Annotated in this window: 97 protein-coding genes; 49 read left to right on the top strand and 48 right to left on the bottom strand. The window is 73.1% G+C overall.

What is annotated here, in order from left to right; all coding sequences use genetic code 11:
- Window positions 1–154: 154 nt before the first annotated feature.
- From ACGFZF_RS35655 to zapE, 4 genes are all read right to left on the bottom strand, one after another.
- Window positions 155–1,114 carry a PPK2 family polyphosphate kinase gene (locus ACGFZF_RS35655; protein WP_393561184.1) on the bottom strand — a complete coding sequence of 320 codons (960 nt, stop codon included), beginning with the start codon at window positions 1,112–1,114 and terminating at the stop codon, window positions 155–157.
- Between the two features lie 135 nt (window positions 1,115–1,249).
- Window positions 1,250–2,608, bottom strand: coding sequence for an alkaline phosphatase PhoX (locus tag ACGFZF_RS35650; RefSeq protein ID WP_393561182.1), 1,359 nt, complete (start codon window positions 2,606–2,608; stop codon window positions 1,250–1,252).
- Between the two features lie 124 nt (window positions 2,609–2,732).
- Complete coding sequence (locus ACGFZF_RS35645; RefSeq protein ID WP_147980592.1) at window positions 2,733–3,158, bottom strand: OsmC family protein; 426 nt, start codon at window positions 3,156–3,158, stop codon at window positions 2,733–2,735.
- Between the two features lie 34 nt (window positions 3,159–3,192).
- Window positions 3,193–4,308, bottom strand: coding sequence for a cell division protein ZapE (gene zapE / locus ACGFZF_RS35640; protein ID WP_393561179.1), 1,116 nt, complete (start codon window positions 4,306–4,308; stop codon window positions 3,193–3,195).
- Window positions 4,309–4,344: 36 nt separating this feature from the next.
- Between zapE and ACGFZF_RS35635 the strand changes: the two genes are divergently transcribed.
- The 4 genes from ACGFZF_RS35635 to msrB all read left to right on the top strand — a co-directional run bounded on the left by ACGFZF_RS35635 (window position 4,345) and on the right by msrB (window position 7,903).
- On the top strand, window positions 4,345–5,130 hold the full coding sequence (locus tag ACGFZF_RS35635) for a pyrimidine reductase family protein (protein ID WP_393561177.1): 786 nt from the start codon (window positions 4,345–4,347) through the stop codon (window positions 5,128–5,130).
- Between the two features lie 124 nt (window positions 5,131–5,254).
- Window positions 5,255–5,707 (top strand): indole-3-glycerol phosphate synthase, encoded by a 453-nt coding sequence (locus ACGFZF_RS35630; RefSeq protein ID WP_393561175.1) that lies wholly within the window; start codon window positions 5,255–5,257, stop codon window positions 5,705–5,707.
- Window positions 5,708–6,054: 347 nt separating this feature from the next.
- Window positions 6,055–7,461, top strand: a complete 1,407-nt coding sequence (gene murC / locus ACGFZF_RS35625; RefSeq protein ID WP_393561173.1) for a UDP-N-acetylmuramate--L-alanine ligase — start codon at window positions 6,055–6,057, stop codon at window positions 7,459–7,461.
- 16 nt (window positions 7,462–7,477) lie between these two features.
- Entirely contained in the window at window positions 7,478–7,903 is a 426-nt protein-coding gene (msrB, locus tag ACGFZF_RS35620; RefSeq protein ID WP_393561171.1) for a peptide-methionine (R)-S-oxide reductase MsrB, read from the top strand.
- Between the two features lie 209 nt (window positions 7,904–8,112).
- On the opposite strand, the gene ACGFZF_RS35615 is transcribed toward msrB, so the two are convergent.
- On the bottom strand, window positions 8,113–9,354 hold the full coding sequence (locus tag ACGFZF_RS35615; RefSeq protein ID WP_393561169.1) for a benzoate/H(+) symporter BenE family transporter: 1,242 nt from the start codon (window positions 9,352–9,354) through the stop codon (window positions 8,113–8,115).
- Between the two features lie 114 nt (window positions 9,355–9,468).
- Here ACGFZF_RS35615 and ACGFZF_RS35610 point away from each other — a divergent pair, with 114 nt between their 5' ends.
- On the top strand, window positions 9,469–10,866 hold the full coding sequence (locus tag ACGFZF_RS35610) for a TerD family protein (protein ID WP_393561167.1): 1,398 nt from the start codon (window positions 9,469–9,471) through the stop codon (window positions 10,864–10,866).
- A gap of 37 nt (window positions 10,867–10,903) precedes the next feature.
- On the opposite strand, the gene ACGFZF_RS35605 is transcribed toward ACGFZF_RS35610, so the two are convergent.
- Window positions 10,904–11,089, bottom strand: a complete 186-nt coding sequence (locus ACGFZF_RS35605; protein WP_393561165.1) for a DUF397 domain-containing protein — start codon at window positions 11,087–11,089, stop codon at window positions 10,904–10,906.
- The gene (locus tag ACGFZF_RS35600; RefSeq protein ID WP_393561163.1) at window positions 11,086–11,919 is read right to left on the bottom strand and encodes a Scr1 family TA system antitoxin-like transcriptional regulator; all 834 of its coding nucleotides are present in this window, start codon (window positions 11,917–11,919) and stop codon (window positions 11,086–11,088) included. The genes ACGFZF_RS35605 and ACGFZF_RS35600 overlap by 4 nt, the downstream gene beginning before the upstream one ends.
- A gap of 143 nt (window positions 11,920–12,062) precedes the next feature.
- Here ACGFZF_RS35600 and ACGFZF_RS35595 point away from each other — a divergent pair, with 143 nt between their 5' ends.
- Entirely contained in the window at window positions 12,063–12,554 is a 492-nt protein-coding gene (locus tag ACGFZF_RS35595; RefSeq protein ID WP_393561161.1) for an ATP-binding protein, read from the top strand.
- Here ACGFZF_RS35595 and fusA read toward each other — a convergent pair.
- Both fusA and ACGFZF_RS35585 read right to left on the bottom strand, forming a co-directional pair.
- A complete protein-coding gene (gene fusA, locus ACGFZF_RS35590) occupies window positions 12,502–14,559 on the bottom strand; it encodes an elongation factor G (protein WP_393561159.1) in 2,058 nt (685 codons plus the stop codon). The genes ACGFZF_RS35595 and fusA overlap by 53 nt on opposite strands.
- A 492-nt stretch (window positions 14,560–15,051) precedes the next feature.
- The gene (locus ACGFZF_RS35585; protein WP_356608317.1) at window positions 15,052–15,453 is read right to left on the bottom strand and encodes a VOC family protein; all 402 of its coding nucleotides are present in this window, start codon (window positions 15,451–15,453) and stop codon (window positions 15,052–15,054) included.
- 50 nt (window positions 15,454–15,503) lie between these two features.
- Here ACGFZF_RS35585 and ACGFZF_RS35580 point away from each other — a divergent pair, with 50 nt between their 5' ends.
- Complete coding sequence (locus tag ACGFZF_RS35580; protein ID WP_393561157.1) at window positions 15,504–16,139, top strand: nucleoside/nucleotide kinase family protein; 636 nt, start codon at window positions 15,504–15,506, stop codon at window positions 16,137–16,139.
- 61 nt (window positions 16,140–16,200) lie between these two features.
- On the opposite strand, the gene ACGFZF_RS35575 is transcribed toward ACGFZF_RS35580, so the two are convergent.
- Window positions 16,201–16,968 (bottom strand): hypothetical protein, encoded by a 768-nt coding sequence (locus ACGFZF_RS35575; RefSeq protein WP_393561155.1) that lies wholly within the window; start codon window positions 16,966–16,968, stop codon window positions 16,201–16,203.
- An 85-nt stretch (window positions 16,969–17,053) separates the two neighbouring features.
- Here ACGFZF_RS35575 and ACGFZF_RS35570 point away from each other — a divergent pair, with 85 nt between their 5' ends.
- The 3 genes from ACGFZF_RS35570 (at window position 17,054) to ACGFZF_RS35560 (ending at window position 20,178) form a co-directional block, all read left to right on the top strand.
- The gene (locus tag ACGFZF_RS35570) at window positions 17,054–17,926 is read left to right on the top strand and encodes a LysR family transcriptional regulator (protein ID WP_393561153.1); all 873 of its coding nucleotides are present in this window, start codon (window positions 17,054–17,056) and stop codon (window positions 17,924–17,926) included.
- 101 nt (window positions 17,927–18,027) lie between these two features.
- Window positions 18,028–18,987, top strand: coding sequence for a hypothetical protein (locus tag ACGFZF_RS35565; protein WP_393561151.1), 960 nt, complete (start codon window positions 18,028–18,030; stop codon window positions 18,985–18,987).
- A gap of 57 nt (window positions 18,988–19,044) precedes the next feature.
- Window positions 19,045–20,178, top strand: a complete 1,134-nt coding sequence (locus tag ACGFZF_RS35560) for an aminopeptidase P family protein (RefSeq protein ID WP_386543964.1) — start codon at window positions 19,045–19,047, stop codon at window positions 20,176–20,178.
- A gap of 84 nt (window positions 20,179–20,262) precedes the next feature.
- Here the strand turns inward: ACGFZF_RS35560 and treZ are convergent, their stop codons facing one another.
- Together treZ and ACGFZF_RS35550 are read right to left on the bottom strand one after the other, a co-directional pair.
- Window positions 20,263–22,014, bottom strand: coding sequence for a malto-oligosyltrehalose trehalohydrolase (gene treZ / locus ACGFZF_RS35555; RefSeq protein ID WP_393561148.1), 1,752 nt, complete (start codon window positions 22,012–22,014; stop codon window positions 20,263–20,265).
- Between the two features lie 51 nt (window positions 22,015–22,065).
- Complete coding sequence (locus ACGFZF_RS35550) at window positions 22,066–23,055, bottom strand: GNAT family N-acetyltransferase (protein ID WP_393561147.1); 990 nt, start codon at window positions 23,053–23,055, stop codon at window positions 22,066–22,068.
- Between the two features lie 123 nt (window positions 23,056–23,178).
- Between ACGFZF_RS35550 and ACGFZF_RS35545 the strand changes: the two genes are divergently transcribed.
- Entirely contained in the window at window positions 23,179–23,745 is a 567-nt protein-coding gene (locus ACGFZF_RS35545) for an FHA domain-containing protein (RefSeq protein ID WP_393561145.1), read from the top strand.
- A 226-nt stretch (window positions 23,746–23,971) separates the two neighbouring features.
- Entirely contained in the window at window positions 23,972–24,976 is a 1,005-nt protein-coding gene (locus tag ACGFZF_RS35540) for a cytochrome P450 (RefSeq protein ID WP_393561143.1), read from the top strand.
- Here ACGFZF_RS35540 and treY read toward each other — a convergent pair.
- Window positions 24,933–27,293 carry a malto-oligosyltrehalose synthase gene (gene treY / locus ACGFZF_RS35535; RefSeq protein ID WP_393561141.1) on the bottom strand — a complete coding sequence of 787 codons (2,361 nt, stop codon included), beginning with the start codon at window positions 27,291–27,293 and terminating at the stop codon, window positions 24,933–24,935. The two genes, ACGFZF_RS35540 and treY, sit on opposite strands and share 44 nt — an antisense overlap.
- Window positions 27,294–27,383: 90 nt before the next feature.
- On the opposite strand from treY, the gene ACGFZF_RS35530 reads away from it, so the two are divergent.
- Window positions 27,384–28,697, top strand: coding sequence for an MFS transporter (locus ACGFZF_RS35530; protein ID WP_393561191.1), 1,314 nt, complete (start codon window positions 27,384–27,386; stop codon window positions 28,695–28,697).
- Window positions 28,698–28,762: 65 nt separating this feature from the next.
- Here ACGFZF_RS35530 and glgX read toward each other — a convergent pair whose 3' ends face one another.
- Window positions 28,763–30,883: a glycogen debranching protein GlgX gene (glgX, locus tag ACGFZF_RS35525; RefSeq protein ID WP_393561139.1), complete on the bottom strand. Its 2,121-nt coding sequence runs from the start codon at window positions 30,881–30,883 to the stop codon at window positions 28,763–28,765.
- A gap of 147 nt (window positions 30,884–31,030) precedes the next feature.
- Here glgX and ACGFZF_RS35520 point away from each other — a divergent pair, with 147 nt between their 5' ends.
- The 4 genes from ACGFZF_RS35520 (at window position 31,031) to ACGFZF_RS35505 (ending at window position 35,376) form a co-directional block, all read left to right on the top strand.
- Window positions 31,031–31,870 carry a Tat pathway signal sequence domain protein gene (locus tag ACGFZF_RS35520; RefSeq protein ID WP_393561137.1) on the top strand — a complete coding sequence of 280 codons (840 nt, stop codon included), beginning with the start codon at window positions 31,031–31,033 and terminating at the stop codon, window positions 31,868–31,870.
- A gap of 55 nt (window positions 31,871–31,925) precedes the next feature.
- Window positions 31,926–33,224, top strand: coding sequence for a copper amine oxidase (locus ACGFZF_RS35515; RefSeq protein ID WP_393561135.1), 1,299 nt, complete (start codon window positions 31,926–31,928; stop codon window positions 33,222–33,224).
- A gap of 101 nt (window positions 33,225–33,325) precedes the next feature.
- Window positions 33,326–34,576, top strand: a complete 1,251-nt coding sequence (locus ACGFZF_RS35510) for an SAV2148 family HEPN domain-containing protein (protein WP_356608344.1) — start codon at window positions 33,326–33,328, stop codon at window positions 34,574–34,576.
- 77 nt (window positions 34,577–34,653) lie between these two features.
- A complete protein-coding gene (locus ACGFZF_RS35505) occupies window positions 34,654–35,376 on the top strand; it encodes a 3'-5' exonuclease (RefSeq protein ID WP_393561132.1) in 723 nt (240 codons plus the stop codon).
- Between the two features lie 48 nt (window positions 35,377–35,424).
- On the opposite strand, the gene ACGFZF_RS35500 is transcribed toward ACGFZF_RS35505, so the two are convergent.
- Both ACGFZF_RS35500 and ACGFZF_RS35495 read right to left on the bottom strand, forming a co-directional pair.
- Complete coding sequence (locus ACGFZF_RS35500; protein WP_393561130.1) at window positions 35,425–36,255, bottom strand: alpha/beta fold hydrolase; 831 nt, start codon at window positions 36,253–36,255, stop codon at window positions 35,425–35,427.
- A 46-nt stretch (window positions 36,256–36,301) separates the two neighbouring features.
- On the bottom strand, window positions 36,302–37,165 hold the full coding sequence (locus ACGFZF_RS35495; RefSeq protein ID WP_393561128.1) for a phosphotransferase enzyme family protein: 864 nt from the start codon (window positions 37,163–37,165) through the stop codon (window positions 36,302–36,304).
- A gap of 148 nt (window positions 37,166–37,313) precedes the next feature.
- Between ACGFZF_RS35495 and ACGFZF_RS35490 the strand changes: the two genes are divergently transcribed.
- From ACGFZF_RS35490 to ACGFZF_RS35460, 7 genes are all read left to right on the top strand, one after another.
- A complete protein-coding gene (locus tag ACGFZF_RS35490; RefSeq protein WP_393561189.1) occupies window positions 37,314–38,243 on the top strand; it encodes a carbohydrate ABC transporter permease in 930 nt (309 codons plus the stop codon).
- The gene (locus ACGFZF_RS35485) at window positions 38,240–39,082 is read left to right on the top strand and encodes a carbohydrate ABC transporter permease (RefSeq protein WP_393561126.1); all 843 of its coding nucleotides are present in this window, start codon (window positions 38,240–38,242) and stop codon (window positions 39,080–39,082) included. Before ACGFZF_RS35490 ends, ACGFZF_RS35485 begins: the two co-directional genes overlap by 4 nt.
- The gene (locus tag ACGFZF_RS35480; RefSeq protein WP_393561124.1) at window positions 39,082–40,380 is read left to right on the top strand and encodes an ABC transporter substrate-binding protein; all 1,299 of its coding nucleotides are present in this window, start codon (window positions 39,082–39,084) and stop codon (window positions 40,378–40,380) included. The genes ACGFZF_RS35485 and ACGFZF_RS35480 overlap by 1 nt, the downstream gene beginning before the upstream one ends.
- A gap of 52 nt (window positions 40,381–40,432) precedes the next feature.
- On the top strand, window positions 40,433–41,638 hold the full coding sequence (mgt, locus tag ACGFZF_RS35475; protein ID WP_393561122.1) for a macrolide-inactivating glycosyltransferase: 1,206 nt from the start codon (window positions 40,433–40,435) through the stop codon (window positions 41,636–41,638).
- Between the two features lie 268 nt (window positions 41,639–41,906).
- Complete coding sequence (locus ACGFZF_RS35470) at window positions 41,907–43,109, top strand: S8 family serine peptidase (RefSeq protein WP_393561120.1); 1,203 nt, start codon at window positions 41,907–41,909, stop codon at window positions 43,107–43,109.
- A 73-nt stretch (window positions 43,110–43,182) separates the two neighbouring features.
- Window positions 43,183–43,734 (top strand): DUF1697 domain-containing protein, encoded by a 552-nt coding sequence (locus tag ACGFZF_RS35465; RefSeq protein ID WP_393561118.1) that lies wholly within the window; start codon window positions 43,183–43,185, stop codon window positions 43,732–43,734.
- On the top strand, window positions 43,727–44,110 hold the full coding sequence (locus ACGFZF_RS35460; protein ID WP_393561116.1) for a DUF4440 domain-containing protein: 384 nt from the start codon (window positions 43,727–43,729) through the stop codon (window positions 44,108–44,110). The genes ACGFZF_RS35465 and ACGFZF_RS35460 overlap by 8 nt, the downstream gene beginning before the upstream one ends.
- Here ACGFZF_RS35460 and ACGFZF_RS35455 read toward each other — a convergent pair.
- A complete protein-coding gene (locus tag ACGFZF_RS35455) occupies window positions 44,082–44,930 on the bottom strand; it encodes an aldo/keto reductase (RefSeq protein ID WP_393561114.1) in 849 nt (282 codons plus the stop codon). The two genes, ACGFZF_RS35460 and ACGFZF_RS35455, sit on opposite strands and share 29 nt — an antisense overlap.
- A 104-nt stretch (window positions 44,931–45,034) precedes the next feature.
- On the opposite strand from ACGFZF_RS35455, the gene ACGFZF_RS35450 reads away from it, so the two are divergent.
- Together ACGFZF_RS35450 and ACGFZF_RS35445 are read left to right on the top strand one after the other, a co-directional pair.
- Window positions 45,035–45,676 carry a DsbA family protein gene (locus tag ACGFZF_RS35450; RefSeq protein WP_393561112.1) on the top strand — a complete coding sequence of 214 codons (642 nt, stop codon included), beginning with the start codon at window positions 45,035–45,037 and terminating at the stop codon, window positions 45,674–45,676.
- 81 nt (window positions 45,677–45,757) lie between these two features.
- A complete protein-coding gene (locus tag ACGFZF_RS35445; protein WP_393561110.1) occupies window positions 45,758–46,330 on the top strand; it encodes a TIGR03086 family metal-binding protein in 573 nt (190 codons plus the stop codon).
- Between the two features lie 64 nt (window positions 46,331–46,394).
- On the opposite strand, the gene ACGFZF_RS35440 is transcribed toward ACGFZF_RS35445, so the two are convergent.
- The 12 genes from ACGFZF_RS35440 to ACGFZF_RS35385 all read right to left on the bottom strand — a co-directional run bounded on the left by ACGFZF_RS35440 (window position 46,395) and on the right by ACGFZF_RS35385 (window position 56,692).
- Window positions 46,395–47,132 carry a sirohydrochlorin chelatase gene (locus ACGFZF_RS35440; RefSeq protein WP_393561108.1) on the bottom strand — a complete coding sequence of 246 codons (738 nt, stop codon included), beginning with the start codon at window positions 47,130–47,132 and terminating at the stop codon, window positions 46,395–46,397.
- A gap of 7 nt (window positions 47,133–47,139) precedes the next feature.
- On the bottom strand, window positions 47,140–48,024 hold the full coding sequence (locus tag ACGFZF_RS35435; protein WP_393561106.1) for an ABC transporter permease: 885 nt from the start codon (window positions 48,022–48,024) through the stop codon (window positions 47,140–47,142).
- Window positions 48,011–48,805 (bottom strand): ABC transporter ATP-binding protein, encoded by a 795-nt coding sequence (locus ACGFZF_RS35430; protein ID WP_393561105.1) that lies wholly within the window; start codon window positions 48,803–48,805, stop codon window positions 48,011–48,013. Before ACGFZF_RS35430 ends, ACGFZF_RS35435 begins: the two co-directional genes overlap by 14 nt.
- A gap of 43 nt (window positions 48,806–48,848) precedes the next feature.
- Entirely contained in the window at window positions 48,849–49,955 is a 1,107-nt protein-coding gene (locus ACGFZF_RS35425; RefSeq protein WP_393561103.1) for an aliphatic sulfonate ABC transporter substrate-binding protein, read from the bottom strand.
- A 189-nt stretch (window positions 49,956–50,144) separates the two neighbouring features.
- On the bottom strand, window positions 50,145–51,491 hold the full coding sequence (locus tag ACGFZF_RS35420; protein ID WP_147980525.1) for a sulfate adenylyltransferase subunit 1: 1,347 nt from the start codon (window positions 51,489–51,491) through the stop codon (window positions 50,145–50,147).
- A gap of 2 nt (window positions 51,492–51,493) precedes the next feature.
- Window positions 51,494–52,429 (bottom strand): sulfate adenylyltransferase subunit CysD, encoded by a 936-nt coding sequence (gene cysD, locus ACGFZF_RS35415; protein ID WP_393561101.1) that lies wholly within the window; start codon window positions 52,427–52,429, stop codon window positions 51,494–51,496.
- A complete protein-coding gene (gene cysC, locus ACGFZF_RS35410) occupies window positions 52,426–52,992 on the bottom strand; it encodes an adenylyl-sulfate kinase (RefSeq protein ID WP_393561099.1) in 567 nt (188 codons plus the stop codon). The genes cysD and cysC overlap by 4 nt, the downstream gene beginning before the upstream one ends.
- Window positions 52,989–53,696, bottom strand: coding sequence for a phosphoadenylyl-sulfate reductase (locus ACGFZF_RS35405; protein WP_393561097.1), 708 nt, complete (start codon window positions 53,694–53,696; stop codon window positions 52,989–52,991). Before ACGFZF_RS35405 ends, cysC begins: the two co-directional genes overlap by 4 nt.
- A complete protein-coding gene (locus ACGFZF_RS35400) occupies window positions 53,693–53,872 on the bottom strand; it encodes a hypothetical protein (RefSeq protein ID WP_147980521.1) in 180 nt (59 codons plus the stop codon). Before ACGFZF_RS35400 ends, ACGFZF_RS35405 begins: the two co-directional genes overlap by 4 nt.
- A complete protein-coding gene (locus ACGFZF_RS35395; protein WP_393561096.1) occupies window positions 53,869–55,566 on the bottom strand; it encodes a nitrite/sulfite reductase in 1,698 nt (565 codons plus the stop codon). Before ACGFZF_RS35395 ends, ACGFZF_RS35400 begins: the two co-directional genes overlap by 4 nt.
- Window positions 55,567–55,692: 126 nt before the next feature.
- Entirely contained in the window at window positions 55,693–55,776 is an 84-nt protein-coding gene (locus ACGFZF_RS35390; RefSeq protein WP_310591794.1) for a putative leader peptide, read from the bottom strand.
- A 346-nt stretch (window positions 55,777–56,122) separates the two neighbouring features.
- Complete coding sequence (locus ACGFZF_RS35385) at window positions 56,123–56,692, bottom strand: GNAT family N-acetyltransferase (RefSeq protein ID WP_393561094.1); 570 nt, start codon at window positions 56,690–56,692, stop codon at window positions 56,123–56,125.
- A gap of 258 nt (window positions 56,693–56,950) precedes the next feature.
- On the opposite strand from ACGFZF_RS35385, the gene ACGFZF_RS35380 reads away from it, so the two are divergent.
- Window positions 56,951–57,172: a CarD family transcriptional regulator gene (locus ACGFZF_RS35380; RefSeq protein WP_147980518.1), complete on the top strand. Its 222-nt coding sequence runs from the start codon at window positions 56,951–56,953 to the stop codon at window positions 57,170–57,172.
- An 87-nt stretch (window positions 57,173–57,259) separates the two neighbouring features.
- Here ACGFZF_RS35380 and ACGFZF_RS35375 read toward each other — a convergent pair whose 3' ends face one another.
- Together ACGFZF_RS35375 and ACGFZF_RS35370 are read right to left on the bottom strand one after the other, a co-directional pair.
- Window positions 57,260–58,573, bottom strand: a complete 1,314-nt coding sequence (locus ACGFZF_RS35375; protein ID WP_393561091.1) for a GAF domain-containing protein — start codon at window positions 58,571–58,573, stop codon at window positions 57,260–57,262.
- Window positions 58,574–58,907: 334 nt separating this feature from the next.
- Entirely contained in the window at window positions 58,908–60,545 is a 1,638-nt protein-coding gene (locus ACGFZF_RS35370; protein WP_393561089.1) for an acyl-CoA dehydrogenase family protein, read from the bottom strand.
- A 17-nt stretch (window positions 60,546–60,562) separates the two neighbouring features.
- On the opposite strand from ACGFZF_RS35370, the gene ACGFZF_RS35365 reads away from it, so the two are divergent.
- Window positions 60,563–61,678: a YihY/virulence factor BrkB family protein gene (locus ACGFZF_RS35365; RefSeq protein WP_393561087.1), complete on the top strand. Its 1,116-nt coding sequence runs from the start codon at window positions 60,563–60,565 to the stop codon at window positions 61,676–61,678.
- A gap of 10 nt (window positions 61,679–61,688) precedes the next feature.
- On the opposite strand, the gene ACGFZF_RS35360 is transcribed toward ACGFZF_RS35365, so the two are convergent.
- Genes ACGFZF_RS35360 through ACGFZF_RS35345 form a run of 4 tightly spaced genes read right to left on the bottom strand, consistent with a single transcriptional unit; the run spans window position 61,689 to window position 68,756 of the window.
- Window positions 61,689–65,513, bottom strand: coding sequence for an SAV_2336 N-terminal domain-related protein (locus ACGFZF_RS35360; protein ID WP_393561085.1), 3,825 nt, complete (start codon window positions 65,511–65,513; stop codon window positions 61,689–61,691).
- On the bottom strand, window positions 65,503–66,531 hold the full coding sequence (locus ACGFZF_RS35355) for an AAA family ATPase (protein ID WP_393561083.1): 1,029 nt from the start codon (window positions 66,529–66,531) through the stop codon (window positions 65,503–65,505). The genes ACGFZF_RS35360 and ACGFZF_RS35355 overlap by 11 nt, the downstream gene beginning before the upstream one ends.
- 45 nt (window positions 66,532–66,576) lie before the next feature.
- Window positions 66,577–68,334: a trypsin-like peptidase domain-containing protein gene (locus ACGFZF_RS35350; RefSeq protein ID WP_393561081.1), complete on the bottom strand. Its 1,758-nt coding sequence runs from the start codon at window positions 68,332–68,334 to the stop codon at window positions 66,577–66,579.
- Complete coding sequence (locus tag ACGFZF_RS35345; protein ID WP_393561079.1) at window positions 68,331–68,756, bottom strand: CU044_2847 family protein; 426 nt, start codon at window positions 68,754–68,756, stop codon at window positions 68,331–68,333. Before ACGFZF_RS35345 ends, ACGFZF_RS35350 begins: the two co-directional genes overlap by 4 nt.
- A gap of 101 nt (window positions 68,757–68,857) precedes the next feature.
- On the opposite strand from ACGFZF_RS35345, the gene ACGFZF_RS35340 reads away from it, so the two are divergent.
- Window positions 68,858–69,589, top strand: a complete 732-nt coding sequence (locus ACGFZF_RS35340) for a helix-turn-helix domain-containing protein (protein ID WP_393561077.1) — start codon at window positions 68,858–68,860, stop codon at window positions 69,587–69,589.
- Here ACGFZF_RS35340 and ACGFZF_RS35335 read toward each other — a convergent pair.
- Window positions 69,586–69,984: a VOC family protein gene (locus ACGFZF_RS35335; protein WP_393561075.1), complete on the bottom strand. Its 399-nt coding sequence runs from the start codon at window positions 69,982–69,984 to the stop codon at window positions 69,586–69,588. The genes ACGFZF_RS35340 and ACGFZF_RS35335 overlap by 4 nt on opposite strands.
- Window positions 69,985–70,154: 170 nt before the next feature.
- Window positions 70,155–71,351: a serine hydrolase domain-containing protein gene (locus ACGFZF_RS35330; RefSeq protein ID WP_393561073.1), complete on the bottom strand. Its 1,197-nt coding sequence runs from the start codon at window positions 71,349–71,351 to the stop codon at window positions 70,155–70,157.
- A gap of 429 nt (window positions 71,352–71,780) precedes the next feature.
- Here ACGFZF_RS35330 and rsgA point away from each other — a divergent pair, with 429 nt between their 5' ends.
- The 3 genes from rsgA (at window position 71,781) to ACGFZF_RS35315 (ending at window position 74,903) form a co-directional block, all read left to right on the top strand.
- Entirely contained in the window at window positions 71,781–72,905 is a 1,125-nt protein-coding gene (rsgA, locus tag ACGFZF_RS35325) for a ribosome small subunit-dependent GTPase A (RefSeq protein ID WP_393561071.1), read from the top strand.
- 196 nt (window positions 72,906–73,101) lie between these two features.
- A complete protein-coding gene (locus ACGFZF_RS35320; protein ID WP_393561069.1) occupies window positions 73,102–74,469 on the top strand; it encodes a bifunctional transcriptional activator/DNA repair enzyme AdaA in 1,368 nt (455 codons plus the stop codon).
- On the top strand, window positions 74,466–74,903 hold the full coding sequence (locus ACGFZF_RS35315) for a GNAT family N-acetyltransferase (protein ID WP_393561068.1): 438 nt from the start codon (window positions 74,466–74,468) through the stop codon (window positions 74,901–74,903). The genes ACGFZF_RS35320 and ACGFZF_RS35315 overlap by 4 nt, the downstream gene beginning before the upstream one ends.
- On the opposite strand, the gene ACGFZF_RS35310 is transcribed toward ACGFZF_RS35315, so the two are convergent.
- The 3 genes from ACGFZF_RS35310 to ACGFZF_RS35300 form a co-directional block, all read right to left on the bottom strand.
- Window positions 74,878–75,279: a PPOX class F420-dependent oxidoreductase gene (locus tag ACGFZF_RS35310; RefSeq protein ID WP_393561066.1), complete on the bottom strand. Its 402-nt coding sequence runs from the start codon at window positions 75,277–75,279 to the stop codon at window positions 74,878–74,880. The genes ACGFZF_RS35315 and ACGFZF_RS35310 overlap by 26 nt on opposite strands.
- Before the next feature lie 307 nt (window positions 75,280–75,586).
- Window positions 75,587–76,069, bottom strand: coding sequence for a DUF456 domain-containing protein (locus tag ACGFZF_RS35305; protein WP_147980485.1), 483 nt, complete (start codon window positions 76,067–76,069; stop codon window positions 75,587–75,589).
- A 204-nt stretch (window positions 76,070–76,273) separates the two neighbouring features.
- Window positions 76,274–77,257, bottom strand: coding sequence for a helix-turn-helix domain-containing protein (locus ACGFZF_RS35300; protein ID WP_393561063.1), 984 nt, complete (start codon window positions 77,255–77,257; stop codon window positions 76,274–76,276).
- Between the two features lie 231 nt (window positions 77,258–77,488).
- Here ACGFZF_RS35300 and ACGFZF_RS35295 point away from each other — a divergent pair, with 231 nt between their 5' ends.
- From ACGFZF_RS35295 to ACGFZF_RS35275, 5 genes are all read left to right on the top strand, one after another.
- On the top strand, window positions 77,489–81,253 hold the full coding sequence (locus ACGFZF_RS35295; protein WP_393561061.1) for a S8 family serine peptidase: 3,765 nt from the start codon (window positions 77,489–77,491) through the stop codon (window positions 81,251–81,253).
- Between the two features lie 131 nt (window positions 81,254–81,384).
- Complete coding sequence (locus ACGFZF_RS35290; protein WP_393561059.1) at window positions 81,385–82,920, top strand: protein phosphatase 2C domain-containing protein; 1,536 nt, start codon at window positions 81,385–81,387, stop codon at window positions 82,918–82,920.
- A 27-nt stretch (window positions 82,921–82,947) separates the two neighbouring features.
- The gene (locus tag ACGFZF_RS35285) at window positions 82,948–84,690 is read left to right on the top strand and encodes a pyruvate dehydrogenase (protein WP_393561057.1); all 1,743 of its coding nucleotides are present in this window, start codon (window positions 82,948–82,950) and stop codon (window positions 84,688–84,690) included.
- Between the two features lie 151 nt (window positions 84,691–84,841).
- Window positions 84,842–86,827 (top strand): calcium-binding protein, encoded by a 1,986-nt coding sequence (locus ACGFZF_RS35280; protein WP_393561055.1) that lies wholly within the window; start codon window positions 84,842–84,844, stop codon window positions 86,825–86,827.
- A 168-nt stretch (window positions 86,828–86,995) separates the two neighbouring features.
- Window positions 86,996–87,409: an ATP-binding protein gene (locus ACGFZF_RS35275; protein WP_393561053.1), complete on the top strand. Its 414-nt coding sequence runs from the start codon at window positions 86,996–86,998 to the stop codon at window positions 87,407–87,409.
- 44 nt (window positions 87,410–87,453) lie between these two features.
- Here ACGFZF_RS35275 and ACGFZF_RS35270 read toward each other — a convergent pair whose 3' ends face one another.
- Together ACGFZF_RS35270 and ACGFZF_RS35265 are read right to left on the bottom strand one after the other, a co-directional pair.
- Window positions 87,454–88,506, bottom strand: coding sequence for a DUF2637 domain-containing protein (locus ACGFZF_RS35270; RefSeq protein WP_393561051.1), 1,053 nt, complete (start codon window positions 88,504–88,506; stop codon window positions 87,454–87,456).
- Between the two features lie 196 nt (window positions 88,507–88,702).
- Window positions 88,703–89,560: a (2Fe-2S)-binding protein gene (locus ACGFZF_RS35265; RefSeq protein WP_393561049.1), complete on the bottom strand. Its 858-nt coding sequence runs from the start codon at window positions 89,558–89,560 to the stop codon at window positions 88,703–88,705.
- Between the two features lie 148 nt (window positions 89,561–89,708).
- On the opposite strand from ACGFZF_RS35265, the gene ACGFZF_RS35260 reads away from it, so the two are divergent.
- A complete protein-coding gene (locus ACGFZF_RS35260; protein ID WP_393561047.1) occupies window positions 89,709–90,509 on the top strand; it encodes a GntR family transcriptional regulator in 801 nt (266 codons plus the stop codon).
- A 148-nt stretch (window positions 90,510–90,657) separates the two neighbouring features.
- A complete protein-coding gene (locus ACGFZF_RS35255) occupies window positions 90,658–92,229 on the top strand; it encodes a WD40 repeat domain-containing protein (protein ID WP_393561045.1) in 1,572 nt (523 codons plus the stop codon).
- Between the two features lie 83 nt (window positions 92,230–92,312).
- Here ACGFZF_RS35255 and ACGFZF_RS35250 read toward each other — a convergent pair whose 3' ends face one another.
- Together ACGFZF_RS35250 and ACGFZF_RS35245 are read right to left on the bottom strand one after the other, a co-directional pair.
- A complete protein-coding gene (locus ACGFZF_RS35250) occupies window positions 92,313–93,104 on the bottom strand; it encodes a hypothetical protein (protein ID WP_393561043.1) in 792 nt (263 codons plus the stop codon).
- A 544-nt stretch (window positions 93,105–93,648) separates the two neighbouring features.
- Entirely contained in the window at window positions 93,649–95,346 is a 1,698-nt protein-coding gene (locus tag ACGFZF_RS35245) for a PucR family transcriptional regulator (RefSeq protein ID WP_393561041.1), read from the bottom strand.
- 358 nt (window positions 95,347–95,704) lie between these two features.
- On the opposite strand from ACGFZF_RS35245, the gene ACGFZF_RS35240 reads away from it, so the two are divergent.
- From ACGFZF_RS35240 to ACGFZF_RS35215, 6 genes are all read left to right on the top strand, one after another.
- Window positions 95,705–96,595, top strand: a complete 891-nt coding sequence (locus ACGFZF_RS35240) for an FAD binding domain-containing protein (protein ID WP_393561040.1) — start codon at window positions 95,705–95,707, stop codon at window positions 96,593–96,595.
- A 2-nt stretch (window positions 96,596–96,597) separates the two neighbouring features.
- Window positions 96,598–97,221 (top strand): (2Fe-2S)-binding protein, encoded by a 624-nt coding sequence (locus ACGFZF_RS35235; RefSeq protein WP_393561038.1) that lies wholly within the window; start codon window positions 96,598–96,600, stop codon window positions 97,219–97,221.
- Between the two features lie 2 nt (window positions 97,222–97,223).
- Window positions 97,224–99,626: a xanthine dehydrogenase subunit D gene (pucD, locus tag ACGFZF_RS35230; protein ID WP_393561036.1), complete on the top strand. Its 2,403-nt coding sequence runs from the start codon at window positions 97,224–97,226 to the stop codon at window positions 99,624–99,626.
- A gap of 241 nt (window positions 99,627–99,867) precedes the next feature.
- Window positions 99,868–101,343, top strand: a complete 1,476-nt coding sequence (locus ACGFZF_RS35225) for an NCS2 family permease (protein WP_393561033.1) — start codon at window positions 99,868–99,870, stop codon at window positions 101,341–101,343.
- 43 nt (window positions 101,344–101,386) lie between these two features.
- Window positions 101,387–102,523 carry an XdhC family protein gene (locus ACGFZF_RS35220; RefSeq protein WP_393561031.1) on the top strand — a complete coding sequence of 379 codons (1,137 nt, stop codon included), beginning with the start codon at window positions 101,387–101,389 and terminating at the stop codon, window positions 102,521–102,523.
- 155 nt (window positions 102,524–102,678) lie between these two features.
- Window positions 102,679–103,869 (top strand): glycoside hydrolase family 6 protein, encoded by a 1,191-nt coding sequence (locus ACGFZF_RS35215; RefSeq protein WP_393561029.1) that lies wholly within the window; start codon window positions 102,679–102,681, stop codon window positions 103,867–103,869.
- A gap of 110 nt (window positions 103,870–103,979) precedes the next feature.
- On the opposite strand, the gene ACGFZF_RS35210 is transcribed toward ACGFZF_RS35215, so the two are convergent.
- Window positions 103,980–104,585, bottom strand: a complete 606-nt coding sequence (locus ACGFZF_RS35210; protein ID WP_393561027.1) for a TetR/AcrR family transcriptional regulator — start codon at window positions 104,583–104,585, stop codon at window positions 103,980–103,982.
- Window positions 104,586–104,709: 124 nt separating this feature from the next.
- On the opposite strand from ACGFZF_RS35210, the gene ACGFZF_RS35205 reads away from it, so the two are divergent.
- The 4 genes from ACGFZF_RS35205 to ACGFZF_RS35190 all read left to right on the top strand — a co-directional run bounded on the left by ACGFZF_RS35205 (window position 104,710) and on the right by ACGFZF_RS35190 (window position 108,029).
- A complete protein-coding gene (locus ACGFZF_RS35205; protein ID WP_393561186.1) occupies window positions 104,710–105,855 on the top strand; it encodes an acyl-CoA dehydrogenase family protein in 1,146 nt (381 codons plus the stop codon).
- Between the two features lie 43 nt (window positions 105,856–105,898).
- Window positions 105,899–106,660 (top strand): SDR family NAD(P)-dependent oxidoreductase, encoded by a 762-nt coding sequence (locus ACGFZF_RS35200; protein WP_393561025.1) that lies wholly within the window; start codon window positions 105,899–105,901, stop codon window positions 106,658–106,660.
- A gap of 100 nt (window positions 106,661–106,760) precedes the next feature.
- Entirely contained in the window at window positions 106,761–107,480 is a 720-nt protein-coding gene (locus ACGFZF_RS35195; RefSeq protein WP_393561023.1) for a TetR/AcrR family transcriptional regulator, read from the top strand.
- Between the two features lie 174 nt (window positions 107,481–107,654).
- Complete coding sequence (locus tag ACGFZF_RS35190; protein WP_356609533.1) at window positions 107,655–108,029, top strand: hypothetical protein; 375 nt, start codon at window positions 107,655–107,657, stop codon at window positions 108,027–108,029.
- A 157-nt stretch (window positions 108,030–108,186) separates the two neighbouring features.
- Here ACGFZF_RS35190 and ACGFZF_RS35185 read toward each other — a convergent pair whose 3' ends face one another.
- The 3 genes from ACGFZF_RS35185 to ACGFZF_RS35175 all read right to left on the bottom strand — a co-directional run.
- Window positions 108,187–109,143, bottom strand: a complete 957-nt coding sequence (locus tag ACGFZF_RS35185; protein WP_393561021.1) for an electron transfer flavoprotein subunit alpha/FixB family protein — start codon at window positions 109,141–109,143, stop codon at window positions 108,187–108,189.
- A 34-nt stretch (window positions 109,144–109,177) separates the two neighbouring features.
- Window positions 109,178–109,963: an electron transfer flavoprotein subunit beta/FixA family protein gene (locus ACGFZF_RS35180; RefSeq protein WP_393561019.1), complete on the bottom strand. Its 786-nt coding sequence runs from the start codon at window positions 109,961–109,963 to the stop codon at window positions 109,178–109,180.
- A gap of 28 nt (window positions 109,964–109,991) precedes the next feature.
- The coding region (locus ACGFZF_RS35175; protein WP_393561017.1) for an acyl-CoA dehydrogenase family protein at window positions 109,992–110,471 on the bottom strand (480 nt) is incomplete at its 5' end.

Raw genomic sequence — 110,471 nt, 5'->3', positions numbered from 1 at the left:
CAGCGACGCGACGAGGAACGAGGAGCGCCCTTGAGGGCACGGACCCGGCTGCCACACTCGGAGAGAGGGCGGCCAACCACCAGAAGCCGACAAGACCGCCCGGCCCCAAGCGCCCCCACCCCCACCCCCACGTGGTGAACCCATGCGCCGCCCGTCAGCTCGCCAGTAGCGTCCGACGGCTCTCCGCCACGTCGAAGTCGGCCTTCGGATAGCGCGGGTCCAGTTCCTCCAGGTGCTCCCGCAGCAGGGTGCCGATCGCCCAGTTGCGGTACCACTTCCGGTCGGCCGGGACGATGTACCAGGGCGCCCCGTCCGTCGCGCAGCGTTCCATGGCGATCTCGTACGCCCGCTGGTACGCGGGCCACAGCGCCCGGTCCTCGATGTCGCCCGGGCTGAACTTCCAGTGCTTGTCGGGGTTGTCGAGGCGTTCGAGCAGCCGGGCCCGCTGTTCCTCGTACGACACGTGCAGGAAGACCTTGACGACCGTGACCCCGTCGTCGACGAGCGACGCCTCGAAGCGGTTGATCTCCTCGTAGCGCCGCTCGATCTCCTCGCGCGGGGCGAGGTCCCGGACGCGGGCGATCAGCACGTCCTCGTAGTGGGAGCGGTCGAAGATGCCGATCTCGCCCGCCGACGGCAGCGCCCGCCCGACCCGCCACAGGAAGGGATGGTTCCGCTCCTCCTCGGTCGGGGCCTTGAAGGCCCGGATCCGGCAGCCCGAGGGGTTCAGGAACCCGATCACGTGCTTGACCGTGCCGCCCTTGCCGCTGGTGTCCATGCCCTGAAGCACGAGCAGCAGCCGGCGGTGGTCGCCGGCAGTGCTCGCCGCGTACAGGCGCTCCTGGAGTCCGGCGAGGGCGGGTGCCGTGGCCGCGGTCGCCGCCACACCGGCCGACTTGTCGGCGGGAGCGCCGGGAAGGAGGGAGGAGGCGCCGTACGCGGAGAGGTCGACCGGCTCGCCGACGGGCAGGCGCAGCAGCTCGCGCAGCGGGGTGCGGGGCGCGGGAGCCGACGTCGCGACGCCCTTCCGCCGGTCCTTCTTCCCGGCTGCCTTCCCACCCGACTTCCCGGCTTTCCCTTTCCCGGTCTTCCCGGTCTTCCCGTCCTTCGCCACGCTGGGCCCTTTCCGTCCGTCACGCGCCTTCTCCCGATCCTCCGACGGAATCGACGGGCCCGCGAGCCCGCGGAACAGGGGAGCGGCGAGCCGGCGGCACAGACGCCGGCTCGCCGCCTCGCCCCGTCCGTCAGATCAGCACCACGGCCCGGTCACCGCGAACGTCGTGCCCGGTGTGTAGCAGTTGACGTACATCGTCTGCCGGTCGGGCGAGAACGTGACGCCCGCGAACTCGCCCCACTCCGGGTCCTCCGGGGTGCCGATGTTCTGGGCGCCGCGCGCCATGGCGTACACCTCGCCGCGCGGCGTCAGCCCGTAGACGTGCTGCTCGCCGCCGCCGTCCTCGCAGACCATGAGCCCGCCGTCGGCGGCCAGGCAGATGTTGTCCGGCGACTCGCCCGGCAGCCGGATGTCCGTGCTCGGGCCGAAGACGACGACGAGGGTGAGCCGGCGGCGGTGCGGCTCGTACTTCCACACCTGCCCGAAGTGGGTCCCCGCCGAGCCGTCCGTCGCGCGGGCGAAGCTGGAGACGAAGTACACCGCGCGGCCTCCCCAGTAACAGCCCTCCAGCTTCTGGGCGTGCGTGATGCCCCGCGGGCCGAAGTCCTGCAGCCGGATGGGCGTCTCGGCGGCCTGCGGGTCCGGTACGGGAACCCACTCCACGCCGCCGAAGCTCGCCCCGGTCTCCTGGATCGCCGAGAGGTCGGGCACGCCCGGCACCCGCATGGCCTCCAGGGCGCCCCCGGCGCGCAGCGAACCGGTGCCGCCCAGCGGCTTGCGGGGCAGGAAGCGGTAGAAGAGGCCGAAGGGCTGCTGGAAGGCGTCCTCCGTCTCGTAGACGATGCCGTTGCGCGGGTCGACGGCGATCGCCTCGTGCTGGAAGCGGCCCATCGCGGTGAGGGGAACGGCCCCGGTGCGGTGCGGATCGGCCCCGTCGACCTCGAAGATCCAGCCGTGGTCCTTGGTGTACCCGGCGGTGCCGGCCCGGTCCTCGGTCTCCTCGCAGGTGAGCCAGGTGCCCCACGGGGTGGGCCCGCCGGCGCAGTTGACCGCGGTGCCGGCGATGGCGACGCGTTCGCCGAGGACGTTGTTGCGGCCGTCGAGTTCGAGCGCGGTGCAGCCGCCCTTGGCGGCCGGGTCGTAGGTCAGGCCCTCGACGGTCGGGACGCCGATCTTGCCGGTGGCCCGGTTCTCGTGGTTGCGGACCAGGTGCACGCGACCGCGCCGGCCGGCGAAGGCGGCCATGCCGTCGTGATTGCTGGGGACGAGGCCCTCGCCGGAGCGGAGGGGGTCGCCCTGGCGCGACAGGACCTTGTAGCGGAAGCCCTCGGGGAGGTCGAGGAGCCCGGCGGGATCCGGGACGAGCGGACCGTAGCCGGCCCGGCTCGCGGCGGCGGCGCCGCCGGTGAAGAGCTCGGCGAAGGCGCCGGAGAAGGCGATGCCGGCGACCGACGCGCCGGTGCGGGAAAGGATCTGACGTCGTGTTGCGGACATGAGGCAACAGCCCACTTCCTGTTGGCGGACAGGTGGCGTGTGACGTGTGACCCGCATGTGTGTATCACGCACCGTGGTGACACGTGAACCATGCGGGCCACAACGGCCTCATGTGGCGCGGGTGTCAGGCGAGTTCGGCGGTCAGCGTGATCGTCGTGCCCGTGAGCGCCTGGCTGACCGGGCAGTTCTTCTTGGCGTCCTCGGCCAGCGCCTGGAACTCGTCCGCGTCCAGGCCGGGCACCTCGCCGCGCACGGTCAGGTGGATGCCCGTGATGCCCTCGCCCGGCTGGAAGGTGACGTCGGCCTTGGTCTCCAGACGGGTCGGCGGGTTGCCGGCCTTGGCCAGACCGTTGGAGAAGGCCATGGAGAAGCAGGAGGAGTGCGCGGCGGCGATGAGCTCCTCGGGGCTGGTCTTGCCGTTCGGCTCCTCGGCGCGGGCCGGCCAGGAGACCTCGTACGAGCCGAGGCCGGAGGAGTCGAGGGAGACGACGCCCTTGCCCTTGAGGAGGTCGCCCTCCCAGACGGTGTGGGCGTGACGGACGGTGGCCATGGTGAATCCCTTTCGATCGGGTATGGCCCCCAACCTACTGCTCCACCAGACCCTTTGCGTCGCGTGCCAGTGCGGTGAGCCGGGAGATCGCCCGGAAGTACTTCTTCCGATACCCGCCCTTCAGCATCTCTTCACTGAACAGCCGGTCGAAGGGGAGTCCGGAGGCCAGCACCGGCACCTCGCGGTCGTACAGGCGGTCGGCGAGGACGACGAGCCGCAGCGCGGTGGACTGGTCCGGCACCGGTTGCACGTCGGTGAGGCAGACCGCGCTCAGACCGTCGGTGAGCGCGCCGTACCGGCTGGGGTGGACCTTCGCCAGGTGGTCCAGCAGGTGCGGGAAGTCGTCGAGCGAGGCGCCCGGGGTGGCGTACGCCGCCTTCGTCACCTGATCGTCGGAGTACGGGGCGGGGGCTTCGGGAAGCCCGCGGTGACGGTAGTCCTCGCCGTCGATCCGCAGCGGCCGGAAGTGGGCGGACAGGCCCTGGATCTCGCGCAGGAAGTCGGCGGCGGCGAACCGGCCCTCGCCCAGCTTGCCCGGCAGCGTGTTGGAGGTGGCGGCCAGGGCCACGCCCGACTCGACGAGCCGGCTGAGCAGGGAGGAGACGAGCACGGTGTCGCCCGGGTCGTCCAGCTCGAATTCGTCGATGCAGAGCAGCCGGTGCTCGCCGAGGGTCTTCACGGTCTGCTGGAAGCCGAGCGCGCCGACCAGATTGGTCAGCTCCACGAAGGTGCCGAAGGCCTTGAGGGCGGGCTCGGCGGGGGTCGCGTGCCAGAGCGAGGCGAGCAGGTGGGTCTTGCCGACGCCGTAGCCGCCGTCCAGGTAGACGCCGCGCGGACCGGTGGGGGCGGCCGGCTTCCTGGCGAACCAGCGGCCGAGCGCCGGCCGCCGGCCCGAGCCGCTGGCGTGGGCGCCGCCCAGGCCCTCGGCGAAGGAGCTCAGGACCTTGACCGCGTCGGTCTGGCTGGGCTGGTTCGGGTCGGGGATGTACGTGTCGAAGCGGACCGAGTCGAACCGCGGCGGCGGGACCATCTCCGCGACGAGGCGGTCGGCGGGGACCTGCGGCTCCCGGGCACAGAGGGAGACCGGGGAGGCTTCGGCGGAAGCGGCCTCGGTTATGGCGGGGGCGGCATGCGGGGAACGGGTCGACACAGTTCACCACTCTAAGCGCCGTGGCAGACTGCCAGGATGCGACGCCTGTTCCCTGTGACGGACATGACAGCCACCGACGCCGCCGGGGACCGGGAGTGGTCCCTCGACGAGCTGGCCGACGCCTACGCGTACCCCGACGAGGCCGAGCGGGGCCCGGCGGGCGTGTGGCTGCGGGCCAACATGGTCTCGTCGCTCGACGGGGCCGGCCAGCACGAGGGACGTTCCCAGCCCCTCTCGTCGGAGTCCGACATGCGGATCTTCGGCACGCTCCGGGGGCTCGCCGACGTGGTCGTGGTGGGCGCCGAGACCGTCCGGATGGAGGGCTACCGTCCGGCCCGGGCGCGTGAGGTCTTCGCGGAACGCCGGGCCGCGGCCGGCCAGGGGCCCGCACCCGTGATCGCCGTGGTCAGCGCTTCCCTGAACCTGGACTTCTCGCTCCCTTTGTTCACCGAGCCGCTGGTGCCGACCCTCGTCCTGACGGGGGCCGCGGCACCCGCCGAGCAGGTGTACGAGGCCGAGAAGGCGGGGGCCGAGGTGGTGATCGCCGGCGACGGTGCGGGCGTGGAGCCGGCCCGCGCGGTGGCGGCGCTCGCCGAGCGGGGCCTGAAGCGGCAGCTGACCGAGGGCGGCCCGCGCCTGCTGGGTCAGTTCGTGGCCGCCGGGGTGCTCGACGAGCTGTGCCTGACGCTCTCGCCGACGATGACGGCGGGGGCCGCGCAGCGGATCGCCGGGGGGCCGTCGGTGGCCGTGCCGACACGGTTCGCCGTGGCGTCGCTGCTGGAAGAGGCCGGCTTCCTCTACACCCGCTACCGTCGGAGCTGACGCGCCGCGGAATTAGTCGTTCCGCTTTGCTTCCGCTGGGCACACTTACTCTCGCAGACCCCGTGCGGTCACGGGGAAGGATGGTTTCCGCAGAAGGGCTCCTGAGGTGTTCACAAGCGTTTTGATGATCGAGAAGCCCCTGACGTCGGTCGACGTGGAGTTCGTCACCACCCTGCACGGCGACGAGTCCGTGTCCTTCATCGTGCTGATGCAGCCGCGCGGTGACCAGGCCGACGTGCTGCTGCGCGCCATCGACGACGTCGCGATGGGCGAACTGAAGGAGGCGCGCCGGGAGGGCGAGGAACCGGAGGGCAAGGCCGCCCGGGGCCCGGCGGAGCAGGCACTGGAGGTCTCGCTCCAGGCCCTCCGCAACGCCGGCTGCCAGGCGGTCGGCCAGGTCGTGGAGGACCACCCCCTGAACAAGATGAAGGCCGTGGTGGACGAGTCGGAGGCGGACGAGGTGATCGTGCTGACGGCCCCGCACTACGTGGAGGAGTTCTTCCACCGGGACTGGGCGTCGCGGGCCCGGCACAAGGTCGGGGTGCCGGTGCTGAAGCTCTTCGCGCACAGCGACTGACCGGGATGGCCCTGGGCACACCCGGGAGGCCCTGGGTGCACCCGGGAGGCCCGGGGCTGCCGGGGGAACGAGCAGGCCGGGGGCGGTGCCGGGGCCACGGCGCCGCCCCCGGCCGCGTGCCCGCCGGGGTACGGCCGCGACGGGCGCCCGGGCCGTCCGCCGCAGGGCCCGGCGCCCCCGGACGCCGTCCCCGGACCCGGCCCCCCGTCCCCGTCCCGCGTCCCCGGCCCCCCCGACCCGCCCACCGGCGGCCTCCGGGCCCGCCGGGATCGCGCGACCGCGAGCCTCCGGGCGCGAGCTACTAGGCTGGGGGCGTCCAGTACGACGCACACCGGGGAGAACCACGCATGGCACCCGCCATCCCTGCCGCCGCCGTCCCTGCCACCATGGAACGGCCGCACTTCATCGGCATCGGCGGTGCCGGAATGTCGGGCATCGCGAAGATCCTCGCCCAGCGCGGGGCCAAGGTCGCCGGCAGCGACGCGAAGGATTCCGCGACGGCCGAGTCGCTGCGGGCGCTCGGCGCCACGGTCCACATCGGCCACGCCGCCGAGCACCTCGCCGACGACGCCTCCGCCGTCGTCGTCTCCAGCGCCATCCGGGCCGACAACCCCGAGCTGGCCCGCGCCGCCGAGCTGGGCATCCCGGTCGTCCACCGCTCCGACGCCCTCGCCTCCCTCATGGACGGCCTGCGGGCCGTCGCCGTCGCCGGGACCCACGGCAAGACGACGACCACCTCCATGCTGGCCGTCGCCCTCACCGAGCTGGGCCTGGACCCGTCGTACGCCATCGGGGGCGACCTCGCGGGCCCCGGCACCAACGCCCGTCACGGCGACGGTCAGGTCTTCGTCGCCGAGGCCGACGAGAGCGACCGGAGCTTCCAGAAGTACGACCCCGAGGTCGCGATCGTCCTCAACGTCGAGCTGGACCACCACGCGAACTACGCCTCCATGGACGAGATCTACGAGTCCTTCGAGGCGTTCACCGCGAAGATCCGCCCCGGCGGCACGCTCGTCGTCGGCGAGCACTCCGGCGCCCGCGAACTGGCCGCCCGGGTCGCCGACCGCGACGGCCTGAACGTGGTGACGGTCGGTGAGTCCGAGACCTCCGACGTCCGGATCCTCTCGATCACCCCCCACGGCATGACCAGCGAGGTCGTCGTCCTCCTCGACGGCGTCGAGCACGCCTTCACCGTCTCGGTCCCCGGCCGCCACTACGCGCACAACGCCGCCGCGGCCCTCGCCGCGGGCGCCCGCGTGGGCATCGACCCCGCGGAGCTGGCCCAGGCCCTCACCGCGTACACCGGCGTCGGCCGCCGCCTCCAGCTCAAGGGCGAGGCCGCGGGCGTCCAGGTCATCGACTCCTACGCCCACCACCCGACCGAGATGACCGCCGACCTGGAGGCCATGCGCGGCGCCGCCGGCGCCTCCCGCCTGCTGGTCGTCTTCCAGCCCCACCTCTTCTCCCGCACGCAGGAGCTCGGCAAGGAGATGGGCGACGCGCTGGCCCTCGCCGATGCCTCGGTCGTCCTGGACATCTACCCGGCCCGCGAGGACCCGATCCCGGGCATCACCAGCGAGCTGATCATCGAGGCCGGCCGGCGGGCCGGAGCCGACGTGACGCCCGTCCACGACAAGGCCGCCGTCCCGGAGGTCGTCGCGGGAATGGCGAAGCCCGGTGATCTCGTTCTGACCATGGGCGCGGGCGACGTCACGGACCTCGGCCCGCTGATCCTGGACCACCTGTCGAAGTAGCAGAGGGAGCGAGCTCATGTCCTACGACGTCGAGAAGCCGGACGAGCAGTGGCGCGCGGAGCTGACCCCGGCGGAGTACCAGGTGCTGCGCCAGGCCGGCACGGAGCCCGCCTTCCGCGGTGAGTACACCGACACCACGACCACGGGTGTGTACTCCTGCCGGGCGTGCGGCGCGGAGTTGTTCACCTCGACGGAGAAGTTCGCGTCGCACTGCGGCTGGCCGTCCTTCTACGACCCGAAGCACACCGACGCGGTCGAGCTGATCGAGGACCGCTCGCACGGCATGGTCCGCACCGAGGTCCGCTGTTCCCGGTGCGGCTCGCACCTGGGCCACGTCTTCGAGGGCGAGGGCTATCCGACCCCCACCGACCAGCGGTACTGCATCAACTCGATCTCGCTGCGGTTGACGCCGGAATCGGGATCGCCGGCCGGCGAGGGCTGAACGGGCCGCGCGCCGACCGGAGTCCACCGGCGCGGCGCGGGCCGGTGAGAGGCGGGGCGGCGGCGAGGTGCGCCCGGCTCCACCTGCGCCGCCCGTCACGCACCCACGGTCTCGGACCGTGGGTGTTCGTCCGTCCGGAGCGTTCGCCCGGCCCGCCCCCGAGGCCGGGCACCTCGCGCGCGCCGGAGCCGGCGCGCCCGGGCCGAGGCTCAACGGCTCTTCGCCTCCTCGGCTTCGGTGGTGGCACGGGGGGACCGCTCGGCGGAGTCCGTCCTGCGCCGGGCGAGGTCGCCCACGGCGAGCGTGAGCACACCCGCGAGAAGGCCCCAGAAGGTCGAGCCGATGCCGAAGAGCGTGAACCCGGACGCCGTCGCGAGGAGGGTGACCACCGCCGGCTCGCGGAGCCGGTCGTCCCGGAGGGCGGAGGTGAGGGAGCCGCCGATGGTTCCCAGCAGGCCGATGCCCGCGATGCCCAGGACCAGGGCCGGCGGCATCGCGGTCAGCAGCCAGCCGACCGTTCCTCCGAAGAGGCCGACGAGGAGATAGAACACGCCCGTCCAGACACCCGCCACGTACCGCTTCCGGGGATCCGGGTGAGCGGCCTCGCCGCTGCAGATCGCGGCGGTGATCGCGGCCAGGTTGAGGCCGAAGCAGCCGAACGGCGCGAGGACGGTGTTGACCGTTCCGGTCCAGGTCAGCAGGGGCGAGATGGGTGTCGTGTAACCGGCGTTGCGCAGCACGGCGACCCCGGGCAGGTTCTGCGAGGCCATCGTCACGGCGAAGAGCGGCAGGCCGACGCCGACGAGGACCTGCCAGTCGAACTCGGGGCGTACGAAGGACGGCTCGGCGAGCGTGAGCGCGAATCCGTCCAGCTTCCATGACCCCTGCCAGGCGGTGGCCGCGATCCCGACGGCGAGCGCGGCGACGACCGCGTACCGGGAGAACCAGCGTCGTCCGACGAGATAGGCCAGGAACATGGGAACGGCGATGACGCCGTTCCGCTCCATCTGCGTGAACAGCTCCGTGCCGAACTGCAGAAGGACCCCGGCGAGCAGGGCCGAGGCGAGCGGCACCGGGATCCGGTTCATGATCCGCTCGAACCAGCCGGTGACCCCGCTGATCACGATGAGCACGGCGGACAGCAGGAACGCGCCGACGGCCTGAGCCATCGTCACCCCCTGGAGGCCGGTGGCGAGCAGCGCGGCGCCGGGGGTCGACCAGGCGGTCACGATCGGGGCGCGATAGCGCAGCGAGAGCCCGATGCAGGTGACCCCCATGCCGATGCCGAGCGCGAAGACCCACGAGGTGAGTTCGGCGGACGTCGCCCCGGCGGCCTTGGCCGCCGTGAAGACGACGGCCACGGAGCTGGTGACGCCGATGAGGACGGCGAGGAATCCGGCGGAGACGGCGGTGGTCGGCGCGGCGGACTGTACGTGTCGTATGAAAGCCATGGCCCGGGCATCCTGGCACACCGTGTGCGCGGGGCCCGCCCGGTTTTCCACAGGCCTTGTCCCGGGGGGCGGATGGCCGCAGGATCAAGGAGTGATCCATTTCGGGGAGGGGAAATGATCAAGGGAGACAACGGCTTCCTTCCGACGGTGCCGCTGCGCCTCGCCGTGCGGAACGGAGTCGATGTGGCGGTGTTGCTTCTGACGGAGCAGGGCCGGGTCCGGGGGGACCATGACATCGTGTTCCACGGAGCGCCGGTCCATCCCTCGGGAGCCGCACGGCTGTTGGGGGAGGAGAGCGGCACGGTCTGGCTGGATGCCGGACTCACCGCGGTCGAGGGGGAGATCGTCCGCCTTCTGGTGGTCGGGTCGACGGAGGCCGGTGCGCTGCGGGACGTGGACGAGCTGTCCGTGGAGGCGTTCGCGCCGGACGGCACATCGGTCGCCAGGTACGACGTGACCGACGCGGGCGGCGAGACGGCGATGGTGCTCGCGGAGCTGTACCGGAGGGCGGGAGGCTGGAAGTTCCGCGCGGTGGGCCAGGGCTATGTGAACGGCCTCGCGGGCCTGGTGACGGACCACGGGGTCGAGGTGGCGGACAGCGCCCCGGCGCAGGCCCGGGCGCAGGTTCAGGCTCCGGCCCCTGTGCCGCCCCATGCCCCGGTCCCGTTCCAGCCGCCGGGCCCGGCGCCGTTCCATGCCTCGCCTGCGGTCCCGGCTCCGGTCGCTTTCCAGACGCCCGCCGCCCCGATCCCGATCCCGCACCCGGTCCCGGTCGCCAAGGTCCCGGGGCCGGTGCCCACGGTGGTGGTTCCCGTGCCCGCGCAGGAGCTGATCGTGCCGGACTGGGCGTTCGGCTCCGTCTTCGAGCCGTACACGCAGAGCGGCCGGGACAACGACGTGATCACGGCGGAGGGGCTCCCGCCCGGGCCGGTCGTGGTCGACCTCGCCGTCGACGCCGAGGGGTACACCGGCCTCTGGCCCCTGAATCGGTTCAACAAGGACGGGGAGAGCCTCGTCAACAGCACCGAGGACAACTTCCGGGGCCGACTGCTCGCACACGTCCCCGGGAACGGGCGTCTGCGTCTGCGGCTGAGGGCTGACGGACCCTGGCGGCTCCAGGTCCTGCCACTGGCGGCGGCCAGGCATCTGTCGGAGGAGCCGATGGAGTGCTTCGGCCCCGACGTGCTGCTGCACACAGGGGGAACGGCCGATCTCGCCATCCGCTACCGCGGCAACGACAACCTCATCGTCTATCTCCACGAACTGGCGGAGCACGACGACCCCACCACCCTCCCGGAGCAACAGGGGAGCGTCGTCAACGAGATCGGCAGACGACGGGAGACCGTGCCGCTGCCGGAGGGACCGCTCCTCGTCCATCTGAAGAGGGCGGACGGCCCGTGGAGCGCGAGACTCAAGCACGTGCAGCCGCACAGCCGTCCGTCGAGCGGCGGCCTGTCGAACGCGACCGAGATCGACAAGGCCCAGGGCCGGCTGTGGCGCGGCAGACGCTGAGCATCCCCCGCGTGGCCGGCGGTCGGGGGGCTCGGGATCAGCCGGCCGAGGCGTGCGCGACGAAGTCGGCCCAGACGGCGGCGGGGAGGGACAGCCGCGGACCACCGGAGTCCTTCGAGTCACGCACGTGGACGATGGCGGGGGTGACGGCGACCTCGACGCAGTCGTCACCGCTCCCACTGCTGTAACTGCTCTTGAACCAGACCAGATTTGTGGTGCTCATGTGGCTCCTCGCATCCTCCGCAACAGGCTCAGGGAGTCCTCCAGGGTGAGAGCCTGCGAGCGCATCCTGGCATATCGCATCTGGAGGATGCTGACCACTTTCGGGTCGCGGATGAACTGACCGCTTTCCTGTCCTTCGCAGTAGGCGAACCACTGATTGCCCGGCGTCTCCAGGAGGCGCATGGGCCCGCCGAGTCCGGCGTGATGACCGCGGGTCCTCGGCATGATCTGGACTTCCAGGTTGCGGCGTTCTCCAAGGTCGATCAGGTGGGCGACCTGCTCGCGCATGGCCTGCACCCCGCCGGTGGGGCGTTCGAGGACGTGTTGCTCGACGATGAAGCTGTACGCCGTGTTCGGGCGATCGGTCAGCAGTCGTTGCCTTTCCAGACGAGCAGCGAGTTGTGCCTCGATCTGGTCGTCCCCCAGCGGCGGGCGTTGTTCGTTGAAGAGTTCCCGCGCGTACGCCTCCGTCTGCAACAACCCCGGGACCAGGCGGCATTCATAGGTGTAGAGGTTCAACGCCTCCGTCTCCAGCTTCGCCCACTGGCGGAACCAGCTCGCCAGTCCCGGCTGCCGCGACAGGTGCTTCGACGCGGCCCGCAGCACTCCCAGGCCGTCCAGGACGTCTTCCGCGCGCTCCACGAAGTCCGCCGGCGGGAAGCGGCGGCCCTGTTCGATCGAGGCCACCGTGGGGACCGAGTACCGCACCCGGGGTGCGAACTCCTCCTGGGTGAGCCGGGCCCGCTTGCGGAGGGTCTTGACCACCTCCCCGAAGGACTTCAAGCTGTCCGACGCCTCGGGCTCGCCGCCGCCCGTGTAGCCGTCCGTCATCCCGTGCCCCTCCCGTGCCGCGCCCGTCCCGGCCATGGTCACGGGCGGTGACCGGTACTGTCCACCCTCCGAACCCGTACGCTCACCCAGCGTACGGGTGGCTGACCTGGGCAACGCGGTCCCGACGGCGCCACATTGGGCTCATGCGACCCCCATCGACCCATCAGGAACCCGTCACCGTACGTGTGTTCACCCAGCGACTGAGCTCCACGCCGCGCGGGGCCCGGCTCGCCCGGCACCTCGCGCTCCACCAGCTGCACCGCTGGGGGATCGAGCACGGCAGCGGCACCTCCGACACCGCGGCGTTCCTCGTCGCCGAGCTCGCCGCCAACGCCGTGACCCACGGCCGGGTGCCCGGGCGCGACTTCGAGCTGACGCTCGCGTACACGCCCGGGCTGCTGCTCCGCGTCGACGTGGCCGACTCCCGTACGGAACGCCGGCCGCCGGGGCCCGGCGGGATCGCCGGGCCCCGGCCCCTGGACGAGTCCGGCCGGGGCCTGCTCGTCGTCCAGGCCCTGGCCTCCCGGTGGGCCGTGCTCGACCGCGTACCGGTCGGGAAGACCGTGCGGGCCGAGCTCGACCTCAGCCGGCCGACGCCGCCGGCGCCGGGGCGTAGCCGGTCGGACGGCTGGTGAACGTGCCCCGGCCCTGGGTGCGCGAACGCAGCCGGGACGCGTAGCCGAAGAGTTCGGCCAGCGGCACGGTCGCCGTCACGACCGCCGTACCGGAGCGGGTCGTCGAGTCGGAGACCCGGCCGCGCCGCGCCGCGAGGTCGCCGAGCACCGCGCCGACCGCGCTGTCCGGCACGGTGACCGTGACCTCGGCGACCGGTTCGAGCAGCGTCATGGCGCTCGCCCGCAGGGCCTCCCGCAGCGCGAACCGACCCGCTGTGCGGAACGCCATCTCCGAGGAGTCCTTCGTGTGGGTCGCGCCGTCGGTCAGCGTGACGCGCACGCCGGTGACCGGATGCCCGCCGAGCGGGCCCTCCGCCAGGGCGTCCCGGCAGCCGGCCTCGACCGCGCGGACGTACTCCTGCGGCACCCGGCCGCCCGTGACCGTGGACGTGAAGGCGAAGTCACCGTTCGCGGTCCCCTCCTCCAGAGGCGCGACGTCGATGACGACGTGGGCGAACTGACCCGAGCCGCCGTCCTGTTTGACGTGCCGGTACAGCAGCCCGGACACGCCGCGGGAGACCGTCTCGCGGTAGGCCACCTGGGGTCTGCCGACGGCGACGTCCAGCCCGTGGGCGCGCCGGATCTTCTCCACCGCCACCTCCAGGTGCAGTTCGCCCAGCCCCGACAGCACGGTCTGGCCGGTCTCCGGATCGGTCCGGACCACCAGGGAGGGGTCCTCCTCGGTGAGCCGGGCCAGCGCCGTCGCCAGCCGGTCCGTGTCGAGACTCCGCCGGGCCTCGACGGCGACGGAGACGACCGGGTCGGCCGTCGACGGCGGTTCGAGGACCAGCGGTGCGGCGGGGGCGCACAGCGTGGCACCGGCACGGGCGGCCTTCGGTCCGACGACGGCGACGATGTCGCCGGCCCGGGCCTCGTCCACCTCCGTGTTCCGGTCGGCCTGGACGCGCAGGATCCGGCCGACACGCTCGGTGCGCCGTGCGGTGGCGTCGAGCACGGTGTCCCCCTTCCTGAGCGTGCCCGCGTAGACGCGGAGATAGGTCATGCGGCCGGTGGCGGTCGAGTTCACCTTGAACACGAGCGCCGTGAACGGTTCGTCGGGATCGGCGGCCCGCTCCTGCGTGACGCCGTCCAGCGTCCCGCGGACCGGCGGGACGTCCGGCGGCGCGGGCAGGTAGGCCACGACGGCGTCGAGCAGCGGTTCGATCCCGCGGTTGCGGTAGGCCGAGCCGCACAGGACGACCACGGCCTCGCCGTCGCGGGTGAGGTCGCGCAGCGCGGCGACCAGCGTCTCCTCGCCCAGCGCGGACCGCTCGCAGAACTCCTCCAGGGCGGACGGATGGAGCTCCGCCACCGTCTCCTCCAGCCGTCGTCGCCGGCGCCGCACCTCGTCGAGCAGGTCGTCGGGGACCGGGCCCTCGACGTACGGTCCGCCGTCGCCGTCCCACACCAGGGCGCGCAGGCGTACCAGGTCGACGACGCCGGTGAAGCCGTCCTCCCGGCCGATCGGCAGCTGGACGACGAGCGGCACCGTGCGCAGACGGGTCCGGATCGACTCGACCGCCGTGTCGAGGTCGGCACCCGCGCGGTCCAGCTTGTTGACGAACGCGATCCGCGGGACGCCGTGCCGGTCGGCCTGGCGCCACACCGTCTCGCTCTGCGGCTCGACGCCCGCGACGGCGTCGAAGACGGCGACGGCGCCGTCGAGCACGCGCAGGGCGCGCTCGACCTCGTCGGAGAAGTCGACGTGGCCCGGGGTGTCGATCAGGTTGACGCGGTGGCCGTCCCAGTCGCAGCTGACGGCCGCGGCGAAGATGGTGATGCCGCGGTCGCGTTCCTGCGGGTCGAAGTCCGTGACGGTGGTGCCGTCGTGGACCTCACCCTGCTTGTGGGTGGCACCGGTGAGGTACAGGAACCGTTCGGTGACGGTGGTCTTCCCGGCGTCGACGTGGGCGAGGATGCCCAGGTTGCGGACACGGGTGGGGGACGGGAGCGTGTGGGTACGCACGGCGTGATGCCTTTCGCTGGCGCCTGAACAGGGCAGCGCGATTCCCGGACGCGGAAGGACCCCGGTGCCCTCGGGAGGGCGCAGAGAGGGGTCAGAGGGTCGTCGCGGGCCTGCGACGGCGGCCGCGCAGCCGCCGTCGGGCGCGCGAAGAGGCGAGGATCACGTCGTACCGGGAACGGGGAACGGCGACGGCGATGTGGCAACGCACGGTCGGCTCCCCTCGGTTCGGCTGGTCAGGCGCACACGGGCGGTGCGCGCTGCGAGTCTAGGGAGACCAGGGGCGCGGGCGACAGCGAATTTACGCGGGCGGCGACCGGCCCGCGCCCACCGGGCCCCGCGGGCACGTCGGTTCGGTTCGCCGCGCCGGACGGGAGGGCGCGGCCCGAGGCCGCCGGATCCGGTACGGACCGCCCGGAGTCGCCCCGGTGCCGCCTGTCCCGGCCGTGGCGAGAGCCCGGCGGGACCGGGCGGGGAGTCAGCGGGGAGCAGGGGTCAGCCGGCGGGCTGGAGCAGGTCCCAGCGGTTGCCGTAGAGGTCCTCGAAGACCGCGACCGAGCCGTACACCTCGTGCCGCGGTTCCTCCAGGAAGCGAACTCCGGCGGCGGACATCCGGGCGTGGTCGCCCGCGAAGTCCTCGGTGTGGAGGAAGAAGCCCACGCGGCCGCCCGTCTGGGCGCCCACGCTGGACTCCTGCTCGGGGCCGCGGGCGCGGGCGAGCAGCAGCCCCGCGTTGCCGAGACCGCCGACGCCGCCCCGGGGACGTACGACGACCCAGCGCGAGCCGTCGCCGCGGTCGGTGTCCTCGACGAGCTCGAAGCCGAGGGCGTCGGTGTAGAAGGCGATGGCCTCGTCGTAGTCACGGACGACGAGGGTGACGAGTGCGATGGACGACATGACACCCAACGTCATACGTACAACTGGGTCCCGTCAAATCGAGTGGGAGAATGCCCCGCATGGAAGCGCAGCAGCTCGCCGGGCTCACGGCCCGCGCCCGGCTCCTCGCCGTCCCCGGCGGACGGCGGATCCTGGGCCTCGCGGGCGCGCCCGGCGCCGGGAAGTCCACCCTCGCCGCGCGTCTGGTCTCCCGGCTCGACGGCCTCGCCGTCCTCGTGCCCATGGACGGTTTCCACCTCGCCCAGGAAGAGCTGCGCCGGCTCGGCCGAGCGGGGCGCAAGGGGGCGCCGGACACCTTCGACGCCGCGGGCTACGCCGCGCTGCTGACCCGGCTCCGGGCCGCCCAACCCGGCGTCACGGTCTACGCCCCCGCCTTCGACCGGGCCCTGGAGGAGCCGGTCGCCGGCTCCGTACCGGTGCCGGCCGACGTCCCGCTCGTGATCACGGAGGGGAACTACCTCCTCCATGACGAGGGTCCGTGGGCCCTGGTCCGGCCGCTCCTGGACGAGGCGTGGTTCCTGGAGCTCGACGACCACCGCCGGGTGCCGCGGCTCGTGGACCGGCACGTCCGCTTCGGCAAGGACCGGGCGTATGCCGAGCGCTGGGTGCGGGACTCCGACGAGGTCAACGCCCGGCTCGTGGCCCGCGGCCGGGACCGCGCCCACCTGGTCGTCCGGATGAGCTGACCGCGCCGCCGGCCCCGGTCCGCCGCCCGCCCGCCGCCCGCCACCTCGTCGCCCCGGCCGGTCAGACCGTCGCGTGGGCCGTCGCCGCCCTGGCCAGCGCCCGGACCACCGGATGCGGGCGGGTCCCGTCACCGGCCAGCTCCGGCTGGAAGAGCGTCGCCAGGTAGAAGGGATGCCCCGGCAGCTCCGCGATCCGCACCTGCCCCGCCTCGTCCTCACCGCTGAAGCGCAGGCCGTGCGCACGGAGGGTGTCCAGATGGCGGCCGTCCGGGCCGTACTCGCAGTGGTAGCGCTCGGTCGACCGCTCGGCGCCGAGCACCGACTCCGCCAGCGAGCCGGGCGTCACCCTCACCGTGCCCTCGTGCCCCACGAGCGAGCAGGCCAGCGGGGCGATCAGCAGGTCGTGGGAGTCCGCGCCCGGATCGTTCTCGGCGTGCGCGAGGCGCGGCAGTCCGCAGACGTTCCGCGCGAACTCCAGCAGCGCGTGCTGGAACCCGCCGCAGGTGCCCAGGAGCGGGATGCCGTCCTCGCGGGCGGTCCGGACGGCCGCGAGCGCCCCCTCCTCGCTGGCGTACGGACTGCCGGGCAGCACCCACACCGCGTCGAAGCCCCTCACCGCGCCGGGCTCCCGCGCGTCCGGGGTCGCGATCCAGTACGCGTCCAGGACGAGGCCGTCGCGCTCCGCCAGCGCGTCGAGGAGCAGCGGGACCCGGGCATGGGACGTCACGTGCGGGGACCGGTCGCCGACCAGCGCGACGCGGGGTGTCCTCGACGGGCGCGCCGCCCGCGCCTCCGGGGCGGGGGAGTCGGTCGTAGGGGAGTTCGTCATGCCCATCATGCTGGGCGGAGGCACTCGTTCACGTCCAACGATGATTCCTGCATGATCCATCAGGAACACTTATGCTCACCTCCTCATGGACCCGCACCTCCTGCGCACCTATGTCACCGTCGTCCGGCTCGCCTCCTTCTCCGAGGCCGCCCGCGCGCTCGGATACACCCAGTCCGCCGTCTCCCAGCACATCGCCGCCCTGGAGGGCGACCTCGGTACGCCGCTCCTCGGCCGCCGGCCCGTCGTCCCCACGCCCGCCGGCGCCCGTCTCCTCGAACACGCCGGATCGCTCCTGCTGAGGCTCGACGCCGCCCGCGCCGACCTCGCCCGCTTCGCGGCGGCGCCCCGCGGGACGGTGACCCTCGCCGCGTCACCGCTCGCCGTGCACCCCCGTGCCCTCGCCGCCCTGCCCGCCGCGGGCGTCACCCTGCGGACCCTGCCCCGTGACGAGGTGCCCGCCGCCGTCGCCGACGGGAGCGCCGACCTCGGCCTGGTCGACGGCCTCGCCGCCCCCAGCGACCCCCTGCGGCTGCCCGACGTCGCCCCGCTCACCGCCGTCCGCCTCACCGAGGAGCCGCTCGCCGTCCTGCTGCCCGCCGGGCATCCGCTCGCCGGCCGCGGCGCGCTGCGGCTGGCCGACCTCGTCGACGCGCGCTGGCTCGACGCCCCCCACACCGGCTTCCCGCTGGACCGGCTGCGCGCGGCCCACGGCGGCCCCGGAGGCCACGGCTTCCGCGCCGCTCTGCGCCACGAGGGCACCGACGTCCGCACGCTGGCCGCGCTGGCCGCCGCGGGACACGGCCTCGCCCTGCTCCCGGCGAGCGTCGCCGCCGGAGTCCCGGACGCGGTCGCCGTTCCGCTCGGGTCGCCCCGTCTCGTCCACCGGACCGAACTCCTGCATCTCGGTGGTGAACCCCTGGGTCAGGCAGCCGAGTTGGCGCGGCGACTGCGCGCGTGACCTCCCGCCTCTAGGCTTGGCCGTGGCGCGGCGGCACGGTGACCGGCGACACGGTCGGCGTGGTGGCGCGGTGACACGGCGGCGACGGAAGGCGGGCATACGTGGGCTTGTTCCGGCGAGGACCCAGGCGGGACGGCGAAGACGCGCCCCGCGACCCCGAGTTCAGCTACTTCTCCGTCCGGGAGGCCGCCCTCTTCCGGAGTCGCGTCAGGGAGTCCTTCGCCGAGCTCGGCCTCGAAGTCACCGTGTACGCCGATGTGGTGACCGACGACGGCGGACGGCGATTCGGGCTCGGGAACCTCGCCGCCGTCTGCCACAACGACCGCCGCGGGCCTCGCGTCTGGCATGAACTGATCCACCGTCATGTCGGGTTGGTGCTCCGGACCATGGAGGAACCCTCGGCGCTCGACACCCTGCCGCCCGAACAGATCCGCTCCCAGCTCTACCCCCGGGTCGTCAGCGGGGACGGCATCGACCCGACGGCTTTCGGATACGCCCGGACCGTCGCGCCGGGCCTGTACGAGATCCTCGCCCTCGACCTGCCGGAGAGCGTCATGATGCTCACCGACGAGGCGCTGGAGCCGCTCGGCGACGTCCGGCGGCTCCGCGAGCGGGCACTGGCCAATCTGCGCGCCCTGCCCGTCGAGGGGCACGAGACCGTGCGGGACGCCGACGGCATGTGCTTCGAGGTGATCCTCGGCGACTCGTTCTACACCGCGAGTCGTGTCCTGGACCTGGACGCCGTCGTCCGGCGGGTCACCGGGGAGCCGCTGGGCGAGCACGGCGCGCTGGTCGCGATGCCGTTCCGGCACCAGCTGGCCTTCCATCCCATCCGGGACACCACGATCGTCCCCGCGCTGGGCGCGATGGCGTCGTTCGCCGCGTCCGGTTACGAGGACACGCCGGGGGCGATCAGCCCGTACGTCTTCTGGTGGCGGCACGGCCGGCTCACCCAGCTCAGCGAACACGACGAGGACGGCGGCGAACTGAGGATCGTCGTCGGCGAGGACTTCCAGGAGCTGCTGGAACGCCTCATCACCCAGGATCCCGAGCAACTCTGAGCGGTCGCGGCGGCGCACCGCGCCAGGCAGGATGCTGTACGTCGAGAAGGAGACCCCATGCCGAGCACGTCCGCACCCGCCCCGTTCACCGCCGACGACTACCGCGCCCGCATGGAACGGGCCGTCGGGTCCGCGGCGGACGCCGGGCTCGCCGGAGTGCTGGTCGCCCCCGGCCCCGACCTGGTGTACCTCACCGGCTACCAGCCGACCGCGATCACCGAACGGCTCACCGTCCTCGTCCTGGCCGTCGGCCAGGACCCGGTCCTCGTCGTGCCGACGCTTGAGGCCCCCGACGCCGAGAAGGCCGCCGGCGCCGCCGCGCTCACCCTGCGGGACTGGACCGACGGCAAGGACCCGTACGAGGTCACCGCGCCGCTCCTCGATGTCGACGGCCGGTTCGGCGTCAGCGACAACGCCTGGGCCATGCACCTCCTCGGCCTGCAGAAGCAGCTGCCGGGCACCTCCTACGTGTCGCTCACCGACGCGCTGCCGATGCTGCGGGCCGTGAAGGACTCCCACGAGCTGGCCCGGGTCGCGGCGGCCGGCGCCGCCGCCGACCAGGCGTACGGCGAGATCCTCAAGGTCCGCTTCGCCGGCCGCCGCGAGACCGAGGTGGCCGCCGACCTCGCCGGGCTGCTGACGCGCTTCGGCCACTCCCAGGTCGACTTCACCGTCGTCGGCTCCGGGCCCAACGGTGCCAACCCGCACCACGAGGCGGGGGAGCGGGTCATCGAGCGCGGGGACATGGTGGTCCTCGACTTCGGCGGCCTCAAGCATGGTTACGGCTCCGACACCACCCGGACCGTCCACGTCGGCGAGCCGACGGCCGAGGAGCAGCGCGTCCACGACATCGTGCGCGAGGCGCAGCAGGCCGGTTTCGAGGCCGTCCGGCCGGGCGTGGCCTGCCAGGACGTGGACCGGGCGGCCCGCAAGGTGATCACGGACGCGGGCTACGGCGAGTACTTCATCCACCGCACCGGCCACGGCATCGGGGTCACCACCCACGAACCGCCGTACATGATCGAGGGGGAGGAGCGGCCGGTCGTGCCCGGCATGTGCTTCTCGATCGAGCCGGGGATCTACCTGCCGGGCCGCTTCGGGGTCCGCATCGAGGACATCGTGACGGCGACGGAGGACGGCTCGGGCCGCCGCTTCAACAACACCCCGCACGAGATGGCGATCGTCGAGTAGGCCGCCGGGCCCGGCGACGGCCGTGTCCGAGCGCCCGGTACCCCGCACGGGGTGCCGGGCGCTCGGGCGTGCCGGCGTCCGCCCTCAGCCGTCCGTCAGGATCGCGGCGCACTCCGCCGGGAGCCGCAGCACCCCGTCCGCACCGGGCGCCTCGACCGGCTCCCAGGACGCCAGGACCCGGTCGCGGCCGTTGGACCCGATCGGGATGTCCACCGGCTCCTTGCCCAGGTTGACCGCGACCCGCAGCACCCCGCGCCGGAAGGCCAGCCACCGGGCCTCCTCGTCGAAGGCCACGCGGACCGCCGCCAGGTCGGGGTCGGTCAGGTCCGGCAGCGTGCGGCGCAGCGCGACGAGTTCCCGGTGCCAGGCCAGCAGGCGGTTGTGCGGCGCCCGTTCGCGCTCGGCGCGGTCCAGCACGGAGCGGTCCCGGGTGGCCGGGTCCTGCGGGTCCGGGACCTCCTCCTCCGCCCAGCCGTGTGCCGCGAACTCCCGCCGCCGGCCCCGCCGCACCGCCTCCGCGAGCTCCGGATCCGTGTGGTCGGTGAAGTACTGCCAGGGTGTTCCGGCGCCCCATTCCTCGCCCATGAAGAGCATCGGGACGGACGGGCCGGTCAGCACCAGCGCGGCCGCGCAGGCCAGCAGCCCGGGGGAGAGGGTCGCCGAGAGCCGGTCGCCCAGCGCCCGGTTGCCGATCTGGTCGTGGGTCTGGGCGTAGCCCAGGAAGCGGTGCGCGGGGGTGCGCACCCGGTCCACCGGGCGGCCGTGGTGGCGGCCACGGAAGCTGGAGTACGTGCCGTCGTGGAAGAAGACCTGCCGCAGTGTCTTGGCGAGCGCGGCCAGCGGGGCGCGCGCGAAGTCGGCGTAGTACCCCTGGGACTCGCCGGTCAGGACCACGTGGAGGGCGTGGTGGAAGTCGTCGTTCCACTGGGCGTGGAGCCCGAGGCCGCCCGCCACCCGCGGGGTGGTGGTGCGCGGATCGGCCTGGTCGGACTCGGCGACGAGGAAGTGCTGCCGCCCCTGTTCGCGCGCCAGTTCGTCGACCGCCTCCGACAGCTCCTCCAGGAAGGTCAGCGCCCGGTTGTCCACCAGCGCGTGCACCGCGTCCAGGCGCAGCCCGTCGATCCGGTAGTCCCGCAGCCAGCCCAGCGCGCTGCCCAGCAGGTACGCGCGGACCTCGTCCGAACCCGGCGCGTCGAGGTTCACCGCCGCGCCCCAGGGCGTGTGGTGGGTGTCGGTGAAGTACGGCCCGAAGGAGGGCAGATGGTTCCCGGACGGGCCGAGATGGTTGTGGACGACGTCGAGGACCACGCCCATCCCGAGCCCGTGCGCCGTGTCGACGAAGCGTTTGAGCGCGGCCGGGCCGCCGTACGGCTCGTGCACCGCCCAGGGCGCCACCCCGTCGTACCCCCAGCCCCACCGGCCCGGGAACGGGCACAGGGGCATCAGCTCCACATGGGTGATGCCGAGCCCGGCCAGCTCCCCGAGACGGTCGCGGGCCCCGTCCAGGGTGCCGTCCGGGGTGAAGGTCCCGACGTGCAGTTCGTACAGCACCGCGGCCCGCAGTCGCAGCTTCGGCGCCTCGTTGAACCAGACGTACGCGTCGTGGTCGACGACCGCGCTCAGGCCGTCCGGGCCGTCGGGCTGACGGCGGGAGCGCGGGTCGGGCAGGACGTGCCCGCCGTCCAGGGCGAAGCCGTACCGGTCGCCGTCCCCGGCCGCCGCCACGCAGGTCCACCAGCCGGCCCGCTCCGCGTCCCGTTCCATCGGGTGGGCGGTGCCGTTCAGCTCCAGCGTCACCCGGTCACGGGCCGCGGGGGCCCACACCTCGAACAGCACTGGCCGATCCCCTCGTCGATGGACCAACGGCTACGGCGTCCATCCTGGCAGTCAGGACCCCGTGGCGCCCGGCGCGTCCCACACGTAATTGATCGCCCGCTCGAAGGTCACGTAACCCGCCCGCGCGAAGGAACGCGCCATCGGCACGTTCCCGAGGTCGGTCGCCGCCCGGATCCGCGGCACGTCGTGGCCGGCCAGGACGCGGGTGCCCTCGACCAGGATGTCGTCGACGTAGCCGTTGCCCCGGTGGGCCGGGAGCACACCGATGTAGGCGATGTTGTGGTGGTAGTTGTTCCTGGCCGGGACGACGAAGCCGACGGGCTCGCCGGTCTCCGGAAGCTCCGCCACCTGCCACCACTCTCGGGGCGAGGAGTACCCGGCGAACTCCTCCTCGTACTGCAGCTCGGCCGACTCGCGGGCGGACATGCCGGACGCCAGTTCGGCCAGGCCGTGCGCGTCGAGCGTCCCTTCCAGGACCTGGACCATGAGCGCGACCAGGTCCTCGCGGTCCCGCACGGGCCGGAAGGCCAGCCGGCCCTTCGGCTCGGGTACCGCCGTGCCCGCGCGCCACTCCAGGCGCAGCCGCTCGACGAGCGGCCGGGCCCCGGCGCGCTCCAGCACCGCGAACAGGGTCTCCAACTGCTCACGGGTCTCCGCGACCTCGCGCCAGTCCGGGGGCAGGAATCGGCCGTACTCGGGGCGCTGCACGCCCTCCGGCACCACGGCGGCGGTGGCGGTCTCCAGCAGCCGCAGGCCGATGTCGGCGCGCTCCTCGGCGGGGAGGGCGGGGTCGAGGTCGAAGAAGTCGAGGGCCTGCGGCTCGCCGCCCTCCTTGCTCGTCCACCAGGCGAGCCTGGCCAGGACCCGGTCGTCGCGGAGCGCCACCCACATCCATTCCGGCCGGCGGAGGCCGTCGGCGAGGTCGCCCTCCAGCTCGTGGTCGAGGACGTAGCTGAGGCGGCAGAAGAGCGCGAGCTCCTCCGGTCCGGCGAGCGGGCGGAGCGTGAGGCCGAGGTCCGGCCCGGTCGGGGTCGTGGGCACGTGGTGCTTCCCTCCAGGGAGTCGAGTGCGCAGACCGTACAACGATCTTGGTCGGAGGGGTACGGAGTTTCCCGTCCGGGGTCTTCTGGACACTGCCTACCGGTCGGACCGACAATCGCGAATGTGAGCACCCCGTTCGAGTTCCCCACGCACTCCGGCCCCGTCCCCGTTCCCGTCCGCGTCTCCGACGCCGAGCGGGACCGCGCGCTGGGGCTGCTCCGCGAGGGCGCCGCGACGGGCCGTCTCTCGCACGACACGTTCGTCTACCGCATGGAGCGTGTGCTCGTCGCCCGCCGCCCCGACGAACTCGCGCTGCTGACCGCCGACCTGGAGTCCGAGGGGCCGTGGACCCGGCGCGTGGTGGGCGCGGTCGAGCGGATGTCGGCGTTCACGGCGAAGGTCGGGCGCGCGTGGCGGGCGGAGCGGCTCCCCAAGCTGCTGCTGCCCCAACCGGGTCCCCATCCGCTGCGGATCGGCCGGGATCCGGTCAACGGACTGCGGCTCAGCCACGAGACGGTCTCGCGGCTGCACGCCGAGCTCTCCCTGCAGGGCGGTATGTGGGTGCTGCGCGACCTCGGCTCGACGAACGGCACCACCGTCAACGGGCGCCGGGTGACGGGAGCGGTCGCCGTCCGGCCCGGTGACATGGTCGCCTTCGGCCAGATGTCGTTCCGGCTCTCTCCGCGCTGATCCGTGACAGGCGGCCGTGACCGGCGGCCGTGACAGGCGGCCGTGACCGGCCCCACGGTCGGACCGTTCTTTCCCGGCACTTTTAACCCGTTCGGCGGTATGCGAGCTGCGGCAGGGCCAGCCTGGTGGTGGGGTGGGGAGACCCACCATCGGACCGACAGGGGGCACGATGCGCGAGGAAGCGACCCCGGGCATACGGCAGGACAACTGGACGGACCTCCCTCCCATGGCACGCGCCAGGACGCGCCGCACGGCCCCCCTCGCGGGCCGGGCCGGTGCCGTGCCGCCCGCCGCCGGGCGGCGGCGGAGCCGGACCGTCGCGCCCAGCCTCCTCGACCCCGGAGCCACCCGCGACCCGCATCGCGTCCACCGGGTCCTGCGGGAGCAGTTCCCCCTCACCTACGACCCGTTGCTGCGCGCCTGGGTGCTGAGCCGGTACGCCGACGTGGCCACCGCCCTCACCGACGCCCGCTTCACGCACGGCCACCGGCCCGGCGACCCGCCCTGCGCCGACACCCACGTCGACGTCGACGTGGAGGAGCTGCGGGCCGTCGCCGAGCGCACGGCCCACGTCCTCGCCCGCCGGATCGCCGACCGCCCCCAGGCCGACCTGGTCGCCGACTTCTGCCACTGGCTGCCCGCCGGCACGGTCGCCGCCGCCGTCGGGGTGCCGTACCGCGACATGATGCGGCTGGTGCGCGGCCGGGCCGCCTCCGCGCTCGCCGGCCAGTGCACCGCCCAGATCGCCGTCCGGGAGAAGGCGCTGGCCTCGTTCCTCGCCAACGTGCTCGCCGACCCCGACCGGCTGGCGGAGCTCCGGGACGCCCCCACGGGACCCACGAGCCCCTTCACCCGGGCCTGGACCGAATCGCTGCGCCGCGACCCGCCCGTGCAGATCGCGGTCCGCCGGACCGGCGCCGACGTGCCGGTCACCGGCGGCACGATCCCCGCGGGGGAGCCGGTCGCCCTGCTCATCGGGGCCGCCGGCCGCGACCCGGAGCGCTTCCGCGAGGCCGACCGCTACGACCCCCGGCGCGACGACCCCGGCCAGCTCACCTACGGCACCGGCTTCTGCCCGGCGGTCGTGCTGGCCGGACTGGAGGCCGAGTACGCCCTGCGGGCCCTGCTCGACGCCATGCCGCGGCTGCGCCTCGCCGACGGCTTCCGGCCCGAGCGGACCGGCCTCATCACCCGGGCCCCGCGGAGCCTTCTCGTACGGCCCGGCGGCTGAGCAGCGCCACCGGACGCTCCGCCAGCAGCTCCGCCACCTTCACCGTGCCACCGGCGAACTCCCGCACCCCGTCGAGGAGGTCGAACCAGCGGCCCGGCGGGAGCGTCAGCTCCGTGTCCTGCCAGCCGCCCGACTCGGCGAGCCGCAACGGCAGCCGCGTGACGGCCGTGACCACCTCGCCGGAGCGGGCGAAGGCGACACAGTGCGGCGCCCCCGGCCCGGTCGCGGTCAGCGGGGTGTACGTGCCCGACGTGCCGAACAGCTCCGGGTGCCGGCGGCGCAGCCCCAGTGCCGCCCGGACCAGCGCGGTCTTGTCGTCGTCCGCGCCCACCGCGAACGGCTCCCGGTTGTCCGGGTCCACCAGGGCCCGGTACTCCCGCTCGGTGCCCTGGTAGAGCTCCGGCACGCCCGGCATCGTCAGCTGGACCAGGGCCGCGCCCAGCATCGCGGCGCGGATGTGCGGTTCCAGGGCGAAGGCCGTCTCCGACGCCGCCCGCAGCGGGATCCGGCCGGGGCCCGCCGCCACGAAGTCGCTCACCGCCCGCTCGTAGGCCGGATCGGGCTCGGTCCAGCTGGTGTGCAGCCCCGCCTCCCGTACCGACTTGAGCACCGCGGGGCCGAGCCGGGCCGCGTCCGCCGAGCCGAAGCCGAACGCGGTCTGCCACGCCGTCCAGGCCAGGTGCGGATCGGGCGCCGGCACCCCCGCCACCTCCTCCAGCAACTCCGCCCACACGCCGGGGCACTGGGACAGCACCGCGATGCCTGCCCGGACATCCGCGCTGCGCTTGGTGTCGTGCGTGGTCAGCACCGTGCCGGTGGCCGGCCAGTCCCGGGCCAGCCGCAGGCAGTACGCGTGGAACTCCTCGGGCGTGATCGCCGGCCGGCCCGGATCCCCACCCACCTCGTTCGCCGACAGCAGCGGGGTGTAGCGGTAGAACGCCGTGTCCTCGACGGACTTGGCGCGCAGCGCGGACGACGTCTGCTCGAACCGCGCCCGGAACGCCCGGTGTCCGGGACCGTCCCCGCGCCGGCCGAGTGCGAGGTCCCGCACCGTGTCGACCGCCGAGGCCTCTTCCGCGACGGCGAACGCGGCCTTCGCCCCGCGCGCCGCCTCCGGAGTCAGCACCTCCTCGCCGCCGGTTCCGTAGGTGCGGTAGACGGGGACCCGGACCAGGAGTTCGCGGATCGCCGTCAGCAGCGCCCACGGCGCGTGGTCGCGCAGCTCCGGGTCGGCCGCGCAGAGCCGGCCCGCCATGCGGGTCAGCACGGCCGTCTCGGCGGCCAGCTCGTGCGTCACGACCTTGTACGCCGCGCGGCGCGCGGTCGCCTCCCAGTAGCCTCCGCGGTCGCCGGCCCGTCCCGCGAACTGCCGGTAGACGTCCAGCAGTTCGTCCGCGCCCACGGGGTCGGTGAAGAGCCCGTCCACGTGGCGCAGCGCGTCGTAGCCGGTGGTGCCGGCGACGGGCCAGTCCGCGGGCAGCGGTTCCGTGGCGGTGAGGATCTTCTCCACGACCGTCCAGCACCGGCCGTCCGTCGCCTCCCGCAGCCGCTCCAGATAGCCCAGCGGGTCGGCCAGCCCGTCCGGATGGTCGATCCGCAGACCCTCGATCACCCCGTCCCGCACCAGCTCCACGATCTTCGCGTGGGTCGCCTCGAAGACCTCGGGTTCCTCCACCCGTACCCCGATCAGGTCCGAGATCGTGAAGAAGCGGCGGTAGTTGAGCTCCGTACGGGCCAGTCGCCACCACGACAGCCGGTACCACTGCGCGTCGAGCAGCTCGTCCAGAGGCAGGTCCGCCGTCCCCTCGCGCAGCGGGAACTCCTGGTCGTCGAGGCGCAGCACCCCGTCCGCCACCACGAACCGCTCCCGTACCTCCGGCAGCCGGTCCGGCAGCACGGGCAGCAGGATCCGCCCGTCCTCCGCCTCCCAGTCCACGTCGAACCAGCGCGCGTACGGGGATCCGGGACCCTCGCGGAGCACCTCCCAGAGCGCGTGGTTGTGCCGCGGCGAGGCGGCCATGTGATTGGGCACCAGGTCGACGACCAGACCGAGTCCGTGGCTCCGGGCGGTGGCGGCGAGCGCCCGAAGGCCCTCCTCGCCGCCCAGCTCCGCCCGGACGGCCCGGTGGTCGGTGACGTCGTAGCCGTGACCGGAGCCGGGTACGGCCTCCAGGACCGGCGACAGGTGCAGGTGCGAGACTCCGAGGCCGGCGAGATACGGGACGGCCCGCTCGGCGGCCGCGAACGGGAACTCCGGCTGGAGCTGCAGCCGGTAGGTGGCGGTGGGGACCGTCGGAGCGAGGGGCGAGGGCGTCATGCGAACGTACGTACCCCGCTGGACGGCTTCTGTGTCATCGCCCCATGCGTCCGTTCGTGTGCATCGCGTTACGTTCGGCCGATGCTCCGGATGTATCGCGACACACTCGGCCTGCTCGGACCGGCGCTGCCGGTGGTCTCGTTCCTCGCCCGGCTGCCGACCGCCATGTGCCAGCTCGGCAGTCTGCTCCTCGTCGCCGAGACGAGCGGCTCCCTGACGACGGCGGGCCTGGCGGGCGGCGCGCTCGCGGCGGGGCAGACGTGCGCCGGACCCGTCATCGGGCGGCTCGCCGACCGGCGCGGGCAGCGCCGGGTGGTGCTCGTGGCCTCCGCCGCCAACGCGGTGGCCGTCGCGGCGCTGGTCCTCGCCGCGCTCGCGCACGTGGCGACCGGCTGGCTGGTGCTGCTGGGCGCTCTGGCCGGCACGACGGTCCCGCAGGCCGGACCGCTCGCCCGGACCCGCTCCGTGGCCCTGGCCCGGGGCGCCGGCGCGGACGACCGGCTCGTGGGCGCGGTCCTCTCCTTCGAAGGAACCCTCGACGAGGTCTCGTTCGTGCTCGGGCCGGCGCTCGTCGGGCTCGCGGCCGCGTTCGCGCATCCGGCGGCGGCCCTGCTCATGGCTGCCGGGCTGCTCGCCGTCTTCGGCACGGCCTTCGCGCTGCACCCCTCGGCACAGGCCGCGCGGCGCCGCCCGGCACCGGCCGTCCCGCCCTCGGCCCCGAAGGGCCGGACGCCTCCCGGCACACCCACGGACGCCGTCACGCCGCCGCCCTCCTGGGGTACCACCCTTACGGGCGCCGCCGAACGGGGACGGCTGCCGCGGTCGGCCTACGTCCTGCGGATCGCGATGACGCTCCAGGGGGCCATGTTCGGCGCCTCGCAGGCCGGCATCACCGCGTTCACCGAGGAACTCGGGGCGCCCGCCCAGGCCGGGCTCGTCTACGCCGCGATGGGCGTGACGAGCGCCGCGGTCGGCCTCTCCATGACCGCGGTGCCCGCGCGGATCGGACCGGCCACGCGCTGGCGCGCGGCCACCGCCGCGCTGGTCGTCCTCTCCGTGCCCCTGCTCCTCGTCGACTCGCTCGGGGCGCTGTACGCGGTGGTGACCCTCCTGGGCGCGGCCTACGCGCCGCACCTCATCACGGTCTTCGGCCTCACCGAGCGGACCGTCCCGAGCGCCCGGCTCGCCGAGTCGATGGCCTTCCTGACGAGCGGGATCGTCGGGGGCCAGGCGCTCGCCCTGGCGCTCGCGGGCCGCCTGGCCGACGGCCACGGGGCGCCCGCCGCCTTCGCGGTGGCGGTCGTCGCGGCCGCCCTGTGCGCGGCCCTGTCCTGGGCTGTCGACCCCCTGGCACCGGCGCCGCGCCCGGTCCCGGCCGGCCCGCCACCGGCGCGCCGCGCCTGACCAGGGGACCGGCCGCGAAGCCCGGCCCCCGGGAGGAGGGCACCCGGGTCCAGTCCGGACAGCTCTCAGGCGGGCCGCTGGAGCACCGTCAGACTGAGCGGCGCCAGCGTCACCCGCTCGCCGGCCGCCACCTTCGGGCCCTCCAGCGGAGGGATGCCCTCAGGGTGGGAGGTGTCGACCACGACGCGCCACGTCTGCCCGTGGTTGACCGGGACCTCGAACTCCAGCTCCTGCGACGACACGTTGAACATCAGCAGGAAGGAGTCGTCGGCGATCCGTTCCCCCTGCGGGCCGGGCTCGGAGATCGCGTTGCCGTTGAGGAAGACCGACAGCGCCTGGGCGTGCGCGGCCTGCCAGTCCTGGGACGTCATCTCCTCGCCCTCGGGGGTGAACCACGCGATGTCCGTCAGCTCGTCGTGGGTGCCCTCGACCGGCCGGCCGTGGAAGAAGCGGCGACGCCGCAGGACCGGATGGTCGCGGCGCAGCCGCACCATCGCCCGGGTGAAGGCGAGCAGCGTGCCGTCCTCCTCGCTGTCCGGATCCGGCCAGCGCACCCACGCGACCTCGTTGTCCTGGCAGTAGGCGTTGTTGTTGCCGCCCTGGGTGCGGCCGAACTCGTCGCCGTGACTGAGCATCGGCACGCCCTGCGAGAGCATCAGCGTGGCCAGGAAGTTCCGCATCTGGCGGGCCCGCAGTTCGCGGATGCCGATGTCCTCGGTGTCGCCCTCCTCACCGCAGTTCCAGGACCGGTTGTGACTCTCGCCGTCCCGGTTGCCCTCGCCGTTGGCCTCGTTGTGCTTGCTGTTGTACGAGACCAGGTCGCGCAGCGTGAAGCCGTCGTGGCAGGTCACGAAGTTCACCGAGGCGAGCGGACGGCGGCCGTCGTCCTGGTAGAGGTCGGACGAGCCGGTCAGCCGGGAGGCGAACTCGGCCAGCGTGCGGGGCTCGCCGCGCCACAGGTCCCGGACGCAGTCGCGGTACTTGCCGTTCCACTCGGTCCACAGCGGTGGGAAGTTGCCCACCTGGTAGCCGCCCTCGCCGACGTCCCAGGGCTCGGCGATCAGCTTGACCTGGCTGACGACCGGGTCCTGCTGCACCAGGTCGAAGAAGGACGACAGCCGGTCCACCTCGTGGAACTGGCGGGCCAGGGTGGCCGCCAGGTCGAAGCGGAAGCCGTCGACGTGCATCTCGGTCACCCAGTACCGCAGACTGTCCATGATCATCTGAAGTACGTGCGGGGACCGCATCAGCAGCGAGTTCCCGGTGCCGGTGGTGTCCATGTAGTACCGGGGATCGTCGGTGAGCCGGTAGTACGACGGGTTGTCCAGGCCGCGGAAGGAGAGCGTCGGGCCCAGGTGGTTGCCCTCGGCGGTGTGGTTGTAGACCACGTCGAGGATGACCTCGATGCCCGCCTGGTGCAGCGCCCGCACCGCCGACTTGAACTCCAGCACCTGCTGGCCGCGGTCGCCCCAGGAGGCGTAGGAGTTGTGCGGGGCGAAGAAGCCGATGGTGTTGTAGCCCCAGTAGTTCGACAGCCCGGCGTCGACCAGCCGGTGGTCGTTGACGAACTGGTGGACCGGCATCAACTCCAGTGCCGTGACGCCCAGTTCCTTCAGGTGCCCGATGACCGACGGATGCGCGAGGCCGGCATAGGTGCCCCGCAACTCCTCCGGCAGCTCGGGATGGAGCATGGTCAGGCCCTTCACGTGGGCCTCGTAGATCACCGTCCGGTGGTAGTCGGTCCGGGGCCGGCGGTCGTCACCCCAGTCGAAGTACGGGTTGACCACGACCGACGTCATCGTGTGCGGCGCCGAGTCGAGGTCGTTGCGCGAGTCGGGTTTCCCGAAGTGGTAGCCGTACACCGCCTCGCCCCAGTCGACCCGGCCCGAGACCGCGCGGGCGTAGGGGTCGAGGAGGAGCTTCGCCGCGTTGCAGCGCTGCCCGTGCTCGGGTGCGTAGGGTCCGTGGACCCGGAACCCGTACCGCTGACCGGGCATCACGCCCGGCAGATAGGCATGGCGGACGAAGGCGTCCGTCTCGCGCAGCTCCACCGCCGTCTCCGAGCCGTCGTCGTGGAGCAGACACAGCTCGATGCGGTGCGCGGCCTCCGAGAAGACCGCGAAATTCGTTCCGGCGCCGTCGTAGGTGGCGCCCAGGGGATACGCCTGTCCCGGCCAGACCTGCATAGATAAGACTCTTCCATTCTGATCCGGGTGTTGGGGGGTACTTCGGCCAGATCCTGCCCGAAAGTAGGGCAACCTCCTAGGACTTCGGCCCGTCCTACCGGGTGACCGCAGAGAAATCGGGGAGACTCTGAGAAGAGTGGGGGAAAAGTGCACGGAATAGTGCGCCGCCACCTGGGGAAGGTGGTGGCGGGCGCCGCCATGGCCGTGACCGGGACGGCCGTCATGGTCGGGATCACGCTCCCGGGGACCGCCGGCGCGGACGACACGGCAGGCAGCGGCACGGCGGGCGGCCGGACGGCCGCGTCCGCGGCGCCCGGATCGACCGCGGGGGAGGGGGGCTCCGCCGGAACGGCGCCGGAGCCCGCGACCCTCGCCACCGCGCCGCCCGAAGGGGCGAAGGGAGTGGGCACCGACCCGCTCACCGACGACGAACTGCGCAGGGCCGAGGAGCTGGCGCTGACCCCGCCCGCCCGGACCGCCCGGCGTGACGTCGAGGGGGCCCGAGGGCCCCAGCACCTGGCCACCGAACTGGCCGACCCGCTGCCCGCGGACGCGAGCGCCGCCACGCAGCCGCGCCGCGCCGAGGTCCGGTTCTACGACTACGGCCGCGACGAGCTGATCACGAGCACCGTCAACCTCGACACCGGCAAGGTCGAGGCGACGGCCGCGCAGCGCGGGGTCCAGCCCTCGGCGCATCCCGAGGAACTGCGGGAGGCACTGGAGCTGATCCTGAAGAGCCCGCTGGGCAAGGGCGTCAAGGAGGACTACAAGGACGCCACGGGCAAGGAGCTGACCTCGACGGAGCAGCTCTGGTTCAACGGCGACGTCTACCGCACGTACCGCGAGGCGAACGTCCCCGCGGCCCTGTCCACGTGCGGCGAGCACCGCTGCGTCCGGCTCGTCACCAAGATTCTCAACGGCTCCTGGATCGACACCCGCAACCTGATCGTCGACCTGAGCGCCCGGACCGTGACCCGCGTCGGCTGACCACCGGCGCCGACGACCACATCTTCCGCACTTCCGTACGAGGGAGTTCGTCCTCATGCACATCCGTTCGTCTTCGCGTGCCCGCAGGCAGGGCGCCGTCCTCGCCGCGGCCGCCCTCCTCGGCACCGCCACCGCCGCGGCCGGACCCGTGAGCGCCGCCACCGCGGCGCCGCCGGCACCGCGCCCCGACTGCTCGGCCGCGTACCGCATCGAGCAGAAGCTCGACGGCGGCACCACCTGGCGCATGTGCTGGCGCTACAGCACCGACTCCGGCCTGATCCTCGACAAGGTCACCTACCAGCCCAAGGGCGAGAGCGCCCCGATACGCGTGCTGACGAGCGCCAAGCTCGCCCAGATCCACGTGCCGTACGACGACGGCAACGCCGAGTACGACGACCTGACCGGTGCCGGCTTCGGCTGGGGCCTGCAGAACCTCAAGCCGGGCGAGTGCCCCGGCGGCACCATCACCTCCGTGAAGGTGCCGGAGATGGGCAAGGTCAACGGCCTGTGCACCACGACCAGGGCGCGCGGCCACGCCTACCGGATGGCCAACGACGAGGGCACCAAGGTCTGGCAGGCGCAGGGCAAGGACCTGCTCGTCTACACCGTCAACAAGGTCGCCTGGTACGAGTACATCACCGAGTGGCGCTTCTCCTCCGACGGCACCATCGCCGCCAACGTCGGCGCCACCGGCAGCCTCGCCCCCGGCGACTACAACGGGACCGACGGCCGCGGCTGGCCGATCGGCAGCGGCGCGAGCTCCTACGCCACCAGCCACGCCCACAACGTCTTCTGGCGGCTCGACTTCGGCCTCGACGGCGCCGTCAAGGACCGGATCGAGCAGTACGACTCCAAGGTCACCGCGCCGACCGGGGGCGGCGGTCCCAAGGTGAAGACCACCCGCACGGCGGTCACCAAGGAACTGGCCGGCGACGCCAGGAACATGCGCTGGTGGCGCGTGGTGAGCGCGACCGGCAAGAACAAGGACGGGCACGCCCGTTCGTACGAGATCGTGCCGGGCCCCTCCAACACGCACGCCGGCCGCGGCTTCACCAAGCACGACATCTTCTTCACCCAGAACCGGGCCTGCGAGCAGTTCGCGAGCAACAACATCCTCGACTGCGGACGCGACGCGCCCGACAGCGTGGACAAGTGGGTCAACGGCGAGACGCTGACCGACCCGGCCGTGTGGGTCAACATCGGGTTCCACCACATCGCACGGGACGAGGACCAGCAGCCGATGCCGGTCCACTGGCAGGGCTTCCACCTGGCACCCAGGGACGTAACCGCTATGAATCCGCTCACTCCGGCCGATCTCGCCGACCAGAACGGCGCTCCGAACCAGGGGAGTTGAGCAAGCAGCCTGCCGATCCTGCTGCACCGCCTTCCGTTCCCGGAGTACCCTTCGTTGATCTTTGTCAGACGGGGCGTCCAGGAGCAGAAGGCGGTGCGTGGGTGAGCTCGGGAGGTCTGGAGCTGCCCCCAGGTGACGCGGGTCACGAGGGGAGTTCCCCCGACCCCGGGGAAGCGCCGCCCGGAGCGGTGTCCGTCGCCCGGCCGATGGAGATCGGCGCGGAGCTCGACTGGGGGGCCGAGGCATGGAGCGAGGTGCGGACCCGGGCCCAGCGGGCCGGCCGTGCCTATATCTGGCTGAATCTCGTCGAGCAGCGACTGCGGGCCGTCGTGGCGGCCGTGCTGCGGCCGGTGTACGAGCCCGTCCACGGCGACGACTGGGTGGTGGCCGCGGCCGGGCCGGCGGGCCAGGAGTGGGTGCAGCGCGCCGTGGCCGTGCGCGAGGTCTCGCGGCGCAAGGGCTATCTCCTCGACCCGGCCGACGACAACGTCCTGAGCTTCCTGACGCTCCCGCAGTTGCGGGAGCTGATGGTGCAGCACTGGCCGTGCTTCGAGCCGTACTTCGACGACCGGCGCGAGGTGGAGCTCGCCCTGGACGAGCTGGAGGTGACGCGCAACGTCGTCTCCCGCAACCGGGCGCTGTCGCTGACCGTGCTGGCCCAGTCGGAGCGGGCCTCCGCCCGGCTCCTGGAGATCCTCGGGAGCGGGGCGGGGGTGCCGTCCGCCGACCGGCTGCCCGTGGACGCCGTCGAGGACCTGGTCGGCGACCGGTACGCCGACGTGGTCTCCGTCCACCCCGACCGGGTGCGCCTGCAGCGGCAGCTGCCCGCCGAGGACCTCTTCGGCGGGGCCCGGCGCCTCGACGCCACCGGGATAGGCCTGAACCTGCTCGTCCAGAACTTCTCCGGGCGGCGCCTGGTGAGACTGGCCGAATCCGGCTGCCGGATCCGGCTGCTCTTCCTGAACCCGGCCAGCAGCGCCGTCAAACGCCGCGAGCGCGAACTCGGCCTCAAGAAGGGCGAGCTGAGCCGTTCGGTGGAGATGAACATCCTCCACATGCGGCGGGTCCGCTCGCGGCTGCGGGACCCGGGCGCCTTCCAGATCCACGTCTTCGACGAGACGCCGCGCTTCACGGCGTACCTGGTCGACGGGGACGGCCCGGACGGCCTCGCGGTCGTCCAGTCCTATCTGCGGCGGGCGCGGGGGATGGAGGCGCCGGTGCTGGTGCTGCGCGGCGGCGGGCGCAACCTGGTGCGTTCCGGCCAGCCGGTGCGCGACGGCGAACACGGACTTTTCGAGACGTACCGGGAGGAGTTCGAGTCCGTCTGGCTCGACTCCCGGCCGGTCTCCTGAGCCGCGGGCCACGGACGGTGTCAGTGGCCCGTGGGAGGGTGAGCAGCACCACGGGGGAGATCACGTAAGGAGGCCCGATGGCTTGGCATGGGGAAGCGCTGGTCGGTTTCGACCTGGAGACCACCGGCACCGAACCGCTGGAGGCACGGATCGTGACGGCCTCGATCGTCGGGGTCCACGGTGGACGGGTGATGAGGCAGCGGGACTGGCTCGCCGATCCGGGCATCCGCATCCCGGCGCAGGCGTCCGCGATCCACGGCATCAGCAGTGAGCGCGCGGCGGCCGAGGGGCGCCCGGTGCGCGAGGTCGCCGACGAGGTCGCCGAGACCCTGACCGGGTACTGGGCCCAGGGCGTACCCGTCGTGGCCTACAACGCCGCCTTCGACCTCACCCTGCTCTCGGCCGAGCTGCGGCGGCACTCGCTGCCCTCGCTCGCCGACCGGCTCGGCGGAGCCGCCACCGGACCGGTCGTCGACCCGTACACCATCGACCGGGCCGTCGACCGCTACCGCCGCGGCAAGCGGACCCTGGAAGCGGTCTGCGGCGAGTACGGAGTCGTCCTGGAGGCGGCCCACCAGGCCGCCGCCGACGCGTTGGCCGCCGTGCGGGTGGCCGTCGCGATAGCCGAGCGGCACCCGGCCGTGGCCGCGCTGACGCCGGCCGAACTGCACGAGCGCCAGATCGGCTGGTACCGCGCCTGGGCCGAGGATTTCCAGGACTTCCTGCGCCGCAAGGGGAACCCCGACGCGGTCGTCGACCCGGCCTGGCCGCTGCGGGATCTCGCCCCGGTGTCCCACTGACACCCCCGCGGGGCGGCCGCGGTGGCGGGCCGGCGGACCCGACCGGCCTCAGCCGATCGGGTTCTCGGACAGGAAGTCGAGGAGCAGCGCGTTGACCTGCTCCGGCTTCTCCAGCGGCAGCCAGTGGCCCGCGTCCTCGATCCGCTCGTAGCGCCAGATGCCGTCGACGTGCTTGGCGGTGCCCGCCATCGACGCCTCCGTCATGAAACGGTCGCCGGTGCTCCAGACGCCCATCACGGGGCCGGGCAGCGCGAAGGCGGGTCGGTCGGGGCCGAACTGCGCCTCGGGCGGCAGCCCCGCCCGGTAGACGTTCAGCGCGGCGGTGAGCGCGCCCGGTGCCCGCAGCGGCTCGATGACGGCCCCGGCCTCGGGGTGCTCGGCCAGCATCTCCCGCAGGTGGGCGAAGTCGTCACGCGACAGCCAGTCCTCCGCGAGGCCCGCCAGCTGGAACAGCAGCAGGTACCAGGACCGCTGCTTCTGCTCCCAGCCGGCGTCCCGGACCGCCGAGAGGTGGCCCACCGACAGGATGCTCAGCGAGGCGACCCGCTGGGGCGCGGCCGTGGCCAGCCCCTGCACCATGCCCGAACCCCAGTCGTGGCCGACCAGATGGGCCCGGTCGATCCCCAGCCGGTCCAGCAGCTCCAGGAGGTCGCCGACCGACCGCGCCGGGGCGTACGCCTCCGGTCCGCCCTCGGGCCGGTCCGAGGCGCCGAAGCCGCGGAGCGTGGGGGCGACGCACATGTACCCGGCGGCGGTCAGGGCCGGGACCTGGTGACGCCAGAGGCGGTGCGTGTCAGGGAAGCCGTGGACCAGGAGCACGGCCGGGCCCTCGCCGCTCACCTCGACGTCGAGGGTCGCCCCGGACAGTTCCACGCGCATCGCAACACCCCGTTCGGACAAGGAGGATCGGTCCCGGGGAATCATGTCAGAACGGGTACCAGCGCACCTCCGGGTCGCCGTCCCGCAGCGAGGCCACCCGCCGCTCGAATTCGGCCAGGGCCTTGGGGTTGGTCGGCGCGTGCTGGGCCACCCAGGCGCAGCTGGCGGTCTCCCGGGCACCGCGGAGCACGGCGCACCCCTCCCACGCGCGCACGTCCCAGCCGTAGGCCTCGGTGAAGGCGTCGTACGCCGCCGGATCCAGCCCGTACCGGTCGCGGGAGAGCGCGAGGACCACCAGGTCGTGCTCCCGCAGGTCGGAGGAGAAGGTCTCCAGGTCGACGAGGACGGGACCGTCGGGGCCGACGTGGACGTTGCGCGGCAGGGCGTCCCCGTGGATCGGGCCGGGGGCCAGGTGCGGGGTGAGGGCGGCGGCCGCCGGAGCGAAGGAGTCGCGCCGTTCCCGCAGATAGGCCGCGTCGGCCGGGTCGACCGCGTCGCCCGCGAGCCGCAGCCACCGCTCGACCCCGCCGAGCAGGTCGCGGCGGGGCAGGGTGAGGGAGGCGGGCTCCGGGAGGGCGTGGATCCGGCGCAGCAGAGGGGCCAGGTCGCGGGGCTCGGCCGGCCGTACGGCGGCGGGCAGCCGGTGCCAGAAGGTGACCGGGTGGCCGTCGACCAGGCGGGGCGCGGCTTCCGCCGCCCGTACCGCGGGGATGCCGGCCTCGGCCAGCCAGGAGGCGAGCGTCAGTTCGCGTTCGGCGCGGGACAGCAGCTCCGCGTCCCGGCCGATCTTCACCACGAGATCGCCCGCGCCGAAGACCGCGTTCTCCCCCAAGGAGAGGAGGGGGGCGTCCTGTTCCCGGGCCGGCAGCCCCGTGGCGGCCAGGATCTCCCGTGCCCGCGCCTCGTCCATCCGAATCTCCGTCTCTCCCGTTGCCTATGCGAATCAGCCAAAGTCTCGCATCCGTGCGGGCGGCCTTGACGGGACCGACGCCCTGTCAGGACCATGACGGAGACCGGGGCATGTGACATAGCGCACATAAGGGGTCGTATCGGTGAGTGTGGTGTCCGCGACGAAGCGGTCCGGCGGACGGACGGCCGCCGGAGCGAACCCCGGCCCCGGGCGGGACCACGGCGCGTGGTTCCTGGTGCTGCCGGCGCTGATCCCCATCCTGGTCCTCAGCGTGGGCCCCCTGCTCTACGGCATCGCCCTCGCCTTCACCGACGCCCAGTCCGGCCGCACCCGCTCCACCCGGTGGGTCGGCACCCTCAACTTCCAGGACCTGTTGCACGACACCCTGTTCTGGGAGTCGTTCCGGATCGGCCTGGTGTGGGCCCTCGGCGTCACCGTCCCGCAGTTCCTGCTCGCCCTCGGGCTCGCGCTGCTGCTCGACCAGAACCTCCGTCTGCGCCGGCTGGCCCGGGCGCTCGCGATCGTGCCCTGGGCCATGCCCGAGGTCGTCGTCGGCATCATGTGGCGCCTGGTCTACAACGCCGACGCGGGCATTCTCAACGAGACCGTCCGCGACCTGGGCCTCGGGGACGGACACGACTGGCTCGGCGGACCGGCCACCGCACTGGCCGCGGTCGTCGTGGTCGGGGTCTGGGCGGGGATGCCGCAGACCACGGTCGCCCTGCTCGCCGGCCTCCAGAACACCCCGCGCGAGCTCCACGAGGCCGCCGCCCTCGACGGCGCCGGAGCCTGGCGCCGCTTCCGCACGGTCACCTGGCCCGCCCTCAGACCGGTGGCGCTGGCCATCACGGCGCTCAACTTCGTCTGGAACCTCAACTCCTTCGCCCTGGTCTACGTGCTGACCAACGGCGGCCCCGGCGGCCGGACCCGGCTGCCCATGCTCTTCGCCTACGAAGAGGCCTTCCGCTACGGGCAGTTCGGCTACGCCGCCGCCATGGGCTGCGTGCTCGTGGCCGCCGTCTCCGTGCTCCTCGCCTTCCATCTCGTCGGACGACTGAAGGGGGACCGGGACCGGTGAGCGCTCTTCGCCCCAGCAGGCCCGCGCGGTTCGGCCAGTACCTCGCGCTGCTCGCGTACCTGGCCTTCCTCGCCTTCCCCCTCCTCTGGCTGGTCTCCACCGCCTTCAAGCCCGCCCCCGAGCTCGGATCGCTCCACCCCACCTGGATCCCCCGGGACCCCACCTGGGCCAACTTCCGGCAGGCCTTCGACGAACAGCCGCTGCTCCGGGCCGCGGGGAACAGCCTGCTCGCCGCGCTCGCCGCCGCCCTCGTCTCGGTCGCCGTCGCCACCCCCCTGGCCTACGTGACGGCGCGCACCCGCGGGAAGGCGGCCTCGGCCGTCACCGGCTGGGTCGTGGTCAGCCAGGCGTTCCCCTTCGTCCTGGTGATCATCCCGCTCTTCCTGGTCCTGAAGAACCTGCGGCTGATCGACAGTCTTCTCGGCCTGGTCATGGTGTACGTCGTCTGGTCGCTGCCGTTCGCGCTGTGGATGCTGGTGGGATACGTACGGGCCGTGCCCGCCGAACTGGAGGAGGCCGCCGCCGTCGACGGCGCCGGCCGGGTCCGCACGCTCGTCTCCGTCACCGCCCCGCTCCTCGCCCCCGGGATCGTCGCCACCGCGCTCTTCGCCTTCGTCACCTCCTGGAACGAGTTCTTCTTCGCGCTCGTGCTGCTCAAGAGCCCGGAGAAGCAGACCCTGCCGGTCGTCCTGACCCACTTCCTGGGCGCGGAGGGGGTCGCCGATCTCGGGCCGCTGGCCGCGGCCGCGTTCCTGGCCACGATCCCCTCGCTCGTCGTCTTCGCGGTCATCCAGAGACGGATCACCGGGGGCGCGCTGGCCGGGGCGGTGAAGTCCTGATGCGCCCGCGGATCTGGGCCGCCGTCACCACCGTCCTCGCCCTGCTGCTCACCGGCTGCGCCGCCGGCGGAGACGGCCGGGACGACGGGACCGTACGGCTCCGCTTCCAGTCGCTGGCCTGGCAGAAGGAGTCCGTCGACGTCAACAAGGAGCTGGTGGCGGAGTGGAACGCCGCCCATCCCGACATCCGGGTCGAGTACGTCCAGGGCAGCTGGGACTCCGTCCACGACCAGCTCCTGACCTCCTTCGAGGGCGGTGAGGCCCCCGACCTCATCCACGACGCCTCCGACGACCTGGCCGACTTCGCCTACGGCGGCCGCCTCGCGGATCTGAGCGACCTGCTGCCCGCGCGGCTGAAGGCGGACATCCCCGCGCGCAGTTGGGAGACCACGACGTTCGGGGACGGGATCTACGGGGTTCCGTTCCTCCAGGAGCCGCGCGTGATCATCGCGAACCGGCGGATCCTGGAGTCCTCGGGCGTCCGGATCCCGACCCCCGAGGCCCCGTGGAGCTGGGAGGAGTTCCGCCGCGTCACCCGGGAACTGACGGCGACGATGGGGCCGGGGCGGTACGCGATCGCCTGGCCCCTCAAGGAGCCGGTCTCGGTCAGCCTCAACCTCGGTCTGTCGACGGGCGGGCGGCTCTTCCACCGCGGCGCGGACGGCCGGGTGACGATCGGCTTCGGCGCGGCCGACGGCATCGTCCCCGGCACGGTCCACGACCAGGTGAACACCGACCGGAGCGCGGCTCGTTCCACGCTCGGCACCGGCGGCTCGGACACCCTGCCCGGCTTCTTCGGCGGCCGCTACGCGATGGTCCCGCTGGGCTTCTCGTACCGGCAGCAGATCGCCCGGCAGGCACCTCCCGGCTTCGAGTGGACCGTGCTGCCCGCGCCCGCCGGACGTGAGGGCCTCGCCCAGGGCGTCAGTCCGCAGACGCTCTCCATCGCCGAGGACAGCCCGCACAAGAAGGAGGCCGCGCAGTTCCTCGACTTCCTTCTCCAGCCCCGGAACACGGTCCGGCTGGCCCGGGGCGACTGGATGCTGCCGACGGGTACGGCGGCGCTGGCCGATCCCTCGCTGCGGACCGAGCGGGACGGCTGGGCGACCGGGGCAGCGGTCGCGGAACACCTGCGCTCGGCGCCCGCGCAGTCGGTGCGGGGCTATCCGGAGTGGAAGGACAAGGTGGCGACCCCGGCGTTCCAGGAGTACTACAGCGGCGCCATCGACGCGGCCGAGCTGCGCAGGCGCCTGGTGGAGGACGGGAACCTGGTGCTCGCCCGGTATCAACGCCGCTGACGGGACAGGGAAGCGGGCGCCCATCTGGTTGCACGAGACGTCTCGTCTCGTTATGGTGCTGCTCATGACCACGACCCCGCGTGCCCACATCGCCATGTTCTCCATCGCCGCCCACGGGCACGTGAACCCGAGCCTCGAAGTGATCCGCGAGCTCGTCGCCCGAGGGCACCGCGTCAGCTACGCCGTGCCCGCCTCCTTCGCCGAGAAGGTCGCCGCGACCGGCGCCACCCCCGTCGTCTACACCTCCACGCTCCCGACCGACGAGGACCCCGACGCCTGGGGCACCGAGCTGATCGACAACGTCGAGCCCTTCCTGGACGACGCCGTCCAGGCGCTCCCGCAGCTCGCCGCCGCCTTCGCCGGAGACGAACCCGACCTCGTCCTGCACGACATCACCGCCTATCCGGCACCGGTCCTCGCCCATCGCTGGGGCGTCCCCGCCGTCTCGCTCTGGCCCAACCTCGTGCCCTGGGAGGGGTACGAGGAGGAGGTCGCGGAGCCGATGTTCGCGGAGCTCAAGGCCTCGCCGCGGGGCAAGGCGTACTACGCGCGCTTCGAGCGGTGGCTCGCCGAGCACGGCGTCGACACCCCTCCCGACCGCCTGGTGGCCCGCCCGCGCCGCGCCGTCGTCCTCATCCCGCGAGCCCTGCAGCCGCAGGCCGACCGGGTCGACGAGTCCGTCTTCCGTTTCGTCGGCGCCTGTCAGGGCGGTCGCGCCGACCAGGGGGAGTGGCGCCGGCCCGAGGGGGCCGGCCGGGTCCTCCTGGTCTCCCTGGGGTCCGCCTTCACGAAGCAGCCCGCTTTCTACCGGGCGGCCGCCGCGGCCTTCGCGGACCGCCCCGACTGGCACGTCGTCCTCCAGATCGGCTCCTTCGTCGATCCGGAGGAACTGGGCGAGCTGCCGGCCAACGTGGAAGTCCACTCCTGGGTACCGCAGTTGGCGATCCTTCGGCAGGCCGACGCGTTCGTCACCCACGCCGGCGCCGGCGGCAGCCAGGAGGGCCTGGCCACCGGCACCCCGATGGTGGCGGTCCCGCAGGCCGTCGACCAGTTCGGCAACGCGGACATGCTCGTGTCCCTGGGTGTGGCCCGCCGGCTGGCGATGGAGGAGGTGACGGCCGAGCGGCTGCGCGAGGCCGTGCTCGCCCTCGCCGACGACCCCGAAGTCGCCCGCCGCGCAGGGGAGATCCGCCAGGGGATGGCGGCCGAGGGCGGGACCCCCAGGGCCGCCGACCTGATCGAGGCCGAACTGGCCTGAGCGCGTTCGCATTTCGGAGTGGATGATGCACCGACGGGTTCGTTGCTGATTGCACTAGCAAGGCCCCCGGGGTCCCCGGGGGCCTCATGTGTGAATGAAATGCGGGGGGTTGGCGGGGTTCTCTTTAAGAAACCTTGTTGAGTAAGCCGGAGGGCCGGGAAGCCCTTGAACTGAGCCCGTCAATCGGTCAGGGTTTCGAGGCAGCTACCGGAGAGTTTTCTTCCAGTGGCTCAACCCCCCACAAATCCTGACGAGGAGTCCCCTCTTCATGGCTACACACAAGCGCGTTCGCCGGACCAAGCTCATCGCCGTCACGACCGCGATAGCAGCAGCCGCCGGAGTGACCGTCCTCACCAGTCCGTTCGCGGGCGCGGCCCCCACGCCCGCCTTCGGCACGGTCTACGGCCTCGGCGCGGAAGGCGCGGTCAGCGGAAGCTACATCGTCCTGCTCGACGAGAAGGCCGACAAGGGCAAACTGGCGAAGGAGTACGGCGGCACCCTGCGCCGCAGCTACGACTCCACCGTCAACGGCTTCTCGGTCAACGACCTCTCGGTGACCGAGGCCAAGCGCCTCGCGGCCGACCCGGCCGTCTCCAAGGTGGTCCAGAACAAGAAGTTCTCCATCAGCGCCACGCAGGCCGATCCGCCCTCCTGGGGCCTGGACCGCGTGGACCAGACCGAGACCGCCGGAGACTCCAAGTACACCTACCCCGACGGCGCCGGCGAGGGCGTGACCGCGTACGTCATCGACACCGGAGTGCGGGTCAGCCACCAGGACTTCGGCGGCCGGGCCGCCGACGGCTTCGACGCCGTCGAGAACGACGAGACGGCCCAGGACGGCAACGGTCACGGCACGCACGTCGCCGGCACCATCGCCGGCACGGCCCACGGTGTCGCCAAGAAGGCGAAGATCGTCGCCGTGCGCGTCCTCGACGACAACGGCTCCGGCACCACCGAGCAGGTCGTCGCCGGCATCGACTGGGTCACCAAGAACCACCAGGGCCCGTCCGTCGCCAACATGAGCCTCGGCGGCGGCGCCGACCCGGCGCTCGACGACGCGGTCAAGAAGGCGATCGCCTCCGGCGTCACCTTCGCCGTCGCGGCCGGCAACGAGTCCTCCGACGCCGGTCAGGGCTCCCCGTCCCGCGTCCAGGAGGCCATCACGGTCGCCTCCTCGACCAAGGACGACCAGCAGTCCGACTTCTCCAACTTCGGCTCCGTCGTGGACCTGTACGCCCCGGGTTCGGACATCACCTCGGCCTGGAACGACAGCGACACCGGTACGAAGACCATCTCGGGCACCTCCATGGCGACCCCGCACGTGGTCGGCGCCGCCGCCGTGTACCTCGCGGCACACCCCGACGCCACCCCGGACCAGGTCGCCCAGGCGCTCGTCGCGGGAGCCACCGCGGACAAGATCAGCAACCCGAGCCAGGGCACCGCCAACAAGCTGCTCAAGATCGTCGAGTAGTCGCCCCCGCATGATGACCGGCGGCCGTCGCGCCCTCCCCCACGGGGCGCGACGGCCGCCCTATCGTGTGACCATGACGACGACCTATGCCGCACTGCTGCGCGGAATCAACGTGAGCGGGCACCGCAAGGTGCCCATGGCGGAGCTCCGTTCACTCCTCGAAGGGCTCGGCCACCGCGACGTCCGGACCTACCTGCAGAGCGGCAACGCCGTCTTCACCACCGACGCCGACGAGACCGACGACACCCTCGCCGCCGCTGCCGAGAAGGCCGTCGAGCAGCACTTCGGCTTCCGCGTCGAGACCCTCGTGCGCAGCGCCGCCTACCTGGCCGCGGTGGCCGACGCCTGCCCCTTCCCGGCCGCCGAGCTGGAGGGGAAGCAGCTCCACGTCACGTACTTCTCGGAGGCCCTCGGCGCCGAGCGCTTCGCCTCGGTCGACCAGGCCGCCTTCCTCCCGGAGGAGTTCCGCCTCGGCGACCGCGTCCTCTACCTCTACGCCCCGGACGGCCTCGGGCGCTCCAAGCTGGCCGAGGCGGTCTCCCGGCCCTCCCTCCTCAAGGGTGTCGTCGCCACCTCCCGCAACTGGAACACCGTGACCAAGCTCGTGGAGATGACCCGTGACTGACCTTCCCCCCGCCGTGGCCGCGGCCGTCGAGGGCGAGCTGCGCCTCCTGGACCCGACGGTCCGCAGCTCGGTGAAGCTCTTCTCCGCGCTGCTGCACCCGGACTTCGAGGAGTTCGGCACGTCAGGACGCCGCTGGGACCGGGCGTCGATCATCGCCGCGATGACCGCGGGGGCCAGCCCCCGGTCGGTCACCGCCAGCGACATGCACGGTGTGCAGCTGGCCCCCGACGTGGTGCACCTGACCTTCGCCACCGAGTCCCACGGCGTCCGCTCCCACCGCAGTTCGATCTGGCGGCTGACCGAGGGACACTGGCTCCTCTACTTCCACCAGGGCACGCCCGCGCCCGTCAGTCCGCCAGAGAGTCCAGCAGACTGAGCTCGGCCGCGTCGAGCCGGAGCGCGCCCGCGTCCAGGTTCTCCTCCAGGTGCGCGAGCGAGCCGGTGCCCGGAGTCGGCAGCAGCACCGGCGAACGGTGGAGCAGCCAGGCCAGGGCGATCTGCCCCCGGGTCGCGCCGCGCGCCGCCGCGACGGTGTCGAGCGAGGCCGCGGCCCGGCCGGTCAGGGCGCCGTTGCCCAGCGGGAACCACGGCAGGAAGCCAAGCCCGTGCGCCTCGCAGAGCTCCAGCACCGCCGCGGAGCCGCGGTCCAGCAGATGGAATCGGTTCTGCACGGACACCACGGACGACGTGAGGGCCAGCGCCTCCGACAGCTGCCCCGCGGTCACCGAGTCCAGGCCGACGTGCCGGATCTTCCCCTCCGCGCGCAGCTCGTCCAGCGCGCCGAGCTGCTCGGCCATCGGCACCTCGGGATCGAAGCGGTGCAGCTGGTAGAGGTCGATCCGGTCCGTCCGCAACCGGCGCAGGCTCGCCTCGCACATCTCCCGCAGCCGTTCCGGACGTCCCTCGACGTGCCAGGCGCTGTCGCTCGTCCGGACCACCCCGCCCTTGGTGGCGATCACCAGGTCGTCGCGGTACGGACGCAGCGCCTCGGCGACGAGCTCCTCCGCCAGGCCCGGCCCGTAGTTGTCCGCGGTGTCCACGAGCGTGACACCCCGCTCCACCGCCCGCCGCAGCACGGCGACGGCATCCGCCCGCGGGCCGCGCGGACCCCAGTAGCCGGGGCCGGTCAGCTGCGCCGTTCCGTAGCCGAGCCGTCGTACGGGAACACCACCGAGGACGAACGTCTCCGAGACCATACGGGCACCGTACGACAGCACGTCGGACGGCTCCGAAGTGGCCCAGCCGACGAAGCGGTGAATGGCCCGAGGTCACGGGCCATCGGCTGGCTAGGCTCCCAGCCATGACCACCGACGCCCCGTCCCGGCCCGTTGCCCCCGCCGTCCCCGTCGTCGACTTCTACTTCGACCCCGCCTGCCCCTTCGCCTGGATCACCTCCCGCTGGATGCTGGAGGTGGAGCGGCAGCGCGACGTCGAGCTGCGCTTCCGGGTGATGAGCCTGTACTTCCACAACATCGGCAACGAGCTGCCCGACTGGTACCGGGAGCTCGTCGACAGGTCGATCGGCCCGGTGCGGGTCGCCGCCGCCGCGGCCGCGGAGCACGGGGAGGAGATCCTCCGCCCGCTCTACACCGCCTTCGGCACCCGCATCCACGAGCGCAAGGAGCCGGACTTCGACACGGTGATCGCCGAATCCCTCGCCGAGCTGGGACTGCCCGCACGGCTCGCCGAGGCCGCCCACGACACCCGCCACGACGAGGCCGTGCGGCGCAGTCACGACGCGGGGCAGGACCCGCAGGCCGGAGGCTATGTCGGCACCCCCACCCTCCACGTCGACGGCACGGTCTGGTTCGGACCCGTCCTGCGTGCCATCCCCCGTGGACGGGAGGCGGTGGAACTCTTCGACAGCTTCCGCGTCCTCGCCGGCCACTCCGACCTCTTCGAGCTCAAGCGGACCCGCACCGGCGGCCTCGACTTCGGCTGATCCGGCCGACGCCGACGGCCGGCGCCCGGGTGTCGCGAATCTTCAAGACCGCGACGCGGGCGCCCGCCTAGCGTCGACGCCATGAACGACATCCACACGCACCTCGGCGTCTGCGCCGCCGAAGCGGCCCGCGTCGCTCGCGGCGTCACCCGGGAACAGCTCGCCGCACCCTCCGTCTGTGCCGACTGGACGGTGGGCGAACTCGCCAACCACCTCGTCCTCTACTCCGCGCACGGCCTGGAGCACCGCGCCCTGCGCGAGCAGCTCCCCGAGGAGCTGACGGCCCGCGACTTCGCCGCCGACCCCGACTGGGCGGAGCGGTACGCCGCCCAGCTCGACCGGGCCCTGGCCGCCTGGGAACGCCCCGGTGCCTGGGACGGCGAGGTCGACCTCGGCTTCACCGCCATGCCGGCCACCGTGGTCGCCTCGCTGCTCGTCAAGGAACTCGCCGTGCACGGCTGGGACCTGGCACGCTCCACCGGCCAGGGCTTCGAGGTGCCCGGCCCGACGGGGGAGTTCCTGCTCGGCGTCGTGGCCGAGCACGCCGAGGTCTACCGCAGCTACGAAGGATTCGCGGCCCCGGTCGAGAGCGCGCCGGACGCCTCCGCCTTCAGCCGCGCCCTCGCCCTGAGCGGACGCGACCCGCTCCGGTAGCGGCCGTCCGCGGCGGTGCCGGCCGAAGGGTCCCCGGTGTCCGGGACGGGCCGAACGGACCGCCTCAGCCGGCGACCGCCACCCGGCGGGCGGCGACGGCCTCCTCGTAACGCTCCGTCAGCAGCCGCGCGAGCTCCGGAGCCGGGCCCAGCACGTCCGCCAGGACGTCCGCCTCCGCGGCGCCGGCCGCGATCCGGTCGGGGAGCCGGCCCGGCGCGATGACGTACGGGGCCACCGCGATCCGGCGCACCCCGTCGGCGCGCAGCGTCCGGACGGCGTCCTCGGTCCGGGGGAGGGATGCGGAGGCGAACGCAGGCCGCACGGAGCACCAACCGGTGCGCCGCAGCTCCCGCGCCGTTTCTGCGATCACTGCGATCGCCTCCGGGTCGCTGGAGCCCGCCGAGGCCAGGACGACCCCGGTCGAGCTCTTGTCGCCGGGCGTGAGCCCGGCCTCGTACAGCCGCCGTTCCACCGCCGCCACCAGCAGCGGCGAGGGGCCGAGGACCTCGGCCCGCCGCACCCGCAGGACGGGTGGCGCCTGTCGCAGGACGGCGGGGATGTCCGCCTTGGCGTGGAAGGCGCGGGTCAGCAGCAGCGGCAGCGCCACCACGTCCCGCACCCCCTCGGCCGCGAGCCGGTCGAGCGTCCCGCTCACCGACGGCAGGTCGAAGTCCAGGAACGCCGTCTCCATGCGCAGCCCCGGCCGCAGCGACCGGGCGCGGGCGACCAGCGCCCGCACGGTCGCCGCGTGCCGCGGATCGCGGCTGCCGTGGGCGATGACGAGGAGGACGGGACCGTTCACGGCGTTCTCAGCTCTTGACCAGCAGACCGCGGCGCCGCAGCACGGCGCGCTCCAGCGGGCTGAAGACCAGCAGGTCGATGGCGACACCGACGAGCAGGATCAGGATGATGGCCAGGAAGATCCCCGGCATGTCGAAGTTGTTCCGGCCGTTCTCCAGCAGCTGACCGAGCCCCAGGCCGAGATCGGGGGAGGACGCGATGATCTCCGCGGCCATCAGCGACCGCCACGAGAAGGCCCAGCCCTGCTTCAGGCCGGCGAGGTACCCGGGCAGCGCGGCCGGCATCACGATGTGCCAGGCGCCCTTGAGGCCGGTGGCGCCGAGCGTCCGGCCGGCCCGCAGGAACAGCGGCGGCACCTGGTCCACGCCGGCCACCAGACCGTTGGCGATGGACGGCACCGCGCCCAGCAGGATCACGGCGAACATCATCTGGTCGTTGAGTCCGAGCCACAGCACCGCGGGTGCCACCCAGGCGACCGAGGGCAGCGACTGCAGACCCGACAGGATCGGGCCGATCGCCGTCCGCACCACGGACACCCGGGCCACGACGAGCCCGAGCGGGGTGCCGATCGCCAGCGCCAGCAGGAAGCCGAGCAGCGCCCGGGAGACGCTGGTCCACAGCACCTCGAGGAGCGTGCCCTCCAGCCACATCGTGGAGAGGGACTCCCAGACGGCTCCGGGGGAGGGCAGCTTGCCCTCGTCGGTGACCTCGGCCACCACGAGGAGCTGCCAGACCACGAGCACCAGCACGACGGCCAGGACGGGCGGCAGGACCTTCTTCAGCAGGACCTCGCGCACCGGGGTCCGGCGGACCTGCACGCTGTCCAGCGCGTCCAGGCCCGCTTCCAGCCCGGCCAGGTCGTCGGTCTTGGGTGTGGTGTCAGTGCTGGCCATGGCGGCGGATCTCCCCACGCAGTTCTTCGGTGATCTCGACGGAGAGCTCCGCGACGGCGGCGTCCTCGATGCGGCGCGGCTGCGGGATCTCGATGGTCCACTCCCGGGCGATCCGGCCGGGGCGGGACGACAGCAGCACCACGCGCTCGGCCAGCCGCACGGCCTCGCGCACGTTGTGGGTGACGAAGAGGACGGACAGCTTCGTCTCGCGCCAGATACGGGTCAGCTCGTCGTGCAGGACGTCGCGGGTGATCGCGTCGAGCGCCGCGAACGGCTCGTCCATCAGCAGCAGATCGCTGTCCTGGGCCAGGGACCGGGCCAGCGCGACCCGCTGCCGCATGCCGCCGGACAGCTCGTGCACCCGCTTGCCGTACGAGCCCTTGAGCCGGACGAGTTCGAGCAGGCGCTCGGCCTCGTCGCGGCGCTCGGCCTTCGGCACCCCGCGCAGCCGCAGGGCCAGTTCGATGTTCTTGCCCGCGGTCAGCCACGGGAAGAGGGCGTGCTCCTGGAACATCAGGGCCGGCCGGCCGCCGGGGGTCGCGATGGACCCCGCGGACGGCCGGTCGAGCCCGGCGACCAGGTTGAGCAGGGTGGACTTGCCGCAGCCCGAGGCCCCCAGGAGGGTGACGAACTCGCCCGGGGCGACATCGAGTGAGATGTCGTCGAGCACGAGCTGCTGACCGGCGGGTCCGCCGAAGGACTTCGAGACGTGCTCGAGCCGGGCGGCGTGGGTCACCGCCGCGCGGTCCTCGGCCTTGGCGATCGTCGCGGTCGTGGCCATGGTCGTCACCTCCTGGGATACCTGAACTGGGCTTTTTCGAGGGTTACTTGACGCCGAGACCGGCGTCGGCGACCTCGGGCTGCCCCGCGGCCTTCAGGACCTTGTTGAGCGGCTTCAGGTCGTAGATGCCGTTCAGGTCGGGCTGCTTGAGGAGACCGGCCTTCACCGCGTGGTCCGCCTGGGCCTGCAGCGTGGCGGCCAGCGGGTCGTTGGTGAACTGGATCGACGGCCATGCGCCGTCGATGACCTTGTCACCCAGCGCCTTGCCGGAGAGCTCCTTCAGCTTGGCGTTGGCGGAGGCCTTCGCCTTGTCGGTGTTGGCGTTGATCCACGCGTTGGTCTTCACCGATCCGCGCAGCACCGCCTCGACGACGTCCGGGTGCTCCTTCAGGAACTTCTGCGACACGATGACGTTCGTGATCACGAACTTCTTGTCGGGCCACAGGTCCGACTCGTCGAGCAGTACCTTGGCGCCCTCGCTGACGAGCTTCGACGCGGTCGGCTCCGGCACCCAGGCGCCGTCGATGGAACCGGACTTGTAGGCGTCGGGGGTCACCTTGTTGTCCGTGCGGACCACGGAGACGTCGCCCTTGCCGCTCTGGGCGTCGACCTTCCAGCCCTTCTCGGAGACCCAGTTCAGGAACGCCACGTCCTGGGTGTTGCCGAGCTGCGGAGTGGCGATCTTCTTGCCCTTGATGTCGTCCAGGGTCTTGATCTTGTCCGGGTTCACCACGAGCTTGACCCCGCCGGAGGCGGAGCCGGCGACGATGCGGAGGTTGGAGCCCTTGGACTTGGTGTAGCCGTTGATGGACGGCGACGGGCCGATGAAGCCGATGTCGATCGAGCCGGCGTTCAGCGCCTCGATCTCGGAGGGGCCGGCGTTGAAGGTGGAGACCTTCAGCTGCGTGCCGCCCAGTTCCTTCTGGAAGATGCCTTCCTGGTCGCCGACCAGGGCGGTGGCGTGCGTCAGGTTCGGGAAGTACCCGAGCCGGACCGTGTCGGCGGAGAGCTTCTCGCCCTCGGCGGCCACCTTCTTCTCGTCGTTCTTGGCCTCGGAGCCGTAGCCGCAGGAAGCAAGCACGCCGATCAGCAGCGGCAGGGCCGCGGCGGCGGCGAGTGAGCGGCGCAGGGTGGTACGGGAGGCAGGCACGGGTTCCCCTCAGGGTCTTCGAAGTCTTCTTCGTCGGTGGTGTCGGAGGTGGAGCGGGGTGGCGCCGCAGGAGCGGCGCATCGGCGTCAGCACGCACATCGCGCGACACCTCCCCGGCCCGCACCGAGGGCACCGGAGCCGACCCGGCCGCCTTCCTTGGCGAACGTGGCGTAGACGTCGTGTCTCATCTCAGAAGTCCCACCCTTCCTCGTCTGCGGGGGCGACGGCCGCCGCGGCCTTGGCGCCGGCGAAGGACTCGCCCGCCATGCCGGCGGCGAGCGTGGTGCCGTCCGCGGGGTCGATCAGCAGGAACGAACCGGTGCGGCGCGAGTCCGCGTACGCGTCGAGCGCGAGCGGCTCGGCGGTGCGCACCTTGACCCGGCCGATGTCGTTGGCGACCAGCTGCCCCGGCTCGGGGTGCTGGGAGAGGTCGTCCAGGGTCAGCCGCGAGGGGATCTCCTTGACGATGGCCTTGACCGTGCGCGTGGTGTGCTTGAGCAGCACCCGCTGGCCCACGACGAGCGGCTGGTCGGCCACGTGGCAGACCGTCGCCTCGACGTCCTGGCTGGTGGCCGGGGCGTCGTCGACCGGGGCGAGCAGGTCGCCGCGGGAGATGTCGATGTCGTCGGCGAGCCGGATGGTGACCGACTGCGGGGCCCAGGCGATGTCGACGGGCTCGCCGAGCGCGTCGATCGCCGAGATCGTGGACGTCCGGCCCGAGGGCAGCACCGTGACCCGCTCGCCGACCCGGAAGGCACCGGCCGCGATCTGGCCGGCGTAGCCCCGGTAGTCGGGGTGCTCGGCGGTCTGCGGACGGATGACGTACTGCACCGGGAAGCGCGCGTGGCAGGCCGTCAGGTCGTGGCTGACCGGGACCGTCTCCAGGTGCTCCAGGACGGTGGGACCGCCGTACCAGTCCATGTTCGCGGACGGCTCCACCACGTTGTCGCCGGCCAGCGCCGAGATCGGGATCGCGGTGATCTCCGGGACGCCGAGCTCGGAGGCGTACGTCGTGAACTCCTCGGCGATCGCGGCGAAGACGGGCTCGGCGTAGTCCACCAGGTCCATCTTGTTGACGGCGAGGACCACGTGCGGCACGCGCAGCAGGGCGGCGACCGCCGCGTGGCGGCGGGTCTGCTCGACGACGCCGTTGCGGGCGTCGACCAGGACCACGGCCAGTTCGGCGGTGGAGGCGCCGGTGACCATGTTGCGGGTGTACTGCACGTGGCCGGGGGTGTCGGCGAGGATGAACCGGCGGCGGGCCGTCGCGAAGTAGCGGTAGGCGACGTCGATGGTGATGCCCTGCTCGCGTTCGGCGCGCAGGCCGTCGGTGAGCAGGGCCAGGTCGGGTGCTTCCTGGCCGCGGGAGCGGGAGGCGTGCTCGACGGCCTCCAGCTGGTCGGTCAGGACCGACTTGGAGTCGTGCAGCAGCCGGCCCACCAGGGTCGACTTGCCGTCGTCGACGGAGCCCGCGGTGGCGAACCGCAGCAGGGTGGTCGCCGAGACGTCGGTGAACTGCTCGGTGGTGCTCGTCATGGCTAGAAGTACCCTTCGCGCTTGCGGTCTTCCATCGCGGCCTCGGACATCTTGTCGTCGGCGCGGGTCGCGCCCCGCTCGGTGAGCCGGGACGCGGCGATCTCGGCGATGACGGCGTCGAGCGTGGTGGCGTCGGAGTCGACGGCGCCGGTGCAGGACATGTCACCCACGGTGCGGTAGCGGATGAGCCGCTTCTCCACCGTCTCGGTGTCCTTGGGGCCGCCCCAGTCGCCGGCGGTGAGCCACATGCCGCTGCGGGCGAAGACCTCGCGCTCGTGGGCGAAGTAGATGTCCGGCAGCTCGATCCCCTCGCGGGCGATGTACTGCCAGACGTCCAGCTCGGTCCAGTTCGACAGCGGGAAGACCCGGACGTGCTCGCCGGGGGCGTGCCGGCCGTTGTACAGCTGCCACAGCTCGGGCCGCTGCCGGCGCGGGTCCCACTGCGAGAACTCGTCGCGCAGCGAGAACACCCGCTCCTTGGCGCGGGCCTTCTCCTCGTCGCGCCGGCCGCCGCCGAACACCGCGTCGAAACGGTGCTGCTGGATCGCCTCGGTCAGCGGCACCGTCTGGAGCGGGTTGCGCGTCCCGTCGGGACGCTCGCGCAGCTTCCCCGCGTCGATGTACTCCTGCACCGACGCGACGTGCAGGCGCAGGCCGTGGCGCGCCACCGTGCGGTCGCGGTACTCCAGGACCTCGGGGAAGTTGTGCCCGGTGTCGACGTGCAGCAGCGTGAACGGCACCGGGGCCGGCGCGAACGCCTTCAGCGCCAGGTGCAGCATGACGATGGAGTCCTTGCCGCCGGAGAAGAGGATCACCGGCCGCTCGAACTCGCCCGCGACCTCACGGAAGATGTGCACCGCCTCGGACTCCAGGGAGTCCAGGTGCGACAGCGCGAACGGACTGTCGGTCGCGTCGTGGACATGAGCGACGGTCGTCATGCGACACCCCTCTCGGTGAGCAGCGCGTGGAGCTGCGCCGCGGACTCCTGCACGGTCTGGTTCTGGGACTCGATCCGCAGATCCGGGTTCCGCGGCTCGTCGTACGGGTCGTCGACACCGGTCAGCCCGCTGATCTCGCCCGCGGCCTGCTTGGCGTACAGCCCCTTCACGTCGCGTACCGAGCACACGTCCACCGGAGTGGCGACGTGGACCTCGACGTAGGGAGTGCCCTCGGTCCGGTGACGCTTGCGGACGGCCTCGCGGCTGTCCTCGTACGGGGCGATCACCGGGACGAGGACCTTCACGCCGTTGGAGGCGAGCAGTTCGGCGACGAAGCCGATCCGCTGCACGTTGGTGTGCCGGTCCTCACGGCTGAAGCCGAGGCCCGCCGAGAGGAACTCGCGGATCTCGTCGCCGTCGAGGACCTCGACGCGGTGGCCCTCGCCGCGCAGCCGGCCGGCCAGCTCGTGGGCGATGGTGGTCTTGCCGGCGCTGGGCAGCCCGGTCAGCCAGATGGTGGCACCCGTCACGTGCTTCTCCTGAACTTCCTGAGTGTCCGTCATCCGTGCAGTCCGCACTCGGTCTTGGTCCGGCCGGCCCAGCGGCCCGCGCGGCTGTCCTCGCCCTCCGCGACCCGGCGGGTGCAGGGCGCGCAGCCGACCGAGGCGTAACCGTCCATCAGCAGCGGGTTGGTGAGGACTCCGTGCTGGGCGACGTAGGCGTCGACGTCGTCCTGCGACCAGCGGGCGATGGGGGAGATCTTGACCTTCTGCCGCTTCTCGTCCCAGCCGACGACCGGTGTGTTCGCCCGGGTCGGGGACTCGTCGCGGCGCAGGCCGGTGGCCCAGGCGCGATAGGCGGTCAGGCCCTCCTCGAGGGGCTTGACCTTGCGCAGGGCGCAGCACAGGTCCGGGTCGCGGTCGTGCAGCCCGGGGCCGTGCTCGGCGTCCTGCTCGGCCACCGTCCGACGCGGGGTCAGGGTGATGACGTTGACGTCCATCACCGCGTCGACCGCGTCACGCGTGCCGATGGTCTCCGGGAAGTGGTAGCCGGTGTCGAGGAAGACGACGTCCACGCCGGGCAGGGCACGCGACGCCAGATGGGCGACGACGGCGTCCTCCATGGAGGAGGTGACGCAGAACTCCCGGCCGAAGGTGTCGGCGGCCCACTGGAGGATCTCCAGTGCCGTCGCGTCCTCGAGGTCGCGCCCGGCCTGCTCGGCCAGGTCCTTCAGATCGGCGCCCTCGGTGACCTGAGTCGTCGTCATATCTCTTCCCCTCCGTCGGAATCGCTCGAAGTGCCCGGGGCGAGCAGCCCCAGGAACTTCAGCTGGAAGGCTCGACCGCATGCCCGGCATTCCCAGGCGCCGTGGCCCTGCTCGTTCGGGCGCAGGTCCTCGTCGCCGCAGTACGGGCAGTGGAACGGCGCGGCACGCTCGCTCACGACAGGGCCTCCTCGGACGCGCGCGCCGCCCAGGTGGCGAAGCGCTCGCCGGGCTCGCGCTCCTTGCCGAAGCGCTCCAGGACCCGCTCGATGTAGTCCGGCAGCTCGGCCGAGGTCACCTTCAGACCACGGACCTTGCGGCCGAAGCCCGCCTCCAGGCCGAGCGCGCCGCCCAGGTGGACCTGGTAGCCCTCCACCCGGTTGCCGTCGTCGTCGAGGACGAGCTGGCCCTTGAGGCCGATGTCCGCCACCTGGATACGGGCGCAGGCGTTCGGGCACCCGTTGATGTTGATGGTGATCGGCTCGTCGAAGTCGGGGATGCGGCGCTCGAGCTCGTCGATCAGGGACGCGCCGCGCGCCTTCGTCTCGACGATCGCCAGCTTGCAGAACTCGATGCCGGTGCAGGCCATCGTGCCGCGCCGGAAGGTCGAGGGGTTCACCCGCAGGTCCAGGGCCTCCAGGGCGGAGACGAGCGAGTCGACCTGCCCCTCCTCGATGTCCAGGACGATCATCTTCTGCTCGGCGGTGGTGCGGATCCGGCCCGAACCGTGCGCCTCGGCGATCTCGGCGATCTTGGTGAGCGTGGCGCCGTCGACCCGGCCGACGCGCGGCGCGAAGCCGACGTAGAAGCGGCCGTCCTGCTGCCGGTGGACACCGACGTGGTCGCGCCACCGGCCGGCGGGCTGCTCGGGGGCGGGGCCGTCCGTCAGCTTCCGCTTCAGGTACTCGTCCTCCAGGACCTGGCGGAACTTCTCCGCGCCCCAGTCGGCGACGAGGAACTTCAGGCGGGCGCGGGTGCGCAGCCGGCGGTAGCCGTAGTCACGGAAGATCGAGATGACGCCCTCGTAGACGTCGGGGACCTCGTCGAGCGAGACCCACGTGCCCAGCCGGACGCCCAGCTTGGGGTTGGTGGACAGGCCGCCGCCGACCCAGACGTCGAAGCCGGGGCCGTGCTCCGGGTGGTGCACGCCGACGAAGGCGATGTCGTTGATCTCGTGCGCCACGTCGAGGAGCGGCGATCCGGAGACCGCGGACTTGAACTTGCGGGGCAGGTTCGAGAAGTCCTTGTTGCCGACGATCCGTCGCTGGATCTCGTCGATGGCGGGTGTGCCGTCGATGATCTCGTTCTCGGCGATGCCGGCCACCGGGGAGCCGAGGATGACACGGGGGGTGTCGCCGCAGGCCTCGGTGGTGGACAGGCCGACGGCCTCCAGGCGGTTCCAGATCTCGGGAACGTCCTCGATCCGGATCCAGTGGTACTGCACGTTCTGCCGGTCGGTGATGTCCGCCGTGCCCCGCGCGAACTCCTGCGAGATCTCACCGATCACCCGGAGCTGCTCGGTGGTCAGCCGGCCGCCGTCGATGCGGACCCGGAGCATGAAGAACTCGTCGTCCAGCTCCTCCGGCTCCAGGACACCGGTCTTGGTGCCGTCCAGCCCCTGCTTGCGCTGGGTGTAGAGGCCCCACCAGCGCATGCGCCCGCGGAGGTCGTTGGGGTCGATCGAGTCGAATCCACGCTTCGAGTAGACCGTCTCAATGCGTGTCCGCACATTGAGACCGTCGTCGTCCTTCTTGAACTGCTCATTGCCGTTCAGCGGGGTGAAGTGCCCCACGGCCCACTGACCCTCGCCACGGTGACGGCTCACCTTGCGGCGGGGCGTGGCGGGTGCGGGGTTTTCCGGGGTGGCGGCCATGGCTTTTCGTCCTTCGGGACTGCGGGAGGGCGGCTCTGACCTGCACACTCGCGCGCAGGTGTGATGATGGCGCGGCGGTGCGCAGAAAGGTCGGGCAGAGGAGTGATCGCGGCGGTGCTGGTTCTCTCAGCGCGCCGGACAGATGGCGCTGGACATGCGGCCGAGGTCGACGTGCCGCCGACTCACCAAGGCAATTCCAGTTCCAGACATGACGGAAGCGTGTCACGGGACTTTGGACCCAGTCCAGCTTCGTCCAGGATGTGGACATCGACGTCCCGCATTGCGAGACGGTGTGCTGTGGGTCACTTCCGGCGGGTGGTGCTCAAGGGGCGTGCGTCGGGGGCGCGTCGGGGTCCCCGGTCCGTACGGCGGGATGGGAGCGGCCCGGTGCGAGGGGCGCGCGGGGCGCCGCTCCGGGACCCTCGGCGGTGCGCCGGCCGCGTCCGGGGGCGCCGCCGGGGCGGTACCGAGCCTCGTGCCGGGCGGCCGGGTCGCGCTGCCGGGGCTGGGCCGGAGGGACCGGCGCCGGCGTGTCCGGCGGGGGCGACGGGAGGTGTCAGCCCAGGGCGCCCGGCCAGGGGCCCGGGGTCGCCGTCTCCTCGGCCTCCTCCACCTTGGTGTCGAAGAGCCGGAAGCCGCGGCGCTGGTAGTTGTCCATCGCGTGCGGGCCGTCCAGCGAGCAGGTGTGCAGCCACACCCGGCGGGTCGGCTCGCGGTCGGGCCAGCGCTCGGCCAGGTCCCAGGCCCGCCGCACGCCCTCGGACAGCAGGTGACCGCCGATCCGGCGGCCCCGGAAGGGGGCGATCAGTCCGAAGTAGATGATCTCCACGGTGCCGTCGTCCTGCGGGTCGAGCTCCACGTACCCGGCCGGCGTGCCCTTGTCGTACGCCACCCAGATCTCGGCCCCCGGCTTCTCGACGATCTCCTGCCACTCCTTGTAGGACAGGTGCAGACGGTCGTTCCAGTGGATGTCGCCGCCGACCGCCGTGTAGAGGAAGCGGCTGAACTCGGGGGAGGGCACCTCGGCCCGCACGATCGTGACGTCGTCGCCCTCCGGCGCGACGGCGGGGCGGAGATCGGACGGCGAGGTCTGTTCGAGGGACCAGGTGGTGACAGTAGTGCTCATGCGCTCATCGCATCACGGCCGCGGCGGCGGTGCCCAGGCGGCCCCCGCCGCCGTGAACGGAGTGTCCGGATCGTGGACACCCGCCTCCGGCATCCGGTCCACGGCGGTCCGGCGGGCGCCGGAACGCGTCGCGTGCACGTGTCGGCCCCCAGGATCCGCCGCGCGAGCCCCGTCGCGAGCTGCCGTTCCGGGCCCCGCGCGAGAAAGGGAGCCGGACGGCCGCACCGAACGGCTGCGCGCTGGCGCATACTGGGGGCAATGACGAAGCCATCTGCACCGAAGCGCCATTTGCCCACCAGCCCCTTCAAGGCCCCGGTCGCGCTGCCCCCCAAGGAGTTCGCCGTAGGCGACAAGGTCACCCATGACATGTACGGCCTCGGCCGGGTCGTCGGCATCGAGGACGGAATCGCGGCGGTCGTGGATTTCGGCTCGGCGCAACGGCGGATCGTGAGCCCGTACAACAAGATGAGCAAGCTCTAGGTCGTGTCCGGGGCGGTCCCCAGGCCACCCCGGGCGCCCCTCCGGTCCCCGGGGCCCTGTCCGGTCCTCTTCCTTCTTACTTCCCTACTAACTCCGCCGTTCCGTGCGGTTCGCCCGTTCCGCCCGCACCGCCGGCGCCGTCGAGTGCGGCAGCAGGTCCTCCGGGTGGGGCGGGCGCATCACTTCCACGCCGACCTCCTCGCTGAAGCGGTACGGACGGTGCGCCAGTACCCCCGCCAGATTCCGGCGGATCCGTGACATCTCCGCCCGTACCGTGACGGTCCGGGTCCGGTCCCCGAACACGTCCTGGGCCAGTTGTGCCGCCGTCCGCCCGTCCCGGTGCAGCGCCAGCACGAACAGCAGCTCGGCATGGCGCGGGCTCAGCTCCTGCGTCCAGCTGCCCGCCGCTCCCGCGACCGCCACCGACCAGCGCCGCGGCCGGCTCAGGTCGAGCACCACGCGGCTCGCCGGGACCACCGGCCCGCCCGACTCCGGACGCTCCTCGTCGTCGATCCGCAGCAGCCAGCCGCCCGGCAGCGGCTCCACCGCGCACGCCCCCAGCGACGGCAGCCAGACCCGACCCGCGCGGAACGACTTCGGCAGGCCGATCCGGTCCTGGGGCGCCATCCCCGTCACCGCCGCCGTCCAGCCGTGCGTGTCGACGGCGATCGCCCGGCCCCCCACCCGGCACAGGATCGGTGCGGCCACCGACCGCAGCCGTTCGATCGACCGCAGGTGACGCTCGCGCATCTCCGCCTCCGCGAGCTGCGCGACCGAGCCGACCAGTGCCAGCGTCGCCGGATGGAAGGTCGACGCCGGGCCGCTGACGTCCACGATCCCCAGCAGACGCTGGTCGCGCGGATCGTGCACGGGGGCCGCCGCGCAGGTCCAGCGGTGCAGGGTGTGGACGTAGTGCTCCGCCGAGTGGACCTGCACGGGCCGGCGCATGGCGAGCGCCGTCCCCACCGCGTTCGTGCCGGTGGTGTGCTCGGTCCAGGCCGCGCCCTCCTCCAGGCAGATGCCGTTGGCCTGCCGCATCACGGCGAGATTGCCCTCGCGCCACAGCACCCGGCCCTGTTCGTCCGTCACCACCATGATCTGGAGGGAGGCGTCGGCCATCGCCGCGAGCCCCTCGCTCAGGGTCCGCATGACCTCGCCCAGGACCGTCGTCCGCCGCCGCTCCTCCAGCTCGTCGCGGCGCAGCAGCACGCTGCTGGTGCTCTGGTCCGGATCGACGCCCAGCCGGAACATCCGCTGCCACGACGCGTCGATCACCGGGCGGGGCGCGATCGGGGGCGTGCGGCCCGCGAGGGTCTCCTCCCGCACCCGGTACAGCAGCCGTGTGGCCTGGGCGGCGTCCATGGCGGCGAGCCGGTTCATGTCGAGCTGCGTGTTCTTCATCGGTCTCTCCCAGCCACCTGCGGTGCTGTATCGGTTCTGCAGATTTCCGGAGTGTCGGTGCCCATCGTGCCGCCCGGTGCTCCCGGGTGAAGGGCGGTTCGGGTAATCCTGCAACCCTTTGCAACTCTGGCGGACACCCGCCAGGTGCATGAGGGTGGTGCAACAGCCGAGGGTGGTGCCGTGTCGGCGCAGCACCACCCCCGGCTTTTCCGCGCGTCCCGGCCCCCTGGCTCGCGCGGACGGACGGCGCGCGGGGACGCGGGGCGCGCACCGCCCGACCCGCAGGAGCACCCGCGCGCGGGACCTTCCGACGGCCCCGCCGGTTGACGGGGCCTCAGCCCACGGCGCGCGCCCGCTCCACCACCGCGCCCAGGTCCAGGGCGGTCGGCAGCGTGCCGAAGGCCGATCCCCAGTCGCCCCCCAGCCGCGAGGCGCAGAACGCGTCCGCCACCTCGGGCGGCGCCCACCGCACCAGCAGCGAGCCCTGCAGAACCAGTGCCATCCGCTCCACCAGGCGCCGCGCCCGGCCCTCGATCCCGTCGAGATCGGCCAGCTCGGTCAGCACCCCCCTGATCGCGCGGTCGAGCCGGTGGTCCTCACCCCGCGCCTTCCCCACCTCCGTCAGGAACGCGTTCAGCGCCCGCGGCTCGCGCTGCAGCGCCCGCAGCACGTCCAGGGCCTGCACGTTCCCCGAGCCCTCCCAGATCGAGTTGAGCGGCGACTCGCGCAGCAGCCGCGGCATGCCCGACTCCTCCACGTAGCCGTTGCCGCCCAGGCACTCCAGGGCTTCCGCCACGACCGGCGTGCACCGCTTGGCCACCCAGAACTTCGCCGTCGGCACCGCGATCCGCAGGAACGCCCGCTCCGCCTCGGAGTCGGTGTCGTACGCGGCGGCCAGCCGCAGCCCGAGGACCGTCGCCGCCTCCGACTCCAGCGCCAGGTCGGCCAGCACGTTGCGCATCAGCGGCTTCTCGATCAGCACGCCGCCGAACGCCCGGCGGTGGGCGGTGTGGTGCACGGCCTGCGCCACCGCCTGCCGCATCAGCGCCGCCGAGCCCAGCACGCAGTCGAGCCGGGTCGCCGCCACCATCCCGATGATCGTCCGGACCCCGCGGCCCTCCTCGCCGACCCGGCGCGCCCACGTCGTCCCGTCGAACTCCACCTCGGCGGAGGCGTTCGCGCGGTTGCCGAGCTTGTCCTTCAGGCGCTGGATCGCGAACGCGTTGCGCGTGCCGTCCTCCAGGACCCGTGGCACCAGGAAGCACGTCAGGCCGCCGGGGGCCTGCGCCAGGACCAGGAACCCGTCGGACATCGGCGCCGAGCAGAACCACTTGTGCCCGGTGAGCACGTACGTGCCGTCCTCGGCCAGCGGACGCGCCTCGGTCGTGTTGGACCGGACGTCGCTGCCGCCCTGCTTCTCGGTCATCCCCATCCCGAGGAGCACCCCGGCCTTCTCCCGCGGCGGCCGCAGGCCCTGCTCGTAGACGTGCGAGGTGAGCAGCGGCTCCCAGACCGCGGCCAGCTCCGGATCCGTGCGCAGCGCGGGGACCGCCGCGTGCGTCATCGACAGCGGGCAGCCGTGCCCCGGCTCGGCCTGCGTCGCCACCAGGAAGCCCGCCGCCCGCCGCACATGACCACCCGGACGGCCCCACGCGTCCGTCAGCCCCGCGCTGACCCCCTTGCCCAGGAGGCGGTGCCAGGCGGGGTGGAACACGACCTCGTCGATCCGGTTCCCGTACCGGTCGTGCGTCCGTAGCCGCGGCGGGCAGGTGTCGGCGAGCTCCCCCCACTCCCGCACCTGGGCCGAACCTGCGGCCCGGCCCAGGGCCACGAGCTCGTCGCGTGCCTCCGCGAAGACCTCGGGTGTCAGATGTCGTTCGACCGCCTCCGCCAGAGCCCGGTCGGACATGAAGACGTCATATCCCACCAGGGGCGGAGCCTGGTTGGTCACGGTGTGGGTGCCGGCTGCCATGCCGATACGGTAAGGAGGTGCAGGCAGCAAACGAAACACCCGAGCGGCGGCCCGGGAGCAGACTCCACCGGGCCCGAGTCCTCTACCGCAACGTGTCGAAGCGGAAGCTGGTCTGGCTGCTCCTGAAGGACACCGTCAACTCGTGCATCGAGTACCGCATCCTCGGCCTCGCGGCCGAGGCGGCGTTCTTCACGCTGCTGTCGCTGCCGCCCCTGCTGCTCGGCATGATCGCGCTCCTCGGCTACGCCGACGACTGGACCAACACCGACACCGTGGCCAGCATCGAGCAGAACATCCTCAACGCCGCCGGAACGGTTCTGTCGGACCGCGGCGTCCACGACATCGCCAAACCGGTCCTGGACGACGTCACCCAGGGCAAACGGCCCGAGCTCATCTCGCTCGGCTTCGCCATCGCCCTGTGGTCCGGATCGCGCGCCGTCAACGTCTTCATCGACACCATCACGGTGATGTACGGCCTCGACGGGCACCGGGGCATCGTCAAGACCCGGCTCCTCGCGTTCCTGCTCTACATCGTGGCCCTGATCATCGGCGCGGTCGTCCTCCCGCTCGCGGTGGTCGGCCCCGACCGCGTGGTGGAGCTGGTCCCCTGGGGCACGGAGGTCGTCTCCGTCCTGTACTGGCCGGCCGTCATCCTGCTCTCCGTCGCCTTCCTCACCACGCTGTACCACGTCTCCGTGCCCGTCCGCTCGCCCTGGATCGAGGACATCCCCGGCGCGCTGGTGGCCCTCGGCATGTGGGTGCTCGGCAGCTTCCTGCTGCGCATCTACCTGACCAGCCAGGTCGAGGGACCCACGATCTACGGCTCCCTCGCCGCGCCGATCGCCGTGCTGCTCTGGATCGGCATCTCGGCCTTCGCCGTGCTGGTCGGCGCGGCGGTGAACGCGGCGATCGACCGTGTCTGGCCGTCGGTCGCCACCGCCGCGGCCCGCGAGGCCTCCGACCGCGCCCGCGCCGCCCAGGCCGCCGACCTGGTCGCCCGGCTGCGGGCGGAGGCGGACGACGTGGACGAGGACGACCCGGACATGCCGTCGGAGTTCCCGGAACGCTGGTCGAAGTTCCTGCCTCCGGACGACGTGAAGTCGCGCCTGCACTCGGGGTGGGAGAAGGACTGAGGGGCCCGGGTCACGGGGCCTCGTACGGCGACGGGGCGGGACCGTCGCCGGAGTCGGCACCGGGGTCCCGGACGCCGCCGTGCGACGGGCCGCCGAAGGGGTTCTGTCCTCCGCGATGCCGTGCGATGCCGGGGCGGCCGGCCGGGCCTTCCGCCTCGGCGTCGCTCGGTGCCGGGTCCCTGTCACGGCGGGTGACACGGTCGGCGAGGGCCGAGAACCAGCCGCGCTGCTCCGGCGGGGCCGCGAGTTTCGGGTCGGCGACGCCGTCCGGCCGGCTCTCCTTCCCCACGGGCCGCGTTCCCCCGGCCCCGTCCCGTCGCACCACGACCACGTGCCGCCAGCCGCCCGCGGTCGGCGTCATCCGGTCGAACTTCCGCTGCATCGGACGGGGCAGTCCGGCCCGCAGGCCGTGCGAGACGAGCACCGTCACGACGACGAGGCTGTCCGCGTCCTCGGTCCGCTGCTCCCTGATCGTCTCGGCGAGCGTGGTCGCGGCCGCTTCTCCCTCGTCGTGGACGGTCACGCTCAGCAGGAGCGGCGTGCGGACGCCGGTGGGGAGACGGGAGGCCAGGGCGAGCGGAAGGCGGTTCACCGCCCAGTCCACGAGCGATTCCCCGGAGATCCGCGGCGGAACGGGGTGGAGAACCGTGAACCGCCGGCGCTGCCGCCTCACGCGCTCGCCCTCGAGCACCTCCTGGGCCAGGTCGACGACGACCGCCTCCGTCTCACGGTCGATGCGGTGCACGAACGGGCTCCCGATCACCAGCCAGCCCGTCCACTCCGCCTCCAGGCGGTCGAGGGACAGGATCCGCTCGATGAGATCCGCCCGCAGACCGAGCAGGCGCCCGCGCTGTCCGGCGGCCCACTCGCCCGCGATGCCGTCGAGGGGATTGCCGTACCAGAGATCCAGGGCCTCCCTGAAGCAATGGCGGGCGTACCGGCGGTCGCCCTGTTCCAGGGCGTCGTGCCCCTGTGCCGCCAGGGTCTCGGCCTGTGTCAGGTCGAGATACACGTCCGAGGTGTGCAGCCAGTAGTCCTCGCCCCGCGACCTGATCGGATGGCCGAGGGCCGAGAGATGCAGCGCGTACTGCGACGGGCGGACGTCCGGATTCTCCCGGAGGGTCTCCCGCAGCTCCGCCTCGCTGACGGGCAGTCCCCGCGCGAGGAGCAGACGGCACAGCAGGGCGTTGTGCTCGAACGAATGCTCCGACACCTCGATTCCCCGGATCGACGCCATGGGCGGACCGAGGACCCGGTACACCACCTGGGAGTTGCGCTCCGTGCGCGGGGACCGCAGCTCGGACAGGGCCGCGGCTCCCTGGTGCCGCCGGGAGGGGTCCTTGGCGAGCAGGTCGCGGACCGCCTGGCTCAGTTCGGGCGGCACGTCCATGCGCGCCCCCTGCGGACTCGGCGGCGGCGCGTCGGCATGGCGTCGGAGCACGGAGTCCAGGTCGCCCCCGGGGAACGGAGGCGCGCCGGTGAGCATCTCGAACAGGATGCAGCCGAGGGAGTAGAGGTCGCTCTCGGGTACGGCCGGGCCGCGCCGGCGCTCGGGAGCCAGATAGCGTGCCGTCCCGGGCCGCGGGGTGGTGCCGGCGGTGCCGTCGGCCGGGAACAGCCCGGTGCCGTCGGGGTCGCCGTGCCCGTCGGCGTACGGCCAGCGCGACCCGTAGCCGTGCAGCCGGGGGAGTCCGTCGTCGGCCCCGAAGATCACGGCGGGGGTGAGGTTGCCGTGCACGATCCCATGGCGCCCGTTGTGCAGCACCTCCAGCCCGCAGAGGACCCCCTGGGCGATCGTCACGGCCTCGTCGACCTCGATCGCCCCGCTCGACTCGTCGAGGTACTGGCGCAGCGTGAGACCTTCCAGCGGCTCGGTGACGAGGCAGCAGCCGTCCTCCAGCACGAGGGCGTCGACCACGTGCAGCAGATTGTGGTGGGTCACCGTCGCGAGCTCGTGGGCTCGCGCGATGAAGTCGGCGGCGGCGCCACCCGAGTCGGCGCCGGCCCAGCCGCGCTGATGACGCGGCGGGAAGGGGTGGTAGGTGATGCCGACCCGTCGCCCGAGAACGTGGTCGTAGGCCAGCCATGTCCGGCTGGAAGGGTCGCCGACCCGCTGCCGGAGCTCGTACCGATCGCCTCCCAGATCCGGTGGTGCCTCTCCTCCCTCCGACGCCTCCGGCTCCCGCTCCGCCTCGGACCTGCGCGTGGCCAGGCCTCGTTCCGGCCCGCGCAGCAGCCGTACGCTCTCCTCGCTCACCAGCGCGAACGCCCGTCCCGCCGCCCGCTCGCCCGTCCGCCCGTCCAGGCTCTCCACCAACGCCCGGAACTCGCCGGGCAGGGCGCCCGCCCGGGACTCGATCTCGGCGCTCATACGGGCGAGCAGCGCCGCCGTTCCGACGAGCGCCGTGCGCGGCAGCGTGCCCAGCAGCACCTCCCGGACCCCGGGGCGGAACTCGTACGCCCCCGGACCCACCTCGGGCTGAGCCCGGAGCATGCCGCTGAGAACGACCTCGGCCAGGTGCCCGGGTTCCGGGTGCACCTCGACGGCCGCCTGCACGAGGCGCATCACCGGCAGATGCGCCGAGCCCACCGCCAGGTGGGCGGCCAGCCGGAACGCCTGGGGCGAGGCGAGCGCGCGGAAGCGCAGCACCAGTTCCCTCGGGTCGGCCTCGTCCGGCGCGAACCCTTCCTCCTGCTGCCACGCGTCGGGCGATTCCCCGGCCCGGATGTACGCCGCGGCGCCCGGCACCTCCGTACCGCCGGAAGCGGAGACCAGGGCGGCCCAGTTGCCCAGCCAGGCGCCCGTGGGCTCCAGGACCGGGACGGGGACCCCGGAGGGAGCCGGGCCGCCCCGGTACGGAGCGAAGTCCAGGGCGGCGTTCGGGACACCGGGGCCGGGTGAGGCGAAGAGACCCGGGAGTGCCGGAGCCGCGGAATGCCGCCAGAGCCGCTCCGGCAGCGGCTGGACCACGGCCACCGGCAGCTCCCGGCCCAGACCGGCGAGCAGCGACCGCCAGCGCCGCCCGGCGGCGCCGGCCCGCCACTGGGGCCCCATGCAGTCGCTGACGACCAGCAGAGCCGTCCGGCCACGCTCACGGTGACGCTGCGGGAGCCGCCCGTCCGTGCCGAGGCGCAACAGGTCCAGGGTGCGAAAGGCGCCCGTCTGCGCGAGCGCCGTGTGCAGATCCCTCACCAGGGGCCGCCACATCGTCATCGTCGGACCGGCGTCGAAGACGATCCGCAGGTGCAGCCAGCGCTCCTGCTGGGGCCGCAGCACGGGGAGCCACAGCCGGCGCCCCGCGCCGAGGGCGGCGATCCGGTGGGCGGTCGCCGTCTCGTCCAGCTCGAGCCGCGTGCCGCTCGGCACCCCCCGCCCCAGCGGGCGCAAGGAGCGCTGGAGCGCGAGCGGATGCGCGAGCATCGGCGGGGCGGGGGCCAGCAACGGGGCGTGCCGGGCGGCTTCCCCGGGCGCCTCGGCGGGGGCCGGGGGCCGGGGGGCCGCGGGCCTGCGCAGGGGCACCCGGGAACGCCCTCCGGTCGTGCCGGGCGGCGAGGAGGGCGCCGTCGGGTCCGGCGGCACGGGCCGGACCTCGGGGGCGACCGCGTCCGGCTGCGGAACAGGGCGGGCCGGGACGGGTGGAGGCGCCGCCCGTCCGGCGGGATCCGGCAGCACCGCCGGAGCGAGCGGTGGGCGCATCTGCCGGGCCAGCCAGAGCAGCTCGGCCAGCTCCCGGCCCGTCGGCGGCTCCCCGGCGGCCTGTGCCAGCACCGACGCCAGAGCATCCAGGGTCCGGCGTGTCCGTGCCGTGCCGGCCTCGGGACGGTCAGAGGTCATCGGCGTCCCAGGACTCCGTGGCCCGGCTGAGATACGGCATCAGCGCCGTGGCCAGGTCCTCCCGCGATCCCGCGTCGAGACCCGGCGTACGGGCCAGATAGATCGCGTTGAGGAGCTGGTCGGTGGCGAGTTCGCCGGAGTTCTCGCGATGCAGGAACGTGTCCACCAGCGCATGGTCCCGCTCGTCCAGCTCCCCGAGATGCGCCCGGACGATGTCCTGGAGCTGCTCGCGCAGCGGCCGGCGCAGCTCCAGCCGCACGCAGCGGCGCAGGAACGCCGGAGGGAACTCCCGCTCGCCGTTGCTGGTCAGCACCACGAACGGGAAGGCCCGGCAGCGGACCTCGCCGTGCCGGACGGCGACCCGGTCCTCGGAGCCGGCGATCATCACCTCGGCCACGGGGTGCGTCCGTGACGCCCGCACCAGCTCGGGGATCTCGTACTGACCCTCCTCCAGGGTGTGCAGCAGGTCGTTGGGGAGATCGAGATCGCTCTTGTCGATCTCGTCGATGAGCAGCACCCGAGGCCGGTCGTACGGGAGCAGCGCGGTGCCGAGCGGGCCCAGCCGCAGATGGTCCTCGATCGCGGCCTCGTCCCGTTCGCCCGCCGACCGCTCGGTGCCCCGCCCCGCCGCGTACAGCCGGGACAACGGGTCGTACTGGTACAGGCCGTCGGCGAGCGCCGCCCGACTCGTGATGTTCCAGCGCAGCACCCTTCCGAGCCGCAGTTCCCGCGCCACCGCGTACGGCAGGCTCGACTTGCCGCTCCCGGGCGGCCCCGTCACCAGCAGCGGCCGCCGCAGATGCAGGGCCGCGTTGACGAGTTGCACCGTGTCGGACGTCGGGCGGTACGTCCGGGCCTGATGGACGCGGCCGGGGGCGCCGCGGTCGCCGTCCTCGTCCGCCTGCACCGGAGGGAGCGCCGGCCCGCCGTCGAAGGTGCGCCACGGCGGGGGAGCGGGCAGGGCGTCGATACCGTCGTGCGGTGCGTTCGATCCGGTGTAGACGGGCCAGAGGGACATCCGGTAGCTCCAGGGTTCTTCGTGGACGGCGCACGGCGGCGCGGGTCAGCCGACGGGGGACCGGTTCAGCGGGCGTACCTCGGGAAACCGGCGCGGATCGTCCCAGACGAGGGAGAGTTCGGCCGCCCAGTGCGGCGTGGTCCCCTGGTGCACGAACGCCGCGCGGCGCAGTTCGAACACCAGCTCCGGCAGTTCGACGGGGGGAAGACGGGAGATCAGTGTGGCGAGCTGGTCCAGGACGGCGGCCCCCGCGCAACCCCCGGCACAGGGGCCGCCGGGCGGGCAGCCGGTGCGCGGCCACAGCACGATCGGAGCGGGCGCGTTGAGCGCGGCCCCGTGCAGCTCGCGGTCCCGGCCCGCCCTCGGCGGGCGGGTGAACCCCACCGGCCCGTGCACCTCCTGGAGCAGGACCGACAGCTGCGGAGCCCGGTGGGTGCTCCCGCAGCCGATGCGGTGCAGCGCCGATCCCTCCTGGCGGTCGAGCTCCTCCCACATCCGTTTGAGCTGGAACCGCAGCCGCCCCTTGGAACGCCGCTCGTGATCCATGACCACGACGGGCACGCTGCAGCCGAGCGGAGGCTCCTTGGCCTTGCTCCTGGTCCACTGCTCGACCGGCCGGTTGAGCCAGTCGCGAGGCAGGGAGAAGGCGATGAGCGGCCTGCCGCCGTCGAGTTCGTCGAAGGCCTCGTCGATCCGGTCCAGGACCCAGGGACGCACGTCGCCCGTGCCGAACCGTCCGGCGCCGACGAGAAGTCTGCTGCCGTCGCGGTACGCGGAGACCTCCGCGTTGACCAGATGGCGGTCGGCTCCGCTACGGCGCAGCTCGACGAGGATCGGGGCCCAGGGCAGGGGCGCCGGCGGGTCCGCCCGTCGGGGCGGGGCGGCGACCGGGGCACTCGTGTGGGCGTTGCGTGCGCGGTGCTCGCGCGACCACGACCGCAGTTCGTGGCGCAGATCCCGGTCGGCGGTCATGTCGGCCAGCCGGACGGTGAGTTCGGCGAGCGGCAACCGGCCGGGTTCCGGCCGGGTCTCGGTCAGGAGGTACCACACCCCCTGCCACAGGCCGGCGGGACTGTCAGCGGGCGGATCGACACCCAGCGTGCCGGCAGCCGCCCGGAGCAGCCGGTCCACCGAGGACGAGGTCGCGCCCATCCGGGAGACGAGCTCCCGGAGCCACCGCTTCTCCTCGGCCGGATACCCGGGTGTGGGGACGAGGTCGGCCAACGCGGGCAGGTGCCGCGCGATGACCTGGGACGGGATCATCCGCCCGCTGCGCCCGACGGGGTCGTACGAGGAGACCATGCCGACCACCGCGCCGCTGTCCGCCAGCATCGCCGCCGATCCGCTGAACCCGTGCGAGGGCTCCTGGCCGTACCCCTTCCAGAACTCCAGCTGGTTCCATTCATTCATGATCAACTGGTGGGACGTGGGCCGGAGTTCGCTCTGCACACCCTCTTCGGCGTAGCCCTCGGGGAAGCCGTACGAGACCAGCCGCGGAGGGGGGCGGTCCAGTGGCTGCTCCAGGACGGCGAACACCGCCGGGGCGACACGCGCCGGCCGGTCCAGACTCAGCACCGCGACGTCACCCGGGTCCGTCGGGCTGCCCGCCCAGCCGCCACGGGCCGTGACACGCGCCGGCACCGGGGCGAGGCCGGGCGCGCCGGGAAAGGAGACCATGGCGTGGTCGATGCCGTGGACCACGTGCGCACAGGTGAGGACGGAGCCGGGGCCGACGAGGAAGCCGGAGGCCGTCACGGCCCCCTCGTGCTCCACGCGCACGTGCCAGGCGGGGGAAACCGTCACCGCCCGTCGGCTCCCGCGGAGGGAGCCGTGCCCGAAGCGACGGTCGCGGCCGCCGGAGCTCCGTTCGCCGGCGCCGTGCCGGCCGCCCCGCCCCGCGCGGAGTCCGCGGTGGCACGGGCTCCCGGGGCCCAGGACAGGCGGACGGTCAGCTGCCCCTCGACCGTCGTCCTGGCGATCACCGCCCCGGCCTCCGCCGTCAGTTTGACGCCGAACTCCAGTTCCACCCCGTCCGGCGAGAGCGGGCCCTCGCGGAAGACGGTGAGCGCGGTCTCGGCCGCCGAGCGGATGCCCACGAGGGCCTCGTCGAGCGTGCGGCCCGCCTGGACCAGGGAGTTCCCGCCTCGCGAGACCAGCTTCGCCCCGGGCTGCTGGCCGTCCGCCTCCACCATCACCTGGGCGCCGCTCGCCGTGGTGAACTCCATCAACGTGCCCACAACTACCCCCGCGGCTCGATGCGTTGGACCGGCCGCCATTGTGTCCGACTCGTCCGCCCGATGTCAGCGGATCGGCCTACGCTGGAGGGGTGTACGAAGAGCGTCCCTCACGGCTGGACGGTGCCGTCGTCTGGTCCCGGACCGTCGAGCCCGGGGCCGGGACCGGGGCCGACCCGTACCCCGTGCTGCCGGACGGCTGCATGGACCTGCTCTGGTCCGACGGACGGCTGTTCGTGGCCGGCCCCGACACCCGGGCGTACGTTCCCGAGGGGCCGGTCAGGCAGTACGCGGGGATCCGCTTCGCACCCGGTGACGCGCCCGCGATCCTCGGGGTGCCGGCGCGGGAGGTCCGCGACCGGAGGGTCGACGCCGGGACCCTGTGGGGCGGGGCGGAGGCGCGGCGGCTCGGCGAGCGGATCGCCGGAGCCGCGGACCCCGCCGTCGCCCTGGAGGCCCTGGCCCTGCGACGGGCGGCGGACTCCCCGGCGCCGGATCCGCTGATGCGGGCCGTCGCGTCCCGGCTGGACGCCGGGCGGCCGGTCGCCGAGACCGCCGAGGCGGTCGGGCTCGGCGCCCGGCAACTGCACCGGCGGTCGCTGGACGCCTTCGGCTACGGACCCAAGACGCTGGCCCGGATCCTGCGACTGCAGCGCGCCCTCGCGCTGGTCGGGGCGGGTTCGCCCTACGCGGAGGCGGCGATCGCCGCGGGCTGCGCGGACCAGGCGCACCTGGCCCGCGAGATGCGCGCCCTCGCCGGGACGACCGTCGGCGCGTACGCCGCTGCGCGGCGCGAACGGCAGGAAACCCGCGACCACCCCTAGGGAGCGTTCGGGGCGAAGAGCGAGACGCCGCTGCCGTCCGGGTCGAGCACCACCGCGTAGCGCTGACCCCAGAACGCGTCCCAGGGCTTCAGGTGGCCGGCATGGCCGGCGGCGACCAGGGACTCGTACGTGGCGTCCACCTCCTCCGGTGTGCCGCAACGGAAGGCGAGACCGATGCGGTCGCCGCCCTCCGGGCGGGTCCAGCCCGGGTCGAAGGAGCGGATGACCTCCTCCGTGTCCCAGGCGATCCGCATCCCGCCGGGCAGGTCGGCCTCCACGTGCGGTGCGTCCTCGGCGCCGGGCGGGAGATCCAGCCCGAGTCGGCGGTAGAAGGCGAGCGAGGCGGCCATGTCGGAGACCACCAGGCCGATGACATCGAGTCGTGGTGCGTTCATGTCCGCACCGTAGGCAGGGTCCGGCGCGCACGTCTTGTACGAATCGGACGTGGCGCGGCGGGGCGGCCCGGCCGAGGCCCGCCGCGCCACGTCCGGCCGGCATCGCCCTGGTCACCGGGGACCCGGCCGCCCCCGGCTCCACCGGCCGCGGGTCCCGTCGGCCTGGCCGCTCAGTGGCGCCGCAGCAGGGCGCAGACGAAGTCCTCCTGCACGGCGCGCACCCGGGCCAGCAGCTCCGGCTTCAACGTCTTGTTGGTCTGCGTGTTGATCGAGAAGGTCAGGGACCGCTTGCCGTCCGGTGTCGCGGCGGCCAGCTGGGTGTAGCCGGGGAAGTTGCCGGTGTGCCCGTAGACGACCCCGCAGCGGGTCGTGTAGCGGAAGATCCCGAGTCCGGCCGCGTTCGTCCCCGGCCCGGCGGGCTCGGACGCCCCGCCCGGCACGACCGTCCGCTGCTGCCGACGGGTCCGCTCGGAGAGGTAGTCCCTGCTCGTGTAGCCGCTGATGAAGGAGGCGAGGTCCTTCGGCGTGGCCACCACGGCGCCGGAGGCCCAGATGCCGGAGGCGCTCAGGACCTCGCTGATGTCCTCCGGAGCGGCGGGCGGGCTGACGTCGTAGCCGTGCAGGTACGGCCGCGGCAGCCGGTAGCCCTCGGGAAGGCTGGTCTGCCGCAGGTCGAGCGGCCGGTACACCTGCTGCTCCAGGAGCCGTTCGTAGCGACGGCCGGTCGCGGCCTCGGCCATCAGGGCGACGGCGATGTTGTCGGAGTTCGAGTACGCGTACTGCGACCCCGGGGGGAAGGCCAGGTCCTGGTCCGCGACGAAGTCGAGCAGCCGGCGCGAGTCGAAGTGGTGCCGGGGGTCCGCCCTCAGGATCTCGAGGAACCGGGGCGCCGACGTGTAGTCGGGCAGCCCGCTGGTGTGGTTCAGCAGCTGACGGAGCTTCACCCGGTGCCAGTCGGCCGGCAGCGCGGGCAGCCACTTGCCGATCGTGTCGTCGAGCCGCAGTACGCCCCGGTCCACCAGGCGCAGGGCGACGGCACCGCTGTACGCCTTGGCGACGCTCGCGAGCCGCATGTGGTCGGTCGCCCGCGGCGGCCGGCCCGTCTCGACGTCGGCGACGCCGGCCCGGACGACCTCGGTCCGGTTCCCTCGGCGCAGCAGGGCGATCACTCCGGGCGGTCCGCCGGGGGTGGCGACGATCTCCTCCAACTCCCGCTGGAGGTTCCGCTCGGGGGACGGCGGTGGCCCCGCCGCCTGTGCGGGCTGCACGAGCCCGCACAGCGCCGCGGCGGCGGAGAGCGCGGCGACGGACAGGCGCGTACGAGAACGAGAACGAGAACGGGGGCGGGCTGCGAGGCGTGCCGGCACGAGGTTCCTCCTGAGGTGGGGGTGCCGGGCGGACGGCCGTCCGGCGGGTCGCGTCCGACTCAGCATCGGAGTTCCTCCGTCGCGCCGCCTGCGTGGTGCTCCATCCGGCCGACCCGGGCGAGGCGTCGGGGGTGGCTCCGGCGGGCGGCGGTCCCGGCGGGCGGAGGCCGACGGGGACCGGTCGTTGGTCCGTCCGAAAAAGAGGTGGCGGACGGCCCGCGGGCCTGATTACGATCTGCGGAGTTCGCCGGGTGCCGATGCGGCACCTGTGTAGTCGTGTGATTCAGGAGGTGTGACCGATGGCTGTTGTCGCGACGGGCGCTGCCCGCTTCCCGCTCTTCATCCACCCCACCTCCGTGGTCGCCGGCTGACCTTCCCACTTTCCGCGCCGTACGGCGCGTGCCGGGGCCACCCTTCGAAGGGTTCCCCTTGTCTTTCTCCTCTTCCGAGGCTTCCACTTCTCTTCAGGCTTCGCCCTCGCACGCCCTGGCTCCCTACGGCTGGGACGCGGGCTGGGAGGCGGAGTTCGCCCCCTACGCCGAGCAGGGACTGCTGCCCGGCCGCGTCGTCCGCGTCGACCGCGGGCAGTGCGACCTCGTCACCGCCGACGGCCTCATCAGGGCCGACACCGCCTTCGTGACGCCGCACGACCCGCTCAAGGTCGTCTGCACCGGTGACTGGGCGGCGGTCGAACCCGTCGGCGGCAACCCCCGGTACGTACGGACGCTGCTGCCGCGCCGGACCGCCTTCGCGCGGTCCACCTCCTCGAAGCGGTCCGAGGGCCAGATCCTCGCCGCGAACGTGGACCACGCGATCATCACGGTCTCGCTCGCCGTCGAGCTGGACCTCGGCCGTATCGAACGCTTCCTCGCCCTGGCGTGGGAGTCGGGCGCCCAGCCGCTGGTCGTCCTCAGCAAGGCCGACCTGGTCCCCGACCCGACGGGGCTCTCGTACCTCGTCGAGGACGTGGAGACGACGGCGCCGGGGGTGCAGGTGCTGCCCGTCAGCTCCGCGACCGGTGAGGGTGTCGACGTGCTCTCCGCCGTCGTGTCCGGCGGGACGAGCGTGCTGCTCGGCGCGTCCGGCGCCGGCAAGTCGACGCTCGCCAACACCCTCCTCGGCGAGGACGTGATGACCGTCCAGGCCGCCCGTGACGTGGACGGCAAGGGCCGCCACACCACGACCACCCGCAACCTGCTCCTGCTGCCCGGGGGCGGTGTCCTCATCGACACCCCGGGACTGCGGGGCGTGGGTCTGTGGGACGCCGAGTCCGGTGTCGGCCAGGTCTTCTCGGAGATCGAGGGTTTGGCCGCCGACTGCCGCTTCCACGACTGCGTCCACGAGTCGGAGCCGGGTTGCGCGGTGACGGCCGCCGTCGAGGACGGCGCGCTGCCGGTCCGCCGGCTGGAGAGCTACCGCAAACTGCTGCGCGAGAACCAGCGCATCGTCGCCAAGACGGACGCCCGCGTCCGCGCCGAGATCCTGAAGGACTGGAAGCGCAAGGGCGCGGCGGGCCGTGCGGCCATGGAGGCGAAGCGGGGCCGGATCCGCTGACGGGACGGGAAGGGACGGCGGGCAGGGGGAGCGGGGGAGCGGGCTGGAGGAGCGGGCGGTACCGGAGGCGGGACGCCCGCCCCCGTTCCGCCCCCCTCGGCCCCGCCCCCACCCCGCCCCCACGCCGGGCCACCCCGGCGTCACGTCCGAAAACCGCCGGTCGCATCCCCCGCGGGCGCGCACACTGGGACCTGTGATGGACGAGGACAGCAGGTACGAGGCGGTCAGCAGCAGGGACGCGCGGTTCGACGGCGCGTTCTTCTTCGCCGTCGAGACGACGGGGATCTACTGCCGGCCCAGCTGCCCGGCGGTCACGCCGAAGCGCAAGAACGTCACGTTCTTCCCGACGGCCGCCGCCGCCCAGGGGCACGGCTTCCGGGCCTGCCGGCGATGCCGGCCCGACGCCGTGCCCGGGTCCGCCGAGTGGAACGTCCGCGCCGACGTCGTGGGACGCGCCATGCGGATGATCGGCGACGGCGTCGTCGACCGCGAGGGCGTCCCCGGACTTGCCGGCCGGCTGGGATACAGCGCGCGGCAGGTCCAACGCCAGCTCACCGCCGAACTCGGCGCCGGCCCCGTCGCCCTCGCCCGGGCGCAGCGGGCCCACACCGCCCGCCTCCTGCTCCAGACCACGGGCCTGCCGGTCACCGAGATCGCCTTCGCGTCCGGCTTCGCCAGCGTGCGCCAGTTCAACGACACGATCCGCCGCATCTACGCCCGCACCCCCTCCGACCTGCGCGCCGAGTCCGGCACCGGCGCCGGGCCGCGCACCGCGCTCGCCGCCGGGGTGCCGCTGCGGCTCGCGTACCGGGGCCCGTACGCCGCCCGCGAGGTCTTCGACCTGCTCGCCGCCGAGGCCCTGCCCCACGTCGAGGAGGTGCTCGGCGAGACCGGTGCCCGCACCTACCGGCGCACCCTGCGCCTGCCGTACGGCACCGGCATCGTGTCCGTCGACGAGCGCCGCGGCGGACCCTGGCTGGAGGCCCGGATCCATCTCACCGACCTGCGCGACCTGACCACCGCCGTCCAGCGGCTGCGCCGCCTCCTCGACCTGGACGCCGACCCCTACGCGGTCGCCGAGCGCCTCGGCGCCGACCCGGACCTGGCCGAGCGGGTCGCCGCACGTCCCGGCGTCCGCTCGCCGGGCGCGGCCGACCCCGAGGAGTTCGCGCTGCGGACCCTTCTGGGCCCGGCGGAAGCCGCGCTGCTCGTACGGACGCACGGCACCGCGCTCGACGCGGTCTGCGGCAGCCTCACCCACCTGTTCCCCGCCCCGGCGGACCTCGTCGCGCACCCCGAGGCCGGTCCCCTGGCCGCCGCGCTCGCCGACGGGACCGTACGCCTCGACCCCGGTGCGGACCGGGACGAGGCCGAACGGGCGCTGCTCGCCGTCCCCGGCGTGAGCGCCGCCGTCGCGGGCCTCGTCCGGATGCGGGCACTGGGCGACCCCGACGTGGCCCCCGAGGGCGGTCGGGACGCCGCGGCCTGGCGGCCCTGGCGCTCGTACGCCCTGCGCTACCTGGACGCGGTGCCGGCGGCGGACCTGGCACCATTGCGGTCATGATCACGACCGACCGGTTCCGACCCGAGGACCGCGACGCCTGGGAACGGCTCTTCCGCGCGTACATCGACTTCTACGGCCGCAGCGAACCCGACGCGACGTACGAGCGGGCCTGGCGGGAGTTCCAGGACGGCAGCCGGCTGCACGCCCTGGCCGCGAGGGTCGACGGACGCGTCGTCGGACTCACCCACTTCTTCGTGCACCCCAGTACCTCGGGCCCGGACGTCTGCTACCTCCAGGACCTGTTCACCGAGCCCGAGTCGCGGGGCCGGGGGGTGGCCCGGGCCCTGATCGCCGCGGTCACCGACTGGGCCCGGACGCAGGGCTGCGGCCGCGTCTACTGGAACACCCAGGCGTCCAACGCCACCGCGCGGCGCCTCTACGACCGGGTCGCCCGGGACACCGGCTTCGTCAAGTACCAGATCGATCTTCCGTAGGGGCCGTCAGGCCCCAGCTGTGGACCCGTAGCGGGTGGATCCGGATGACCTCCTCGCTGAAGTGGGGCCCGAGTTCGTGCGGCCCGACGAGCAGTTCGGCCTCGCCCCGGATCTCCACCCCGCGCACCCGCCACGGCCGGACGCTCGCCAGGTCGTCGACCACCAGGGCGACCTGCGGGTTTCCCTGGAGGTTGCGCCACTTCTTCGACTTGCCCATGGCCATGCCCCCGACGAGCACCGTGCCGTCCTCCTGCGGGAAGAACCCGACCGGGTTGGCCTGCGGCCGGCCCTGGCCGTCGACGGTGGCCATCCGGCCGAGACGCTGGGTGCCGAGATAGGCGCGCTCCGCATCGCTGAATCCCTCGAAATCCCTCATGGAACCAGCGTCCCGCGCGGACCCGGCCACGGCATCGGCGTCCGGACCGATCCTGCCCCAGGACGGTGGACCTAGGTCCTGTCTTGCCGATCTTGCCGGGCTCGCGGTGTCCTGCGACTCCGTCTCCGGCGTTGTCGTCAGTCGCCAACGCTCCGCGTTGTCTCCGCCCCCACAGCCTTCGGCGTGGGAGGGACCCCCACCTCCGCCTTGGATCCGAAGCCCCAGGACGCCGCTCGCTGATCCGGCCTGATCGACAAGACACCCCCTGGGTCCTGTCCGGACACCCCCGCGGGGACCGGCCGGGGCGTCAGCCCCAGAGGACGGCGCCCGCCCAGGCGCCGACGATCAGCAGGCAGGCGAACAGCTCCACGAGCACGCTGGTCCCCACCGCGCGCATCACCGTCCGGGTGGAGGCCCTGGCCTGGCCGTGGCCGCCGAGGCGGAGGCGTTCGCAGAGGTAGATGCCCCCGACGAAGCCGGGGATCGCGCCGATCACGGGGATCAGCACGAAGCCGAACAGCGCCCCCAGGCCCGCGTACGTGACCATCCGCCGGGTGATGCCCAGCCCGCGGATCCGGCGCGGGGGCAGCTGCCATACGACCACCTGGGTGAGCAGGAGCAGAGCGGTCGAGGAGACCAGCAGGATCCACGCGAGTCCGGTCCGCTCGTGCAGCGCCCACCAGAGCATCGCGGCCCATACGAGCCACGGCCCCGGCACGCCGGGAGCGAGGACCCCGAACAGGCCGAGCAGCATGACCATCGCGACCAGCAACAGCTGCCACACACCCATCTGCCCAGCGTGCCGGACCGGCGGCGTCCTCGCAGGTCGCGGCGCCCGCCGGGGTGTGTGTCGGATCCCCGCCCCGAGGTCCGCCCCGCACCCTTCCGGAGGCCCCGCAGCAGCAGCCGCCCGGAGCCCGCGGAGAACGCCGCCCCGGAGCCCGCGGAGAACGCGGCCCGGAGCCCTCGGGGACCGCCGCCCGGGGCAGCCGTCCTACGTCCGGGCCACCCAGCCCTTCTCGTACGCGTGCCAGCCCAGCTGGAGCCGCGTCGTCACCCCCGTCAGCTCCATCAGGCCCTTCACCCGGCGCTGGACCGTGCGCAGGCCCAGGTCCAGCTGCTTGGCCACGCTGGCGTCCGTCATGCCCGCGAGCAGCAGGGACAGGACCTCCAGGTCCGTCGCGTCCGGGCCCGGGACCTCCGACTCCGCCACGTGCGCGCCCGCGCCCAGCCGCAGGGGCAGCGCCTCGCGCCAGACGGACTCGAAGAGGCCCATCAGGGACTCCAGGAGCCCGCTCGCGTGGACCACCAGCGCAGCCGGTTCCGCCCCACGGCCGGTCAGCGGCACCATCGCCAGGGTCCGGTCGGCGACCACCAGCTTGGTGGGCACCCGGTCGACGACCCGGATCAGCTCCTCGCGGCCGAGCGCCGCCGACAGCTCGACGATGCCCGACGGCAGGGTGAGGACCTCCCGCTCGACGACCACCCGGTAGGCCACGCCGCGCTCCGCCGCCAGTTCCTCGGCGTCGTTCTCCATGCCGCTCACGGCGATCGGCTTCCCGGTCACCAGCGCGCAGACCTCCTCGGTCGCGCCCAGCTGGAGCTGGAGGAAGCGGTGGGTGACCGCGCTCGCTCCGGTCACCACCTCGACGAGGTCGTGGACGGCCGGCTCGCTCGCTTCCGCCCGGTACTCCTCGGCGAGCAGCGCCGCCGCCAGCTCCGCCTGTTCCAGCTCGTGCCGCTGCTGCGTCAGCAGCGCGCCCAGCGCGACCCCCGGCGGAGCGGCGACCCACCGGCCGGTGCGTGCCGAGGACTGCGCGGCCAGGCCCTGGGACTCCAGTCTTCGCAGCGCCCGCTCGGTGTCCGACTCCGGCAGTGCCAGCCGGTGTGCCAGGTCCGTGACCTCGGCCGCGCCCAGCGCGACCAGCGCGCGGTACGCGGACTCCTGCCGTTCGTCGAGGCCTATCGCTCCGAGCATCGCTGTCCCCACCCCTCACCGGACGTCCCGGACGTCCCGGGACATCCCCGGACGTTCGTCGGACGCATTCGTTCCGTTTGTGCCTGGCGGGAATCGGCCACGGCGCATTCCCGCCGCGCCCATCATCCCTGCACCACCCTCACCTCTGCCAATGTGGCGCCACCGCAGCACCAACAGCCTCCGCACACGGCGTGTTTGCCCGCCTCGTGCCGGATTCAGATGGGGAGAGCGATGCGCCCGATTTCGCGTACGGCCCTGGGGGCGGCGACCGCCGCCGTCCTGGCCGTCACCGCGGTCGCGCCGTCCGTGGCCGCCGCGCCGCAGGACGACCCGGCCGCGGGCCGGCCGCTGGTGGGTGGCGAGGCCGCCGCCCGCACCGGCGAGCGACCCGCCACGGTCACGCTGGTGACCGGCGACCGGGTCCTGGTCACGCGGGACGACGCCGGCAACCCGGCCGCCGCCGCGCTGCCGCGCGAGGACGGGACCGTGCCCTTCGTCCAGACCCGGCGCGCGGGCCCGGACCTGTACGTCTACCCCGAGGCCGCGACCGCCGCGCTCGCCGCGGGCCGCGTCGACCAGGAGCTCTTCAACGTCACCGGCCTGATCCGGCAGGGCTACGACGACGCCGGCAGCGCGACCCTGCCGCTCATCGCCGTCTACGGCTCCGACCTCGCCCGGTCCGTGCCCGCCGCCCCGCGCGGCGCCACCCGCGGCCAGGTCCTGAAGTCGGTCGACGGCGTCGCCCTGCGCGCCGACAAGAAGCAGGCCACCGCCTTCTGGGCGGACGTCGCCGGAGCCCCCGCCGGGCGCTCCGCCGCCGGACCGAGGAAGCTCTGGCTCGACCGCAAGGTCGAGGCGACCCTGGAGCGCTCGACGAAGCAGGTCCACGCCCCCGAGGCATGGGCCGCCGGTTTCGACGGCAAGGGCACCAGGATCGCCGTCCTCGACACCGGCGCCGACGCCGAACACCCCGACCTCAAGGGCCGGATCGCCGCCGCGGAGAACTTCACCGACTCCCCTGACACCGGCGACCGCCAGGGCCACGGCACCCACACCCTCTCCACCGCCGGCGGTTCCGGCGCCGCGAGCGACAGGAAGAAGAAGGGCGTCGCCCCCGGCGCGGACCTCCTCAACGGCAAGGTCCTCAACGACTCCGGCTCCGGTGCCGCCTCGTGGATCATCGCCGGCATGGAGTGGGCCGTCGCCCAGGGCGCCGACGTCGTCTCCATGAGCCTCGGCAGCCCCGAACCGACCGACTGCACCGACCCGATGAGCGTCGCCGCACAGGAACTCGCGCAGAGCGAGGGCACGCTGTTCGTCGTCGCGGCCGGCAACACCGGCCCCACCCTGAACACCGTCTCCTCGCCCGGCTGCGCCCCCGACGTGCTGACCGTCGGCGCCACCGACCGCGACGACTCCACGGCGTACTTCTCCAGCCGCGGCCCGACGACCGTCCAGCACACCCTGAAGCCGGAGATCGCCGCCCCCGGTGTCGCGATATCCGCGGCCTCGGCGGGCGGCCGGGGCGTCTACGCCTACCGGTCCATGTCCGGTACGTCGATGGCCACCCCGCACGTCGCGGGCGCCGCCGCGATCGTCAAGCAGCGCCACCCCGACTGGACCGCCCGGCAGATCAAGGCCGCGCTCGTCTCCTCGGCCGAGAGCGCCGTCCCCGGCGACGTCCGCGAGGTCGGCGGCGGCCGGCTCGACGTCCGGGCCGCCGTCGGCCAGACGGTCCTGGGCGCCGGCGCCGTCCAGGGCGGCACCTTCGCCTGGCCGCAGCACCGGAGCGACCGGACCACGGTCTCCGTCCCGTACACCAACGTCTCCGACCGCCCGGTCACCCTCGCGCTCGCCGTGGAGAAGGTCACCGGCAACGACGGCTCGCGCGTCACCGGCCCGATCGCCCGGCTCGGGCACCGCACGGTCACCGTCCCGGCCGGCGCCACCGCCGAGGTCCCCCTGGACCTCGATCCGGCCGCCCGCCTGGAGCGCGCCCAGTACGGCGACGTCACCGGACGGATCGTGGCCACCGCCCCCGGCGGCGTCCACGTCTCGACCCCGTTCTCGCTGTACGTCGAGCCCGAGACCGTCACCCTGCGGGTCAAGCTGATCGACCGTCAGGGCAGGCCGGCCGGCGGCGCGTCCTCGCTCGACGTCATCGGCACCGACGACGCGAGCGGTGAGCGCCGCTTCAACGAGGGCGCCACCGACCAGGTCTTCCGGGTCCGCCCGGGCAGCTACTTCCTGTCCTCCTTCGTCACCACGCCCGACGCGGGCGAGGGCGCCACGCTGAACGACTCGCTCAGCTACCTGGCCCGCCCCCAGCTGGAGCTGAGGAAGGACACCACCGTCGTCCTCGACGCCCGCCGGGCGCACCGGCTGTCGGTGAGGACGGACCAGCCCGGTGAGTCGCGCGGCACCACTCTGGCCTTCGCCCGCTCCTGGGACGACACCTGGCTGCACTCGGGAACGGCCGGCGGCCCCCGCAGCATCCTCGGCTACTACGCCTCGGTCGAAGGGCGCGCGGACGAGGGCGAGTTCGAGTTCGGAAGCTACTGGCGCTCGGCCGCCCCGCTGATCTCCGAGCTCCGGACGGACGACGGCACGGTCCTGCACCCGGTCACCGCCTCCACCGGCTCCGACAACCTCGACGGCACCGGTTCCGCCCGGCTGGTCGACGCGGGCGCCGGCACCCCCGACGAGCTGAGGGCCGCGGGCGTCCAGGGCCGGATCGCCCTGGTCCGCCTCCCGGACACCGCCACGAACGTGCTCACCGTGGCCCGCAACGCCAAGGCGGCCGGAGCCGTGGCGGTCCTCGCCCACCGCGCCTCACCGGCCCGCTGGTACCCGGCCGCGGGCTTCACCGGAGCCGGCCTGCCGGCCCTCGCCGTGAGCTCGGCGGAAGGCGCGGCGCTGCTCGCCCGGCTGGCCGCCGGGGAGGTCACGCTGTCCTGGAAGGCCACGGCGAAGAGCCCCTACCTCTACAACCTGGCGTTCCAGGAGACCGGTTCGATCCGCGACGACAGGAACTACCGGGTCCGTGACGGGCAGTTGGGCCGCACCGAGTCCACGTACGGCTCCATGGGCGTCGCCACCGACTTCGTGGACAGCCCGGCGGCCTACCGGCCCAACGGCACCGGGGTCTTCTTCGGCGCGGTGGAGACCGTGCCCGCGCCCGGCACGCGTACGGAGTTCTACTCCGCCGGGGACACCCGGTGGGAGCAGGTGCTGTCCTCCAGCTTCCCGTTCGGCGAGTTCATGATGGGGGCCAGGCACGCCTACCGGGCGGGGGAGAAGCGCACGGAGCGCTGGTACGACGGCGTCGTCGCCCCGACCGCGCCGCTGGACGCGGCGGGCCTGCCGGTCCTCGTCGCCGAGCGGCAGGGCAACCTCGTCGGCTTCGCCGACGCCCTGTGGGGCGACGGCAGCCACTACGCCCAGTCCGGCTCGTTCGGCGACATCGGCAACCTCCGGCTGAGCAAGGACGGCGTGGAACTCGGCGCGTCCGGATGGCCGTTCGGGGTCTTCGAAGTCCCGTCCGAAGAAGGCGCGTACACTCTCGAACAGAACACCAGGAAGCTCGGCAGCAAGGTGTGGGAGCGCTCCACCTCCGTCAACTCGGTCTGGAATTTCACCTCCAAGCTCGATGAGACGGTCTACTCTCAGGGCATCCCGATTCTCTTCCCCCGGTACGACCTGCCGGAGGACGGACTCAAGACCCTCGCCGCCGACGACGGCCAGCGGATCGGTCTGACCGTGACGGGTCACGCGGGCTACCAGCCCGGTGCGCTCACCTCGGTCGGACTCGCCTACTCGTACGACGGCGGTACGACCTGGACGCAGGCCGAGGTGTCGCAGCAGGGCGGTCGGTGGACCGCGACCGTGAACCACGCGGGCGCGGCCGGCAAGCCGGTCACCCTGAAAGCCGAACTGACGGACGCCCACGGCAACTCCGTCACCCAGACCGTGGTCCGCGCTTACGACGTGCGCTGATCACGCCGGTCCGCCGGGCGTCCTTCCCGTGGGGGGTGGGGTCGCTCGGCGGACCACCCTTTTTCGTGCCTCTTCCCGCGCATTTCCGGATGTCCCGTTTTCGGGCGGGCTGCGCGGTGGACAATAGGGGCATGACTCAGCAGGGGGACAACTGGTGGGACAAGCTCTACGACGAGTCGGTACCGGAGACGGGGCCGACGGCGACGGGCGACACACTGGACGACCGCTTCGACTCGGCCGCCCTGGCCACGGCGGACGGGGCCGAACCGCCGCCCGCCGCCCCGCCCCCGCCTGACGGCGCGCCGTGGGAGACCCGGCCCGTGAGCGGCGGCGCCCCGCGGACGGTCCCCGCCGAGCCGCCCCGCCCGCCGGCGCCGCCCGTCCCCGCCACCCCGCCCGACCCCGGGCCGCCGCCGGCCCGGCCGGCCGAGGCGCCCACGGTCCGGGCCCCGCTGCCGGGCACCCCCGGCGCCGCAGCCCCCCGCACCGAGGCGCCGATCCGCGAGGTCCGGGTCTCCGAGATCCCGGCCTTCGAAGTGCCGCACTACGAGGTGCCCCCCTACGAGGCGCCCGCCCCCTGGAGCGCCACCCCCGAGGCGCCCGCGCCCGAGCCCCCTTCGCCCGAGCCTCCCGGGTCCGCCGCACCCGAGCCGACCGTCGAGGTGTCCGTCCCCCGGCCCCGTACCGGCCATATCGGAAGCGGCCCGCCCACCTACGAGCCGGAGCCCACCGCGCTGCCCGCGGCCCACCCCGGCGAGCTGGCCGACCTCGTCTCCGACACCGTCCTCGACGGCGCCCGCTACGGCGTCTGCACCCTGCGGGCCGCCGCCGTCCGGGGCGACTCCGCGCGTTATCGCGGCGAACCCCGCCGCGACGCCCTGCTCACCGCCCGCTTCGGCCACGACGAGTCCGCGCTCGTCCTCGTGGCCGTGGCGGCCGGCGCCCGCGCCGCCGAGGGCGCCCACCGCGCCGCCGCCGACGCCTGCCAGTGGATCGGCGAGGCCGTCGGCCGCAGCCACTCCCGGCTCGCCGAGGACATCCGGGCGGGTCGCCGCGGAGACCTCAAGTCCGGCCTCCACCGCCTCACCGACCGCACCTACGGCCGGCTCCGGGCCCGGGCGGCGGACCGGGGCGTGGCACCGGAGGAGTACACCGCGAGCCTGCGCTGCCTGCTCCTGTCCGCCGATCCCGACTGCCGCACCCGCGTCTTCTTCGGCATCGGCCGCGGTGGGCTCTTCCGGCTCCGCGACGGCGCCTGGCAGGACATCGAGCCGCTCGTCCCCGAATCCTCGGCGCTCGCCGGCGCACCCGTCGTCGGCTTCGGCTCGCCGTCCCCGGACGTCCCGGAGGCGACGCCGGAAGGCGACCGGCTCACCATGGACCTCGGCATCGCCACCGCTCCCGGCCCCTTCGTCGAGGACCCGCTGCCGCCGCCCGCCGAACCCTTCCGCTTCCGTGCCTCCGTCGCCCGGCCCGGCGACATACTGCTGCTCGCCTCGAACGGCCTCGCCGAGCCGATGCGCGGTCAACCCGCCCTCGCCGAGGAGCTCGCCGCCCGCTGGGCCGCGCCCGAACCGCCCGGGCTCGCCGCCTTCCTCGCCGACGTCCAGCTGAGGGTGAAGGGCTACGCCGACGACCGCACGGGGGCCGCGGTCTGGGAGGCGTGACGGCGCAGCCCATGGGTTGATGGACCCATGGCCAAACAGAATGTCGCTGAACAGTTCGTCGACATCCTCGTCCGGGCGGGCGTGCGACGCCTCTACGGAGTCGTCGGCGACAGCCTGAACCCCGTCGTCGACGCCATCCGCCGCACCCCCGACATCGACTGGATCCAGGTCCGCCACGAGGAGGTCGCCGCGTTCGCCGCGGGGGCCGAAGCCCAGATCACCGGTCGGCTCGCGGCCTGCGCGGGGTCCTGCGGCCCGGGGAACCTGCACCTCATCAACGGCCTGTACGACGCACACCGCTCGATGGCCCCGGTGCTGGCCCTGGCCTCGCACATCCCGTCCGGCGAGATCGGCCTGGGCTTCTTCCAGGAGACCCATCCCGACCGCCTCTTCAGCGAGTGCAGCCACTACAGCGAGCTGATCTCCAACCCGCGCCAGATGCCCCGGCTGCTGCACACGGCGATCCAGCACGCCGTCGGCCAGAGCGGCGTCAGCGTCGTGGCGCTGCCCGGCGACGTGGCCTCCGAACCGGCCCCGGAGAAGACGGTCGAGACGGCACTCGTCACCTCCCGACCCACCGTCCGGCCGAGCGACGCCGAGATCGAGGCCCTGGCCCGGATGATCGACGACGCCGAACGGGTGACGCTGTTCTGCGGCAGCGGGACCGCCGGCGCGCACCCCGAGGTGATGCAGTTCGCCGAACGCGTCAAGTCGCCGGTGGGCCACGCCCTGCGCGGCAAGGAATGGATCCAGTACGACAACCCCTTCGACGTCGGCATGAGCGGACTGCTCGGCTACGGCGCCGCGTACGAGGCCACCCACGAGTGCGACCTGCTGATCCTGCTCGGCACGGACTTCCCGTACAACGCCTTCCTTCCCGACGACGTGCGGATCGTCCAGGTCGACGTCCGGCCCGAGCGCCTCGGCCGGCGCTCCAAGCTCGACCTGGCCGTCTGGGGGGACGTGCGCGAGACGCTTCGCTGTCTGCTGCCCCGGGTCCGTGCCAAGACGGACCGCCGCTTCCTCGACAAGATGCTGAAGAAGCACGCGGACGCCCTCGAAGGCGTGGTCAAGGCGTACACCCGCAAGGTCGAGAAGCACGTCCCGATCCACCCCGAGTACGTGGCCTCGGTCCTCGACGAACTCGCCGACGACGACGCCGTGTTCACCGTCGACACCGGCATGTGCAACGTCTGGGCCGCCCGCTACATCTCGCCCAACGGCCGTCGTCGCATCCTCGGCTCCTTCTCCCACGGCTCGATGGCCAACGCCCTCCCGCAGGCGATCGGCGCGCAGTTCACGGACCGGGGGCGCCAGGTCGTCTCGATGTCCGGCGACGGCGGATTCTCCATGCTGATGGGCGACTTCCTCACCCTGGTCCAGTACGACCTGCCGGTGAAGATCGTGCTCTTCAACAACTCCGCCCTCAGCATGGTCGAGTTGGAGATGCTGGTGGCCGGACTCCCTTCGTACGGGACGACCAACCGCAACCCCGACTTCGCCGCCATCGCCCGCGCGGCCGGGGCGTACGGGGTCCGTGTCGAGAAGCCCAAGCAGCTCGCGGGCGCGCTGAAGGACGCGTTCAAGCACAAGGGTCCGGCCCTGGTCGACGTGGTCACCGATCCCAACGCGCTCTCGATCCCGCCCAGGATCAGCGCCGAGATGGTGACCGGATTCGCCCTCTCCGCCAGCAAGATCGTGCTCGACGGGGGAGTGGGCCGCATGCTCCAGATGGCCCGGTCCAACCTCCGCAACCTGCCCAGACCGTGACGACGGAATTCGCTCGCTTGAACGGTTCTTCACCCCGGAGAGTGGAACCCCGGCGTCCAGTGGGCGCAGCGCGACCCGCCGTTGACCAGGGCGGCGCAGGCGTCCCAGAAAGCTGAGGGCCCCCAGGTTCCCACCGACGGAGCGAGCCCTCATGTCCCTGCATTCCCCCCGGCGCCGCGCCGGGCGCCTCGGCGCGGCGAGCGCCGCCGGCCTGACCCTCGTGCTCGGCCTGCCGGGGGCGGCGACCGCCGCTCCCGGCGACCTCGATCCCGGCTTCAGCGGCGACGGCAAGGTCGTCACCGACGTGGCCAACGTGGAGGACAGCCAGGACGTCGTCGTCCAGCCGGACGGCAAGATCCTCACCCTCGGCAACGGATTCGACTTCGACGGGCCCAACGACTTCCTGCTGGTGCGCTACAACGCCGACGGCAGCCTCGACACCACCTTCGGCGGCGGCGACGGCATCGTCGTCACCGACTTCGGCGCCGCCACCAACGACGAGGCCCGGGCCCTCACCCTGCAGGCCGGCAAGATCGTCGCGGTCGGCCGCAGCGACACCCCCGACGGCAGCCGGGCCCAGCTCGCGGTGGCCCGCTACCTCGCCGACGGCTCCCTGGACACGGCCTTCGACGGCGACGGGAAGGTCGTCACCGCACTCGGCGGAAGCGTCTCCACCGTGGGCAACGCCGTGACCTCGGGAACCGACGGCCGGATCCTCGTGGGCGGCACCTACGGCGGCGACGCCATGGTCGCGGCCTTCACCGCCACCGGTGCCCTGGACGTCTTCGGCGAGGACAACTCCGGCAAGGCCGTCTTCCCCTTCGCGGGCGGGGGCTCCTCGATCCAGGACCTGACGGTGTATTCCGGCGGCCTGCTCGTCGCCGCCGGTTCCAGCCCCGCGGGCTTCGGACTCGTACGGCTCTACCAGGAGACAGGTCTGGCCGACGTGACCTTCGGCGACGGCGGCAAGGTGGCGACCGCGTTCGGCACCTCGGCCGAGAGCGTGGCGCTCCACCCCGGCGGGAAGATCGTCGCCGCCGGGTCGAGCGGCGGCGGCGTCGGCTCCCAGTTCGCGGTGGCCCGGTACGACGAGAACGGCGTCCTCGACCCCGCCTTCGACGGCGACGGCAAGGTCACCACGTCCTTCGGCGGCACCGGCGCGGCCGGCCGCGACATGGCGGTGCAGACGGACGGCAGGATCGTCGTCGCCGGGGCGGCCAACTCCGACTTCGCGCTCGCCCGCTACAACACCGACGGCTCCCTCGACACCGGGTTCAGCGGCGACGGCCGGGTGACCACCGACTTCGAGGGCAACTTCGACGACGGCCGCGCGGTCGCCCTCCAGCCCGACGGCAAGATCGTCATGACCGGCAACGGCAGCGACAACCACGCGGTGGCCCGCTACCAGATCAGCGGGACGCCCCCGCCGCCCAGCGTGGACGTGTCGGTCACCAAGACCGGTCCCGCCGTCGTCAGCATCGGCGACCAGGCCACGTACACGATCCGGGTCACCAACAACAGCACGAGGACCGCGACCGCCGTCTCGATCTCCGACACCCTGACCGGCGGCTCCGGCACGCTGCTCTCGGCCACGCCCAGCCAGGGCGGCCCGTGCACCGTGAACCCGACCACGATGAACTGCCGCCTGGGAGACCTCGCCGCGGGCGCGTCCGCCACCGTCACGGTGGTGGCCGAACCGCGTGCCACCGGAACCCTGACGGACTGGGTGGCGACGGCGGCGGTCGAGGCCGATCCCGCGCCGGCCAACAACAACGCCAACGCGGCCACCACCGTCAACAACGCCCGCGGCTGCACGATCATCGGAACCAGCGCCACCGAGACCCTCAACGGCACCTTCGGGAACGACGTGATCTGCGCGCTGAGCGGCAACGACACCGTCAACGGCGGCGGCGGCAACGACACCGTCCACGGCGGTGGCGGCAACGACCTGGTCAACGGCGGCAACGGCGCGGACCGGCTGTTCGGGCAGAGCGGCAACGACCGGCTCAACGGGGACGCGGGCAACGACACCCTCGACACCCGGGACGGCGTCGCCGGCAACGACGCCGCGTACGGCGGGCTCGGCTTCGACACCTGCTCCACCGACTCGGGCGACTACCGCTCCGGCTGCCCCTGAGCCGGCGCCTCGCGCCCGCGTTCCCCGGCGCGCGGACCGGAGATGCCCCGACACGCCCGTTCGGTGCCGATCCGGCATGAATGCGGGCGGGTCTGCGGGGCATGCATCCCCGTGAGCCTGTTCGAGGCAGGGAGTCCGTGACGTGGTACCGACGTGTGGGTGGGGGTTATGGCCGGGGAGCCGGGACAGCCGACTCGACTGCTGAAGAAGCTGGGAGGTGCGGATCTCACGGCGGTGCCGGAGGTCAGACACGCCTTGCGCGCGATGCTGCGGAAATGGGGCGGCCCGGGCGCCTCCGACGTGGCGGAGCTGCTGACCAGCGAACTGGTGACCAACGCGCTGATCCATACGGAGCACGGCGCGGTGGTGACCGCGACCGTGGTTCCCGACGGACTCAGGGTCGAGGTCCGGGACTACGTCTCCGGACTGGCCGGGCTCCCCGGACCGTCCGTACCGATCGCCGACGACGGTACGCACGGCAGGGGGCTCGTCCTGGTCCAGGCGCTGGCCGACTCCTGGGGGGTGGAGGACCACGGCGTGGGCAAGGTGGTGTGGTTCGAACTGGACGGTGGGGCCGCCTGAACCAGGCGGCCCCACCGTCCGGGGCGGTACGCGAAGGGTGAACCTCAGCCGAACTGCTGCTCCAGGTCCTTGAGCTTGCGCTCCAGGGAGTCGAGCCGGGGCAGCGCCTGGGTGTCGTCCTCGGCGGTGAGATCCACCGTCCGGGACTCAGCGCCCTTCACGGCCGCGAGGGAGGGCCGGGGGCGAAGCGGCAGCTGTCCGGGATCCGCTATGGCGGGCTCCGCGACGGCCGTCCCCGCGGACGTCGCGGAACCGGAGCCCAGAGCGGCCACCTCCACCTGACGGCCGCCGCCGCGGCCGAGCCCGAAGGCCCGGTGCTGCCTGCTGATCGCTTTGATCCGCGCCCGGTCGAGCTTCTCCTGATCGCGCCTGCGCAGGCGGTTCTGCTGCCTCTCGCGCCGGTCCTCGCGCACCTCGTCGACCGCCTCGTCCAGGGTCCGCACGTTCTCCAGGAGCATGAGCGACCACGCGGCGAACGTCTCCCGGGGAGCGCGCAGCCACCGCACGATCCGGATCTGCGGCAACGGGCGGGGCACCAGGCCCTGCTCACGCAGCGCCGCCCGGCGGGTCTGCTTGAGGGCGCGGTCGAAGAGGACCGCCGCCGACAGCGACATGCCCGCGAAGAACTGCGGGGCTCCCGCGTGTCCCAGACCACGGGGGGCGTGGACCCAGTTGAACCAGGCGGCCGCGCCCGCGAAGGTCCACACCAGCAGGCGCGAGCCGAGCGCCGCGTCACCGTGGCTGGCCTCGCGGACCGCGAGCACCGAGCAGAACATGGCGGCGCCGTCGAGCCCGAAGGGGACGAGGTACTCCCAGCCCCCGCTGAGGTTGAGGTTCTGCCGGCCGAAGCCGACGAGTCCGTGGAAGGAGAGGGCCGCGGCGACCGCGGCACAGCAGAACAGGAGGACGTAGGAGGCGGTCCCGTAGACGGCTTCCTTGCGTCTGCGGCGTTCTTCGCTCCGTTCCCAGGAGTCCTCGGCCGCGGCCTGGTCACCGGCGCGCTTGCCGCGCGCGAGCACCGCCACCGCCGTCAGGACTCCGGCCACCATCACGCCACCCGGAAGCAGCCAGTCCAGCGATATGTCGGTCAGTCTCATGCGGTGTCCCTTGCATCGCAGTAGGGCCTTTCGGCCGCCCATACTGGCCGACCCCGCGGGGCGCACAGGGGGTTTCACGGCAAGAGCACGCCATCGGGGCCGCACGGCATGCGAATAGGTGCGATCTGGTCGAACGGGCAACCGGAAGAAGGGAGTTGCGTTCGATTTCAAGCCACCCGCCGGGGTGGCTTGACCGTCAGGCGGTCGCGGCGAGCCGCCGGACCCGCTCCTCGTCGCAGGTGCGCGGACACGTCAGACAGGTGTCCTCGGGGCGCAGCGTGTAGAAGAAGCAGCACGTGGCCCGGTCCCGGGTCGCCCGCGGCTCCTCCCCGGCGGCGCCGGAGCCGGGGAGCTCGCGGAAGCCCGCCGCGCCGGCGTACGGCTTGGCCGTGCCCGGCATGAGCAGCTCCAGCTCCGCCATCCCGCGCGGCTCCTCGCCGAGCAGGGTCGCGATGTACCAGAGCCCCTCCACGATCTCGTCCGTGGCCATGCCCCACAGGGCCCGCGGTCCACGGCGCATCCGCGAGCCGAAGCCGGACAGGATCTCCTCGAAGTGCTCGGCGAGCGAGGCGCGCACCTCGGCGCGCAGAGCCTCCTCGTCCGGTACGACCCGGGCCCCCGGCAGGGCGGCCGCGGGGTCGCCGGGCAGGCAGGCGAACTCCTCGACGCGCACGGCCATCCGTCCGAGCGCGCGCTGGAAGGCCACGTTGCGGGCGGGCAGGCGCGGCACCCGGCGGTGCAGGAACCAGGGGACGGTGACCAGGAGGCAGGCGGGCCAGGCGTAGCGGTGGAGGCCGAAGCTCGCGACGACGTCCGGGCGGGCCCGCGTGCCGTAGTCACGGAGCACCTGGGCGTCGTCCCAGGCCAGGAAGGCGTCGAGGGCGGCACCGCCCGCGCCGAGCTCGTCGGCGCCGACCCAGCCGCCGCCGCGCGGCATCCGTTCGTCCCCGTCGTGCTCGTCTATCCGCAGGCCGGGGAACACCTCGCCGAGGCGGGCGTAGGAGGCCGCGACAGGCGAGGTGAGGGGAGCGGGCAGCAGAGCGGGGACGGCCATACGGGACCACCGAATCGCGATCGTTAGCAGGTAAGCCTTACCTTACCCGACGCGTGCGATGTTTGAACTGCAGCCCTGTCCGCCTATGGTGCACAGGGGGCCCCGGTATCGCGAGCCGGGCCCGGCACGAAGCCGCAGGAGGACCCGGGTGGAGCAGGGCAGGGCGCGCGAGCGGGCGGCGGAGGAGCCGTACCCGCCGTACGACGATGCCGCGCGCGTCCCCGCGCAGGCGCGCGGGAGCGGCGCCGCACCCCGCCCCGAGCCCTCGGGTGCGGCCCGCGGCGAGCACACCCACTGCGAACCGCCCGCCCCCCGCCTCCCGCGCCCGGTCCAGCGCCACTCCGTCCGCGGCCAGATCCTGCGGGCACTGCGCACCGCCCTCGTCGGCGGCGAACTGGTCCCCGGCGAGGTCTACTCCGCCCCCGTCCTCGCCGAACGCTTCGGGGTCTCCGCGACCCCCGTGCGCGAGGCCATGCAGCAGCTCGCGATCGAGGGCGCCGTCGAGGTCGTGCCGAACCGGGGCTTCCGGGTCACCGAACGGACCCCCCGCGAGCTCGCCGAGCTCGCCGAGGTCCGCGCGCTCATCGAGGTCCCCGTCATGCTGCGGCTGGCCCGCACCGTCCCGGCCGCCCGCTGGGCCGAGCTCCGGCCCCTCGCCGAAGCCACCGGAGCGGCCGCGGCCCGCGGGGACCGCGCCCACTACGCCGAGACCGACCGCGCCTTCCACCGCGCCGTCCTCTCCCTGGCCGGCAACGAACAGCTGCTGGCCGTCGCCGACGACCTGCACCGCCGCTCCCAGTGGCCGCTGACGAGCGCCCCCGTGACCCGGCACGGCGACCTCGTCGCCGACGCGGCCGAGCACACCGCCCTGCTCGACGCGCTGATCGCCCAGGACCTGGCGGTCGTGCAGTCCCTGGTCCGCGAGCACTTCACCGGATCGGGTGGCTGACCACTAAGGTCGTTGCCGTCAGCCCGTCCCGCCGGCCGGCCCGCAGGCCGGCTCGCGCAGCGCCGTCCGTGAGGTGTCCCATGCCGTCCGCGACTCCGAATCCGGTGCGGTGGGGATCTCCCCGGCGCACGGCCGGGGGAGGGCACCCGTGAGCGGGTCCCCCCGCGGGCAGCGGCCCCCCGCCGGCACCGAGGCCGCCGCCGCCGCACTGCTCGGCTGGCTGACCGACCCCGACGCGCCGCGGCTCTGCCTGGTCACCGGCGGACCGGAGCGCGGCAAGACCGCCCTGCTGGCCTGGCTCGCCACGTACGGCGCCCGCTCGGGCGGCCGCCGCCGGCGGTCGGCACGGGCGGTCGTGCCGCTCGCCGGACAGAGCGCCCTCGGCGCCGCCTGGGCGCTGGCGAACCGCCTCGGCGTGGTCGCCCGCACACCGGGGGAACTGGTCCGGGTCCTCGCCACCACCGAGACCCGCCGCGCCGTGCTCCTCCTCACGGACCTGCAGTCCGCCGCCGAACCCGATGCCTGCGCCGAACTGCTCGCCGACCTGGCCGAGTCCGGTCGCGTCCGCATGGTCGTCGAGACCGGACCGCACCCGCCCGCCCCGCTGACCGCCCGGCGTGCCGCGACGGTGTCCGTGGACGGCGGGGCGGCGGCACCGGCCGGCCCGTGGCCGGGAGAGGCGGAGCCGGGGCCCGACCCGGCCGACCCCGTCGCCGTCTGCACCGCCGACCCGGTGCGCGTCACCACCGCCTACGCCGCCGACCCGGAAGAGGAGCACGGAGGACTGCGGGCCGCCTGGCTGCGCGCCGGTCAGTCCCTCAGCCGCGACCAGGACCCCGCCGACCGCGCCCTCGTCCTGCTCGGATCCCTCGGTGACGGCGCGGACCCCCGGCTCCGGCCAGCCCTCGCGGAGCTCGCGGCCGCCGCGCCGTGGCGGGTGCGGTGGACCCGGGTCCGCGGCGACCTGACCCCGCCCTGGCCGGGCCCGGCGACCTCCCTCGGCGTGGGCCGGGGCGGTCTGCTCGTCGCCGGCCCGACCGAGACCGTCACTCTGCTGGATCCCCTCGACGCCCATCCCGTCGGCGAACCGGCCACCAGCCCCGGCGGCCGGGTCAAGGCCCTCGCACCCGCACCCGACGGCGCCGTCCTGCTCCTGGACGAGCGCGGCCGGCTGCACACCGTACGGGGCTCGGCGCCCCGTCCGCCGTACCTGGAACGGCTCACCGAGGCCGTGACGGCGACGCTCAGCCGGCACCCGGGCACCGCGCTCGCGGCGATCGCCGGCTCGGTGGTGGTCGGCGACCGGCTCGGATCCGTGCACGCCTTCGGCCTGACGGGCGTTCACCAGGCCTCGCTGCACAGCGGACGCGTCACCGCGGTGACGGCCGCCGAGACGGCCACGCCCTTCGTCTGCAGCGGCGGCGCGGACGGCACGGTCCGCGTCTGGGTCCCGGGCCAGGATCCCAAGCCGGGCCCGCTCACCGCGCGGGAGGCGGCGGTCGTGGACGTGCACGCGACGCCGACCGCGGCCGGGCCCGCGCTCGCGGTCGCCTGGGCCGACGGGCTCGTCGAACTGCACCACCTCGACTCCGGCACCCGGCTGGCCTTCCGCCCGGGGCCGCCCGTCCGCGCGGTGGCGGTCACCCCGGACGGCTCGCTGGTGATCGGGATGGACGAGGTGCTGGTCCGCCTGGACCCGGCCGGCCGCGAGAGCCGGTGAAGAACCCCACCGGAAGGGTGAGGTGACGACGCGTCATCGAGTGACGCGTCGTCACCCCTGTCGCAGGGAAGCCCGGATCGTCCTCAGACGGCCGGGCGCGGGAGGGCCAGTTGTCCGGCCAGCCAGGTGGGAACGCCACCGAGCAGCCGGAACAGTCTGCGGGCCTCCTCCCGGAGCCGCCCGGCCTCGGGTTCCGTCTCGGTGTCGGCGAGCGCGGTGAGGGCCGGCGCCGTGCCGACGAGATAGCCCAGCTCCTCCCGGATCCGCAGCGATTCGGCGAACCCGTGCCGGGCCTCCGCCAACTCGCCCTCGCGCAGGGCGATTCCGGCGAGGTGGCGCCAGGTGAAGGACAGCAGCAGGGCGTCACCCTGGGCGGTCGCCCCGGCGTGGGCGCGACGGTAGGCCGCGCGGGCCGCTTCCGGGGAGTCGCCGAGGTTCTGGGCCACCAGCCCGCGCCGGAAGTCGAGCAGGGGCCGCCCCTCGGCCGAGGGGCTGATCAGTGCGGCGGCCCGGCCCAGCGCGGCCCGTGCCTCGTCCGCCCGGTCCCGGACGCCGAGCAGGGTCGACGCGTAGGCCAGGTAGCCGCGTTCGCAGGCCGCCGCCCCGCGCTCCTCGTCGCTCTGGGCCACCGCCTCGGCCGCCCGCAGGGCCTCGTCCGCATCGGCCCAGCCCCGCTCGGTGTACAGACACCGCTCGATCAGCAGCGCGGCCCGTTCGAGCGCCGCGGCCGGCTCGGTCGCGCGGGGCGCGAGCAGCGCGGCGGCGTCCGTCCAGCAGCCGCGCGAACGCAGCCGCCATATGGCCGTCTCCATGGGGGTCGCCTTGCCGTAGGCAAGGGACGGATCGTCACCCTCCGTCGTTTCGGAACCAGACATGGCGGTGTCCGCCACATTGCCCTCCCCGAGCGCACCATTGAGCTGTTGAGTGAGGCTGGAATCTCAGCACGAACGGGCGGGCCTGGCCAAGGGGTCAGGTGAATGAATTCACAAGTGCCTTGTGTTTATCCGGTATACGGACACAGAAGGCCCGATGTGACCGGTGGACGGGCCGATTCGGAGCGGTTCCCGACTCTTCCGGGAAAGCCGGGGGGCTTTCGTCCCGCGCCGTGCGCGGGCCGGATTTCCCGTGCGCGGGATCCGCGCCCTCGCTCGAAGAGATGAATCTCCGTGTCCGTCTTCCGGGTGAGGGCCGGGACGGGACAGCCCTCGGGGAACGTCCTGCCGATCGTGCCGGGCTCCCGGCGTGAAACGGCGGGACACCCCCTTGCGCCGGACGGGTGGTGAGGAGGGCGGCGGAACGGCGGCCGGGCCGCCCGGGGCGGTGCGCGTGCCCCGCACCCGCAGGCGCCCGCCCGGAGGCCCGTACCCGCCGCCCCGTCCCGGGAGCCGGGCCCCGGCCACCCCCCCCGGGGGGTCCGGCTCAGCTCATCCGCAGGGCCAGGAAGAAGTCCAGCTTGTCCTCGAGGCGCGACAGGTCCCGCCCGGTGAGTTGCTCGATCCTGCCGACCCGGTAGCGCAGGGTGTTCACATGCAGGTGGAGTCGCGTCGCACAGCGTGTCCAGGACCCGTCGCAGTCCAGGAAGGCCTCCAGCGTGGGGATCAGCTCCGCACGGTGCCGGCGGTCGTAGTCCCGCAGCGGGTCGAGCAGCCGGGCGGTGAAGGCGCGGCGGACGTCGTCGGGCACGAACGGGAGGAGCAGGACGTGCGAGGCCAGCTCGTGATGGCCGGCCGCGCAGACCCGCCCCGGGCGGGCGGCGGCGACCCGGCGGGCGTGCCGGGCCTCCTCCAGCGCGCCGCGCAGGCCCTCCGCCGAGTGGACGGCGGCGCTGACGCCCAGGGTGAGTCGGCCGTCGTCGGCGAGGCCGGACGACAGGGGGTCCCGCACCCCCGCGAGAAGCACGTCCGCATGCAGACCGACGCTCGCGCCCCGGTCCTCGTCCTCGCTGTCCGGCAGCGGGCCCGCGGGCAGCGGGACCAGGGCGATGGCCTCGTCCCCGTGGTGGGCCACGGCGATCCGGTCGGCCGAGTCCGGTCCGACGGTCGCGGGGTCGACGAGGATCTCCTCCAGCAGCGCCTGGGCGACCGGGCCGCCGTCCACCGTCTGGCCGGCCCCGCCCTCGGGCTCCCACTCCACCCGGGCGACGACGACCTGCCAGTGCGGCGCGGTGCCCAGGCCCGGCAGCAGGACCGGCGCGGCCACCCGCAGGCGGGCCGCGATCTCGGCCGGCGCCGCGCCCGTCTGGACCAGCTCGAGGACCTCCTGGGCGAGCCGGCGCCGGACCGTGCGGGCCGCGTCCCGCCGGTCCCGTTCCACGGCGATCAGCTGGGTGACGCCCTGGAGCAGGTCCAGCCGTGCCGCGGGCCACTCCCCGGCGTCCGCCTCGACGGCCAGCAGCCAGTCGGACAGCACCGTCTCCCGCACGTCCCGCGAGGCGGGTGCGGCCCCGCGGCCGGTGTTGCGGATCGGGAAGAGCGAGTACGTCGCCCCGGCGGCGTTCAGCCGGTGCGGGCCGCGGCGGCCGGTCCGGGTGGCGGCCAGGTGCTCGCCGGCCAGCCGCGCGGCGAGGGTCCCGTCCAGCGGTTCGCCCGCCCCCGCGATCTGGCGGCCGGTGGGGGAGAGGACCCAGGCCCGCAGGTCGAGGTCGGAACCGAGCAGGTCGAGGACCACGTCCGGACCGCCGCCCGTCGGACCGGAGGTCATCAGGCGCCGGTGGCGGTCCACGACGGCGGCCAGGTCGCCGGCCCGCTCGCCGGAGACCTGTCGAACAACGTGCTCGGTGATCGTCGCGAACGCAACGGACTCGTTCACCGCGAAGAGCGGCAGACGATGGCGAGAACACGCCTGGACGAGGTCGTCGGGGATGTCCCCGAGCTCCGCCTCGCCCGCCGCGAGGGCGGCGACCCCGGCGGAGGCCAGGATCCGGACGAACGGCTCGGCGTCCGCCGGCTCGCGGAGCCAGGCGAGCCCGGTGAGGACCAGCTCGCCCCCGGACAGATACCGGCTGGGGTCCTTGAGGTCCGTCGTCATCACGCCGCGGACGGTGCGGTCCAGCTCGTCCTCGCCACCGAGCAGGCGCAGCCCCAGCGCGTCGGTTTCCAACAGTGCGCGCAGCCGCATCTCGTCGCCGCCGTTCCTTCTCGTCAGTCATTCGTGGGTAAGACATGAACAGGTGGTTCCCCAGGATCTGCGGCGCGGGAGAGTGTCGCGTTGTCGACGGTGGCCCGGTGCCGGGGTTTCCAGGGGAAAACGGAGAGGTTGCCGAGCCTCGCCTTTCGTTCGAATCTACAAGACGAGGAAGGTCACCAGCCAACTCCTTCATGTTTTCGGTGACTGCACCCCGCCGCGCCGGGCTTGTGTACTAGGCCACACATCGCGTGAACAGCACATGAACACGAATTCGAAGTCGAGGGCCGGCCGTCCCCCCGGGCCCGTACGACGGACCCCCGACCACTAGAAGCACAAGAAGAGAGCCACCATGGACTTCCTTCGCCCCGCCAGCTGGGAGGAGGCGCTCGCCGCCAAGGCAGAGCACCCCACGGCCGTGCCCATCGCAGGCGGCACCGACGTCATGGTCGAGATCAACTTCGACCACCGGCGCCCCGAGTACCTCCTGGACCTCAACCGTATCGAGCTGCTGAGCGAGTGGGAGGTCGGGGAGGAGAACGTGCGCCTCGGCGCCTCCGTCCCGTACACCGCGATCATGGAGCACCTGCGGGCCGAGCTCCCGGGCCTGGCCCTCGCCTCGCACACGGTCGCCTCCCCGCAGATCCGCAACCGCGGCGGCGTCGGCGGCAACCTCGGCACCGCGTCCCCCGCCGGCGACGCGCACCCCGCACTGCTCGCAGCGGGCGCCGAGGTCGAGGTCGAATCGGTGCGTGGCAACCGGTTCATCCCGATCGACGCGTTCTACACGGGCGTGAAGCGCAACGCGCTGGAGCCCGACGAGCTCATCAAGACCGTCCACATCAAGAAGGCGGACGGTCCCCAGCAGTACTCCAAGGTCGGCACCCGCAACGCGATGGTCATCGCGGTCTGCGCCTTCGGCCTCGCGCTCCACCCGGAGACCCGCACCGTCCGTACCGGCATCGGTTCGGCCGCGCCGACCCCGATCCGCGCCAAGGAGGCCGAGACCTTCCTGAACGCGGCGCTGGAGGAGGGCGGCTTCTGGGAGAGCGGCAAGATCATCACCCCGTCGATCGCCAAGCAGTTCGCCGACCTGTGCTCGGGCGCGGCGAACCCGATCGACGACGTCCGAGGCACCGCCAAGTACCGCCGCCACGCCGTCGGCATCATGGCCCGCCGCCAGCTCGGCTGGACCTGGGAGCAGTACCGCGGCACCGGCCGCCCGCTTGAGGGAGCTGCATAGTCATGCGCGTCAATTTCACGGTCAACGGTCGTCCGCAGGAAGCCGACGACGTGTGGGAGGGCGAGTCCCTCCTCTACGTCCTGCGTGAGCGGATGGGCCTGCCCGGCTCCAAGAACGCCTGCGAGCAGGGTGAATGCGGTTCCTGCACGGTCCGCCTCGACGGCGTGCCGGTCTGTTCCTGCCTGGTCGCCGCCGGGCAGGTCGAGGGCCGCGACGTCGTCACCGTCGAGGGCCTCGCCGACTTCGCCAAGCAGCGCGAGGAGCACGCCGGCCACGGCGGCTGCGCCACCGGCGCCTGCGGCACCTCGCTCGACACCGCCCGGAAGTGGGAGGCGCGTCCCTCGCAGGGCGAGCCCGGCTCGCGGGCCGGCCAGGACTCGCAGACCGGCGAGGGCGTGGAACTCTCCCCGATCCAGCAGGCGTTCATCGACGCCGGCGCCGTCCAGTGCGGCTTCTGCACGCCGGGTCTGCTGATCGCCGCCGACGAGCTCCTGGAGCGGCAGAGCGACCCGTCCGACCAGGACATCAGGGAGGCCCTGTCCGGCAACCTCTGCCGCTGCACGGGCTACGAGAAGATCCTCGACGCGGTCCGCCTGGCGGCCGCCCGTCAGGGAGAGGCGGTCTGACCATGGCGCAGAACACGCGCACCGCTCCGGCGGGCACACCGACGAACGTCACCCAGAAGCACAACCAGGGCGGCATCGGCGAGTCCACGCTCCGCCCCGACGGCACCCTCAAGGTCACCGGCGAGTTCGCCTACTCCTCGGACATGTGGCACGAGGACATGCTGTGGGGCCAGACCCTCCGCTCGACCGTCGCGCACGCCGAGATCGTCTCCATCGACGTCTCCGAGGCCCTCGCGATGTCCGGCGTGTACGCCGTGCTCACGTACGACGACCTGCCGGCCGCGATGAAGAACTACGGCCTGGAGATCCAGGACACCCCCGTCCTCGCCAACGGCCGGGTACGGCACCACGGCGAGCCGGTGGCCCTGATCGCCGCCGACCACCCGGAGACCGCCCGCCGTGCCGCGGCCAAGGTGAAGATCGACTACCGGGAGCTGCCGCTCGTCACCGACGAGGCGTCCGCCCTCGCCGCCGACGCGCCGCTCATCCACGAGGGCCGCGACGACCACCACATCGGTCACGTCACGCACCCGAACATCGTGCACCGCCAGCCGATCATCCGCGGCGACGTGACGGAGGCCCGCAAGAGGGCCGACGTGATCGTCGAGGGCGAGTACGTCTTCGGCATGCAGGACCAGGCGTTCCTCGGCCCGGAGTCCGGCCTCGCCGTACCCGCCGAGGACGGTGGCGTCGACCTGTACGTCGCCACCCAGTGGCTGCACTCGGACCTCAAGCAGATCGCCCCCGTCCTCGGCCTGCCCGAGGAGAAGGTGCGCATGACGCTCTCCGGCGTCGGCGGTGCCTTCGGCGGCCGCGAGGACATCTCGATGCAGATCCACGCCTGCCTGCTGGCGCTGCGCACCGGCAAGCCGGTCAAGATCGTCTACAACCGCTTCGAGTCCTTCTTCGGCCATGTCCACCGCCACCCGGCGAAGCTCTGGTACGAGCACGGGGCCACCAAGGACGGCAAGATCACGCACATGAAGTGCCGGATCGTGCTCGACGGCGGCGCCTACGCCTCGGCCTCCCCGGCCGTCGTCGGCAACGCGTCCTCCCTCTCCGTCGGCCCGTACGTCATCGACGACGTCGACATCGAGGCGATCGCGCTCTACACCAACAACCCGCCCTGTGGCGCGATGCGCGGCTTCGGCGCCGTCCAGGCCTGCTTCGCCTACGAGGCGCAGATGGACAGGCTCGCGGCGAAGCTGGACATGGACCCGGTCGAGTTCCGCCAGCTCAACGCCATGGAGCAGGGCACGATCATGCCGACCGGCCAGGTCGTGGACTCGCCGGCCCCGGTCGCCGAGCTGCTGCGCCGGGTGAAGGCCCGTCCGATGCCGCCGGAGCGCCAGTGGGAGACCGCAGGCGAGGGCGCGGACGTCCGCGCGCTGCCCGGTGGCCTGTCGAACACCACGCACGGCGAGGGCGTCGTCCGCGGTGTCGGCTACGCCGTCGGCATCAAGAACGTCGGCTTCTCCGAGGGCTTCGACGACTACTCGACCGCCCGGGTGAGCCTGGAGGTCATCAACGGCGAGCCCGTCGCGATGGTCCACACGGCCATGGCCGAGGTCGGTCAGGGCGGTGTCACCGTGCACGCCCAGATCGCCCGTACGGAGCTCGGTGTCACGCAGGTGACCATCCACCCGGCCGACACCCAGGTCGGCTCCGCCGGTTCGACGTCCGCCTCCCGGCAGACGTACATGACCGGTGGCGCGGTGAAGAACACCTGCGAGGCCGTCCGCGAGCGGGTCCTGGAGATCGGCCGGCGGAAGTTCGGCTCGTACCACCCCGCGTGGGCGACGGCCGAGCTGGTCCTGGAGAGCGGCAAGGTCGTGACCGACGGCGGCGAGGTCCTCGCCTCGCTGGCGGACGTCCTGGAGAACGAGACGATCGACATCGAGCTCGAGTTCCGCCACCGGCCGACGCAGGCGTTCGACCTCGTCACCGGCCAGGGCGACGGCCACGTCCAGTACACCTTCGCCGCGCACCGCGCGGTGGTGGAGGTGGACACCGAGCTCGGCCTGGTGAAGGTCATCGAGCTCGCCACCGCCCAGGACGTCGGCAAGGCGCTCAACATGCTCTCCGTCGTCGGCCAGATCCAGGGTGGCACCACCCAGGGCCTGGGCGTCGCGGTGATGGAAGAGATCATCGTGGACCCGAAGACCGCGAAGGTGCGCAACCCCTCCTTCACGGACTACCTGATCCCGACGATCCTCGACACGCCGACCATCCCGGTCGACGTGCTCGAACTCGCCGACCCCAACGCGCCCTACGGCCTGCGGGGACTCGGCGAGGCCCCGACCCTCTCGTCCACGCCGGCCGTCCTCGCGGCGATCCGGCAGGCGACGGGTCTGGAGCTCAACAAGACGCCGGTCCGCCCCGAGGCGCTCACCGGCACCTTGTAGGACTCTCCGGGCGGCGCGCCATCCGGGAACGTCACACTTCCCCGCCCGCGCCGTCCGGAGCGATCCCCGGCATCACCCGCATCACCAGCAGTACCGCGAAACACCGGATGGATCCGATCCGTCCACGTTCGTCTCGGGCCGTCCCCCGGGTCGTGCAGCCAACGCACCATCCCAAATCCCGCAGCACCTCCGTCTTCCCCGTCGGATGCGGGTGTCCCTTTGAACCTTGGGAGTAGGCCCCATGACCCAGTCGTCAGTGGAGCCCAAGACCGCCTCGGAGGACGCGGGCTCCGGCTCGAACGTCCCCGCCGGCCGCTCTTGGCTCGACCGGTACTTTCACATCTCGGAGAGAGGATCCACCGTCGCGACGGAGATACGCGGCGGCGTCACCACCTTCATGGCGATGGCGTACATTCTCCTGCTCAACCCCCTGATCCTCGGCGGCAAGGACGTGGACGGCAACGTCCTCAGCCAGCCCGCACTCATCACGGCGACCGCTCTGGCCGCCGCCGCGACGACCCTGCTGATGGGCTTCTGGGGCAAGGTCCCCCTCGCCCTGGCAGCCGGTCTCAGCGTCTCCGGTGTGCTCTCCTCGCAGGTCGTCGCCGTGATGACCTGGCCCCAGGCGATGGCCATGTGTGTGGCCTACGGTGTGGTGATCTGCCTTCTGGTGGTCACCGGGCTGCGCGAGATGATCATGAACGCGATCCCGCTGGCGATCAAGCACGCGATCACCATCGGCATCGGCCTCTTCATCGCGATCATCGGCTTCGTGAAGGCCGGCTTCGTGCACGAGAACCCCTCCCCCGGCGGAGGCCCGGTCACCCTCGGCCCGGCCGGTGAGCTCCAGGGCTGGCCCGTACTGATCTTCGCGGTCACCCTGCTCCTGATCTTCGCCCTGCAGTCCCGCAACATCCCCGGCGCCATCCTCATCGGCATCGTCGCCGGCACGGTGATCGCCGCGATCGTCAACGCGGTCGCGGACGTCCCGAAGGAGGGCGCGGGCGCCTGGTTCTCCGGCCCGCCGGAGCTCCACGGCAGCGCCGTCTCCGCGCCGGACTTCTCGCTCATCGGCGAGGTGTCCTTCAGCGGCTGGGGCGACGTCGGCTACATCACCATCACCATGATCGTCTTCACCCTGGTGCTCGCGGGCTTCTTCGACGCCATGGCCACGATCATCGGCGTCGGCTCCGAGGCCAAGCTCGCCGACGAGCAGGGCCGGATGCCGGGCCTGTCCAAGGCGCTGTTCATCGACGGTGCCGGCGGCATCCTCGGCGGCGGCGTCGGCGGCTCCGGCCAGACCGTCTTCGTCGAGTCGGCGACCGGCGTCGGAGAGGGAGCCCGTACGGGTCTCGCCTCCGTGGTCACCGGCGCGTTCTTCGCGGCCTGTCTCTTCTTCACCCCGCTCACCGCGATCGTGCCGGCCGAGGTCGCCTCCGCCGCCCTGGTCGTCATCGGCGCGATGATGATGCAGAACGCCAAGCACGTCGACTGGAGCGACCGCTCCGTCGCGATCCCGGTGTTCCTCACCGTGGTCCTGATGCCCTTCACCTACACCATCACCACGGGTGTCGCGGCCGGCGTCATCTCCTACGCCGTCATCAAGGTGGCGCAGGGCAAGGCACGCGAAGTGGGCGCCTTCATGTGGGGCCTGACCGCGATCTTCATCGTGTACTTCGCGATCCATCCGATCGAGAGCTGGCTCGGCGTCAGCTGACGCCCGTACCGCCGCCCTCCCCACACCTCCCGAGGAGACCGAGATGCTGGACATCGCCGAAGAGCTGCACCGGTGGGTCGAGCAGGGACGCGAGTTCGCCGTCGCCACCGTCGTGGCGGTCGGCGGGAGCGCGCCCCGGCAGCCCGGCGCCGCGCTCGCCGTCGACACTGACGGCACGGCGATCGGCTCGGTCTCCGGAGGTTGTGTGGAGGGCGCGGTCTACGACCTGTGCACGCAGGCGCTCGAGGACGGCGAGACCGTCGTCGAGCGCTTCGGATACAGCGACGAGGACGCCTTCGCGGTCGGTCTGACCTGCGGCGGCATCATCGACATCCTCGTCACCCCGGTACGCGGCGGGGTCTACCCCGCCGCCCTGGAAGCCGCCGTCTCCGGCGAGGCGGCGGCCCTGGCCCGGATCGTCGAGGGCCCCGCCGAGCTGATGGGTCGGGCCCTGCTGGTCCGCCCGGACGGGTCGTACGAAGGCGGTCTCGGCGGCCATCCCGAACTGGACCGCACCGCGGCGGGCGAGGCCCGCGCGATGCTGGACGGCGGCCGCACCGGCACCGTCGTGATCGGCGAGGACGGCAGCCGCTGCGGGCAGCCGCTCACCCTCCTGGTCGAGTCGTCCGTGCCGCCGCCGCGCATGATCGTCTTCGGTGCCATCGACTTCGCCTCGGCGCTCGTGCGGGTCGGGAAGTTCCTCGGCTACCACGTGACCGTGTGCGACGCCCGCCCCGTCTTCGCGACGCCGGCCCGGTTCCCCGAGGCCGACGAGATCGTCGTCGAATGGCCCCACCGCTACCTGGCGTCGACCGAGGTCGACGGCCGCACGGTCCTGTGCGTGCTGACCCACGACGCCAAGTTCGACGTGCCGCTCCTCGAAGCGGCCCTGAAGCTCCCTGTCGCCTACGTCGGCGCGATGGGTTCCCGCCGCACCCACGAGGACCGCAACAAGCGGCTGCGGGAGGTCGGCGTCACCGAACTCGAACTGGCCCGCCTGCGTTCCCCGATAGGACTCGACCTCGGCGCCCGTACGCCGGAGGAGACGGCGCTGTCGATCGCCGCCGAGATCGTGGCCAACCGCCGCGGCGGCACGGGCGCCTCCCTGACCGGCGCGCACACCCCGATCCACCACGACGGCCCGCGCCCGCCCGCCGGCCGGATAGGTTCGGTCGCCTGACGGGCCGCCTCGAACCCCGGCGCCCGGCCGCGTGATCAGCCGTTCGCGCGGTTGACGCCCGCAGGGCCGGGGGTGAGGCTCGGGGGGAACGCTCCCGGGAGCCGGGCACCCCGGACACGGGACCCGATCCCGTGACGCGCACGAAGGGACGGCCCATGCGCCGACGCGCCCTGCTGCTCGCCCTCCTCGTTCCCCTCGTCCTCGGACTCGTCGCCCTGCTGCCGGCGCGGACGCCGCCCACGGCCGAGGACCCGGTGCCCTCCGGGACCCCCGTGCGGCTGTACGCGCCCGAACCCTCCGCCGCGGCCCGGGCGCACCACCGCGACCTCGTCGCCCGTGGCGACGCGTCCACCGCCGCGGCCCTGCTCGCCATGACGCGCACCCCGCAGGCGGTGTGGTTCGGCGACGCGACCCCCGCCGACACCGAGCGCGAGGTGCGCGGGGTCGTCTCCGCCGCGGAGGAGGACGGCAGCGTTCCCGTCCTCGTGCTCTACAACCTCCCGGGGCGGGACTGCGCCCAGTACTCCGCCGGCGGTGCGGGCGGCGCGGCCGCGTACAAGGCCTGGACCGAGGCGGTCGCCCGCGGCATCGGCGACCACCGGGCCGTGGTGGTCCTGGAGCCCGACGGCCTGGCCCTGCTCCCCTCGGAGTGCGGACAGGACGACGCCGCCGGCTCCCGGACGGCCGAGCGGTACGCCGCGCTCGCCCGGGCCGTCGACGCCCTCGAACCCCTCACCGCCACCCGGGTCTACGTGGACGCCGGCCATGCCGCCTGGCACTCGGTCCCCACCGTCGTCGCCCGCCTGCTGAAGGCCGGGGCCGGACGTGCCACCGGCTTCGCCGTGAACGTCTCCAACCACCGCACCGACGACGACACGACCTGGTACGGCACGCTCGTCGCCTCCTGCCTCGCCCACGCCGAAGGCGGCGGCGACCCCGCCGAGTGCCCGGACCGTACGCTGCCCCGCGCGCAGGCGCGGGCCTGGCTGGCCGCCCACGTCACCACGCCGACGGACCGGATGAGGCACTTCGTCACCGACTCCAGCCGCAACGGCCAGGGTCCCTGGACCCCGCCCGCCGGCCGCTACACCGATCCGCAGGACTGGTGCAATCCGCCCGGCCGAGGGCTCGGCGCCCCGCCCACGACCGCCACCGGCGACCCGCTCCACGACGCCCGTCTCTGGATCAAGGTCCCGGGCGAGTCCGACGGCCAGTGCCTGCGCGGTACGGCGGGGCCGCTGGACCCCGAACGGGGGATCGCCGACCCGCGGGCGGGGGAGTGGTTCCCCTCCCAGGCCCTGGAGCTCCTGCGCCTGGCGGACCCGCCGGTCGTCCCCGCCCCCTGACGACGGACATCGGACCGGCGTCCGCGGACGGGCGCAGGGCCCGGTCCCGGTGACGCGGGTCGCGCCACCGGGTCGCCCGTGGCGACCGGGTCCCCTTCCGGCGGCCCCCGCTACCCCTTGGTCAGGCCGTTCAGGAGCAGCTCCGCCAGCTGCTCGTACGCCTCGGCGTCCGCGAGTCCGGTCGTCGCCGCCACCTGGCGCCGCTGGATGCGGACCATGACCGAGGAGATGACGTCGGCCGCGAAGGTCACGTGCACCTCGCGGAAGGCGCCCGCCCGCACGCCCTCCTCGATCAGCTGCTGCACGCGGCCCGCCGCCGCCCGCGTGTTGCGCTCGTACACCTCGGCGGCCGGTTCGAAGGCGGCCACGTCGTCGAAGAACTGCGGCGAGACCGGGGCCAGCTCGGCCGAGACGGCCCGCAGGTAGGCGGCGAGGCGGCGGGCCGGCTCGGTCTCGGCGGCGAGGACCGACTCGACCCGGGTGGTCGCGCGCCGGAAGAAGTGGACGACGGCGGCCCGGACGAGCTGCTCCTTGCTGCCCGCCAGGCCGTACAGCGTGCGCTTCGAGCAGTGCAGGCGGGCGGCGAGATCGTCCAGCGTCAGCTGCGCGAAGCCCTCGCCGACCAGGAGGGCCACCAGCTCCTCGAACAGGGCGGAGCGGCGGGCCGCGCCGCGGCCCGTCAGCTTGGGCGCGTCGGCGGCTGAGGTCTCGATCACCCGAACAGTATGCCGGTCGGCCTGTTCCGGGGGTTACGGCGTCCCACTTCTGCGCTACTCTCAACGGTACTGCCGTACCGCCCCCAGTACCGTTTCGACGGTGCTGAGTGTCACTGGAGTCGCCATGGATGTCGACCGCCTGCTTCCCACCCCCGAGGCAGCGGACCTCATCGCCCTCACCCGGGAGATCGCCGACAAGGAGCTCTCTCCCCGCGTGGACGAACACGAGGCCGCCGAGACGTACCCGGAAGGTCTGTTCACCACCCTCGGCGACGCGGGGCTGCTGGGCCTCGCGTACCCCGAGGAGTTCGGCGGCGGAGGCCAGCCGTACGAGGTGTACCTCCAGGTCCTGGAGGAGCTGGCGGCCCGCTGGGCGGCCGTCGCCGTCGCCACCAGCGTCCACACGCTCGCCTGCCACCCGCTGAACTCCTTCGGCACCGACGAGCAGAAGCAGCGCTGGCTGCCCGCCATGCTCGCCGGCGACCTGGTCGGCGGATACAGCCTCTCCGAGCCCCAGGCGGGTTCCGACGCCGCCGCCCTCTCCTGCAAGGCCGAGCGCACCGCCGACGGCACCGCGTACCGCGTCACGGGCACCAAGGCGTGGATCACCCACGGCGGCAAGGCCGGCTTCTACTCCCTCTTCGCCCGGACGGCCCCCGGCAGTCACGGCGTCTCCTGCTTCCTCGCCCCGGGCAGTGCGGAGGGCCTCTCCTTCGGCAAGCCCGAGCGCAAGATGGGCCTCCAGGCGGTCCCGACCACCTCCGCCCACTGGGACGGCGCGCTGCTCGACGCCGGCCGGCTCATCGGGGACGAGGGCCAGGGCCTCCAGATCGCCTTCAGCGCGCTCGACTGCGGCCGGCTCGGCATCGCCGCCTGCGCCACGGGTCTGGCCCAGGCGGCCCTCGACGCCGCCGTCGACTACGCCAACGAGCGCACCACGTTCGGCCGCCGGATCGTCGACCACCAGGGCCTCGGCTTCCTCCTCGCCGACATGGCCGCGGCCGTCGACTCCGCCCGCGCCACCTACCTCGACGCCGCCCGCCGATGCGACCTCGGCCGTCCGTTCAGCCGCCAGGCCAGCGCGGCCAAGCTCATCGCGACCGACGCCGCCATGAAGGTGACCACGGACGCGGTGCAGGTCCTGGGCGGGTACGGGTACACCCGTGACTTCCCGGTCGAGCGTTACATGCGCGAGGCGAAGATCATGCAGATCTTCGAGGGCACGAACCAGATCCAGCGGCTGGTGATCAGCCGCGGCCTCGCCCGCTGACGCCCGACATCAGCCGACCATCCGTACACGATCGAGGAGTTCCATGGACATCGCCGGTTCCGCCGCGCTCGTCACCGGCGCGGCGTCGGGTCTCGGCGCCGCCACCGCCGCCGCACTCGCCGCCCGCGGCGCCACCGTCTACGGCCTGGACCTGGACAAGGCGGTCGTCGCCGCCGGTCCGCAGCCCGACGGCGTCACCCTGCTCTCCGCCGACGTCACCCAGGAGGGTCCGGTCCGCGAGGCCCTGGCCCGGATCGAGGCCGACGGGGCCGAGTTGCGGCTCGCCGTCAACTGCGCCGGGATCGCCCCCTCCGCCCGGATCCTCGGCCGCAAGGGCCCGCACGACCTCGACCTCTTCCGCGCGGTCCTGAACGTCAACCTGCTCGGCACCTTCAACGTGATGCGACTGGCCTCCGAGGCCATCGCCCGCCAGGAGCCCGACGAGCACGGCCAGCGCGGGCTGGTCGTCAACACCGCCTCCATCGCCGCCTTCGAGGGCCAGGTCGGGCAGATCGCGTACGCCGCCTCCAAGGCGGGAGTCGCCGGCATGACCGTCACGGCCGCCCGTGACCTCGCCCAGTACGGCATCCGGGTCGTCACCATCGCCCCCGGCATCGTCGACACCCCGATGATGGCCGGATTCAGCGAGGAGATCCGGGCCGGGCTCGGCGCGAGCGTCACCTTCCCGCAGCGTCTGGCCCGTCCGGAGGAGTACGCCCGGCTCGTCACCATGGTCGCCGAGCACGACTACCTCAACGGCGAGACGATCCGGATGGACGGCGCCCTGCGCATGGCGGCCCGCTGAGGCCGGCGACCCGCGGAGCCGGCTGATCGATAGCACTTGGTGCCAGCTTTGACTGGCACCAAGTGCCGTGATCATGGCACCCGGGTGCTAGGTTCGGCCCATGGGAACGGGAACAGCGTCCACGAACTCCGCGAAGCCCGGGATGCGGGAATCCCTCATCGCCGCGGCCTTCCAGCTCTTCCTGGAGCGGGGGTACGAACAGACCACCGTCGACGACATCGTCCGCACGGCCGGGGTCGGACGGCGCTCCTTCTTCCGCTACTTCCCGTCCAAGGAGGACGTGGTCTTCCCCGACCACGAGCAGTGCCTCGCCGACATGACCGAGTTCCTGGCCGCCAGCGAGGACACCGACGACCCCATCGGCCGGGTCTGCGACGCCGCCCGCCTCGTCATGCGGATGTACGCCGAGAACCCCACGTTCTCCGTGCAGCGCTACCGCCTCACCCGTGAGGTGGCGGGCCTGCGGACGTACGAACTGTCGGTCGTCTGGCGGTACGAGAAGACCCTCGGCGACTACCTCCGCACCCGCTACGCGGACCGCCGCGACGGCACCCTGCGGGCCAACGTGGCCGCGGCCGGTGTGGTCGCCGCGCACAACCACGCGCTGCGGCACTGGCTGCGTTCCGGCGGCGAGGGGGATCCGCTGGCCGAGGTCGACCGGGCGCTGGAGTTCGTGCGGGACACCTGGAGCCCGGACGGCCGCCCGCAAGGCGCCGCGGCCGGCGAGGAGACCGAGGACGTGGTCGTCGTCATCACCAAGCGCTCGACGCCCATGTGGCGGGTGGTGCGCGAGGTGGAATCGAGCATCGGCGGGAGCTGAGTGCGGCACCCGCGCCGCGGCCGTGAGGGCGGTCGCGGTACCCCAGGGGTCTCAGTGTCATCACGACGGGGAACGCAGGTCTCCCCAGGTCTTTATTCCATGGCACTCAGTGCCATACATTGACTCCATGCACGGTTGAGCCGCCGAGTGCAAGGAGAAGGCATCGTGTTCCAGATGGGACTGAGGAACGGCGGCGCCGTCCGGACCGAGGAATCGGCCGCCGGCGCCGAGCTCTACTTCCAGCGCTGCTGCTGGTGCCACACCACGACGTTCCAGAGACTGCTCTGCCCGACCTGCGGGTCGACCGACCTGACGCCCGAACTCAGCGAGGGCGAGGGCGTGATCACCGTGCGCCGCGGGGTCACCGCCGCCGAAGCGGATCTCTGGCCGGTGCACATGGCGGAGGGCTTCGTGGTCCGCTGCCGGGTCGACGGCCCGCTGCACGCGGTGCGCCCCGGCGTGCGCGTCAGACTCTCCTCGGGCGGCACCGTGCCGGCGCAGCCGGTCGTCCGTCTCTGCGAAGAGGTCCCGCTCGACGGCTGGATCTGACCGCGCGCGAAAAGGGCCGGCAGGTGGCACGGGGTGCCACTGACCGGCCCTTTCTCATGTCCTGCGGCACCGGCGCTCATGTCCCTGCGGATCCCGGTACGGGAACGGCCCGCGGGTCCTGACCGGACCTGCGGGCCGTTCCTCGGCGAACTCCGGGTCAGCGGGCGCCGATCTCGTCCGTCAGCTGCGGCAGGACGGCGAACAGGTCGCCGACCACGCCGTAGTCGACCAGGTCGAAGATCGGGGCCTCCGGGTCCTTGTTGACCGCGACGATCGTCTTCGAGGTCTGCATGCCCGCGCGGTGCTGGATCGCACCGGAGATGCCCGCCGCGACGTACAGCTGCGGCGAGACCTGCTTGCCGGTCTGGCCCACCTGGTTGGAGTGCGGGTACCAGCCCGCGTCGACCGCGGCGCGCGAGGCGCCGACGGCGGCACCGAGCGAGTCGGCGAGCTTCTCGACGACCTCGAAGCCCTCGGCCGCACCGACGCCACGGCCGCCGGAGACGACGATCGCGGACTCGGTCAGCTCGGGGCGCCCGGTGGAGACGCGCGGGGTCCGCGAGACGACCCTGGCGGCGTTGCCGGTGAAGGCGACGGTCACGTTCTCGACCGTGCCGGCGGCCGGGGCGGCCTCCGGGGCGGCGGAGTTGGGCTTGACGGTGACGACCGGGACGCCGTGCGAGACGGTCGACTTCACCTGGTACGAGGCGGCGAAGACGGACTGCGTGGCGACCGGGCCGTTCTCGCCGGCCTCCAGTTCGACGGCGTCGGTGATGAGGCCCGAGCCGAGGCGCAGGGCCACCCGCGCGGCGACCTCCTTGCCCTCCCCGGAGGAGGTCACGAGGACGGCGGCGACGCCCCTGTCCTGGGCGATCTGCGTGAGCGCGTCGACCTTCGGCACGACGAGCTGCTCGGCGAACTCGGCGCCGTCCGCGACGCACACGGTGGCCGCGCCGTACTCGCCGGCCTTGGCGGCGATCGCCGCCGCGGCCTCACCGGCGCCGAGGACGACGGCGGTGGGCTCGCCGATCCGGCGGGCCAGGGTCAGCAGTTCGAGGGCCGGCTTGCGGACCGCACCGTCGGCGTGGTCCACGAGAACCAGGATCTCAGCCATGATTCATTGCTCCTGAAACGGTGAACGGTGACGGTCAGATGAACTTCTGCGTGGCGAGGAACGCGGCGAGCTGCTTGCCGCCGTCTCCCTCGTCCGTGACGATCGTGCCGGCGGTACGGGCCGGGCGCGCCGCGGCCGAGTCCACCAGGGTCCAGGACCCGGCCAGACCGACCTCGTCGGCGTCGATGCCGAGGTCGTCCAGGTCCAGCTCCTCGACCGGCTTCTTCTTGGCCGCCATGATCCCCTTGAACGAGGGGTAACGGGCCTCGCCGGACTGGTCGGTGACGGACACGACGGCCGGCAGCGGGGCCTCCAGCTGCTCGGTGGCGGCGTCGCCGTCACGACGGCCCTTGACCAGGCCGTCCGCCACGGAGAGCTCCGACAGCAGCGTCACCTGGGGCAGGCCGAGGCGCTCGGCGAGCAGCGCGGGCAGCACGCCCATGCCGCCGTCCGTGGACGCCATGCCGCACACGACCAGGTCGAAGCCCGTCTTCTCCAGCGCCTTGGCGAGGATCGCCGAGGTGCCGAAGACGTCGGAACCGTGGATGTCGTCGTCGTTGACGTGGACGGCCTTGTCGGCGCCCATGGACAGCGCCTTGCGCAGCGCGTCCTTGGCGTCGTCGGGGCCGACGGTCACGACGGTGACCTCGGCGTCGTCGGACGCCTCGGAGATCTGGAGCGCCTGCTCGACGGCGTACTCGTCCAGCTCCGAGAGGAGGCCGTCGACCTCGTCGCGGTCGACGGTCAGGTCATCGGCGAAACCGCGGTCGCCCGTGGCGTCGGGAACGTACTTCACACAGACAGCGATCCTCAGGGTCACGGCCTGGCTCCTTTCAAGTGGCAGACGATTACGGGAGGTTGCGGGCCATGACGATGCGCTGGACCTGGTTGGTGCCTTCGTAGATCTGGGTGATCTTGGCGTCGCGCATCATGCGCTCGACGGGGTAGTCACGGGTGTAGCCGTAGCCGCCGAGGAGCTGGACGGCGTCGGTGGTGACCTCCATCGCGACGTCGGAGGCGAAGCACTTGGCGGCGGCACCGAAGAAGGTCAGGTCGCCGTCCACCCGCTCGGACTTCGCCGCGGCCGCGTAGGTGAGCTGCCGGGCCGCCTCCAGCTTCATGGCCATGTCGGCGAGCATGAACTGCACACCCTGGAAGTCGGCGATCGGCTTGCCGAACTGCTTGCGCTCCTTGACGTAGCCCTTGGCGTAGTCGAGGGCGCCCTGGGCGATGCCGAGGGCCTGGGCGGCGATGGTGATCCGGGTGTGGTCCAGGGTCTTCATCGCGGTGGCGAACCCGGTGCCCTCGGCGCCGATCATGCGGTCGGC

The sequence above is a fragment of the Streptomyces sp. NPDC048338 genome (assembly GCF_043201055.1).
Classification (GTDB): Bacteria; Actinomycetota; Actinomycetes; order Streptomycetales; family Streptomycetaceae; genus Streptomyces.
This window is presented reverse-complemented; position numbering and strand designations above follow the sequence as displayed.

Bases quoted from the DNA above. Each gene is read 5' to 3' on its own strand.
- ACGFZF_RS35500 (WP_393561130.1), bottom strand. From the start codon at position 36,255: ATGCGCGTGGAACTGTCCGGGGCGACCCTCGACGTCGAGGTGAGCGGC.
- ACGFZF_RS35190 (WP_356609533.1), top strand. From the start codon at position 107,655: ATGGGACTGAGGAACGGCGGCGCCGTCCGGACCGAGGAATCGGCCGCC.
- ACGFZF_RS35315 (WP_393561068.1), top strand. From the start codon at position 74,466: ATGATCACGACCGACCGGTTCCGACCCGAGGACCGCGACGCCTGGGAA.
- ACGFZF_RS35380 (WP_147980518.1), top strand. From the start codon at position 56,951: ATGACGAAGCCATCTGCACCGAAGCGCCATTTGCCCACCAGCCCCTTC.
- ACGFZF_RS35300 (WP_393561063.1), bottom strand. From the start codon at position 77,257: ATGCTCGGAGCGATAGGCCTCGACGAACGGCAGGAGTCCGCGTACCGC.
- cysC (WP_393561099.1), bottom strand. From the start codon at position 52,992: ATGACGGACACTCAGGAAGTTCAGGAGAAGCACGTGACGGGTGCCACC.
- ACGFZF_RS35345 (WP_393561079.1), bottom strand. From the start codon at position 68,756: ATGGAGTTCACCACGGCGAGCGGCGCCCAGGTGATGGTGGAGGCGGAC.
- treY (WP_393561141.1), bottom strand. From the start codon at position 27,293: ATGACGCCCTCGCCCCTCGCTCCGACGGTCCCCACCGCCACCTACCGG.
- ACGFZF_RS35265 (WP_393561049.1), bottom strand. From the start codon at position 89,560: ATGGCCGTCCCCGCTCTGCTGCCCGCTCCCCTCACCTCGCCTGTCGCG.
- ACGFZF_RS35195 (WP_393561023.1), top strand. From the start codon at position 106,761: ATGGGAACGGGAACAGCGTCCACGAACTCCGCGAAGCCCGGGATGCGG.
- ACGFZF_RS35405 (WP_393561097.1), bottom strand. From the start codon at position 53,696: ATGACGACGACTCAGGTCACCGAGGGCGCCGATCTGAAGGACCTGGCC.
- ACGFZF_RS35375 (WP_393561091.1), bottom strand. From the start codon at position 58,573: ATGAAGAACACGCAGCTCGACATGAACCGGCTCGCCGCCATGGACGCC.
- ACGFZF_RS35435 (WP_393561106.1), bottom strand. From the start codon at position 48,024: ATGGCCAGCACTGACACCACACCCAAGACCGACGACCTGGCCGGGCTG.
- ACGFZF_RS35245 (WP_393561041.1), bottom strand. From the start codon at position 95,346: ATGCGGCTGCGCGCACTGTTGGAAACCGACGCGCTGGGGCTGCGCCTG.
- ACGFZF_RS35395 (WP_393561096.1), bottom strand. From the start codon at position 55,566: ATGGCCGCCACCCCGGAAAACCCCGCACCCGCCACGCCCCGCCGCAAG.
- ACGFZF_RS35465 (WP_393561118.1), top strand. From the start codon at position 43,183: ATGACGACGACCTATGCCGCACTGCTGCGCGGAATCAACGTGAGCGGG.
- ACGFZF_RS35445 (WP_393561110.1), top strand. From the start codon at position 45,758: ATGAACGACATCCACACGCACCTCGGCGTCTGCGCCGCCGAAGCGGCC.
- ACGFZF_RS35585 (WP_356608317.1), bottom strand. From the start codon at position 15,453: ATGTCGTCCATCGCACTCGTCACCCTCGTCGTCCGTGACTACGACGAG.
- ACGFZF_RS35285 (WP_393561057.1), top strand. From the start codon at position 82,948: ATGGCCAAACAGAATGTCGCTGAACAGTTCGTCGACATCCTCGTCCGG.
- ACGFZF_RS35385 (WP_393561094.1), bottom strand. From the start codon at position 56,692: ATGAGCACTACTGTCACCACCTGGTCCCTCGAACAGACCTCGCCGTCC.
- ACGFZF_RS35575 (WP_393561155.1), bottom strand. From the start codon at position 16,968: ATGACGAACTCCCCTACGACCGACTCCCCCGCCCCGGAGGCGCGGGCG.
- ACGFZF_RS35450 (WP_393561112.1), top strand. From the start codon at position 45,035: ATGACCACCGACGCCCCGTCCCGGCCCGTTGCCCCCGCCGTCCCCGTC.
- ACGFZF_RS35295 (WP_393561061.1), top strand. From the start codon at position 77,489: ATGCGCCCGATTTCGCGTACGGCCCTGGGGGCGGCGACCGCCGCCGTC.
- ACGFZF_RS35560 (WP_386543964.1), top strand. From the start codon at position 19,045: ATGCCGAGCACGTCCGCACCCGCCCCGTTCACCGCCGACGACTACCGC.
- ACGFZF_RS35235 (WP_393561038.1), top strand. From the start codon at position 96,598: ATGCGCGTCAATTTCACGGTCAACGGTCGTCCGCAGGAAGCCGACGAC.
- ACGFZF_RS35290 (WP_393561059.1), top strand. From the start codon at position 81,385: ATGACTCAGCAGGGGGACAACTGGTGGGACAAGCTCTACGACGAGTCG.
- ACGFZF_RS35320 (WP_393561069.1), top strand. From the start codon at position 73,102: ATGGACGAGGACAGCAGGTACGAGGCGGTCAGCAGCAGGGACGCGCGG.
- ACGFZF_RS35205 (WP_393561186.1), top strand. From the start codon at position 104,710: ATGGATGTCGACCGCCTGCTTCCCACCCCCGAGGCAGCGGACCTCATC.
- ACGFZF_RS35430 (WP_393561105.1), bottom strand. From the start codon at position 48,805: ATGGCCACGACCGCGACGATCGCCAAGGCCGAGGACCGCGCGGCGGTG.
- ACGFZF_RS35305 (WP_147980485.1), bottom strand. From the start codon at position 76,069: ATGGGTGTGTGGCAGCTGTTGCTGGTCGCGATGGTCATGCTGCTCGGC.
- ACGFZF_RS35630 (WP_393561175.1), top strand. From the start codon at position 5,255: ATGATCGAGAAGCCCCTGACGTCGGTCGACGTGGAGTTCGTCACCACC.
- ACGFZF_RS35610 (WP_393561167.1), top strand. From the start codon at position 9,469: ATGATCAAGGGAGACAACGGCTTCCTTCCGACGGTGCCGCTGCGCCTC.
- ACGFZF_RS35595 (WP_393561161.1), top strand. From the start codon at position 12,063: ATGCGACCCCCATCGACCCATCAGGAACCCGTCACCGTACGTGTGTTC.
- ACGFZF_RS35390 (WP_310591794.1), bottom strand. From the start codon at position 55,776: ATGTCTGGAACTGGAATTGCCTTGGTGAGTCGGCGGCACGTCGACCTC.
- ACGFZF_RS35355 (WP_393561083.1), bottom strand. From the start codon at position 66,531: ATGTCCCTCTGGCCCGTCTACACCGGATCGAACGCACCGCACGACGGT.
- ACGFZF_RS35420 (WP_147980525.1), bottom strand. From the start codon at position 51,491: ATGACGAGCACCACCGAGCAGTTCACCGACGTCTCGGCGACCACCCTG.
- ACGFZF_RS35605 (WP_393561165.1), bottom strand. From the start codon at position 11,089: ATGAGCACCACAAATCTGGTCTGGTTCAAGAGCAGTTACAGCAGTGGG.
- ACGFZF_RS35600 (WP_393561163.1), bottom strand. From the start codon at position 11,919: ATGACGGACGGCTACACGGGCGGCGGCGAGCCCGAGGCGTCGGACAGC.
- msrB (WP_393561171.1), top strand. From the start codon at position 7,478: ATGTCCTACGACGTCGAGAAGCCGGACGAGCAGTGGCGCGCGGAGCTG.
- ACGFZF_RS35280 (WP_393561055.1), top strand. From the start codon at position 84,842: ATGTCCCTGCATTCCCCCCGGCGCCGCGCCGGGCGCCTCGGCGCGGCG.
- pucD (WP_393561036.1), top strand. From the start codon at position 97,224: ATGGCGCAGAACACGCGCACCGCTCCGGCGGGCACACCGACGAACGTC.
- ACGFZF_RS35200 (WP_393561025.1), top strand. From the start codon at position 105,899: ATGGACATCGCCGGTTCCGCCGCGCTCGTCACCGGCGCGGCGTCGGGT.
- ACGFZF_RS35515 (WP_393561135.1), top strand. From the start codon at position 31,926: ATGCACATCCGTTCGTCTTCGCGTGCCCGCAGGCAGGGCGCCGTCCTC.
- ACGFZF_RS35185 (WP_393561021.1), bottom strand. From the start codon at position 109,143: ATGGCTGAGATCCTGGTTCTCGTGGACCACGCCGACGGTGCGGTCCGC.
- ACGFZF_RS35540 (WP_393561143.1), top strand. From the start codon at position 23,972: ATGGCACGCGCCAGGACGCGCCGCACGGCCCCCCTCGCGGGCCGGGCC.
- ACGFZF_RS35455 (WP_393561114.1), bottom strand. From the start codon at position 44,930: ATGGTCTCGGAGACGTTCGTCCTCGGTGGTGTTCCCGTACGACGGCTC.
- ACGFZF_RS35220 (WP_393561031.1), top strand. From the start codon at position 101,387: ATGCTGGACATCGCCGAAGAGCTGCACCGGTGGGTCGAGCAGGGACGC.
- ACGFZF_RS35335 (WP_393561075.1), bottom strand. From the start codon at position 69,984: ATGAACGCACCACGACTCGATGTCATCGGCCTGGTGGTCTCCGACATG.
- ACGFZF_RS35615 (WP_393561169.1), bottom strand. From the start codon at position 9,354: ATGGCTTTCATACGACACGTACAGTCCGCCGCGCCGACCACCGCCGTC.
- ACGFZF_RS35580 (WP_393561157.1), top strand. From the start codon at position 15,504: ATGCCCCGCATGGAAGCGCAGCAGCTCGCCGGGCTCACGGCCCGCGCC.
- ACGFZF_RS35370 (WP_393561089.1), bottom strand. From the start codon at position 60,545: ATGGCAGCCGGCACCCACACCGTGACCAACCAGGCTCCGCCCCTGGTG.
- ACGFZF_RS35275 (WP_393561053.1), top strand. From the start codon at position 86,996: ATGGCCGGGGAGCCGGGACAGCCGACTCGACTGCTGAAGAAGCTGGGA.
- ACGFZF_RS35360 (WP_393561085.1), bottom strand. From the start codon at position 65,513: ATGACCTCTGACCGTCCCGAGGCCGGCACGGCACGGACACGCCGGACC.
- ACGFZF_RS35635 (WP_393561177.1), top strand. From the start codon at position 4,345: ATGCGACGCCTGTTCCCTGTGACGGACATGACAGCCACCGACGCCGCC.
- ACGFZF_RS35250 (WP_393561043.1), bottom strand. From the start codon at position 93,104: ATGTCTGGTTCCGAAACGACGGAGGGTGACGATCCGTCCCTTGCCTAC.
- mgt (WP_393561122.1), top strand. From the start codon at position 40,433: ATGGTGCTGCTCATGACCACGACCCCGCGTGCCCACATCGCCATGTTC.
- ACGFZF_RS35530 (WP_393561191.1), top strand. From the start codon at position 27,384: ATGTATCGCGACACACTCGGCCTGCTCGGACCGGCGCTGCCGGTGGTC.
- glgX (WP_393561139.1), bottom strand. From the start codon at position 30,883: ATGCAGGTCTGGCCGGGACAGGCGTATCCCCTGGGCGCCACCTACGAC.
- ACGFZF_RS35215 (WP_393561029.1), top strand. From the start codon at position 102,679: ATGCGCCGACGCGCCCTGCTGCTCGCCCTCCTCGTTCCCCTCGTCCTC.
- ACGFZF_RS35270 (WP_393561051.1), bottom strand. From the start codon at position 88,506: ATGAGACTGACCGACATATCGCTGGACTGGCTGCTTCCGGGTGGCGTG.
- ACGFZF_RS35570 (WP_393561153.1), top strand. From the start codon at position 17,054: ATGGACCCGCACCTCCTGCGCACCTATGTCACCGTCGTCCGGCTCGCC.
- cysD (WP_393561101.1), bottom strand. From the start codon at position 52,429: ATGACGACCGTCGCTCATGTCCACGACGCGACCGACAGTCCGTTCGCG.
- ACGFZF_RS35650 (WP_393561182.1), bottom strand. From the start codon at position 2,608: ATGTCCGCAACACGACGTCAGATCCTTTCCCGCACCGGCGCGTCGGTC.
- ACGFZF_RS35240 (WP_393561040.1), top strand. From the start codon at position 95,705: ATGGACTTCCTTCGCCCCGCCAGCTGGGAGGAGGCGCTCGCCGCCAAG.
- ACGFZF_RS35310 (WP_393561066.1), bottom strand. From the start codon at position 75,279: ATGAGGGATTTCGAGGGATTCAGCGATGCGGAGCGCGCCTATCTCGGC.
- ACGFZF_RS35225 (WP_393561033.1), top strand. From the start codon at position 99,868: ATGACCCAGTCGTCAGTGGAGCCCAAGACCGCCTCGGAGGACGCGGGC.
- ACGFZF_RS35505 (WP_393561132.1), top strand. From the start codon at position 34,654: ATGGCTTGGCATGGGGAAGCGCTGGTCGGTTTCGACCTGGAGACCACC.
- murC (WP_393561173.1), top strand. From the start codon at position 6,055: ATGGCACCCGCCATCCCTGCCGCCGCCGTCCCTGCCACCATGGAACGG.
- ACGFZF_RS35645 (WP_147980592.1), bottom strand. From the start codon at position 3,158: ATGGCCACCGTCCGTCACGCCCACACCGTCTGGGAGGGCGACCTCCTC.
- ACGFZF_RS35495 (WP_393561128.1), bottom strand. From the start codon at position 37,165: ATGGACGAGGCGCGGGCACGGGAGATCCTGGCCGCCACGGGGCTGCCG.
- ACGFZF_RS35480 (WP_393561124.1), top strand. From the start codon at position 39,082: ATGCGCCCGCGGATCTGGGCCGCCGTCACCACCGTCCTCGCCCTGCTG.
- ACGFZF_RS35470 (WP_393561120.1), top strand. From the start codon at position 41,907: ATGGCTACACACAAGCGCGTTCGCCGGACCAAGCTCATCGCCGTCACG.